Origin of the sequence: Dactylosporangium sp. NPDC000521 (assembly GCF_042898305.1) — a bacterium.
Classification (GTDB): Bacteria; Actinomycetota; Actinomycetes; order Mycobacteriales; family Micromonosporaceae; genus Dactylosporangium.
In genome coordinates, this window is the sequence record NZ_JBIAYW010000011.1 from 213,568 (window position 1) to 325,347 (window position 111,780).

The following is a 111,780-nucleotide window of genomic DNA, read 5'->3' on the forward strand; positions in this document are numbered from 1 at the left end:
GCCGCGTTCGCGGCGGTGAAGCTGGTGCTCAGCGGCAACGCGCCGCTGAGCGTGCTGGCCGCGGCGCCGATGGTGGCCGCGGCCGCGATCCAGGGGGTCGCCAGCTCGCTCGTCACCGCCGACGGCCGGCACCTGCGGCTGCTGCTGGCCGCGCAGGTGCTGTCGGCGGTGCTGCTGGCCGTCGGACCACGGCTGCAAGAGCACTCGGTGCGGCTGGACCCGCGGCGGTCGGCGCAGCGGGCCCGGCGGCCCTACAGCCTGCTGCCGTACACGACCCTCGCCGGGCTGTTCGGGGCGCTGCCGATCGTCCTGCGCGACGGGCTCGGCCTCGACGTGTGGCTGCTGCTCGGCGGCCTCGCCGTGGCCACCGCCCTGGTCGTCACCCGGCAGCTGCTGGCGTTCCGGGAGAACGCGGCGCTGCTCGCGGAGCTCGGCGCGCAGCAGGAGCGTTTCCGGTCGCTGCTGGCCCACTCGACCGACATCACCTCGGTCGTCGACGCCACCGGCGCGCTCACCTACGTGACGCCGGCGACGGAGCGCCTGCTGGGCAAGTCACCCGCGGCGGTGCTCGGCACGACCGTCATGTCGCACGTGCACCCCGACGACCTGCCGGCGTTCGCGGCCGCGATGGACACGCTGCGGGCCACCCCGAACGCGTCGGTGAGCTACCAGGTGCGGTACGCGCACGCCGACGGCTCGTGGCGGTGGCTGGACGTCGTGAGCCGCAACCTGCTGCACCTGCCGAGCGTCGGCGGCTACGTCAGCAACGCCCGCGACGCCACGCAGGCGCGGCTGCTGCAGGACGAGCTGCGGCACCAGGCGACCCACGACGGGCTGACGGGCCTGGCGAACCGGGCGCTGTTCGACGCGCGGCTCGCCGCCGCGGCCGGACACCCCGGCTGCCACACGGTCGCGGCGGTGCTCCTCGTCGACCTCGACGGCTTCAAGATGATCAACGACACCCACGGGCACCACGCCGGGGACGCGGTGCTCGTGGCGGTCGCGGAGCGGCTCGCCGCCAGCGTGCCCGCCGGCGGGACGGCGGCGCGCATCGGCGGCGACGAGTTCGCGGTGCTCCTGCCGGGGTCCGGCGCGCGGGCCGCCGAGGCCGTCGCCCGCAGGTTCCTGGACCTGCTGGACGTGCCGGTGCCCGTGCAGGGCCACCAGCTGCTGGTGCGGGCGAGCGTCGGCGTCGTCGACGGCGACCCGGAGGCCGCCGAGGCGCTGCTGCGGCGCGCCGACGCCCGCATGTACGCGGCGAAGCGCGAAGCCCAGATGGCTCAGCCGGCTCAGATGTCTTCGTCGAGCTGAGTCGCCCGGCGCGGCTCGCGGACCTGCTGACCGGTCGAGTCGACCGCACCGTCGTCGATGCGTCCGCCACGCTGCTCGTGCACGGCGCGGCTCTGCGCCTGCTCGTGCTCGCGCCGCGCGGCCGTCCTGGCCTGGCCCTCGGGGCTGTCGGGGTCCACCCCGGTCGGGTCCTGTGCGTTCATGACATCACTCCCAGCGGTTGGCGTGAGGAGGGTCACCTTACCCATAGCCCTCCGCGCTAATCCAGCGGTACTTCGCCACAGCGGTACGTTGGGACGGTTGCCTGCCACACCGTCTTGAGGAGAGCCAACCGCATGTCAGAGCAGACCAGCGCGTACACCGCGGCGGCGGCCGGGACCATCGACGTCGGCGGTGACCTGACCGTCAACCGGCTCGGCTTCGGCGCCATGCGCGTCACCGGCACCGGCATCTGGGGCGAGCCGCCGAGCCGCGCCGAGGCGGTGGCGGTGCTGCGCCGCGCCGTGGAGCTCGGCGTCAACTTCATCGACACCGCCGACTCCTACGGGCCCGACGTGAGCGAGGAGCTGATCGCGGAGGCGCTGCACCCGTACGCCGACGACCTCGTGATCGCCACGAAGGGCGGCCTGGAGCGGCCGGGGCCCGGCGAGTGGACGGCGAACGGCGACCCCGCGCACCTGCGCCGCGCGCTCGACGGGAGCCTCCGGAAGCTCCGGCTGGAGCAGATTCCGCTGTACCAGTTCCACCGGCCCGACCCGGCGGTGCCCCTCGAGGAGTCGATCGGCGCGCTCGTCGAGCTCAAGGACGCCGGCAAGATCCGCCACATCGGCCTGTCGAACGTGACGGAGGAGCAGCTGCGGGTCGCGCAGCGGCTGACCCCCGTCGTCTCGATCCAGAACCGCTACAACGTCGGCGACCGCGGCTCCGAGTCGCTCGTCGACCTGTGCGAGCAGGAGAGCATCGTGTTCCTGCCGTGGGCGCCGATCCAGAACCTCGACGGGGTGACGGCGGTCGAGGAGATCGCCGCCCGGCACGACGTCACGACCCGGCAGCTCGTGCTCGCGTGGCTGCTCGCCCGGTCGCCGGCGATGCTGCCCATCCCGGGGACGGGGTCGGTGGCGCACCTGGAGTCGAACGTGGCGGCGGCCTCGGTCGCGCTGACCCCGGCCGAGGTCGCGGAGATCACCGCCGCCACGTCCTGAGGCTCAGGCCGTCACCTCCGCTGCGCTCCGGCGCCAACCTGAGCCCCACCCTGCAATCCCGGTTCGCGGCCCAAGACGCTCCGCTGGCCGCTCACGCGCCCAGGTCGGCCGTCCGGTCGGCGGGCACGACCACGTACTGACGCAGCGACAGGTCGCGGAAGGTCACCGGACCGCGCGGCCCCGGCACCCGGTCGATGTTGATGCCCGTCTCCGGCAGCGCGAGGAGCTTGAACCCGTCGAGGAGGCGGGTGGTCGCGTTCCAGAAGGCGCCGGTGCCGGCGTAGGCGGCGAGGAACTCCCGTGCGGCCGCGGCGGACTCGGTGACGATCCCCGCCGCCAGCCCGGACGTCTCGTCGTTGGCGATGCGGGCCGCCTCCTGGACGCCGTCGACCGGGGCGATCGTGACGGTCGCCTCGCCGGCAGAGTCGAGGGCCCACTCGTAGCCGAGGGCGTGGCTGTGCGGCGGCAGCGACGCGGCGATCGCGGGGGTGCGGGCGGCGAGCGCGTCGACGACGCCGGGGACGGTCGCGTCCCAGATCGCCCGGTGCACCAGCAGCAGGTTGAGCCGGTTGCACACACCGAGCCGGTCGAGGCCCGCGTCGATGAGCGCGGCCGCCTTGGCCGGGTCGGCGGCCTCGTCGAGGTAGAGGACGCCGCCGCCGTCGGCGTGGGCGAGGGTGCGCACGCCGTGCAGGGCGGCGCGCTCGGCGAGGCTGCGGGTGCTGTCGCCGCTGCCCCGGAGGATGACGAGCGGGATGAGGCCGGGCTGCGACACGAGCGCCTCGGCGCTGTCGCGGCCCTTCGCCCGCACCAGCTGCACGGCGGCGGGGTCGAGGCCGGCCTCGGCGAGGGCGGGCGCGACGACGGCGTCCATGAGCGCGACCGCGGAGGCCAGCGCCGCGGAGCCGGTCCGCAGCACCCCCGCGTTCTGCGACTTGACCAGCTGCGACGCGACGTCGACGGTCACGTTGGGGCGGGCCTCGTAGTTGGCGCCGATGACCCCGACGGGCCGGCGCCACTCCTGCAGGACCAGGCCGCCGTCGAGGGTGCGGATGGTGCGCTGCGCCGGCTCGGCCTCCACCCCGGCGAGGATGTCCAGCTGGGCCGCCATCGCGGTCAGTCGGGCCTCGTCGAGCTTCAGCCGGTCCAGCAGCCCGCCGCTCATCCCGCCGGCCCGCGCGGCCGCCTGGTCCTCCTGGTTGGCGGCGAGGATCGCGTCGCGGGCGCCACCGCCCAGGCGGCGGGCCATGCCGCGCACCGCCTCGTCGATCGTCTTGGCCGGCGCCGCGGCGAGTGACGGCGCGGCGGCCCGGGCGGCGCGGGCAGCCTCGGAAACGGCCTCGGACGACGGCGAAGCGGACACGCGACACTCCCGGAGAACGACGACGGCGAAGCCCCGAGTCTAGAGCGTCACCGTTTACGGGCCTGGAGGGTGTAGGTCTGCGGCAGCCGCCACGGCCGGTCGGTGAGGCGGTGTTCGCCGTGCTCGTCGGCGGTGGTGCGGCCCGGCAGCGCGTCCCACGGCGCGCTGTCGTGCTCCTGGAGCATGGTGAGGTCCAGGCCGGCGTCCATGACGGCGGTGACGATCTCGCCGAGGCCGTGGTTCCACTGGTGGGTGGTCGTGTTCTGGAAGACGGCGTCGGTCTCCACGTACGTGCCGTCCTCCTCCCACACGAGAGGCTCCTCCCGTTCGAAGTACGCCTGGTCGATCGCGAGGAGGCCGTCTGGGCGGGTCTCGTCGACGGCCCACAGCATCGGGTGGCCCTCGCGGATGAACAGCCGGCCGCCGGGCTTCAGCAGCGCGGCGACGACCCCGGCCCAGCGGCGGACGTCCGGAAGCCAGCAGAGCGCGCCGATGCCGGTGTACACGAGGTCGAAGGCGCCCGGTTCGAGCACCTTCGGCGCGTCGTACACGTCGGCCTCGACGTAGCCGATGTCCGCCCCGGTCGCAGCGGCCAGGGCGCGGGCCTCGGCGAGCGACGCGCCGGAGAAGTCGAGGCCGGTGACCGCCGCGCCGAGACGGTGCAGCGACAGCGTGTCGGTGCCGATGTGGCACTGCAGGTGCACGGCGCGCAGGCCGCGGATGTCGCCGAGCCGCGGCAGGTCGAAGCGGACGACGTCGCTGAGGAAGGCGGGGTCGTCGAGGAACCGCTGCCGGCAGTAGCCGGGCGACGCGGCGTGGGCGGGGGCCCGCTCGTCCCACTGGGCGCGGTTCAGGTGCAGATAGTCGGAGGCTGCCGGGAGGGCGCGACTGGGCTGATTCACACGGTCGAAGGTGCCATGCCGGGCGCCGGCTCGACAGCGGTTTCCGCCAGCCGCAACCACACCGCGGCGAGGACCAGCAGAGCGACGCTGACCAGGGTGTACGTGTCGCCGACCAGCCGTTGCACGCCGTGCCAGGTGGTGGGGTCCTCGATGTCGGGAAGGTGCCACAGCAGGCCGCGCGGGGCGGCGATCCGGTCGCCGCGCCCCTGCATCGGCCAGGCGAGGAAGGCCATCGCGACCACACCGGGCAGCCCCGCGGCGAGCCACCGCAGCCGGGCGGGGACCTGCGTCACGACGGCGGCGGCCGCGACGAGCACCGGCACGATCCAGGCGTAGTGGTACGTCCACGACACCGGCGAGACGAGCAGCCCGGTCAGCGCGGTGCAGGCGACGCCGAACAGCTCGTCGCCGCGCAGGTGGGCGGCGCGGGCGACGGCGAACCCGAGGACCGCGACGACGGCGGCCAGGGCGTAGTAGACGCCGGACGAGCCGGTCCAGCGTTCGGCGAGGGTGTGCAGCGACTGGTTCAGCGATCCCCCGAGCGCGCTGTCCTGCGTGACCCGGCCGGAGCTGGCGAACATGCCGGTGAACCAGTACTGGGCCGAGTCGCGCCGACCGGCGGCGAAGCCGAGCAGCGTCAGCGCGGCGAACGTCCCGGCCGCCGTCGCGGCGTCGCGGAACCGGCGGGTGATCAGCAGGTACACGATGAAGATCCCCGGCACGATCTTGATCGCGGTCGCCACGCCGATGGCCACGCCCCGCAGCCGGTGCCCGTCCGGCAGCGCGAAGTCGGCGAGGACGAGCAGCACCAGGATCATGTTGATCTGGCCGTCGTTGAGGTTCGCCTGGACGGGTTCCAGCCACAGGGTGCCGGCGGCGAGGGCGAGCGCGGCGCCGGTGACGCCGGGCCAGCCGCGCAGCCCGGCCATCCGGAGGCTGAGCAGGCAGACCCCGACGAGCGCGGCGACGGTCAGCGCGTTGATCGCGACGAGGGCGTAGGTGCTGCCGAGGCGGGACAGCGCGTCGAAGGCGAACAGCGTCACCGGCGGGTAGGTGAACGGCCAGTGCCCGGCGGTGAACGCCAGGTCGTAGACGTGCTCGTGGTGCCGGAACGCGGCGCCGGCCTGCACGTACACCTCGATGTCGCGGTCGTCCAGCTGCGGGCCCTCGATCCTGGCCACCTGCAGGTAGCTGGCCAGCGACACGACGAACGCCAGTGCACCGGGCAGGGCCGGCCAGTTCGGAACGTTGCGCTGCACGGGCGCAGCGTGCCACGCCGGGGGGCCGCCACGACGCGGCACCAACGGACGGGTTCCTCGGGACGGCCGGCGTCCGCCGCCGGCCGTTTGGGCCAATCCGCCGTGGTCACCGGCCGGTGCCGGGGTCCGCGTTCCGGGCGGTCGGAGGTGTCGGGAAGGGGATAGATCATCCGTCCCGCTCACCCCGGTCGCTGGTACCGATATGAACCGTGCCACGTTTCGCGGGGATCCTGCCCGCCGCGCCGATAGGACTGCGTCGGACCGGCGGCACGACGGGAGGTGTGGCACATGCGCTCGCGTGAGACCGTGGTCGTCGCCGTCCTCACCGCCGCGCTGCTCGTCGTCGTGCTCCAGCACCCCGGCGGCTCGTACACCGGCTGGGCGACGGCGGCGATGACCTTCGGCGTCGGGCTGCGCTGGCTCCAGTCGGCGGTGCCGGCGCGCGGGCGGATGCGGATCGGGCTGCGGCTGCTCGCCGCCGGGTTCATGGGCTGGTCCGGCGGGCAGCTGGCGTGGCTGGCCGACGCGCCGCAGCTGGCGACCGCGACGTTCGACACGGCGATGCTGCTCATGGCGGCCGGCGTGGCGTGGATGGCCGCGACCCGCCGCCTCGGCTCGGTCCGCGCCGTCCTCGACGGGCTCATCATGGCCACCAGCCTGTGCTTCATCAGCTGGGCGGTCGCGCTCGGGCCGCTGTACCGGGCGAGCGACGGCGGGCCTGCCGCGTTCAGCGCCGCCACGTACCCGCTCGGCGACGTGCTCATCGGCAGCATCACCCTGCTGATGCTGTACGAGACCCGCGGACCCCGCCGCCGTTCGGTGGCGATCGCGGCGGCCGGGCTGCTGACCGTGTTCGCCGCCGACACCGCCTACGCCTCGCAGGTGTTCATCGGCACGTACCGGCCCGGCGGCCTCACCGACCTCGGCTGGTTCCTCGGCTTCGCGATCGTCGGGATCGGCGCGCCCCGGGCCGACGAGATCGACGGCACCATCTCCATGGTCACCGAGGAGCGGACCTGGGACCACCTGCCGTACCTGCCGTTCGGGGCGGCACTGTGCGTCGGCGTCGGCGAGTTCGCGCTGCGTGGCGGCCGCGTCGACGGCGTGCTCTTCCTGCTCATGATCCTGATGACGGTGCTGATCCTGGTCCGCCAGGTCCTCGCGCTGCGCGACAACCGGCTGCTCAACCGGCGCCTCGCGGAGGTCGTCGAGGACCTGCGCCACCGCGCCTACCACGACCCGCTGACCGGCCTGCCCAACCGGGCGCTGCTGCTGGACACCCTGGAGCGGCGGCTGGAGACGGGCCGGCCGGTGGCGCTGCTGTACGTGGACCTCGACGGCTTCAAGCCCGTCAACGACACCCACGGCCACGAGGCCGGTGACCGGGTCCTGACCACGATCGCGGCGCGGCTCGCCGAGTGCGCCGGCGACGCGGTCGTGGCGAGGATGGGCGGCGACGAGTTCGCGCTGCTCGTCCCGCCGGCCGCCGCCGAGGACCTGGCGGCCCGGGTGATCGCCGCCGTCGGCGTCCCCATCCCGGTCCGCGCCGCCCCCGTCACCGCAGGGGCGGTCACCGCCGGACTGGGCGCCGGCGGCCCGGTCCCGGTCGCCACGGTCACCGTCGGGGCGAGCGTCGGGATCGCCGTGGACGGCACCGGGGCCGGCGACCTGATGCGCCACGCGGACGTCGCCATGTACGCGGCGAAGCTCCGCGGCCGCAACCGTGCGGTCACGTTCACGCCGCGGCTCGAACCGGTGGCGGCGCCGCTGACGACGGCGTCGGCCGCATAATCGGCGGTTGTGGACGTTCGCGACACGGTCGAGGCGGTCTTCCGGATCGAGTCGGCCCGGCTCGTCGCCGGGCTGGCCAGGATCGTGCGCGACGTCGGCCTCGCCGAGGAGCTCGCCCAGGACGCGCTGGTCATCGCCCTGGAGCAGTGGCCGGTGCGCGGCGTGCCCGACGACCCCGGCCCCTGGCTGATGGCGACGGCGAAGCACCGCGCCGTCGACGCGCTGCGCCGCCGCGCCAACCACGACCGCAAGCTCGCCGTCATCGGCGTCACCGACGTGTCCCTCGACGACGAGCCCGACCTCGACGACCACGTGCGGGACGACCTGCTCAGGCTGATCCTGACCGCCTGCCACCCGGCGCTGACCACCGAGTCGCAGGTGGCGCTGATCCTGCGGACGCTGGGCGGCCTCAGTACCGCCGCCATCGCCCGCTCCTTCCTGACCACCGAGGCGACCGTGTCGCAGCGGATCCTGCGCGCCAAGCGGGCTCTCACCGGCGTCGCGTTCGAGCTTCCCACCCCCGCGGAGCTGCCGGCCCGCCTGGCCGCGGCCCTCGGCGTGCTCTACCTGATCTTCAACGAGGGCTACTCGGCGTCCGCCGGCGACGACTGGGCCCGCCCGCAGCTGTGCGAGGAGGCCATCCGGCTCGGCCGGGTCATGGCCGGGCTGCTGCCCTCGGAGCCCGAAGTGCACGGGCTGTGCGCGCTCATGGAGCTGCAGGCCGCCCGGATCCCGGCGCGGACGGCGGCGGACGGCTCGCCGGTGCTGCTCATGGACCAGGACCGGCGGCGGTGGGACCGGCTGCTGACCCGGCGCGGGCTGGCGGCGCTGGCGGCGGCGGAGGCCCTCGGCACGCTCGGGCCCTACGGGCTGCAGGCCGCGATCGCCGCCTGCCACGCCAGGGCACCGCGGCCCGCGGACACCGACTGGGGTCGCATCGTCGCCCTGTACCGGCTGCTCGCTCATGTCGCGCCGTCCGCCGTGGTACGGCTGAACCTCGCCGTCGCGGTCGGCATGGCCTCCGGCCCGTCGGCGGGCCTGGCCCTGCTCGACGAGCTCGACGGCACCCTGGCGAACTACCCCTACCTGCCGGCGGCCCGCGGTGACCTGCTCGAACGCCTCGGCCGCCACGAGGAGGCCCGGGCCGAGTTCGCCCGGGCGGCGGCCCTGACCCGCAACGAGCGCGAGCGGGGCCTGTTCCTGGCCAGGGCTGCTTCAGGGCCTGAGGATCCGGCTTCTGGCTAGGGTCTCAGCGTCCTGAGGATCCGGCTTCTGGCTAGGGTCTCAGCGTCTTGAGGATCCGGCTTCTGGCTAGGGCCTCAGGGTCCTGAGGATCCGGCCGAGGGTCTCGCGGTCCTCGGTGCCGAGGCCGGCGAAGAAGCGCTCGGCCTCGGCGTGCCGGGCGGCGCGGATCGCCTCGGCGGTGGCCTGCCCGGCATCGGTGAGCGCGACCAGGGTGGCCCGGCGGTCCGCCGGGTCGGGGCGCCGCTCGACCAGGCCGCGCTCCTGCAGCCCGTCGACGACCTCGGTGGTCGAGCGCGGCGCGATCCGAAGGTGGTCCGACAGCTCGCTCAGGCGCATGACGCCGTGCCGCATGAGCACCGCCACCGCGCGCGACTGCCCGGGCGTGATCCCGATCGGCTCGAGCGTCTCGTGCGTCAGGTGCCGCAGGCGGCGGGCCACGCTCCAGAACACCTCGGCGAGACTCTCGTCACCGGGCCGGTCGGCATCTTCCACGGGAATACGGTAGCAGGGGTTGGTGTTGTTGCCTCATAGTGAGGTAACCTCACCATTACCCGGCAGAAAGTGAGCCCCCTTGGAACCCCAGCACCGGATCCGGCCGCCGCGCGAGATCAGCGCCGCCGACAAGGCCCGCGCCAAGCACGTCTCCCTGGCCCGCATCGGCCGCCTCTTCACCGCGCACCGAGGACCCCTCGCCACGGTCGTCGCCATCATCGTCGTCGCCTCCGCGCTCGGCGGGGCGACCCCGTTCCTGCTCCGCGAGGTCATCGACGTCGCCCTCCCCCAGCGCGACACCACGCTGCTCGCCTGGCTCGTCGCCGGCATGGTCGGCATCGCCGCCGTCACCTCCGCGCTCGGCGTCGTGCAGACCTGGATCTCCACCAGGGTCGGCCAGCAGGTCATGCACCGGCTGCGCACCGACGTGTTCACCCACCTGCAGCGCCAGTCCGTCGGGTTCTTCACCCGCACCCGCACCGGCGAGGTCCAGTCCCGCATCACCAACGACATCGGCGGCATGCAGAGCGTCGTCACCTCGACCGCGACCTCGGTCGCGTCCAACCTGACCACCACCGTCACCACCGCGGTCGCCATGGCGGCGCTGTCGTGGCGGCTGTCGCTGGTCTCCCTCGTCGTGCTGCCCCCCGCGATCTACGTGACCCGCAAGGTCGCCGGGATGCGCCGCGAGATCACCGCGCAGCGCCAGCGGGAGCTCGCCGACCTCAACGTCACCATCGAGGAAGGCCTCTCCGTCAGCGGTGTGCGCCTCAGCAAGACCATGGGCGCCGGCGCCGCCGTCGTGGACCGGTTCACCGCCTCCTCGACGCGGCTCATCGACCTGGAGCTGCGTTCCGAGCTCGCGGGCCGCTGGCGGATGGCGTCCATGAACATCATCTTCGCGGCGATCCCCGCCGTCATCTACCTCAGCGCCGGCCTGCCGCTGACCGCCGGCTCGCTGAGCATCGGCACGCTCGTCGCGTTCACCGCGCTGCAGTCCGCGCTCTTCCGGCCGCTCATGGGCCTGCTCGGGGTCGGCGTCTCCATCACCAGCAGCCTGGCGCTCTTCGCGCGGATCTTCGAGTACCTCGACCTGCCCGTGGAGGTCGACGACCCCGCCGACCCGGTGCCGCTGCCCCGCGCCACCACCCGCGGCCACCTGCGCTTCGAGGACGTCACCTTCACGTACCCGGGCAGCGACGCCGCCGCCGTCGCCGGGATCAGCCTCGACGTGCCCGCCGGCACCTCCCTCGCCCTGGTCGGTGAGACCGGCTCCGGCAAGAGCACGATCGCGTCGCTCATCGCCCGCCTGCACGATCCCACCTTCGGCCGAATCACCATCGACGGCGTCGACCTGCGCGACGTCCGCCTCGCCGACCTCGCGGCGGTCGTCGGCGTCGTCAGCCAGGAGACGTACCTGCTGCACACCACCATCCGCGAGAACCTGCGCTACGCGAAGCCCGACGCCACCGACCGCGAGCTCGTCGAGGCGGCGAAGGCCGCGCAGATCCACGACCTCATCACCCGCCTCCCCGACGGCTACGACACCATGGTCGGCTCCCGCGGCTACCGCTTCTCCGGCGGCGAGCAGCAGCGCATCGCGATCGCCCGCACCCTGCTGCGCGACCCGCGCGTCCTCGTGCTCGACGAGGCCACCAGCGCCCTGGACACCGAGACCGAACGCGCCGTCCAGCGCGCCTTCGACACCCTCGCCGAGGGCCGCACCACGATCACCATCGCGCACCGCCTCTCCACCGTCCGCGACGCCGACCAGATCCTCGTCGTCGACCACGGCCGCGTCGTCGAGCGCGGCACCCACGCCACCCTGCTCCAGGCCGACGGCCACTACGCCGCCTTCGCCGCATAACCGCCGCATTACTGCCGCACAACTCGGTGACATCCCCGATGCGCCCACCGGCCCGGCGGGCGCACATTGGAAGCATGGGTCGAATCCTCGCGGGCGCGGTCGGCGTCGTCGTCGGACTGTTCATCGTCGGAGCGCTCGCCATCTGGCTGTTCAAGGTGCTCATCAGCGCCGCGTTCTATCTCATCGTCGGCGCGGCCGTCGTCGTCGGCGCCCTCTGGCTCTACAGCAAGGTCCGCCAGAGCCTCACCGGCGGCGGGCGCAACCAGCGCCGCCTCGAAGCCTTCCTCGCCACCCGCCGCAACCGGGTCCGCTGACGCCCGCCGCCCGGCAGCGCGCACGAACCGCCTGGAGCAGGCCCCGACCGACCCGGGTCCGGGCGGCCACGCGGCCGGTGCTGGCCGGCGCGCAGGCACAAACCGCTAGGAGCGGGCTCCGACCGAGGCGTGCCCGGGCGGCCACCCGGCCGGGGTGCTAGCCGGCGCGCAGGCACGAACCGCCAGCAGCGGGCTCCGACCGAGGCGTGCCCGGGCGGCCACCCGGCCGGGTGCTAGCCGGCGCGCAGGGCCGGGTCGAGGGCCAGGGTTGTCACGGCGAGCGCGAGAAAGCCGATCGCCAGGGCGAACTGGGCGGACAGGTCGGCGGCGCGCAGGTGCGTGTACACGGCGCAGACGAAGAACAGCACGAGCCCCGCGGCCGCCGCGGTGCCCAGGAGCGCCGGCCCGGCGAGCCCGGCGAGCAGCCCCGCGGCGCCGGCGAGCTTCAGGACGCCGATCGGGAACCTCAGCCACGACACCGGCACCCCGGCGGCCGCCATGCCCGGCAGGATCGGCCTGAGGTGCAGCACCGCGCAGGTGCCGGAGAACAGGTTCGCCGCGGCGGTGACCAGGGCGACGGTGACGTGCGGGGCGCTCACGCCGCGGCCCGGAACGCGCCGGCGTGGTCGGCCACCCAGGTGGCGAACGGGGTCGCCGGGCGGCCGAGGACCTCCCGCACCACGTCGGTCGGCGGGTGCTGCGGGGCGGCGAGGTGGCGTTCGTAGCGCTCCATGAGTGCGCCGACGAACGCCTCGGGCATCCCCCGCACGACCATCTGCCACGCGGCGACCTGGGCCGGCACCTCCTCGAACGCGAGCGGCCGGCCCAGCACCGCACCGATGGTCGCGACCTGCTCCCCGTGGGTCAGCGACTGCGGGCCGGTCAGCTCGAGCATCCGCCCGGACGCCGCGTCGTCGCGCAGGGCCACGGCGGCGACCTCGGCGATGTCCCGCTCGTCGACGAGGGACTCCTCGAACGCGCGGAACGGGTACCGCACGACCGTCCCACCCTGGATCTGCGGCCCGAACGCGCGGGCGGTGTTGCCGGCGAACGCGGACGGGCGCAGGCAGGTCCAGGCCAGCCCGCTGGCACGCACGGCCTGGTCGAGCTCTGCGTTGCGATCGCCGGTGTACCGCGAAGGCTGCTGTTCCTCGGGGTCGCCGACGTTGATCGCGGTGAGCGCGACGACCTTACGGACCCCGGCGGCGCGGGCGGCGGCGAGGATCCCCGGCGCGTCGTCGCCGGTGACCCGCGGGTGCAGGAACAGCGCGGTGGTGCCGGCGAGCCCGTCGCGGACGGTGCGGACGCGGTCGACGCCGGCCGGCGGGGCGCCGCGGGTGACGGCGCGGACGGGCTCGCCCGCGGCGGTCAGCGTCCGCACCAGGTGCCGGCCGATGGCGCCTGTCGCGCCGGTGATGAGGATCATGAGCGCCCCTCCGGGGGTATCGTGTCATCGACAACCGATATCGTATGGATCTCATAATATTTGGATCCGGGATCGAGATGGTATGAGTTCCGTATCACAGTCGCGTGACAACCGGCAGCGGCGGCGCTCCACGACCGCGATCAAGGAGTCGCTGCGGGAGCTGTCGATCCAGCTCTCGCTGCTGAACCACCAGGTCGGCGGCCGGCTCGGGGTCAAGGATGCCGACTTCGACTGCCTGGACCTGATCAACCGGCACGGCCCGCTGAGCCCCAGCGCCCTCGCCCGCCGCGCCGGCCAGCACCCCGCGACGATGACCGGCGTCCTGGACCGCCTCGAGCGCGCCGGCTGGATCACCCGCGAGCGCGACCCCGCCGACCGCCGCGCCGTGCAGGTCCGCGCCCTGAAGGAGCGCAACGCGGAGATCTTCGGCCTGTACGCGGGGATGAACGCCGCCATGGACGACCTGTGCGCCGGCTACGACGACGCGCAGCTGGCGCTGCTCGCCGAGTTCCTCGACCGCGCCACCACCGCCGGGCGCCACGCCACCGACGCGCTCGCCGACCGGCCGTCGGAGGGGTAGCGGGCCGGCCCGGGGGTCAGGGGTGCGGTGGGGTGCCGGACGGGAGGCGGGCGGCGGCGGCCTGCGCCATGAGGAAGAAGGACTGAGCCTCTGCGGAGGTGCCGAGGCGGTCGAACATGGGGGCGCCGCAGACGCCGTGGACCAGGCCGTCGGGGGCGACCAGCGGCGCGACCGCGGCGATCAGCGACCGGCCCACGGCCGCGTAGGACGGCGGGAGCCAGCCGTCCGCGACGCCGGTGCAGATGGTGTACGCGAGCATCTGCGCGACGTTCGCCTCCGGGAACGACGTGGGGTCGTCCAGGACGTTGCCGAACAGGCCGCCGGGGCGGCGCAGCGCCAGGCACGCGTCGACGACCTCCCGGGCGTGCCCGGCCAGGGCGGGCTCCAGCGACGGGTCGTGGTGCAGCGCCCGGGCGATGCCGGCGGCGACCCAGCCGCTGCCGGTGCCCCAGCGCTCCGGCGCGGTGAGGGTGGCGGTGTCCTCGTCCCAGCGGGCCGCGTACAGGCCGCCGGTGCACAGGCGCTCGCGGTGGCCGGCGACCTGCCGGACGGCCTCGCCGGGGTGGCCGGTCGCGGCGAGCAGCGGCACCACCATGTAGACGGTGTCTGCCCACACCTCCCGGGAGCCGATCACGTGGAAGAGCGTGCCGTCCGCGGCCCGCGGCGCCCGCGCCAGCAACCAGTCCAGCTGCGCCGCCAGCGCCGGATGCGCCGCCACCGCCCGCGACCCGCCGGTCGCGGCCACGCCACCCTGGGCAGGGGCGTCACCAGGCGCGGGAATGCCGCCGGACGCAGCGACGCCGCCAGGCTCAGCGACGCCGCCGGGCGCGGGCGTGGCGCCGGGCGCGGGCGTGGCGCCGGGGTGGGGGTCGGCGGTGGACAGGCCGATGAGGGCCTCGCCGCAGGCGGCGCCGTTGACGGAGCCGGACTCCTCCCCCACCGTGCCGAGGCGCCCGTCGGCGCTCTGGTGCACGACCGCGTCGAGGGCGAGCAGCCGCGCCAGGTCGGTGTGGCCGAGGTCGAGCAGGGCGTGCGAGGCGACGCCCTGCTCCCACGAGTGGCGCTGCATGGCCAGCAGCGCGAGCAGGACCGGGTGCTGCCGGGAGGGCGCGGCCGGCGGGTCGGTCAAGTCAGCTCACGGGCGTGAGCACGAAGACGGGGATCTCCCGGTCGGTCTTGGTCTGGTATTCCTCGTAGTCGGGCCAGGTCTCGTTGGCGCGCTTCCACCAGGCGGCGCGCTCCTCGCCGGTGACGATCCGGGCGATGTAGTCCTTGCGGACCGGGCCGTCCTGCAGCTCCACCCGCGGGTGGGCGACGAGGTTGTGATACCAGACGGGGTGCTTCGGCTGGCCGCCGGCGGAGGCCACGACCGCGTACTCCCCGTTGTGCTCGACCCGCATCAGCGGGTTCTTGCGGATCTTGCCGGTCTTGGCGCCGAGCGTGGTGAGCAGGATGATCGGCCGGCCGCGCAGCGTGTTGCCCTCGGCGCCGTTGGTCCGCTGGAACAGCTGGGCCTGGTCGTTGGCCCAGTCCGCGGCGCCCGGTGCGTACTCTCCGGTCAGCGGCATGTCAGCTCCTCCTGAGTCGTCGGCGCGGGATCAACCCTACTCGTGCGCGCTGGTGCTCCCGGAGGTTTCCGCGTCCGGCAGGTCCTCGCCCGGCGGGGGCGGGGTGGGCTCGGCCGGCTCGGACGCGATCGGGCCGCCGTCGGACTCGTCGGAGGGCTGGGTGCCCGGCGGCTCCCGGTCCGATGTGGGCTCGCCGTCGGGATGGGCGACGAGGTACCGGATGGCGGTGTTGCCGACCGCCAGCAGCGGCACCGCGACGAGCCCGCCGACGATGCCGGCGGCGACCACCCCGGTGGTGATCGCGAGGATCACCGCGAGGGGGTGCAGCGAGACGGCGCGGCCCATGATGAGCGGCTGCAGCACGTGCCCTTCCAGCTGCTGCACGGCGATGACGATGGCGAGGACCAGCAGCGCGTGCAGCGGGTCCTTGGTGACGAGGGCGACGAGCACGGCGACCGCGCCGGACAGGGTCGCGCCGACGACGGGGATGAACGCGCCGAGGAACACCAGCGCCGCGAGCGGCAGTGCGAGGGGGATGCGCAGGATCGCCAGCCCGATCCCGATGCCGACGGCGTCGACGAACGCGACGAGGACCGTCGCCCGCACGTACGACACCAGCGTGAACCACGAGTAGTGCCCGGCGCGGGCCGCCGGCAGCCGCGCGGGGCGGGGCAGCAGGCGGCACAGGAACTCCCAGATCTGCCCGCCGTCGCGCAGGAAGAAGAACAGCGTGAACAGCACCACGAAGAAGCCGGTGAGGACCTCGCCGAGCGTGGTGGCGGTGGTGAGCGCCCCGGAGGTGAGCGCGCCCCGGTTGCCCTTCAGCTGGTCGCCGAACCCGGCGATGGCGCTGTCGATCTGGTCCTTCGACACGTGCAGCGGGCCGCGGATGAGCCAGTCACGGATCTCGTTGACGCCCCCCGTGACCTGCACGGAGAGGTTGTCGAACTGGGCGATGAACGTCTGCACGATGACGCCGAGCCCGCCGAAGACCACGACGAGCCCGCCGACGAGCACGAGCCCCGCCGCGAGCGAGCGGTGCACGCCGCGCTTGCGCAGCCCGGCGGCCGCGGGTTCGAGCAGGGCCGCGAGCAGCAGGGCGACGACGACCGGGATCACCATGAGGCGCAGCGCGCCGATCAGCCGCAGCAGCAGGTACGCCGCGAGGATGAACAGCACGATCCGCCATGCCCACGCGCCGGCGACGCGGACGCCGCGCGGGATGCCGTCGTCCACTGTGGAACGCTGGTCGACGACCAGGACGTCGCGGTCCGGGACCTCGCGGCGGAACTCGGGGACCACGCCGGTGCGGCGGGCCGTCGTCAGCCGCGCCCTGGCACGATCGGACACTTGCGCAATCCAGGTCATGCGGTCGCTGTACCCCCCGACCGGCCGCACCAATCGAGGGGTTCGCGGCGGGCTATTTGACCCGGTCGTACCGGCTGAACGTGTCCGGCTCACCGGGGGGTGTGGTGCGGAAGACGTCGCCGACGCAGGTGTAGTTGACCGGGTCGAGGTTGGGCTCGAGAGTGATCGTGCCCGCCTTGCGCCCGTCGACCGTGACGACCAGCGCCGCGTCGCTCTCCTTGCCGGCGTACTCGATCGTCCGGCCGACCGTCTTGAGCTGCCACTCGGCGGTGCCGGAGAACGTGGCGGTGATGGTGCGGCCCTGGTCGTCCTTGCCGCTGTAGGCGAACTTCGCGTTGTCCTCGATCGCGCTGCCGTCGGCGTTGATCGTCCACACCTTGCCGGCGCCGACCATCTTGACCTTGCCGATGGTCTCGCGCTTGTCGATGTCGGTCCCCGCGAAGTCGACGACCTTCTGGAAGTTGGTCTGGTTCCACTTGCCGACCAGGCACGCGTCGACCGGGCCGCTCGGGGACGCCGACGGCGTGGCCGGCCCGGCGGCGGGCTGCTTGCTCCGGTTCAGCGCGACGACGACGATCGCGACCACCAGCACGACGACCAGGCCGCCCAGGATCGCGAGGATCGGCACGAGGCGGCCGCGGGACGGGGGCGGCGGCGCGGGCAGTGGCGTCTGCGGCGCGTACGGGTTGGCGGGCGGTCCGCTGTACGGCGCGGCGGAGTTGGGCGCGATGTTGTACGGCTGCGCCGAGTACGGTTGGTTCGGGTACTGCTGCTGCGGGAACTGCTGCTGCTGGGGCTGCTGCGGGAACTGCGTCGTGTGTTGCGGGTACTGCGGCGGCGGGTACTGCGGCTGACCCTGCGACGGGTACTGCGGACCCGGCTGCGGGTACTGCGGCTGCCCCTGCTGCGGGTGCTGCCACTGCTGCGACGGATCCACGATCACCCTCCCCGATGCCTGACGTGTTTCGCCGTAGAGGATGGCACACCGGACACCTGCTCGCAGGTCGCCAGAAGTGACAAATGGGGCATTTACCTGTTCAGCCCGCAACCCCGCAGGCTGGGAGTTTCTCACTGGCGCCGATCGACCGACCCTAAACCCGCTGAAGTGTGTGACCATCGAGCGGAGCGGGTACACGTCGCGCACCGGGCAGGCCCGTCGGAGGAGGTTGAGCATCATGCTCAGCGAGAGCGAGCAGCAGCGGCTCGCGGACATCGAAGCCGCACTGCGCAATGACACGCGGTTCGTCAACGGGTTCAACCGGGCGATGACCCGCCGCATCACACCCCGTCGTATCACCGCGGCCGCCATCGCCGTCGCCGGAGTCCTCGGCGTCGTCGTAGGCCTGGCCGCCGCCAGCGTCGCGGGCACAGTCCTGGCGATCTGCGCCGTCGGCGTCGCCGGGGGCGTGTGGACCTGGCGCCCGCCGCATCGGCCAGATCCCCCCGTCACCCGATAACCGTCCCCCCACGCTCACGTCGACCCCCGAAGGCCCGCCGGCCGTCGGGGGTCAGTGCACTGCGCGTGGACTTTGTCCGGCATTGCACGCGATTGTCCGGATCAAGGTCGCGCTGAACCGCGGCCTGCGGCCGGATGAGCACCTCCACCCGGGCGCCGGCCTGCGCAAGGCGCCGTGGTCGCGGCCCGCGACCTGCCCGGCCACGCCCCGTCGGGCCACCACCGCCGGGACGTCGCCGCCCGGCAGCGCGCCGTCGGCGCCTTGTCCTGCCTGCCACCCGTACAGCAGCCGGGCCTCGCATCGGTGCACGTCGCCGAACCATGCCTCACCGAACACCGGCGGCGCGGAGCTGGCGTGACGCGCTCTGCCGGTCCGGTCGTCCTCCAGATCAGGTCCGCGGCGCCGGTACGAAAGTTTCAGGCGGCCAGTTCCGCCAGCCGGGTCAGCGTCTTGCCCAGCGGGGCGTCCACCAGTACAGCTGCCAGGTCGTCGCTCTTCGTCGGCCCCTGGTTCACGATGGCGACCGGCACGCCCAGCTTCGCGGCCCGGATCACGAAGCGCCGCCCGGACAGGACGGTGAGCGACGAGCCGAGCACCAGCAGCGCCCCGGCCCGCTCCACCAGCGCGAACGCCGCCTCCACCCGCGGCATCGGCACCTGCTCGCCGAAGAACACGACGTCGGGCTTGAGCATGCCGCCGCAGACCCAGCAGCCGACCGTGACGAAGTCCGCCGCCTGCTCGTCGGTCAGGTCGGCGTCGCCGTCGGGGTTGATGCCGCCGCCGTCCGCCGCGAACGTCGCGTTCGCGCTCCGCAGCCGCTCGTCGAGGGCCGTGCGGGCGGTCACGTCGCCGCAGTCGAGGCAGACCACCCGGTCCAGGCCGCCGTGCAGCTCGATGACCGGATCGGCGCCGCCGGCCTGGTGCAGGCCGTCGACGTTCTGCGTGACGATCCCCGTGACCAGGCCGCCGCGCTGCAGCCGGGCGACCGCGCGGTGACCGTCGTTGGGCGACGCCTCCGCGATCGTGCGCCAGCCCAGATAGCTGCGCGCCCAGTAGCGCCGCCGGGCCACCGGGTCGCCGGTGAACGTCTGGAACGTCATCGGCGACGCGTTGCGCTGCAGCCCGCTCGGACCGCGATAGTCCGGAATGCCCGACTCCGTCGACAGCCCGGCGCCGCTGAGGACGACCACGCCACCGCCTTCGACGAGCCTGATCAACTGTTCCACTTCTCGATTGTCGCTCGGCCGCCCGGTGGCGGCTCCAAGTGACGGTGATGGGGCGCACATCTCCGGCGGGCGGGGACGTATCGTGGTGGCCATGGGTTTGGTGAGCAAATTCAACGCGTGGCGTCGCAAGCTGCAGGAGCAGCCCGGCACCACGATCGACCTCGAGCCGATGCGGGCCCTCCTGCCACTGATCGAGGAGCGCGAGGCCGAGCTGTCCGAGCTCACCGACGACGAGCTCCGCGCCGCCGCCACGGCACTGCACCAGCGGGACGACCCGCAGGACTTCGTCGAGGCGTGCGCCCTCGGCCGGGAGGCCGCGAAGCGCGCCCTCGACGAGCGCCCCTATGACGTGCAGCTGCTCGGCGCCCAGGTGCTCCTCGCCGGGCACGTCGTCGAGATGGCCACCGGTGAGGGCAAGACCCTGACCGCCGCGATCGCCGCCGCCGGCTATGCCGCGCAGGGCCCGGTCCACGTCATCACGGTCAACGACTACCTCGCCCGCCGCGACGCCGAGTGGATGCGCCCGGTCTACGAGCTGCTCGACCTGACCGTCGGCTGGGTCAACGAGTCCTCGACCCCCGAGGAGCGCCGCGCGGCGTATGCGTGCGACATCACGTACGTCTCCGTCAGCGAGGCCGGCTTCGACCTGCTCCGCGACAGCATCGTGACCGACACCGCAGACCGGGTGCACCGCGAGTTCGGCACCGTCATCATCGACGAGGCCGACTCGATCCTCATCGACGAGGCCAAGGTCCCGCTGGTCCTGGCCGGCTCGACCATCGACGAGAAGGACTCGCCGGTCGCGATCGCCGAGATCGTCAGCGGCCTGCGCCGCGACCACGACTACGAGGTCGTCGACGAGGGCCGCACCGTCCACCTCAGCACCTCCGGCCTGGCGAAGGTCGAGGCCCTGCTCGGCTTGGACCTCTACGCCGCCGAGCACATGGACTCGCTCACCGCCGTCAACCTGGCACTGCACGCCGAGGCGCTGCTGGTCCGCGACGTCGACTACATCGTCCGCGACGAGAAGGTCGAGCTCATCGACGAGTTCCGCGGCCGGGTCGCCCAGCGGCGGCGCTGGCCCGACGGTCTCCAGGCCGCCGTCGAGGCCAAGGAGAAGATCCGCAGCAGCGGTGGCGGCACCGTCCTGCAGACCATCACGGTCCAGGCGTTCCTCACGCAGTACAAGAAGATCTGCGGCATGACCGGCACGGCCCTGCCCGTCGGCGACCAGCTCCGCGAGTTCTACAAGCTGGAGGTCGCGGTCATCCCGCCGCACCTGCCCAACATCCGCAAGGACTGGCCCGACCGCGTCTACGCCTCCGCCGAGGAGCGCGACATCGCCGTCGTCAACGAGATCGTCGCGATGCACGCCACCGGCCGCCCCGTCCTCGTCGGCACCCTCAGCGTCGCGGAGTCCGAGCAGCTCGCCGCCACCCTCGCCGAGGAAGGCGTCGAGTGCGTCGTGCTCAACGCCAAGAACGACGAGAAGGAGGCCGGCATCGTCGCGGAGGCCGGCTCGTTCAACGCCGTGACCGTCTCCACCCAGATGACCGGCCGCGGCGTCGACATCCGCCTCGGCGGCAGCGACGAGAAGGACCGCGAGCGGGTCGCGGGCCTCGGCGGCCTCTTCGTCATCGGCACCGCCCGCAACGACAGCCGCCGCATCGACGACCAGCTCCGTGGCCGCGCCGGCCGCCAGGGCGACCCCGGCGAGTCGATGTTCTTCGTCAGCCTCGAGGACGAGCTCATCGAGCGCTACGGCCCCGAGCCGATGCCGATGGGCAAGGCCGATGCCGACGGCGCCATCGACGACGAGGACGTCCGCTGGGCGATCGGCTCCGCCCAGCGCGTCGCGGAGACCGTCAACCTGGAGATCCACCGCAACACCTGGCGCTACAACTACCTGCTGGACCAGCACCGCCAGCTGCACGCGAAGCGCCGCGAGGAGCTCCTCACGACCGACGCCGCCGGCGAGCTCCTCGCCGAGCGGGCCCCCGACCGCTACAACGAGCTGGCCGAGGAGCTGGGCGAGGAGGCGGTGCTCCGCATCGCCCGCACGATCGCCCTCTTCCACGCCGACGCCGCGTGGTCGGAGCACCTCGCCGACATGAGCGAGCTCCGCGAGGGCATCCACCTGCGCGTCCTCGGCGCCCAGGACCCGCTCGACGAGTTCCACCGCGAGGCGATCCCCGCCTTCCGCGGCCTGCTCGCCGAGATCGACGACCGCACCGTCAAAGAGTTCGAGGAGCTGGAGATCGACGGCCCCGACTGGGAGCCCGCCGACGCCGGCCTCGTCCGCCCCAGCGCCACCTGGACCTACGTCGTCAGCGACAACCCCTTCGGCTCCGAGATGGAGCGCTTCTTCGCCGGCATGGTCAAGCTCTTCCGCAGCGGCAAGGGCGTCAAGAAGGGCTGAACCTGCGTTTTCGCTTTTCCGCGTTTCGCTTCTTCGCGGCCGTCACCGTTTCATTCCGGTGGCGGCCGCGGCCGTTTCCGGGACGGCATCGCGGCGATGAACCTGCCCGGCTTCCGGCACTGCCTCGCGCGGGAGTGGCTGCCGGCGCTGCCTGACGTGGTGGAGCGGCTGGCGCAGGCGCCCGCAGCCGGGGTGCTGGACCTCGGGTGCGGCGCCGGCGCGTCGACGCTCGCGCTCGCCGAGGCGTTCCGCGGGCGGCGGTCACCGGCATCGACCTGGACGAGGCGTCGATCGCGGCGGCCAGGCGGGCGGCGGCCGATGCTGGGCTCGCGGACCGGGTGTCGTTCCTGCGGCAGGACGCGGCGGCCGCGGCGGGCGACTACGCCCTCGTCACGATCTTCGAGGCGCTGCACGACATGGCCGACCCGGCCGGGGTGCTGCGGACCGTGCGGGGGCTGCTCGCGCCGGGCGGCGCGGTGCTCGTCGCCGACGAGCGGGTGGCCGACGAGTTCACCGCGCCGGCGGGTGAGATCGAGCGGCTGCAGTACGCGTTCAGCGTCCTGCACTGCCTGCCGGCGACGATGGCGGAGGATCCGGTGGAGGCGGCCGGGACGGCGCTGCGCGCGCCGACGGTGGCCCGGTGGGCGGCGCGGGCCGGACTGTCGTGCGCGGTGCTGCCGATCGAGCACGACTTCTGGCGCTTCTACCGGCTGTCCGTTCTGGACTGAGTCCAGTGTGGACGGCCCTTGGATTAGGGCTGCTTTAAAAGCACCTGAAGGGTTTGCCGGCCGGTCCGTGCGGTTGGTATGACCGTCCCCGGTGGACATTCAAGAGGCAGTACAGGGGCCGGTTCAAGGGGCGGTCATCCCGCGCGAGTTCCGCCGGCCGTACCGGCGCCGGCAGTCCGTCGACGCGTGGCGGGCGGTGACGATCGCCACGTTCTGGCTGGGGCTGGTGGCGACGCTGCTGCCGTGGTGGTGGAACACGCCCGCCGGGTTCCTGCGCGACCCGGCGACGTCGCTGACGGCGGTGGGGCGGATCACCGGGCTCGTCGCGGGCTACGTCCTGCTGGTGCAGGTGCTGCTGATGTCCCGGGTCGGCTGGCTGGACCGCTGGCTGGGCGCCCGGGATCTCCTGCACTGGCACCGCGACCTCGGCGTGTTCGTCGTGGCCGCGGTGCTCGCCCACGCCGCGTTCACTGTGCTGGGGTACGCGAAGCTCGAGCGCGTCGGACCCGCCCGCGAGATCGTCCGGTTGCTCACGGTCGACAAGTACACCGGGATGCTCGGCGCGTTCATCGGCACCGGGCTGCTCGTGGCGCTCGCGGTCCTGGCGCTGCCGCTGCTGCGGCGCCGCATGTCCTACGAGGTCTGGCACCTGCTGCACCTCACGTCCTACCTGGTGCTGATGCTCTCGGTCGGGCACCAGTTCGCGGTCGGGCAGGAGATGTCGGCGCCCGGCTTCTCACGCATGTTCTCGCTGGTGCTGTGGTGCGCGGTCGTCGCCGCGGTCCTGTGGGGGCGGTTGTTCGCTCCCGTACGGATGAACCTGCGGCACCGCTTCCGGGTGCGGGCCGTCGTTCTCGAGAGCCCCGACATGATCTCGATCTACATCGGCGGCGACCGGCTGCCGGAGCTGCGGGTCCGCGCGGGCCAGTTCTTCCGCTGGCGGTTCCTCGACGACCGCAACTGGTGGCAGGCGCACCCGTTCTCGATGTCGGCGGCCCCGAACGACGACTGGCTGCGGCTGACCGTGAAGGTCGTCGGCGATCACACCGCGGGCCTGCGCCGGCTGCGCCCCGGCACGCGCGTCTTCGTGGAGGGCCCCAGCGGCGACTTCACCGCCGACCGTCGCCGGCAGGCCCGTGCGCTGCTCATCGCCGGCGGCAGCGGCATCGGCCCGATCAGGGCGCTGCTGGAGGAGCTCCCGCCGCGGACGGTCGTGCTGTACCGGGCGCGCAACGCCGGCGAGCTGGTCTTCCGTGAGGAGCTGTCACTGCTCGCCGAGGCGCGCGACGCGCAGGTCTGGTACGTCACCGGCGGCCGCGACGATCCCGGCCCGCGGCGCGCGTTCAGCCCGCGCGGACTGCTCGAACTGGTGCCGGACCTGACCCGCCGCGACGTGTACCTGTGCGGCTCGGCCGGTCTCGTCGACGCTTCCGTGGTGGCGCTGCGCCGGGCCGGGGTGCCGCCTCGCCAGATCCACCTCGACCCGTTCGAGTTCTGATGCGACGCATCGGCTTCGCCGTCCTCGGCACGGGCGTGGTCACCGCGGTCCTGGTCGCGGTGAAGGCTCAGCTCCCCGCCGCGGTCCCGCCGGCCGCCGCCTCGCCGGCCGCCACCCGCCCGTCCGGCCCTTCCACGGCCCACGTCCCCGCCGTCGCCTCCCAGCCCGCGCCGGGTGTCCGTGTCGTGGACCCGTCGCGGATGATGGACGGCTCCCACCTCGGCGCGGTCTTCACCAACCCGTTCGGGCCCGTGCAGGTCCGCGCCGACGTCCGCGGCGGCCGCCTCGTCGACGTGGTCACGGTGCGGCTCCCGACGGCCGCGGCCCGCGGGATCGAGATCGGCATGCGTGCGGCACCGGTACTGCGTGAGCAGGCCCTCGCACGCCAGAGCGCCGACCTCGACACGGTCTCGGGCGCCACCTACACCAGCGACGGCTACCGGCGCTCGCTGCAGTCCGCCCTCGACGCCGCCCGCACCGGCCGCCCCGCCGCCTGACCGGAGCCTTCCCGCCGCCTGACCGGAGCATTCCGCACCGGCCGCCCGGTCAGAGGGCGATCACCATCGACGGGTGGTCCGTGTCGCGGAAGCCGAACCGGCGGTAGAGGTCGTAGCCCTCCGCGGAGGCGTGCAGCTGCGCCCGGGCGACGCCGTTGTCCCGGAACCAGCCGAGCAGGGCCGCCACGCACGCCCGGGAGAACCCGCGCCGCCGGTAGCCGTGGTCGGTGGAGACGTTGAAGACGTAGCCGCTCAGGCCGGTCGGGTTCGACGGGGAGCTGAGCCGCTCGTCGATGACGCCGACCGCGCACGCCGCCAGCCGTCCCGGTTCGCCGGGCCGGTCGACCACGAACGCCGCGGTCCGCGCGTCGTCCCCCGGCAGCCGCCGCCGCAACACGCTTGCGGCCTGCTCGGTCCAGTCCCCCGCCTCGAGTGCCACACCGTCCATCGTCTCGAACATCACCATCCGCAGCCGGACGAGCTCGCCGGCGTCGGCCGCGGTGGCCCTGCGGGCATGCACCTCGATCACGCCGCGACGGTATCAATCGGCCGTGTACCCCGTCGCCTGCAATGCGAACAGCTCCGCGTACGTGCCGCCGGCGGCAAGCAGGTCGAGGTGGCCGCCGTGCTCGACGACGCGGCCCTCGTGCAGGACGTAGATGTGGTCGGCGTGGCGGACGTTGGCGAGGCGGTGCGTGATGAGCACCGTGATCCGGTCGGGCGCCAGCCCGCAGCGCCGCGAACAGCGCGTGCTCGGCCCTCGCGTCCAGCGCCGCGGTAGAACGCCCGCGCGGCGGCGAGGCGCTGCCACTGGCCGCCGGACAGGTCCTGCCCGCCGGCGAAGTTGCGCGACAGCAGCGTGCCGTAGCCGGCCGGCAGCCCGGCGATCATGTCGTGGGCGCCGGCCTTGCGCGCGGCGGCCTCGATCAGCCCGTCGCGCGGCTCGTCGTGCGTGCCGAGCAGGATGTTGCGTTCCGCGGTGAACGGCCAGTGCCAGTACTCCTGGCTGACCATCGCCACGTGTCGCCACACGTCCTCGGGATCCACGGTGGACAGTGGCGTGCCGTCCCACGACACGGTGCCGCTGTCGGGGTGGTACAGCCCGGCGATGAGCCGCGCGAGACTGGTCTTGCCGGAGCCGTTCTCCCCGACGAGCGCGATCGTCTGTCCCCGGTGGACGGTCAGGTTCGCTTCGAGTACCGCGGGCGCGTCGGTCTCCGCGTAGTGCAGGGTGGCGTCGCGGACCGTGATGGTCGCCGGCGCCCGCACCGTCGCCTCCCGGGTCACGGCCGGCATCCGCTCGCCGGCGCGGGCCAGGAAGTCGGTGTAGTCGTTGAAGTACAGCCCTTCCTCGTAGACGCGGTTGACGTTGGTGACGGCGAGCGCGAGCGCGTTGCGGGCCGCCTGCAGCGCGAGCACCGCGGTGCCGGCCGCGGCGAGCGGCAGCCGGTGGTCGACGAGGAGCACGCCGAGCGCCACGTACACCCCGAACGTCGCGACACCGGAGAACACGCCGCCGACGAGCCGGGTCATCGTCTGGCGCCGGACGACCTCCAGCTCCGTGTTCGTCTCCGCGCCGGCCATGATGTCGTACTCGCGCAGGAGGAACGGCCGCATCGTGAACGCGCGCAGCTCCGCGGCCGTGGCCCGGTTCGCCATCAGGTCGGACAGCATCCACAGCCGGCGCCGGCGGCTGGTGCGCGCGTGGTTGCTGAGGTACGCGAGGCGGGCCGCCCGCACCGCCGCCCACGCGGCCGGGACGCTGGCCAGCAGCAGCGCGCCGAGCAGCACGGGGTGCAGCAGGGCGAGGGTGACCGCGGTCGCGGCGAGCCCGGCGAGGCCGGCGGTGAGGTCGATCGCGCCGCGGGTCAGGAACTGCACCGCGAGCGACCCGCGGTTGCGAGCGCGTTCCATCTCGTCGGAGAACCCGGCGTCGTCGAACGCGGCCAGCTTGACCTGCGTCGTCAGCTCGAACAGCCGCCGCTCCGCGGTCGTGAGCACCTGCGGCTCGAGGCGCGCCTGCGCCCATCCGGCGATGATCGACAGTCCGCTCCGCACGAAGGTTGCGGCGGCGACGACGATCAGCGACGGCACCGCCGCCCGGACCCGGTCCAGGGTCGGACCCGCGGCGAACAGCGCCTGCAGGACCCCTCGCGTCGCGAGCAGCCCGAACGCGGTCGCGACCCCGGCGAGCAGGTTGAACGCCAGCGCGGCCACGGTGTCGCGGCGGCTGGCCTGCCAGGCGATCACGATCGCCTGGCGGAGGACCGCCGGCAGACGCCTCGCCATCGCGCTGAACCGCACGCCGGCCAGGCCCACGCTGTGCGCCTCCCACCACGACGCTGTGAGCTCCGGCAGCCCGGAGCTGCCGGCAGGGCGTGACGGCGGGGTGACCGTCGCCTTGGCCATCGACCCTTCTCGACGTCTGGGTTCGAGGATAGCCGCGCCTCCGGTGCCGCGGGTGAGCCGTCACACGCTTGGGTGGTCGCGTAGCGGGTAGGAAACGGGGTGAAGTGACACAGAAGGAGGACATCGACGATGAACGTCGCGTTTCTGGTTGCCAAGGAGGGCATTGAGCAGGCCGAGCTCACGGAGCCGTGGAAGGCCGTCGAACACGCTGGTCACACGCCCCGCCTGATCTCGCCCGAGGCTGGCCGGGTGCAGGCATACCACCACCTGGACAAGGCAGACGCGTTCGACGTCGACGTGACCGCGGCCGACGCCCGCGCCGACGACTACGCCGCCCTCGTCCTACCCGGCGGCGTCGCCAACGGTGATCTGTTGCGCTGGCAGCGGCCCGCCGTCGATCTCGTGAAGGAGTTCGTCGCCGCGGGCAAGCCCATCGCCGTGATCTGCCACGGTGGCTGGGTCCTCATCGAGGCCGGCGGCGTCAGCGGCCGCCGCGTGACGTCGTGGCCCTCGTTGCAGACCGACTTCCGCAACGCCGGCGCCACGTGGGTCGACGAGGAGGTCGTCGTGGACGGCCCGCTGATCAGCAGCCGCAACCCCGATGACCTGCCGGCCTTCTGCAAGGAGCTGGTCGAAGCCCTGGCATGACCGCCACCGGCGAAGCCCTGGCACGACCACCGCCGGCCGGGTCCGCACGGGCCCGGCCGGGCCGCGTCCGGCCTGGCGCCGTGAAGCCCCGCGTGGCACCAGTTCGTCCTGCGGCAGGTGTACGTCCTGCGCCGCCGCCGCGAAGACGCCATCCACCACGAGGCGTCGCTCAACGACCCGAGCCCGCACCTCCCGACGACACCCCACACACACCCGCCCGGCGCCCCGATCGCGCACCGTCCGTGCCTACCACGAGGCGGCGCTCAACGACCCGAACCCGCACCTCCTGACGGCGCCCCGCACGCCCGCCGACGCCCCGACCACGCCCCTCCCGTCCAGGCCTCGCCCGTCCAGGCCTCGCCCGTCCACACCCCGCCGTCGACGCCTCTCCCGTTCACACCCCGCCGTCCACGCCTCGCCCGTCCGCGCCCGCGCTGCGCCGCCATGCACCGTTCTGCCCCAGGTCCAGCGACCACCCACCGCCCGTCCGCTCCCGCGCCGCCGCACGGCACGCTCATCGCTTGAGGGTGCTCCGCGTGACAATCCGCAGTGCCCGGGCGGCGACGGACATCCTCCTCGGGTAGGACACCACGGGCCGGCGGGTGCGAACGGCTTGCATGAGCACGTCCACCGCACGGTCGACACTGACCAGCATCGGCTTGGCGGCGCCCTTGGCCATCTTCGTGTCGACGAACCCGAACCTGACCGCGGTGACCGCCACGCCACGTGGGCGCAGCGCCGCCGACAGCCCGAGCAGGTAGGAGGTCAGACCGGCCTTCGAGGCGGCGTAGCCCGGCGCGTCGGCGGAGATGAGCACGTCAGCGAGGCTCGACAGCCCGATCACATGACCGCGCCCGGCCGCGAGCATGTCCGGCACGACCGCCTCGACGGTCCGGGCCGCCCCGATCAGGTTCACCTGGAGCGCCCTCGTCTGCCCCGCGAGGTCGGCGGGGTCGAACATCTCGCCGATGCCGGCCGCGTACACGCACAGGTCCACCGGGCCGATCCCGGCAAGCACCTCGGGGAACTCGTCCGAGGTGACGTCCACGACGTGCTGCACGACACCGTCCCGCGGGCTGCGTGACACGCCGGTGACGCTCCATCCCTCGGCGACGAGGCGCTGCGTCAGCGCAAGTCCGATGCCGTCACTGTTTCCGACCACCAGGGCACGCTTCACCCGGCGAGCGTAACGATGCCCCCTCGCCGACGACCAGCCGCGCAGGTAGCGTGCCCGCATGACGGTTGATCGGCTGCTGTGGGAACAGCACACCTGCCTGCCGCTGTCGGTGCGGGCGCGGGTCAGTGACCTGCAGCGCTATCGGACGCCGGGCGGGACGTTCGCGTCGGTCAACGTCGGGTACGCACCGCACAGTGCCGACGAGGTCCGCACGTTCCTTGCAGCGTTCCGGGCCGGGGTGGCACTCGAGGAGGACATGGTGCTCGGCGAGTCGGTCGCCGACATCGACCGGGTGCACCGGGACGGTGGGATCGCGGTCGCGTTCGACCTGGAGGACTCGGGGCCGCTCGAAGGGGACCTCGGGCGCGTCCGGGAGTTCTTCGAGCTGGGCGTGCGGACCATGCTGCCGACGTACAACCTGCGCAACGCGGCCGGGTCGGGCTGTCTCGACGAGGTGGACGAAGGGCTGACCGCGTACGGCCGCGACCTCGTCCGGGAGATGAACGCCGTCGGCATGGTCGTGGACGGTTCGCACTGCAGCATCCGGACCGGCCTCGACCTGGCGGAGGTGACGCAGCGGCCGATGGTGTACAGCCACTCGTCCATGCGCGCCGTGTGGGACCACCCCCGCAACGTGACCGACGAGCAGGCCAGGGCCTGCGCCGCGACCGGCGGGGTCATCGGCATCACCGGCGTCGGGATCTTCCTCGGCCCGAACGACGCCTCCGTCGAAGCGCTCGTCCGGCACATCGACTACGCCGTGGAGCTGGTAGGACCCGAGCACGTCGGCGTCGCAAGTGACTTCGCGTTCGATCACGAGGACCTCGTCCAGGAGCTGACGACCAACCCGGACCTGTTCCCGGAGAGCTACACGCGGTGGGGCCCGATCGAGCTCATGCCGCCGGAGGGCCTGCTCCAGGTCGAGGCGGCCCTGGAGGCGAGGGGCTACCCGGCAGATGCCGTGACCGCGATCCTGGGCGGCAACTTCCGCCGCGTCGCCACCGAGGTCTGGCCCGCCCCGTGACCAGCGGTCAGGGCCACGAGGCCTGAGTCAACGCCCCGGGCGACGCCGGAGGCCCAACAGCGAAGCTCAACCGGCCGAGGTCAACCCGCCGAGCTCAACCGGCCGAGGTCAACCCGCCGAGGTCAACCGACCGAGGTCAAGCGGCCGAGGTCAAGCGGCGGGGGCAAGGGGCGGGAGCCGAACGACGGAGGCCAAACGACGAGGCCAAAGGATGCAGGCCAGAGGACGGAGGCCGAACGACCGAGGCCAAACGACGGGGTCACGGGGTCGGGGCAGGCGGCGAGGAGCCAGAAGGCCGACCATGAGGCCGAGGGTGGACACAGCAACCGGAGCAGCACGGCAGCCTGAGCAGGACAGCGGCAGGCGTGAAGCGGGGCGGGGCGAGACCAGACGGGACGGGGCGAGACGGGGCGAGACGGGGCGAGGCGAGACGAGACGGGACGAGACGAGACGGGGCGAGACGGGGCGAGGCGAGACGGGGCGAGACGGGGCGAGGCTGCGCGAGGCGGAGGTGTCAGCGGTCGAGGGCTGTGTAGGTGCCGTCGTGGTAGACGAGGGGGGTTGCGGTGGCGTCGGCGTGGTGGGCGGCGTGGACCGGGGAGGCCACGACGATCACGTGGTCGCCGGCCTCGAAGTGGTTGACGACCTCGCAGATGAGGACGGCCAGCACGCCGTCCAGAAGGGGGACGCCGTCGGGGCCTGAGGTCCAGGTGCCGCCGGCCGTGGTGTACGTCGCGTAGCGGTCGATGCCCCCGGCGGCGAACGTGCGGGCCACAGGCTCCTGCCCGGCGGTGAGGACGTGCACGCCGACCAGGCCGGCGCCGCGGACCGTCGGCCACGCCGAGGCGGCCTTGGCGACGCAGAAGGAGACCAGCGGCGGGTCCAGCGAGACCGACGTGAAGGACGTGGCCGTGAAGCCCGTCGGCGGGGAGCCCGGCGCGGTGACGACGACGACCGCGGCCGCGTGGCGGCGCAGGACGCTGCGGAACAGCCCGGAGTCGATCGCGGTAGCCGTCACCCGTCCCCCTGTCGCGTCCGCTGCCCGGAAGCCAGGCCCTGCCCGGAAGTCAAGCGCTGCCCGGAAGTCAAGCGCTGCCCGGAAATCAGGTGAACCTTACCCGTGGGTACCAGATGCAACCATCGGCGTCAGAGGGTCTCGCCGAAGAGGCGGAGGCGGGCCATGCCGCCGTCGGGGAAGACGTCGAGGCGGACGTGGGTGGCGGGGGTGGTGCTGTCGAGGCGGAACCGGTGCCTGGTGTCGGGTTGCAGGTCGACGCGGGGCAGCAGGTCGAACCAGGCCGAGTCCGACGAGGGGTCCAGGGTGCCGCGGAGCGTCGCGGCGGCGGGGGCGTTGCCCTTGAAGTGGGTGGTGTCGAGCTCGGCCAGTCGGATGGTGCCGCAGGCGGCCAGGCGGATGAGGACCCAGTCGTTGCCGTCGTCGCGGCGGCGGGCCGTCTCCCAGCCGTCCCCCATGACGCGCGCGTGGCCCGGCAGGATGAGGTTGTTGGCGGAGCCGTAGAAGCGGTTGCTGCAGTCGACGACGAGGCCGCCGAGCTCGAGTGCCGCGAGGTCGACGGTCATGCCGTGCAGCAGCGCCGGGTCGGGGTCGACGACGCCGTGCACGCGGAGCCGGGCGACGCCGCCGTCGGGGAAGATGTTGAGCCGCACGTGGGTGACCCGGCGGTGGTCGGTGACCTCGAAGAGGTTGCGCGTGTCGCCCCGCACGGCGGATCGCCCGACGAGGGGGAACCAGCCGGTCAGCGCGGCCGGCGCGGGATGCCCGGGGACGTCGCAGCCCTCGACCGAGACGTGCGGCGGGTAGTTGCCGGTGAAGTGGGCGGTGTCGACGACGACGCCGTGCACCGCGCCGGGGGCACCGAGGCGCACCACGGCCCAGTCGTGCAGGTCCGGACCCAGGGTGCGGCGCCGGCGGGTCTCCCAGCCGTCGTAGACCTTCCCTTTGGGGCCGAACGTCCACGTCTCGAACGTGGACGGCTCCGGGTTGACGAGGTTGTCGCGGGCGGCGAAGAACTCGTCGTTGGCGTCGACCACGCCGCCGCCGAGGAGCCTCGACGCCAGATCCGGCAGCTCCAGAAAGGACGACGCCGAGGAAGGCGATACCGAGGAAGGAGAAGGTGAGGACGGAGAAGGCGACGATGGAGAAGCAGCTGTCATGACTCCCGCCGAAGGATCGTCCCGTGTGGAGCGTCGCCGACCGGCACGCCGCGCAGCCAGGTCCTGTGGACGACCCCGTGCAGCGCGGCGCCGGCGTAGGGCGTCACGGGGTGCCGGTGGTGCAGGGCGGTCGCGTCGACGACGAACGGCTCGTCGGGGGCGAAGGCGACCAGGTCCGCGTCGGCGCCCACCGCGATGCGCCCCTTGCGGGTCAGGCCCACGAGGTCGGCCGGGCCCAGTGCCATCCAGCGCACCACGTCGGCGAGCGTGAAGCCGCGGTCCTGCGCCTCGGTCCAGACGACGCTGAGGCCGACCTGCAGCGACGCGATCCCGCCCCAGGCGGCCGCGAAGTCACCGCTCTCCTTGCGTTTGAGGTCCGGTGTACTGGGTGAGTGGTCGGACACGACGACCGCGATGGTCCCGTCCGCGAGGCCCGCCCACAGTCCGTCCTGGTTCACCGAGTCGCGGATCGGTGGGCAGCACTTGAACTCGGTGGCACCGTCGGGGACGGCGTGCGCGGCGAGGGTGAGGTAGTGCGGGCAGGTCTCGGCGGTGACACGGACCCCGCCGGCCGCGGCCTCGCGCAGCAGCGGCAGTGCGTCGGCGGCCGACAGGTGCAGGACGTGCACCCGCACGCCGGCGGCCGCCGCGGCGGACAGGGCCGTGCCGACGGCGGCGACCTCGGCCGCCGGTGGGCGGGAGGCGAGGAAGTCGGTGTAGGCGCGGGACGCGAGGGTGTCGCGCAGGTGCCCGGGGTCCTCCGCGTGCACGACGAAGAGCGCGTCGACGCTCGCGAACGCGGCGGCGAGGCCGTCGCGGTCCAGGGGCGGGAACTCGGGGACGCCCGAGTCGGCGAGGAAGCTCTTGAAGCCGAAGACCCCGGCGTCGTGCAGCGCGGGCAGCTCGCCGGCGTTGCCGGGGATCGCGCCGCCCCAGAAGCCGACGTCGACCCAGCACTTGCCGGTCGCGGCGGCCTGCTTCTCGCGCAGCGCGGCGACGGTCGTCGTCGGGGGCAGCGAGTTGAGAGGCATGTCGATGATGGTCGTGACGCCGCCGGCGGCCGCGGCCCGGGTGGCGGTGGCGAACCCTTCCCATTCGGTGCGGCCGGGCTCGTTGACGTGCACGTGGGTGTCGACGAGGCCCGGCAGGAGGACGAGGTCGCCGAGGTCCTCGTCGCACGCGGCGTCCACGGTGCCGATGGCGGCGATCCGTCCTTCCTGGACGGTGACGGTCGCCGGGCGGGGGCCGTCCGGGAGGTACACCTGCCGCGAGCGCAGCGTGAAGGTCACAGGGCCGTCAACTCCTCGATGGTCCGCCCCACGGACGGTGCCGACAGGGCTCCGCAGTGGACACCGCGGAGCATGAAGCGGGCGATGGCCCGGGCCGTGGCGGGCTCGTCGAGGATGCCGCTGTCCCGGCGGGACAGGTAGGCGTCGAGGCGCCGGCGGGCCTCGGGCAGGCCGTCGAGGTAGAAGCCGAAGGTGGCCGCGTAGCGGGTCGGCAGCTGCGCCGGGTGCAGGTCCCAGCCCTGGTGGATGCCGCGTTCGAGGCTGCGGCGCACCAGACGGGCGTGCACCCGCCAGGCGGCGTGCACGGCGGCGGTGTCGCCGACGGGGAGGATGTTGGTGGAGCCGTCGGCGACGTGCACGCCGGCCGCGGCCGCCGCCACCTGCATGACCGCCTTCGCGTGGTCGGCGACCGGGTGGTCGAGGGCCTGCTGCGCGGGCGCCACACCGAGGGCGGTGCTGTAGTCGTACGTGCCGTAGTGCAGCCCGGTGAGCCGCCCGTGCGCGGCGAGGATCATCCGCGGCAGCGGCGACGTGCCGTCCGGGCCGAGGACCGCCTGCGGGGTCTCGACCTGCAGCTCGAAGCGCAGCCGCCCCTCCCCCAGCCCGTGCGCGTGCTCCAGCTGGCGGCACAGCAGGACCGCGGTGTCGACGTTCGCGACCGACGTGGGTTTCGGGACGGTGACGACGAACTCCGGCGGCGGCGGGCCGAGCGCGGACAGGAACAGGTCCAGGGTGCGGGCGGCGCGCAGCACGGTCGCCGGCTCGAGGCTCTTGACCCGCAGCCCGCTGAACGGCACCGGGCAGGAGCGCAGGGCCGCGCCCGCGGCCAGGGCGTGGGCGTCCTCCTCGTCGCCGGGGCGCACGCCGTAGCCGTCCTCGAAGTCGACGCGCAGGTCTTCGACCGGCTCGTGGGCGAGCTTCGTCCGTACCATGTCCACAATGGACTCTGAGAAGTCCGGCGGCCCGTGCTCCTCCAGGGCGGCCAGCGCGAGCGCTCCCCAGTCGCGGGCCGTGCTGGCGCCGAACCGGTCGGCGGGCACGTAGCAGGTGTGCACGGGGCGGCGGGCGACCGGCGCGGGCGGCGGGGCGTCGCCGGCGTGCTCGGCGCTCGCGCGCAGCTCCTCGAGATCGAGGTCGGTGAGTCCCATGCTCAGGTCCCCGTGAGATGTTCGGGACGGACGGGGACCCGGTTGAGCGCGAGGCCGGTCGCGGCGCGGATCGCGGCGACGATCGCCGGGGTGGACGAGATCGTCGGCGGCTCGCCGACGCCGCGCAGGCCGTAGGGGGCGTCGGGGTCGCCGAGCTCGAGCACGTCGATGCGCATCGGCGGGACGTCGAGGATGGTGGGGATCAGGTAGTCGGTGAACGACGGGTTGCGGATGAGTCCGCCGGCGACCTGGATCTCCTCCATCACGGCGAGGCCGAGGCCCTGCGCGGTGCCGCCGGCGATCTGGCCGCGCACCGACTGCGGGTGCAGGGCCCGGCCGACGTCCTGCGCGGTGACGATCTCGACGACCCGCACGAGGCCGAGCTCGACGTCGACGTCGACGGTCGCGCGGTGCGCGGCGAACGCGTACTGCACGTGCGCGTCGCCCTGTCCGGTCACCGGGTCGAGGGGGACGGTCGGCCGGTGCCGCCACTCGACCGTCTCCTCGACGGGCAGGTCGCCGAGCACGTCGGTGAGGTCCGCGATCGGTGACCCGGACGCGGTGACGAGCTTGCCGCCCTGCAGCACGAAGTCGTCCCTGCCGATGCGGCGGCCGAGCTCCCGGCGGACGGCGTCGCAGGCGGCCTTGACGGCGCCGCCGGTGACGTAGGTCTGCCGCGACGCCGAGCTGGAGCCGGCGCTGCCGATGGTGGTGTCGGCGGTGGCGACGGTGACCTGGTCGATGCCGAGCTCGGTGCGCACGATCTGGGCCTGGACGGTGACGAGCCCCTGGCCGACCTCGGCGGCGGCGGTGTGCACGACGGCGGCCGGCTCCCCGCCGACGACCTCGAGCCGGACGCGGGCGGTGGAGTAGTCGTCGAAGCCTTCGGAGAAGCCGACGTTCTTGATGCCGACGCCGAACCCGACGCCGCGGCGCACGCCCTCGCCGTGGGTGGTGTTGGCGACGCCGCCGGGCAGCTCCCGCAGGTCGCCGCCGCGGGCCGGGGGCGGCGGCGCGGCACGGACCCGGTCGAGGAGGTCGGCGACGGGCGCTGGGCCACGCACCACCTGGCCGGTCGGCATGGTGTCGCCGGGCGCGATGGCGTTGCGGGCCCTGACGTCGACGGGGTCCATGCCGAGCGCGGCGGCGAGCTTGTCCATCTGGGACTCGTAGGCGAAGCACGCCTGCACGGCGCCGAACCCGCGCATGGCGCCGCACGGCGGGTTGTTCGTGTAGACGGCGTAGCCGTCGACGAGCACGTTGTCCACTGTGTACGGTCCGATGCCCAACGTGGTCGCGTTCGCGACGACGGCGCTGGACGTGGAGGCGTACGCGCCGCCGTCGAGCACGATGCGCGCCTTCACGTAGACGAGCCTGCCGTCGGTGTCGGCGCCGTGCTCGTACCACATGCGCGCCGGATGCCGGTGGACGTGACCGTGGAAGGACTCCTCGCGCGAGTAGACCATCTTCACGGGGCGGCCGGTGTGCAGCGCGAGCATGCACGCGTGGACCTGCATGCTGACGTCCTCACGCCCGCCGAACGCGCCGCCGACGCCGGCGAGGCTGAGCCTGACCTTCCCCGCCGGTAGGCCCAGGCAGTCGGCGACCTGGTCGAGGTCGCCGTGCAGCCACTGGGTGGCGATGAAGAGGTCGACGCCGCCGTCCTCGGCGGGGATCGCGAGACCCGACTCGGGGCCGAGGAACGCCTGGTCCTGCATGCCGACCTCGTACTCGCCGGTGACGACGACCGGCGCGGTGGCGTCCTGCGAGCCCTTGCGGATCGGCACGTGCCGCAGCAGGTTGCCGCGGTCGTGCACCGTCTCCGAGTCGTCCCGCATCGCGAGCACCGCGTCGACGATCGGCGGGAGCGGCTCGTACTCCACGACGATCGCGGCGCACGCGCGGCGGGCGGTCTCGGGATGGTCGGCGGCGACGATCGCGACCGGCTCGCCCGCGTAACGGACCTGGTCGATGGCGAGGACGGGCTGGTCGCGGTGTTCGAGGCCGTACCGCTTGGCGCCCGGCACGTCGGCGGCGGTGAGGACCGCGTGGACGCCGGTGGTGGCGACGGCGCCCGTGATGTCGACGCGGACGATCCTGGCGCGTGGGTGGGGGCTGCGGAGCGTGGCACCCCACAGCATGCGGTCGGCCCACAGGTCGGAGGAGAACGCGAACTCGCCGGTCACCTTCAGGGTGCCGTCGGGCCGCTGCGGCGAGGTGCCGATGCCCTGCTGCGTGCCCAGCGCCGAGGTCGTCATCGCGCCTCCCGGAGCATCCGAGCGCCCGCGAACGGACGGCCGGTGCGCGGTCGCAGGCCGGCCCCCCGCAGTGGGCCAGCCGCGGAAGGTGTGGTCATCGTGCCTCCCGGAGGCTGCGGGCCGCCCGGGCCAGCGCGGCCGCGACCGCCGGCTCGTCCACCGTGGACATCGCGCCGTCCTGGACGACGGCGCGACCGCCGACGAGCAGCAGGCGCAGCGGCGCCGGCGGGCCGAGCACGAGCGCGGCGACCGGGTCGTCGATGCCGGCGTGGCCGAGGCCGTCGAGGCGCCACAGGGCGACGTCGGCGAGCTTGCCGGCCTCCAGGGAGCCGAGCTCGTCGGCGCGGCCGAGGCAGCGGGCGCCGCCGATCGTGCCCAGCGCCAGGGACTCCCGGGCGGTGAGCGCGGCCGGCCCGCCCCGCAGGCGGGCCAGGTACAGGGCCTGGCGCAGCTCCGGGCCGAGCTGCCCGGCCTCCTGCGACGCGGCGCCGTCGACGCCGAGACCGACCGGCACCCGCGCGTCGAGCAGGTCGCGGACGGGGGCGATGCCGGCGCCGAGCCGCCCGTTGGAGCTCGGGCAGTGCGCGACACCGGTGCCGGTGGCGCCGAGCTTCGCGATCGCGCCGGGATCGAGGTGCACGGCGTGGGCCAGCCACACGTCGTCGCCGAGCCAGCCGAGCGACTCGGCGTAGTCGGCGGGCGTGCAGCCGTGGACCTCCCGGCAGTACGCCTCCTCCTCCACGGTCTCGGCGAGGTGCGTGTGCAGCCGGACCCCTTCGGAGCGGGCCAGGTCCGCGGCCTCGCGCATGAGCCGCGGCGAGACGGAGAACGGGCTGCAGGGCGCGACCGCGATCCGCACCATCGCGCCGGGCGACGGGTCGTGGAAGCGGTCGATCGCGTCCTTGGTCGCGGCGAGGGCCGCGTCGGTGTCCTCCACGACGCTGTCCGGTGGCAGGCCGCCGTCCTTGACGGACAGGTCCATCGACCCGCGGCACGGGTGGAAGCGCAGGCCGACGGCCGCGGCCGCCTCGATCTCCGCGGCGAGGACGTCACCGCCGTCGCGGGGGAACACGTAGTGGTGGTCGGTGCTGGTGGTGCAGCCGGACAGGGCCAGCTGGGTGAGGCCGGCGGTGGCGGCGGCGTGCACGGTCCCGGCGTCGATGCGGGCCCACACCGGGTACAGCTCCTTGAGCCAGCCGAACAGGATCTCCTGCTGGGCGTAGCCGCGGGTCGCCGACTGGTACAGGTGGTGGTGGGTGTTGACGAGCCCGGGCGTGGCGAGGCAGCCGGTGCCGTCGAACCGGGTCGCGTCCGGCGCGCCCTCGTACGGGCCGGGCCCCACGGCGACGATCCGGTCGCCCTCGACGGCGATGTGGCCGTCGGCGTACTCGGTGCCGGCGGCGTCCACCGTGGACACCGCGCAGTGTTCGATCACGATCATGCGCCGGCCGCCAGCTTCACCGCGGCGACGATGTTCTCGTAGCCGGTGCAGCGGCACAGGTTCCCGGCGAGCGCCTCGCGGATGTCGGGGTCGCTGGGTGCCGGGTTGCGGGCGAGCAGGTCGTGGACGGCGACGACGAGGCCGGGGGTACAGAATCCACACTGGACCGCGCCGGCGGTGAGGAACGCCCGCTGGACCGGGTCGAGACCGTCCGCGTCCGGCAGCCCTTCGACGGTGCGTACGTCGCGGTGCTCGGCCTGGCCGGCGGCGACGAGGCAGGCGCAGACCGGGGTCCCGTCGAGGTAGACGGTGCATGAGCCGCATTCGCCCTGCTCGCAGGCGTTCTTCGCGCCCGGCAGGCCGAGGCGTTCGCGCAGCACGTACAGCAGGCTCTCCCCCGGCCAGACGTCGTCGGCCTGGCGGTCCTCGCCGTTGACGGTCAGGTTCACGCGCATCGGTGCTCCTCCCAGGCCCAGCGCAGGGTGCGGCGGCCGAGGACGGCCAGCGCGTGCCGCCGGTACGCCGCGCTGCCGCGCACGTCGTCGATCGGCCGGGCGGCGGCGCCGACGAGCTCACCGAACCGCTGTGCGAGCGACTCCGGCAGCGGCGCGCGGTCCTCCCAGGGCAGTTCGGCGGACAGGGACTCGGCGTCCGTGGCGCGCAGCGGGGTCGGCCCGGCGGAGCCGATGCCCGTGCCGACGCTGCGACGGGACGGGTCGAGCGCGAGGGCGAACGAGCAGACCGCGATGACCATCGCGTTGCGGGTGCCGACCTTCGCGAACTGCTGCGGGCCCTTCGCGGCCGGCACGAGGAACGCGGCGATCAGCTCGTCGGGGGCCAGGGCGCTGCGTTTGGGGCCGTGGAAGAAGTCGGCGGCGGCGACGGTGCGGGCGCCGCGGACGGAGGCGACCTCGACCTCGGCGCCGGTCGCGAGCAGCGGCGGGTGCGCGTCGCCGGCGGGTGAGGCGGAGCCGAGGTTGCCGCCGACGGTGCCGCGGTTGCGGATCTGGGGTGAGCCGACCGTCCTGGCCGCCATGGCCAGTCCTGGCAGGCGCGGGCCGAGCTCGTCGATGATGCGCCGGTACGTGACGCCGGCGCCGATCCGCAGCCGGTCGCCGTCGGTGGTCCAGTCGGTGAGCGCCGCGACCCGGGTCAGGTCGAGCAGCGCGGGCGGCCGGCGGCGGTCGAAGTTGAGCTCGACCATGACGTCGGTGCCGCCGGCGATCGGCACCGCGCCGGGGTGTTCGGCCTTCGCGGCCAGGGCCTCGTCCCAGGTGGACGGTCTCAGAAACTCCACGTGACCTCCTCGGCGACATCGTCGTCGCGCTTGACGATCCCTTCGATCAGCCCGTACGGCCGGTCGGCGGCGTAGTACACCTCGTCGGGGTTGTCGAGCCCGAACGGGGACAGGTCGACCAGGAAGTGGTGCCGGTTGGGCAGCGACAGCTTCACCTCCACGACGTCCGGGCACGCCGCCAGTACCGACGAACCCATCGCGAACAGCGTCTGCTGCAGCGCCAGGCTGTGGGTGGCGGCGAACGCCTCGACCAGGGCGGCCCGGGCCGCGCCGTCGTCCGCCGAGCCGGTGTGCCGCCAGGTGGCGTTCACGCTGGTGGCGAGGATCCGGTCGCGGGTCTCGGGCAGGGTGGTCCAGGCGTCCTTGACGAAGCCGTGGAACTCGGAGTCGGTCGTCTTGAGCAGCACCAGGTCGCGGACGCCGGAGACGATCTGGGTGTGCTCCGCGCTGTGGTGAACGGTGGCGGTGCGCACCTCGCCGCCGTCGCGGCGGAACGTGTGCCGGCCGTCGACGGGCCGCCACGGGTACTGCTCGACGTGGACCCGGGCGCCGTGGATGCTCGGCTGCGTGTCGACGAAGTGCCGGGCGAGCCGCGTCGCGAATGATTCGATGTCGTCGATGCCGTGCTGGCGGGCGAACGCGTAGACGGTGTTCTTCTGCGTGTCGGTCGGCAGCACGGCGCTGTTGTCGCCGGTCAGGTGGCTGGCGGCGAGGTCGCCGCGCAGGGAGACGCTGACGTTGAGGTCCATGAGCTGGTCGCCGCCGGGCCCGCGGGTGACGCGGACGATGCGGGTCTCCGCCTTGCCGTACTGGTTGGGTCCGAGGGCGAAGGTCGGCACGGATCAGCTCCCCCGGTAGGTCGAGTACCCGTATGGGCTCAGCAGCAGCGGCACGTGGTGGTGCCGCTCGTCGGCGACGGTGAAGACGATCGTGACCTCGGGGAAGAAGCCGGAGGCGAACTCCGTCCGCAGGACGAGCCGGTGCCGGCCCGCTTCGAGCGGTGCGTCCAGCCGCCACCGGCCGTCCGTGTCGGTCACTCCGTCGTGCGCGCCCGAAGGAGTTTCGAGGCGTACCGGTACACCGGCCACCGGAAGCCCTCTGGAGGTGTCCAGCACGTGGGTCGAGAAGCTCATGCCACGAGCCGTTCCAGGCGCAGCTCCACAATCTTGCGCAGCTCGCCTCGGACGACCTGGCGTTCGGTCTCCTCGTCGTTGCCGAGCCGGCCGCGGGCCTCGGCGAGGATCTCCGGAGCACTCTTGCCGCTGGCGAAGATCAGGAACAGGTGACCGAAGCGCTCCTCGTAGGCCCGGTTGGCCTCGGCGAGCTCGGCGGCGGATCCCTGGACCCCGGACTGCTCGCGGCGTGACCAGGCGGCTTCCTCGCTGTCGTCCTTGGGGCGCTCGCCGATGCGCGGGTGGGTGGCGAGGACGTCCGCGACCTCCTGCCAGCTCAGCTCGTCGAACTCGGCGACGCCGGTGACAACCAGGTCGGCGGAGGTCGGATACGGGCGGTGGCCGGCCACCCTTGCGGCCCAGCCGGGGGACGCGCAGCAGGCCAGCAGGGTCTCCTGCGCCGCGGCGGGCGGCAGATCGTTGAAGTGGGCGAGCATGGCCCCCCTCTCCCTATCCCCGGCACCATACTCCGGAGATGTTTCATGTCTAGGCCTGTCCAGTATCCCCTTTTTGTCCGTCCGGGCCACGCCTTCTCCGTCGCAGTGCCGCTTGTCCGGCTGCGTGGCAGACTCGAAGGATGCAGTTGCGGCCGGAGATCGAGCTCGTCGAGGTGTCGGGCCGGTCGCTGCGCATCATCGACGCGCACCTGATCACCGACGGCCCGATCGGGCACGACCTGCCGGACCGCGGCGTCGCCCTGACCGCCGGCCCCGACGGGTACACGGCCCGCTGGTCCCGCGGATCGGTGGACCTGGCCGGCATCGCCCGCGCGTTCGTCGGCGGCGCCGCGGGCGGGGCTCTCTTCCGGCTGCTCGGCCTGCCCGGCGCGGTGCTCGGGGCGGTCATCGCGGTCGGCCTGGCCCGCACCGCCAGGGAGCGCCCCACGACGGTGCCCGACCCGACCGTCACCGTCGTCGAGGAGGGCCCCGACCTGGTGCTGCGCTCGGCCGACCTGGCGTCGCTGGTGTTCGCCGTGATGGAGCTGACCGGCGCCACCGGTCCGGTGACCGTGAGCCCCGCGCTGCAGGCCGCGCTGACCGACTCCGAAGCGGTGCGCCTCGACGACGTCGGCGGGCTCGACGAGGTCGTGGCGCAGTTCCGCGACGTGGCCGTGTCCTTCCGCCACCCCGAGGTCATGGCCCGCTGGGGCGCGACCAGGCCGCAGGGCATCCTGCTCTACGGCCCGCCCGGCACCGGCAAGACGATGCTCGCCCGCGCCCTGGCCAACGAGATCGACGGCGAGCTGCGCGAGATCCGCACCCCGGAGATCCTCGACAAGTGGGTCGGCAACTCCGAGAAGAACATCCAGCGGATCTTCGCCGACGCCCGCCGCCTGGACCACCCGACCGTCCTGCTCTTCGACGAGTTCGACTCGATCATCAGCTACACCGGCGCCGCCTTCGACGCCGCCGGCCAGATGATCAACGCGGTGGCCGGCATCTTCAAGCAGGAGATGAACACCCTCATCGAGCACAACCCCAACGTCATCGTCGTGGCCACCACCAACTTCCCCGACCGCGTCGACGCCTCCCTGGTCCGCTCGGGCCGCTTCGACCTGAAGCTCGCCGTGCCCCCACCCGGCCCCGCCGCCCGCGAGGACATCCTCGCGAAGCTGCTGCGCCGCCTCATCGCCCGGCACGAGGTCGGCGGCTTCCGCCTCTTCGCCGACGACCTGGACGTGCCGGCCCTGGCCGCCGCGTCGACCGGCCTGACCGGCGCGGACTTCAAGGAGGTCCTGCGCCGCGCCCAGCTCGACAAGGCCATGCACGAGGCCCGCCAGGGCAGCCCTCCGTCCCCGATCACGCAGGCCGATCTGCTTGCGATTGTCGCCGCTGTACGACCAGCGGCCTGACCCACGTCTCGACGCTTCGCGTCACGTCCAGGCGGTCCGGTCCCTTGGCCGCGGCCTCTTCGCTCGTCCCCGCCGCCCCACCCTTCGACATCGATGTGCATCATCTCGGTGGGCGGGTCATCCGATGGTGGAGCCCCGGCCGAACAGCGCGGCGCCGGCCAGCAGGCCGAAGGCGATCCAGCCAGGGCGCACCAGGTGCCTGCGGCCGAACGAGCGGGCCGCCGGCGCGAACAGCACCCCCGGCACACCGAACACGATCCGCGCGGGCCGGCGAGCGGCGGCAGGTTCCATGCGTCGAGCCTGACGGGTCAATCGCCGCTGATCTATCCGATGTCGTCCCGAGTCGTTCTCAGGGGCTCGTTCTCAAGGGCTCGTTCTCAGGGGTTACGGACGAACGGCGTGGTGGTGGCGAGTTGCTGGAAGCCGAGCCGGCGGAGGATCGGGCGGCTGTCGGCGGACGCGTCCACCTGCAGGTACCGGTAGCCGGCCGCGGCGGCGAGGGCGGCGCGGTGGGCGACGAGCGCCCGGAAGACGCCACGCCCGCGCCAGTCGGCGACGGTGCCGCCGCCCCACAGGCTGGCGAAGCCGGTGCCGGCGTGAAACTCGACCCGACCTGCGCAGATGGGCCGGTCACCGGCCATGACCACGGCGGCGGCGATCGAGCCGGGACGGTCAGCGAGGCGTGCGGTGAGGTCCTTGCCGATGCTCGAGTGGTCACCGCCGAACACCTCGTCATGGACCGCGACGACCAGGTCGACCCCGGCGGCGTCGGTGACGGGCTCCAGCCGCGTGCCGGCGGGCAGCGTCACCTCGAGGGGAAGGCCGTCGACCTCGGCGAAGAGCAGACCCTCGACGGGGCCGGGCTCGAACCCCGCGGCGAGGAGCCGTCCGGGCAGGTCGGCGGGGCGGTCGTGGGAGTAGTGCTTCCACTCCCACGGCTGGCCGAGCCGGCCGAACCGCTCGATCTGCGCGGCGATGACCGCGTCGGCGTCGAGGCCGTCGAGGTCGCACCAGGAGATGCCGTGCCAGCCGTCGCTGGAGGAGACGACCCGCACGATGCCGGGCTCACGCTCCACGACGGAGCCGGTGTCGGCCCCCGGCTCCTGGCGGATCTTCTCGTCGAACAGGGCTAGCACCTGCTGGGCGTCCACGCCTCAAGACCACACCTTCGTCGATCCGCGTGCAAGCGGTTTGCAGCGTCAGCCGGTGTAGGTGCCGATGACCTCGATCACGCCGACGAGGTGCTCGTTGAGGGCGTCGACGTCCTCGGCGGGGATCCACAGCTCGAGAATGGTCCCGCCGCCCGCGCGCCGGCTGATGTACCGCCTGGCGAACACCGTCTCGACCCGGAACCGCGTCACGTGCCCGACCCCGGACGCCGGCACGTTCCACTCCCTGGCGATCTGCGCGGCGTACTCCTCGTTGAGGACCGGGTAGAAGATCGGCTGATCGGCCAGCCGCGCCGGCCAGCGCCGCCAGTCCGCCGCCTCGACGAGCCGCAGCTCCTCCGGACCGACAGGCCGCCACAGGGTCGTCGTGCCGTCGGCGTTCTCCACCCGCCCCGCGAGCAGGTGCGCGGCCAGCCGCGCCACGTCAGGGTCTACGCCGCCCCGCCCGCCCTGGTCGCCCCGCCCGTCCTGGCCGCCCCGCCCGTCCTGGCCGCCTCGCCCGTCCTGGCCGCCTCGCCCGTCCTGGCCGCCTCGCCCGTCCTGGTCGCCCCGCCCGCCCTGGTCGCCCCGCCCGTCCTGGTCCGCGAGGTCAGCCGGCATCGCCTCCCCTGCCGCCTGCTCCGCCGGGGCAGCCGGCACGGCGGCGAGGTCGTCGATGAGGACGGCGAGCACGCGGTCGCCTTCCAGCCAGCGCAGTGCGGCGACGTCGTCAGGGTCCGAACCGTCGATGACCGCGGCGAGCGCCGCGCCGTCGAGCTCGTACGCCGCCGAGCCCGCCACATGACCGCACGTCGCCGCGAGCGACGGCGGCCAGCCGGCATCGGCCCGGATGAACTCGCCGCCGACCGGGCCGATGCCGTATGCCTTCGTCACAGCGGGAAGTGTCGCATCACGCGTGCCGGCCGCGGCGCCCGGTGAGCACCGGCACCAGGCTCAGGGCGAGGCCGGCGAGCGCGACGCCGGTGACGAGGTTGACGCCGGGATGGAACTGGGTGAAGTCGCCCGCGCCCGCGTCGCCGCCGGTCGCGACGAGGGCGGTGACCGCCGCAAGGATGAGGGCCGCACCGACCTGGCCGGAACTCTGTACCAGTCCGGAGGCGAGCCCCTGCTCCTCGTCGGCGATGCCGTCGGTCGCCTGGGCCATGATGGAGCTGAAGCCGAACGCGAAACCGCCGCCCAGCAGCAGCATCGCCGGCAGGATCGCGACCAGGTAGTGCGGTGTGCCGCCGGCGGTGAGCAGGAACCAGGCGTAGCCCAGGCTCATCGACAGCATCGAGGCGACGATGAGGCGCGCGGTGCCGTAGCGGTCGATGAGCCGGCCGACGAAGGGCGAGCCGAACGCGACCAGCAGGCCCGCGGGCAGCAGTGCGAGCGCCATCCGCAGCGGCGACCAGTGCAGGACGCTCTGCAGGTACAGCGTCATCATGAACTGGAAGCTCAGGTAGGACCCGAAGAGCGCCACCATGCTCACGTTGGCGCGCACGATCGAGCCGACCCGCAGGATGCCGAGGCGGATGAGCGGGTGCGCGACGCGCCGCTCGATGAGCACGAACCCGGCCAGCAGCGCCACGGCGACGGCGGCGGAGGCGACCGTCACCGGGTCGAGCCAGCCGCGGTCGGGGGCGGAGACGACGGTGTAGACCGCCAGGAGCATGCCGCCGACGAGGGTGGCCGCGCCTGCAAGGTCGTGCCCGCCGTCGGAGGCCGGCTCATCCCTGGGAATGAGGACGTGGCCCGCGACCAGCGCGGCGATGGCGAGCGGCACCGGGATGAGGAACGTCCACCGCCAGCCGAAGCTGGTCAGCAGCCCGCCGAGGATCAGCCCGGAGCTGTACCCGCTGGCGCCGAAGACCGAGAAGACCGACAGCGCGCGGTTGCGGGCCGGCCCCTCGCGGAACGTGGTGGTGAGGATCGACAGGGCGGTCGGCGCGGTGAACGCGGCGGCGAGGCCCTTCACGAAGCGGGTGGCGATGAGCAGCGTGCCGTCGTCGACGAGGCCACCGACGAGGGACGCGGCCGCGAAGACACCGAGAGCGGCGAGGAACACGCGACGCCGGCCGAGCAGGTCGGCGGTCCGCCCGCCGAGGAGGAGCAGGCCGCCGTACCCGAGGACGTACCCGTTGACGATCCATTGCAGCGAGGTGGTCGACAGGTCGAGCTCGGTGCCGATGGACGGCAGCGCGACGCCCACCATCGACACGTCGAGAGCGTCGAGGAACAGCACGGCGCAGAGCACCGCGAGGATCCCCCAGAGCCGCGGGGTCATCGTCGCGTGGGGCTCCGGCGCGGTGGTCGTGCCTGGGGCCGTGAGGGTCGTAGTCACGGGACGGACACTAGATGCGTGTGCATCCAATGTCTACGCACTAATTGCGGCTGCATTTAATGTGGGTGCATTGGATGTGGTACCGGAGTAGGATGCGCGGCATGAAGTCGCAGGCTGCGCTGATCGAGCACTGGCGCTCGCTGCTGACCAGCTACAACGAGGTCGCAAGCCACTTGGAGCGCGCCCTGTCGGAGACGCACGGGCTGAGCATGAGCGAGTTCGAGATCCTCGACCGGCTCGTCGCGCAGCAGTGTGAGAAGCGCCGCATGCAGGACCTCGCCGCCGACATGTACCTCAGCCAGAGCGCCCTGTCACGGGCGGTCGCACGGCTGGAGAAGAGCGGCCTGGTGTCGCGCGCGCTGTGCGAGGCCGACCGGCGGGGCGTGTTCGTGACGCTCACCGCCGAGGGTCTGCGGCGCCACACCGCCGCCCGGGAGACCCACCTGGCGGTGCTCGCAAGCCACTTGCAGGTCGGCAGTCAGGACACCCGACGGTAGTAGGAGTTGACCGCCGGCTGGCCGGTGTAGTTGGCGCCCGCCTTGTCGTCGGCGCCCAGGTACTCGTACGGCAGCGCGACGTCACCACGGTCGTCCCGGCCGATCCTGCGGCGGCGGCCGTCGTAGTTGAACCCCGCGTCCCGCAGGTGTGTGGCGAGCCGCCGCCCCGCGGGGCGGCCGTCCTCGAGCCGCACGCTGTCCAGGTCGATGTCCGCGACGAGCCGGCCACCGCCGGTCAGCCAGCCCGCCGCCCTGGTCAGGAGGCCGAGCTTGTCGCCCACGTAGTGCAGGCCGTGCACGCTGGTGATGAGGTCGAACCGCCGGTCGGGCTTCCAGTCGGCCACCGACGCGGTGGTCAGCCGCAGCCACGGCACGTCCGGCGCCGGGTCGAACATGTCCACCAGGTCCACCCCGTGGACGAGGACCCGGTCCCCGACGCCGGCGGCGTCCAGCCGCTCGGCCGCCTCGACCAGCGCCCGCCCCGTGCCGCAGCACAGGTCGAGCCACGCGACGGTGTCCGCCGTCCCGGTGACCGACACCAGCGGCAGGAGCGCGTCGACCGGGTTGAACCCCAGCTCGCGGTCGTAGCTGTCGACCCCGGCGAGTCCGCGCCCGCGGTTCATCGCGGAGTTGGCCACCACTGCCGAGCCGGCGAGCGTGTCGTCATCGAGCAGGGTCACCGGACCATGATCGCAACCATCCCCCACGAAGCCAACACCGCGCCGCCCTTCACGCACCCTCGCCCGCCGCTCCGTCTCGTTCTTTGGGACGACTCCCCTACCGCACCGCTGCAATCCGCGTGCAGAGATCGTCATCCGCGGCGTACAAGAGAACCTGCACTGTCCTGAGATGTGAGACTGATCGGCAGCAGCCGCCTCCGGGAACGAGCCCGTCGACCAGATCCGAGCCGGCGAAGGCTATGGACACCCGGCAATCAACTTGCCCGCGTCCGTCCGGCTGATCCGCGAGCCGCACGATGCATGGGCGAGCCCGTCCGGAACGTCGGCTCCGGGGGGCGGTCACCGCACCGTGGCCCCACGGCGTCGGCGCCGCTGGATGTGAGCGGCGCCGACGGGGGGTGCGGCCGGGTGGGTCAGCGGCGGCCGCCGTGGTCGTCGCCCGCGTCGTGACCGGCGCCGTCGTCGGAGCCGTGGCCGCCGCTGCCGTGGTCGTCGCCCACGTCGTGACCGGCGCCGTCGTCGGAGCCGTGGCCGCCACTGCCGTGGTCGTCGCCCACGTCGTGACCCGGGCCGTCGTCCGAGCCGCCGCGGTTGCCGGAGCCGCTACCGCTGTTGCCCGAGCCGCTGCCCGACTTGCCGGAGCCCGACTTGCCGGAGCCCGAGTTGCCCGAGCCGGTGGTGCGGTTGCCGCCGTGGTCGTCGGCGGACGGGGAGGCTGAGGCGGAGGGGTGGTGGCCGTGGTCGTCCATGGAGGCCGACGGCGAGGCGGTCGGGTCGTCGCTGGAAGCCGACGGGGATGGCGAGGCGCCGTCGTCGGTCGACGGCGACGCCGAGACCCGGGCGGGACGGCCGTCGTTCGACGGGCCTGACGCGGCCAGGGCCGTGCCGCCGATGGCGAGGGCCGTCGTGACGGTCGCGGCGATGATGATGATTTTGCGCATGTCGTGCACCTCCGTGGTTGTGCTGTGCTTGCACTGACCACGGTGCCGGGCGCGGCGATAGCGGGGGCCTGTGGCAACCCTAAGGTTCGGTTAACGCGCTCAGCGTCACCGTGACCCGTGCGCCGCCGAGCGGTGATCGGTCCACAGTGAACGTTCCGCCGGCGGTTTCCGCGGTATGGCGGGCGATGTCCAGACCGAGACCGGTGGATCCCGCGTTGCTGACGCCACGGGCGCCCGCGGACGGGTCGAAGCCGGCGCCGGCGTCCTGGACGGTGAGGACGCGGCGGGAGTCCAGGGTGACCGCGAGAGCCACGCCCTCTTCCGTGTGGGCGAAGACGTTGCCCAGCAGGGCGTCGACGCAGGCTGCCAGTTCGGTGGCGGAGACGGCGACGGGCAGCGGGCCGGTCGGCAGGCTCGTCTCGACGGGGCGGCCCTGGTCCTCGGCGAGCACGGTCCAGAAGCGGACCCGCTCGGCGACGACCGAGGTCGCGTCGCAGGACGGCATGTCACGCTCGCGGCGGGCGTCCTCGATGACGGTCGTGACGGCCCGGTCCAGCGCGGCCACGTGGGCGAGGATGCGGTCGGCGTCGGCGGGGTCGCGCAGGCCTTCGGCGTCCAGGCGCAGGGCGGTCATCGGGGTCCGCATGCGGTGCGAGAGGTCCGCGACGCGCTCGCGTTCGGACTGCAGGAGGTGGCGGATGCGGGCGGCCAGACGGTTGAGGGCGGTGGCGACCGCGCGGACCTCCGGCGGCCCCGACGATGCCGGCGCCCGGCGGTCGAGGTCGCCGCCGGCGAGCGCGTCGGAGACCGAGACCAGGGAACGGATCGGGCGCACGACCATGACGGCGAGGCGGTCCGCGACGGCGACGCCGAGGGCGAGCAGGCCGGCGCCGAGCAGCGCGAGGACCAGCCACGCACGGGTCACGCCCTTGCGCAGTTCGTGGAGCGGCACGAAGACCCGGATGACCGCGGTGCCCTGTGCGAGGCCCTGCACGGCGACGAGGACCTCGCGGCCCGCGGCGTGCTCGACGGAGAAGCTGCCGGACCGGGCGGCGAGGCGCACCGCCGGCGTCCGGTCGGTGAACGGCCCCACGACGGTGCCGTCCGGCTGGTACACGCTGACCGGCCGCGAAGGGTCGACGTTGAGCTGCTCGACGGCGAGTCGCACCGACTGCGGGTCGGCGGTGGCCACGAGGATGCCCAGGGACTGCGCCTGCGTCATGGCGACCGAGACGGCCCGGTCCGCGGCGACGCCGCGCAGCAGCAGCGCGAGCGGGACCAGGAACGCGAGCAGCACCAGCGTCATCGCGGCGGCGACGAGCAGCGCCAGGCGCCACCTCACCGCTGCAGCCCGTACTTGACGCCGACGCGGCGGACGGTGTGCAGGCGGCGCGGCTCCTGGGCGGTCTCCCCCAGCTTGCGGCGCAGCCACGACAGGTGGACGTCGACGGTCTTGTCGGCCGTCGTGTACGGCACCTGCCACACCTCGGTGAGCAGCTCGCGCTTGCCGACGACCTCGCCGGCGCGGGTCATCAGGTGGTACAGCAGGTCGAACTCGCGCGGGGTGAGGTCCAGCGGCGTGCCGTCGAGGGTCGCGGTCCTGGCCCGCGGGTCGATGCGCACCCCGTCGACGTCGAGCGCGGGATCCCGTTCGGGTGCGGACGGTCCGCCGTCGGCGCGGCGCAGCACGGCGCGGATCCGGGCGTCGATCTGTTCGGCACCGTACGGCTTCACGACGTAGTCGTCGGCGCCGGCGTCCAGGGCGCGGACCATCTCGCCCTCGGTGCGCCTGGCGGTGACCACGATGATCGGCACGCGGCTCACCGCCCGGAGCATCCGCAGCACCTCCCGGCCGTCGAGGTCGGGCAGGCCGAGGTCGAGCAGGACGACGTCCGGCGCCTCCGCGACGGCGAGCTTGAGCCCGTCCATCGCGGTCGCGGCGGGCACGACGACGTGCCCCCGCTCGGTCAGCGCGCGCACGACGCCACTGCGGATGGTCCCGTCGTCCTCCACCAGCAGCACCTTCGCCATAGCCAGAGGTTAACCATGCCTTAGCGATCGGCAGTGGATAGTGGTGTACATGTTGACGACGTTGCACCGCCGTTGGGCCCTCGCGGGTGGCGCGTGGCTGGCGACCGTGGCCGCGGCGACCGCCGTGGCGACCGGCGCCGTCGGATCGATGCGGCAGGGCATCTCCGGCACGTCGGACGCACCGTACAGCGAGGCCAGGGTCGACGCGCTGCTGGCCGGCACCACGACGGGCCCGGCCACACCACCGGTCACGCCGGACGCGACGCCGAGCCAGGCGGCGAGCCCGACCGCGGGCGAGGGCGGGGTCGTGCGGGCCCTGACGACCTCGGGCGGGACGATCGTCGCGGTGTGCGACGCGGGGCTGGTGACGCTGCGGTCGTGGACACCCAACCCGGGCTTCGAGACCGACCACGTGCAGCGGGGCCCGGCGGCGGCCGCGTCGCTGCGGTTCAAGGCGCGCAGCGGCGGCGGCGACGTGCGCGCCGAGGTGACCTGCGCCGGCGCCGAACCCCACCTCACCGTCACCGGCGACGACTGACCCCTCCGCGGCATCGACGCCTGTACGCGCGGCGACGGCCGGCCACGTGCCGGCCGGCGACCGTACGTCGCTGAACGGCCGGGCGCGACCGTCTCGACCACCTGGCGCACCGCCTGCAAGCCCCGTGCGACGACAACCGACGGCGGTAGGACAGCTGAACGCCCGCCGACGACGACCGTCTCCGACCGGCAGCGCCGCGGCTGCAAGGCCGATGCAACGACGCCCGACGACCGTACGACGGCTGGGCGCCCACCGCGACGACCATCTCCTACCGACCGGCGCGACTGGCGCAAAGCCAGCGCGCCGACGGCCGCATGGCGTCTGACCGCCCGGCGCCACGAGGCCCGGGGCTCTGCGCGGCGTCAAAGGTCACGGTCACAGCGCCTCGGCAAGGGCGCGGACCGGCGGGGTGAACGAGCCACGGACGGCTTCCGCGACCGCGCAGCGGACGAGCGCCGGGCGCCACGAGGACCGGGGCCCTGCGCGGCGGGACAAGTCGCGATCACAAAGCCTCGGCGAGAACCCTCGCCAACGGGACGAGCCAGGGACGGTCTCCGTGACCGCACGGCGGATGAACGATCGGCGCGACGAGGGCCAGGGCTCTCCGCAGCGGACGAGCGACCGGCACCACGAAGACCGGGCCCTGCGCGGCGGGACAGGTCGCGATCACAGAGCCTCGGCGAGAACCCTCGCCAACGGGGCGAGCCAGGGACGGTCTCCGTGACCGCACGGCGGGATCGACGCGACGAGGGCCAGGGCTCTCCGCGGCGGACGAGCGACCGGCACCACGAAGACCGGGCCCTGCGCGGCGGATCAGCAACCGGCACCACGAAGAGCGGGGCTCTGCGTAGCGGACGAACGACCGGCACCACGAAGACCGGGGCTCTGCGCGGCGGACGAGCGACCGGCACCACGAAGACCAAGCCCGTGCGGCGGAACGAGTCAGGATCGCAGGGCCTCGGCGAGGGCGCGGGCCGGTGGGGTGAGCGAGCCGTGGACCAGCTCCGTGCGGTGCACGAGTCGCGGCTGCGTCACCGGGACGCCGGCGACACCCGGGTGGGTCAGCGGGCCGGGCAGCAGCGCCAGCCCCGCACCAGCGGCGACGAGTGCGAGCAGCCCGCCGGTGTCGGTGCCCTGGTAGGCGAACCCTTCACGGAACCCGCCGGTGTGTGCCAGCGCCCGCAGCTGCGGCAGCGGCGTGGCGACGTCGGGCGCGTCGATCCACGTCGCGTCGGACAGGTCGGCGAGGCCGACCGAGGTGCGGCCCGCGAGCGGGTGGCCGGCGGGAAGGGCGACCAGGGCGGCGGACTCCGCCAGTACCGACGCCGCGAACTGCCCTGCGTCGGGCAGCGGCAACGGGTCGCTGGGCGCCGTCACGCCGTCGACGAGTCCGACGTCGAGCGTCCCGGTGGCGACGCCGGTGGCCACCGCGTCGCGGCCGGCCAGCAGCAGCGTGAACCGCACGCGGGGCATGGCCCGCTGCACCGAGGCGAGGACCGTGGCGGCCCTCGCGCTGCCGGCGAACGGCGTCGCGCCGAGCACGACCGTTGCGGCGGGCTGGCCCGACAGGCGGGTCACGTCGGCGCGGGCGGCGCTCAGCCGCAGCAGGATCGGGCCGGCGTGCTCGAGCAGCCGCGCGCCCGCGTCGGTCGGCGCGACCGGCCGCCGGTGCAGCAGTGTGGTACCCAGGTCGGACTCGAGCGCGGCGATCTGTTGCGACACGGCGGACTGCGTGTAGCCCAACTCCTGCGCCGCGGTGGAGAACGACCCGGCGCCCGCGACGGCGACGAACGTGCGCAGCAGGTGCGGATCCACGCCATCAGTATTGCTTATCCTGCTACCCGGATCAGTTGTTGGACTGATGTACGCCGGTCACGGGACAGTGGACGAATGACAGCGACCCGCACCGCCCGCATCGCCCTGGTGGGCGACCGCTCCCCGCACGTCCGTTCCCACACCCGGATCCCGGGCCTGCTCGACGTCCTCCGCACGCAGCACGGCATCGGCGCCGACGCGTACTGGATCCCGACACCCGACGCGCCGGCGACGGACCTCGCCGGGTTCGACGGCATCTGGCTGCTGCCGGGCAGCCCGTACCTCAGTGAGGCGGGCGCCCTGCACGCCGTGCGGGTCGCCCGGGAGCACGACATCGCGTTCCTCGGCACGTGCGGCGGGTTTCAGCACCTGCTGCTGGAGTTCGCCCGCACGGTCTGCGGCATCGCCGACGCCCGCCACGGCGAGTCCGACCCCGACGCCGGGCGGCAGTTGATCGTCCCCCTCGCCTGCTCGCTCGTCGGCCACGAGGGCGCGGTCAACCTGACCCCCGGCTCGCTCGCCGAGCGGGTCTTCGGGGTCGAGCGGTCCATCGAGCGGTACCACTGCGCGTACGGACTGGACCACGCCTTCCTGCCGGAGCTGACCCGGCACGGGCTGCGGTTCACCGGCTTCGACGACGACGGTGAGGTGCGGGTCGCGGAGCTGGCCGGCCACCCGTTCCTGATGGGCACCCTGTTCCAGCCCGAACTGGCCGGCGACGGCTCCCGCTGCCACCCGGTCATCCGCGCGTTCGCCGAGGCCGCCGTCTCCGTCGCCGCCCGGTCGCTGGTCTCATAGCCGCCGGCGGCCGGCCGGCCGCGCGGGCCGGCGGCGCCTTCAGCGCAGGTCGGCGACGACGGCGAAGTGGTCCGACGGCCAGACGCCGTCATGGGGGACGGTGCCGGCCAGGTGGACGCCCTCGACGGCGCCGCGGCCCGGGCCCTGCAGGCCGACCAGGACGTAGTCGATCCGGGCGTTCGGCGTCGCGTGGCAAGTGACGTGCGGGTTGCGGCGGTCCCAGGTCCACCCTGGGTCGTTGCGGCTGTGGTACCGCCACGCGTCGACCAGCACCAGGTCCGGCACGACCGGTGCGGTGAGGTGTCCGCCGACGCGCCGCATCTCGTCGGACTCGGGTTCGGCGTTGAAGTCCCCGGTGAGCACCGGCGGGTGCTCCGGGACGCGGTGCTCGGCCACGAACGGCACCAGCCGCTCGACCTGGGCGCACCGGCCGGCGGAACCGCCAGGCGTGGAGTCCAGGTGGGTGGTGAACACCGGCACCGGCCCGTCGGGAGCGTCGATGCGGGCGTGCAGGACCGTCCGGCCCTCGCCGCCGAGGTCACCGATCGCGGTCGCACCGATCGGCCACCGGCTCAGCACCGCGTTGCCGACGTCGATGGTGGTGTCGCCGACCCGGTCGTGCCAGCGGCCCGGCATCGGCGAGCTGCTGTACGCCCAGTGCATGCCGAGCTCCTCCGCCAGCAGCTCGACCTGGTGCTCCCCGCCACGGACCGCCCAGGCCTCCTGCAGGCAGCACACGTCGGGCCGCTCGGCCCGGAGGGTGGCGAGGATCGCCTCGTGCCGGGCCCGCCAGTCGCCGAACCGCCACCACACGTTCCAGGTCATGATCCGCACCGGGCGATCGTAGATCACCGATCCCGCGGGCGGTCTTCGTCAGCGCAAGGTGGCGAGGTTCAGCGCAAGGCGGCGGGCAGGGGTCACCGCAGCGCGGCGAGGATCAGCGCAAGGCGGCGGGTGGGGACCAGCGCGGGGTGGTGGGCGTCAGCCGGGTGAGGGTCAGCGCAGTGCGGCGAGGACGGGCAGGAGCGCGGCGGGGTCCTCGACGTGGGCGTTGTGGCCGAGGCCGGGAAGGTCGACCGGCTCCGGGACGAGCGCCGCGAGCTGCTCGTGGCTCACCATCTGGTCGTGCTCACCCCGGGCGAGGACGACCGGGACCCGCGCGGCGGCCAGGAGGGCGGCGACCCCGGGCTCCCCGACCGCGAACGTCCGCGGGTCGTGCGTGCTCCGCCAGCCGTCGCCGTCGCGGGTCACGGCGGCGTCCGGTGCGTCCTCTCTGAGGCCGACGAGCCCGGCGACGCGTTGGAAGCGAGTTGCGGCCTCCCCGCGGGTGGGGTGGATGATCGGCGGCTTCCTGGCGATCGCCGCGGCACGGTCGAGCTCCTCGGCGGTCCAGGCGACCTTGATGCCGAGCCCGAGGACCGCCCGCACGCCGGGCAGCCCGGCGAGGTGCAGGCCGATCACCCCGCCGAACGAGTGCCCGACGACGACGGTCCCGCGCGGGTCGACCAGCCCGGCGACGGCGTCCGCGACCCCGGCGAACGTGTACTCCTCCAGCCACCCCGAGCCGCCGTGGCCCGGCAGGTCGGGTGCCACCCATGCCGTGTCGAGGAGGGCGGTCAGGTCGTCCCACACGTCGGCGGTGGCGCCGAGGCCGTGCAGGAGCAGGATCGCCGGGGTGCCGGAGCCACCGCGGAGCACTCGAAGGTCGGTCACCCTGACAGCATCCCCCACGACGGCGCCGCCGCGGTCCGGCGACCACCCGCGCCCTGGATGAACGGGTGGCGCGCTCCCTGGACGGATCGGGTGGCGGTGGCTATCGGGTGGTGGCGTATGCGAGCAGGCGCGGGGTCGCGACGTCGTTCCAGGTGGCGGTGAGGGTCGGGGCGCCGGGAGGGGTCGAGGCGTCGTCCTTGAGGACCCTGAGCACGGTGAGGTCGTGGGAGCTTGTTGCGATGCGGGTCGGGTCGGCGTCCTCCACGTGGAGGATGTCGGTGATGTCCGGGGCTCCGGCGCCGGTGTGGCCGCTGCCGGTGGCCTGGACGTCACTCGGGCGGGCCTGCCGGACGCCGTCGACCTCGAACTCCTCGGTGGCCTGGGGTTCGGCGGTCAGGATGATGCGGGCGAGGGCGGCGGCGTAGACGGGGTCGCCGGTTGCGTCGTACACCCACCTGGGGCCGAGGACCGAGTGCTCGGTGGTGCCGACGAGCCAGCGGTCGGCGCCGGCGAGAGGCGCGCCGCGGTAGGTGAGCGGGACCTGCAGGACCGGTCCGTCGCCGGCCTGGACGAGGATCGTCTCGATGCCGACCTCGCCGGCGGGGTCGTCGAAGCGGAAGGCGCCGACCTTCGCGACGCCGGGTGCGGAAGGGCCGGCGTACCAGGGGCGGGTGGGCAGCCACGCGTTGAGCAGTTCGAGTTTGGTGGGCGTCAGGTCCGCCCGGTGCAGGAGCGCCATGATCGCATCGTAGTGGCGGCGGTCGTTCTGTTCGGGGCGGCACCGATCCACCTGCCCTTGTCGCAGGAACGCCGACGGGTCGGAAGGACCTCAGCGAAGACCAGGAACGCAGCCGATGGAGAACCTCAGGCCAGGGGGCGCGCGGCCAGGGCGAGCAGGCCCAGGTCGTGCCCGGGTGGTGCGATGACGGCGAGCCCGGCCGGCGGCGTCGAGGACGTCGGCACGGAGACGCTGGGCAGCCCGTATGCGCTGGCGGGGACCGCGCACCGCAGCGTGTCGCGGCGCCACGTGTCGCGGGCGGAGGGGCTCAGGTCGCGGGGGTGGCCGGGGCCACCGGCCGGCAGGACGAGCCAGGCGTCGCGGTCGGCCAGCAGGTCGAGCAGCTCGGCCCGCAGCCCCGCGAGGAACGACCGGGCCGCGGCCTCCTCGGCTGCGGTGACGGAGGCGCCGAAGCGGAACCGGTCCTCGACGTCGACGGCGAGCGCCCGCGGGTGCGCGGTGATCCATTCGCCGTGCGCCCGCCACGCCTCGGCCGCCTGCACGCGCCGGAAGGCCAGCAGCAGCGGGTCGGGATCGTCCCAGGTGGACAGCGTGACAGGCGAGACCGGCAGGCCGAACAGGGAATCCCCCGGCAAACCAGGCACCCCGCCGGGCGCGAGCAGGCGCGACGGCAGCGCCGACGGTCCCGGCGGCAGCAGGACGGAGCCGACGAGGGCCAGGTGCGAGGCGGTGGCGGTGATCCAGCCCACGGTGTCGAACGACGGCGCGAGCGGCAGCACCCCGTCGGTGGGGACGACGCCGTGGGTGGGGCGCAGGCCGTACAGGCCGCAGCAGGACGCGGGGACGCGGATGGAGCCGCCCGTGTCGGTGCCGAGGCCGATGTCGGCGTGGCCGGTCGCGACCGCCGACGCGGGGCCGCTGGAGGAGCCGCCCGTGACGAGGCCGGGCGCCAAGGGGTTGGGCGGGGCACCATAGTGGACGTTCGTGCCCGAGAGGGAGTAGGCGAGCTCGTCGGTGTGCGCGATGCCCTGGATGAAGGCGCCCGCGGCGCGCAGCCGGGCGACGGCGGGGGCGTCCGCGGCGGCGGGCAGGGCGGACGCGAGCCACGTGGGGTTGCCGCCGCCGACGGCGAAGCCGGTGACCTCGAAGAGGTCCTTGACCGCGACCCGCAGGCCGTCGAGCGGGCCGTGCCCGGTGGCATGGGCGAGCGGCATGCCTTTCACCCGCCACACCGAAGGGTCCGCGGACATTCCCGTCGCCTCCCGCCTGCCGCCGCAACGTCGCGGCGGGCCGTTGATGAGCGTAGCGCCCAGGCGGAGAACGCACAGGGGGTCGGACCTCACCAGTCCGGCGGGCCGGGCCAGGTCGCCTTCGCCAGAGCGTTCTGCCCGGCGGAGTTGGGGTGGAAGAAGTCCTGCGCGACCACCATGTCGAGGGTGAACGCGACCCGGTGCGCCGCCCCGCCGTCGTCCCTGCACCGGGGGCCGTAGGCCGTGCAGGCGGCGGCGAGCTGCGTGTTGTACGCGTCGACCCGCGCACCGAACGCCTTGCGCCGCGCCACGTCCGCGGGCGCGGTGGAGGTGGGCGCGGCAAGCAGCGCCTGGCAGATCCCGAGCGACCATGCCTTCACCGCGACCGGGCTGGTGTGCCCGACCTCCCAGAGCCGGTTGATGTCGGGGATGCTGACGACCAGGACGCGCGCCTGCGGCAGGCCCTGCTTGAGCACGGCGAGGGCGTCGTCGACCTGCCGGCGGAACGTGTCGGCGGGCGTCATGTCGCCGAGGGCGGGGCGGCAGGCGTCGTTGGCGCCGATGAGGATCGTGACGTAGGCGGCCTTCGCGCTGACCGCGGCCCGGGCCTGCCCGGCGAGGGCGTCGGCACGGGCGCTCCCGGCGGCGGCGTTGGTGGCGCGCAGCCCGGGGTTGTTCTTGACCAGCCGCCGGTAGTGGCTGTCGACGCGGGTGCCGTCGCCGGTCGACCACGAGTTGCGCGGGCACGGCGAGGGCGCGAGGCACGACGCGAACGCGGTGGTGAGCGAGTCACCGAGCGCGGCCATGGACATGGGGCCGGACGACGGAGCCGGGCCGGCGGGACCCCCGCCGCCCTCACAGGCGAGCGCGAGGACGACGAGCGCGGCGAAGAGCACGTTGCGCGCCCAATTGACGACGATCAGCACATGGTAGCGTGCAGGCGCTTCAGCAGCGACATCTCCAGCTCCTCGGGCAGCTGGAAGAAGCCGTCCCCGGTGAGCAGGCGGTGGTGCTCGTTCGGCCGGTAGGACATCGGCACCAGCGCGCCGTCGCGCACCTCCACGCTCCCGATGACGTCGCACGAGGGGACGTCGCCCAAGGGGTCGGGTGTGCGGGCGTCCAGCAGGTCCACCCAGCCGTGCTCGCCGACCTCGGACGCCTGCTCGCGGATGCCGGGCACCACGAAGACGTCGTCGGCGATCATCTCGTGCAGGAAGCGCACGAACGCCGGGTTCTCCTCGAAGTGGTCGGGCTGCATCGCGCTGAGTCCGCCAGGGCCGTCGACGCCGACGGCGAGGAGCCCGACGACCGCCTCCGGCGACAGTCCGTACTGCGCGGCCTCGTCCGGCTCGAGCGGTGACACCAGATGGCGCAGCCGCTCGCCGACGTACACCTCGTACACGAACAGCGAACGCTTATCGGTCCCCACGGAGCTTCCCGTAGACGAGGACGTCGCGCCAGGCGCCGTCGCGGAACTCCGCGGAGCGCAGGATGCCCTCGCTGAGGAACCCGACCTTCTCCAGGGCCTTCTGCTCCGGGATGTTCTCCGGCTGCGTGCGGGCCTCGATCCGCGGCGCCGCGCTGTTGGCGAACAGGTAGTCGCACAGCAGCGTCTGCGCGCGCCAGCCGACGCCGCGGCCGCGCCACTCCGGCAGCAGGATGATGCCGATGCTCCAGTACCGCGACCAGCCGGTGCCGGTCGCCTCCCAGCTGACGTAGCCGGCGGCGGTCTCGTCGGCCTCGACCATCAGCCGGCCGTCGTGCTCGCCGAGGAAGCCGTCCTCGGCGAAGCGCCTGGCCGGGCCGGTCGGCTCGCGGTAGCCGGACCAGGCCGGGCCGGCCAGTCCCGGCTCCGTCACGAACCGGCGGAACATCCCCAGATCGCTCTCGACCACCGGTCGCAGCCGCACCCAGGTCTTATTCAACGTTGCCTCACCTCGCCTCGGAGAACCACCGAACGGGCCACCGATGTCAGCCGGCCGCCTGCGCGCGACGCGCAAGATCGTCCGTAATCCTCGCCGATGATCGGGGCCACCGCCATCCGACCAACCGCCGGGAAAGGCCAACCGACGGTAGATCGGCCACGCTACCGTCTGAGCCCATGTCCGTCGATGCCTTCGCTCACACGTTCCTCGTGCACGCCCCACCGGCCCGGGTCTTCGACCACCTGGCGGACCCGCGCTCGTACGTGGGCCTGTCGCCGCTCGTCGTGGCCGTCCGCGACGTACGCACCGACGGTGACCAGGTCAGCTACGTGGCTCTCGAACGGTTCCGCTTCTGGACGAACCGGATCCGCGTGACGATGACCCTCGACCCGGCGGCACCTGCGGTGGTCAGCGACGTCGTCTCCCCCGGCCGGGTCCGGCTGCGGGCGGCGGTCACGCTGACGCCGTCCGGGACCGGGACCGAGGTCACAGAGATGATCACGGTCGACTCGCCGTCGTTGTTGCGCCGGTACGTGCTGCGAACGGCGAGGTCCGTGCAGCTGCGGCGGGCCGCCGAACTGACCCGCCGCATGGCGTCCTAGCCGGGCCTAACGGGTCAGGTGCGCCGCGACGTGCTCGCGGACCAGGGCGAACGACCGGGCGCGGGCCTCGATGTCGTACACCATGCAGGTCAGCATCAGCTCGTCGGCCTGGGTGCGGTCCAGCAGCTCGGTCAGCTGCGCGCGGACGGTCTGCGGTGAGCCGAGGGCCTGGCCGTCACGCCGTTCCAGGACGAATTGGCGTTCGCGGTCGCTGTACGGGTAGGCCGCCGCCTCCTCCGGGGTCACCATGGCCTCGGGCCGGCCGGCGCGCAACCGCAGGAACGACAGCTGGCTCGGCCCGGCGAGGAACTCGGCCTCCTCGTCGGTGGGGGCGCAGATGGCGCTGACGGCGACCATCGCGTAGGGGGCGTCGAGCCACTGCGACGGGCGGAAGCTGTCGCGGTAGAGCTTCAGCGCGGCGAGGGTGTTGACACTGGAGAAGTGGTGCGCGAACGAGAACGGCAGGCCGAGCAGGCCGGCGAGCTGGGCGCTGAAGCCGCTGGAGCCGAGCAGCCACACGTCGGGCTTGTCACCGCGCCCGGGTGAGGCGAGGATGCGCTGCCCGGCGTCGTCGCCGGTGAAGTAGGCGATGAGGTCCTGCAGCTCCTCCGGGAAGTGCTCCGCCGACAGGCCCTCCATGGTGCGGCGCAGCGCGAGCGCCGTGTGCTGGTCGGTGCCGGGCGCCCGGCCGATGCCGAGGTCGATGCGGCCCGGGTGCAGCGCCTCGAGGGTGCCGAACTGCTCGGCGACGACGAGCGGCGCGTGGTTGGGCAGCATCACACCGCCGGAGCCGACGCGGATCGTGGACGTCGCGGCGGCCAGGTGCGCCAGCAGCACCGCGGGCGTGGAGCTGGCGATCGCGGGCATGTTGTGGTGCTCCGCGACCCAGAACCTGCGGTATCCGAGCGCCTCGACGCGTCTGGCCAGCTCCGTCGTGTTGCGCAGGGCATCGCCGGCGGACGCGTTCGCGGCGCGGGGCGCGACGTCAAGGACGGAAAGCGGAATCTCGGTCACAATTCATGGTCAACAACGCCGGGCCCCCGGATGTTCCCGGAGGGCCGGACCGTGTGACGCGGCGCTGGTCGTACACCTGCCGCAAACGCCGGCAGGAGCGGCCCGCCCCGTGCGAAGGGACGGGCCGCGCTGCGGTGACGGTCAGACGCGGCAGGGGTTGCCGGTCGGGTGGGCGGCAGTGCCGTGGATGTCGGCGTGCGCCTCACCGATGACCACGTCGGTCAGCAGGGTGTCGAGGACGACGGCCTGCCGGGTGACGCTGGTCGGGGTGGTCGTGGTCGCGTTGAGCCGGAGCGAGCCGACCACCAGCGGCACGGTGAGCGGCGCGCTGCCGACCGTGACCGCGACGCCGTTGATCTTCAGGTACGCGATGCTCGACGACCCGCTGAGGACCGGCGCGAGGCCGCCCGGGCCGGACGCGCAGGTCGCCTTCGCGGTGGCCTGGATGAGCCCGAGCTCGATCGTCGTCGGGGCGAGGCCGCCGATGGTGATCTTCACCGACTCGACGGTGGCCTTGGCGGTGCCGTTGTCGCCGGCGGCGGGTGCGGCGTCGAGGTTGCCGGGGGTCAGCGCCGTGCCCGCGGCCAGGGTCTTCGACTCGACCCGGATCAGCCCGGAGTCGAGGGTGAGCCGGGCGAGGACCTTGCTGTCGTCGGCGCACGGCACGTCGGCCGGGTTCGCCGCCGGCGAGGACAGCGGGCCGACCCGCAGGACCTGCGCCGCGCAGGAGAACGTGCCGTTGCGGTCGGCGTCGACGATGGTGCCGACGCCGGTGCCGTCGACGATCGTGGCGCCGGCGGCCGCGGACAGGTTGACGGTGAAGGTCTCGTCGAGCTCGTCGACCGCGTCGTTGGTGACCGGCACGGTGACCGGCCTGCTGGTCTGACCCGGCGTGAACGTGACCGTGCCGCTGCCCGCGGCGTAGTCGGCGCCGGCGGTGGCGGTGCCGTCGGCCGTCGCGTAGCTCACGCTGACCGGCGACGTCGGCGGGCCGGAGAGCGAGACGGTGAACGTCGCGTTGCCCACGTTCTCGTCGACGACGACGTCGTTGATCGACATGGTCAGGACGGTGACCGACAGCGTCTGGACGAAGGCCGGCCCCTGGCTGACCCCGTCGACCTGGAAGTCGACCTTGCAGGTGTACGTGCCGGGCGCGGCACTCCCCGCCACCGTGACGTGCTCGATGAAGTCGGCGGTGGCACCGCTGTCGACGGTCTTCGCGGCCGGGTCGAACGTCACCGACAGGTCGGCGTCGCAGTCGAACAGGGCCGGGGTGACCTTGACCTGGATCGCCTGGACGCCGGCGAGGATCGCGGCGCTGACCTGGCCGGCGGGCACGTTCGGCAGGTACACGCCGCCGGTGCCGGACGTGATCGCCTCGGCCTGGCCGCCGGCGTTCATGTTGCCGATGTCGACGGCGACGACGCGGATCTGCGCGGCGTTGAGCGCCGCGACGGTGTCGGCGAGCCCGTGGCCGAGACTCGGGTCGTGCGACGAGGCGTCGCCGAAGACGACGACGATGCGGGTGCCGCCGTCACGGAAGTGCACGGCGCCGTTCGCGAGCTGGAACAGCGCGTTGATGCCGTCCTCGGGCAGGTCGCCGCCGCCACCGGCGACCCACTGGTCGATGCCGGCCTGGACCGCCGCCTGGTCGGCGGTGACGTCCTGGCGGACCGTGAACGGCGCGGAGTCCTCGAAGTCCTTGTACTCGGCGACGCCGAACCGCGCCTGCGGCTGCGCGGCGGCGATCTGCGCCATGACCGCTGCGGCGTTCGTGCGCACGTCGGCGATCGGCCCGGTCATGCTGCCGGTGGTGTCGGCAAGGAAGACGATGTCGGGCTTCGGCGGGACCGGCGCGGTCTCGACGTGCTTGGCGATGTCGGCCGACTGGCCGGGTCCCAGCGTCAGGCTGACACCGGGCGGGGTGGCACCCGGAGCGGCCTGCGCGGCGGTGGCCGTCGCGAGGACGGTCACCGCCCCTGCGGTCAGCACCAGGCTGAGTAATGCCGCGAGTTTCACGTGCTCCTCCTGCGATGGTCGGCGGTTGCCGAGGAGAAGCAAACAATGGCGCCGTCCGCGCGAAACAGGACTTGCCGACCGGGCGAACGTCGGATAAGAAGCGCTCAGCCTCCCCTACGAATTCACTCCTGTGAGTGGCTGTGGACCGGGTTCCACATTCAATTCAGTCCTCCGCCCGGGTGTAGGAATGCCGACACCCCCGCAGGAGTTACCGTGGTCCTACTTTCGTACAGGGGGTGGCGTCATGGCCGGGAAATCGCAGCTGACCGCGGCGCGGGCGGTGCCGCTCGTCAAGGAGCCGTCGGGTGCGCCCGCGGTCAACCTCGCCAAGGTGCGCGAGTCGGGCCACGTCGACCTCGCGAAGCGCGCCGACAAGGCCGGCCTGGCGCTCAGCAGGCGCGGGCTCGGCGGCATCCGTGCCCAGGCGATGCTCGTGCTGGACCACTCCGGCTCGATGCGCGCCGACTACAAGTCCGGCGCGGTGCAGACCCTCGTCGAGCGCGCCCTCGGCTTCGCCCTGCAGATCGACATCGACGGCACCGTGCCGGTCGTCCCGTTCGACACGAAGGTCCTGCCGACGGTCGCCGTGACCGTCGACAACTACAGCGGCGTCGTCGACCGCGAGATCCACCAGGGCTGGATGGGCACGACCAACCTCGCCGACGCGCTCGCCGTGGTCCTCGACGAGGCGACGCGGACGACGGCCCCGATCTTCTGCATCGTCGTGGCCGACGGCGGGCCGGACAGCAAGCGCGCGACGACCAAGGTGGTGTGCGAGCTGTCGCGCTACCCGGTCTTCCTGAAGCTGCTCGCCGTCAAGCCCGTCGAGTACTTCCAGACCCTCGACGACCTCGACGACTCCAAGCGCCTGCTGGACAACGTGGACACGAAGTACTCGACCGAGGCGCTCGACCTGCTGACGTGCAGCGACCTGCAGTTCGCCGAGGCGATGGCCGACGAGTGGGACACCTGGGTCACCGCGGCGACCGCCGCCGGCATCCTCACGTGAGGCTCTTGAGGGTCACACCACGAGACCCAGGCCCATGATCAGCACGATCGAGACCACGGAGATGATCGTCTCCATCGCCGACCAGGTCTTGAACGTCTCCCCCCACCGTCATGCCGAAGTACTCCTTCACCAGCCAGAAGCCGGCGTCGTTGACGTGTGACAGGAACAGCGAGCCGGAGCCGATCGCCAGGGCGAGCAGGGCCGTGTCGGTGCCGGAGAGCTGGGCGAGCAGCGGGGCCATCAGGCCGGCGACCAGGTCGCTGACCTTCTGACGGCTGAAGCCGCGCAGGTGGCCGAACGTGATCAGGGCGACCAGCACGGCGAGGAGCAGGGCGACGAACGGGTCGCCCAGGACGTCCAGCACCGTGCGCAGGCGGTGGCCCTTGTCGAGGGTGATGCCGGCGATCGCGCGGCCGAGCATGAGCGCGACCGGCAGCAGGATGGTGGCCAGGGTCAGCACGAAGCCGGGGCGGGACGCCGGCCGCTCGTCCTCCGGGCCGTCGAGGTCGTCGCCGACGGCACCCAGCGCGCTGGGCTCCACCGCGTCGTCCGCCCGGTCCGACGCGCGCTCCGCGACTCCGACGCCGGCCGGCGCATCGGTCCTCGCGTCGGCTTTGGCGCCGGCCGTCGTATCGGTCCTCGCGTCGGCTTTGGCGTTGGCTTTGGCGTCGGTGCTTGTGGCGGTCTTGGCGTCGGTGCTTGTGGCGGCCTTGGCGTCGGTGTTGCGGCGCGTGCTGCGGTGCGGATGCCGAAGGCGGCCACCAGGCGCGCCGGTGGGGTGGGGTTGACGAAACGGCCGATCCAGATGCCGTACAGCGGACCGGCGACGATCACCGTCGGGATGGCGACGAGCAGGCCGTAGGCGAGGGCCTGCCCGAGGTCGGCGTGCAGGGCGTCGATCGCGATCAGCGCGGGCCGGGGTGCGGCGGGACCAGGCCGCGTGATCAGCACGACCACGACCACGACCGCGATCGCTACCAGGGTCCACGTGACGAGCCAGGTGTCGTGTGACGTCCAGTCGATGGCGGCGGCCCTTTCTCGGCGCCGGACGCGGCGGCGCTGGTCTCAGTGCAGGCGCGACCTCAGCACGATCTCGTCGACGATCTGCTCGGGGGTGGCGGCGATCGACACCTCCAGGACGTCCTCGTCGGGCTGCGGCGGCTCCAGGGCGGCGAACTGGCTGTCGAGCATCTCCACGCGCATGAAGTGACCGTGGCGGGCCGCGAGCCGGCGCGTGATCAGCTCGCGGGAGCCATCGAGGAACACCAGCCGCACCTGCGGGCGGCCTTCGCGCAACTGGTCGCGGTACTGGCGGCGTAGCCCAGAGCACGACACGACCCCCGGGGTGCCCTCGGCGGCGAGCTCGTCGATCCAACGGCCGATGGCCGCGAGCCACGGCGCGCGGTCGTCGTCGGTGAGCGGCTGCCCCGCCGCCATCTTGGCGACGTTGGCCGCCGAGTGGAATTCGTCGGCCTCCGCGTACCGCCAGCCGAGCTTCCCGGCGAGCAGCGCCCCGACGGTGGTCTTGCCGGTGCCGGCAACACCCATCACGACGATCACTGGAGGCGGGCTGTCCGGCATGGCGACACCGTACCCAAGCGACCGGTTCACCACACACAGCGGTTATCGCTGTCGATCTCCCGTCGATCGTGGTGCTGGCACGACCTCGCTGCCGGCGTGGTGGGGGTGGCCGGCGCTGCTCGTCGGCCTGGTCCGGGTCGCGGTGATCAGCCTGGCGTTGCTCGCGGCGCGGAGGCCAGACGACGAAGGCCAGACGACGGAGGCGGGACGAGATTCGAGGCGGGCCGGTCGGTGGTCGTCGCCGACCGGCCCGTTTCCTGCTGCTGTGCGGTCAGGACGCGGCCATCGCCACCAAAGGGGGGAAGTGACGAGCCACGACCTGCTTGGCGACCGTGGCCGGGTCGGCGATGTCGCCGACCCGGTGGCGTTCGACGAGGCGGGCGTGGCCGGGAAGGCCCGTGCCGCGCTCGCGGAGGGTCCGCTGCATCTGCGTCTCGATGGCGCCGGGGTCGACGATCTCCACCGTGCAGGAGCGGCTCGCCGCCTCGCTGACGCAGCGCATGAACGCCTCTGCGCCTGCCTTGGTCGCGCAGTACGTCGCCCAGCCCGGGTAGCTGCGGTGCGCCGCGGAGGAGGCGACGTAGACGATCCGCAGGCGGGGGGCCTGGTCGTGGGCGAAGGCGGACAGGAAGGTGTTCGTGAGCAGGATCGGCGCGACCAGGTTGACCTGGACCGCGGCGAACACGTCCTCGGGGGCCAGTTCGCCGACCAGGCCGATGGGTTCGACCGTCGCGGCGTTGTGCAGCAGGACGACCTCGTCCTCGGGTGTGGTCCCGCCGACGAACGCGGCCAGCTCCGCCTCCGTCGGGAGACTGACGGCCTCGGCGAGGTCGGTGGAGCGCAGCCGTACCGACGCCGGATGCCGCGCGGCGAGCGCCTGGTGCTCTGCGGGGAAGGTGCGGGCCAGGCCGAAGACCCTGGCACCGTCGGCTTGCAGCGCGTGGAACAGGGCCGCGCCGAGCCCTCTTGAGGCGCCGGTCACGATGACCGAGCGCATGCGGGTAGCGTCCGCGGATGCGGACATGACATCACTCCAACCGTGTCGAGGTGACAACAACGACGAGGGTGGGAGTTCGGTCTACGTGCGCCAGACCTGCAGCACGGAGCGGACGGGCGTCTGGCCCGTGCGGGCGCCCGCGGACGGCTCGACACCGGATGCCGGCACGAGCTGCGCGATGACGCCCGTGGTGAGCTGCGCGGCCTGGTGGGTCGCGACCTCGGGGGTGTCCACCTGCTCGCCCTCGGCGTGCAGCATGAGGGGCTGCCGCTCGTCGTCATCCGATGACGACTCGTGGTTGTGGTGGCCGGCGGCGGCGGGCAGGTGGCTGGGCGTGAGGAGCTGGTGGACGATCCCGGCGTGGGACGCCGGCGAGCCGACGGTGGCCCCGAACAGCATCGCGAGGACCAGGGCGAGGACGCCGACGACCCAGCCGGGCGTGCGTGCCCGCGTGAGTCCGTCCAAGGTGCGCCCCTCCCCGGTGATGCCCACCGCCATCATGGCCCAACGGAGCGCTTCCCGGAGTGTCGCGAATTTGCCAGCATCCGCGAAATTCAATTTCACGGATAGGGTACGCAGGTGCTGGTTCGAGCGGTCGCCGAGGGCGACCTGTCCTGGTTGCAAGAATTGCTCACCAATGCATACGGCGCGGTCCACGTCATCACGGGAGAAAACGGTCGCGATGCCGACCGGCTGCCCGGCCTGGTAGCCGAAAGTACAACGGGTGAACGGGTGGGTCTTCTCACCTATGAGATGGCCGCGACGGGCATGGAAATCGTCACGCTCAACGCCGTTCGTCCACATGCTGGGATCGGGACGGCGTTGCTGGATGCCGCCCGGGCGGTCGCGGCCGACGCAGGCTGCGGCCGGCTGTGGCTCATCACCACCAGCGACAACCTGGACGCGCTGCGCTTCTACCAGCGGCGGGGGCTGCGGGTCCGGGCCGTGCACCCCGGCGCCGTGCAGCGGGCCCGCTGCCGCAAGCCACAGATCCCCGAGGTCGGCGACTTCGGCATCCCGCTGCGCGACGAGGTGGAGCTGGAGCTCCCGCTGCGGGACGAGGAGGCGTACGTCCGGCCGGGGACCCTGAGCGACGTCAAGCCCGTGCTGGGGCTGATGGACGGCGCGACCCGCTGGCTCGTCGGGCTGGGCCGGACCGGGCAGTGGGGCACCGAGCCGCACTCGACCAACCCGCGCCGGCTGACCGCGATGATGCGGTGGGTGCCGCAGGGCCACCTGCACGTCGCCGAGATCGACGGCGCCGTGGCGGGCGCGATCGTGGTCGGCGAGGCGCCGGAGAACATCCCGGTCGTCTACGAGCCCGAGCTGTACGTGAACCTGCTCGTCACCGACCGCGCGCGGCAGGGCCGGGGGCTGGGCGGGACGCTGCTGGACCACGCCCGGGTGCTCGCCGTGCGGCGCGGGATCGGGCTGCTGCGGGTCGACTGCTACGCGGGCGACGACCAGGCGCTGGTCGGCTGGTACCGCCGGCAGGGCTTCACCCCGACGGAGACCTTCACGGTCCGCCTCGCCACCGGCGTCGACTGGCCCGGCCAGGTACTGGAGCAGCGGCTCTGAACGACGAACGACGAACGACGAGCAGGCGTACCGGAAGTGGTCGGACAGCCGGCGGACCCAGGTGCCGAGGGTGCCATCCCGACGTGCCGATCAGCATCACGCGGAACGGTTACCCAGAAGTGGCCCTTCGGCTGACTCGGACGCCCGCCTTCCGTGAGATCGTCCGGCGTCGTTGTTCTGCAGATCCGTCACGGGGAGCGTCCGCCATGCCAGTCATCACCCTGCCGTCCGCCCAGGTCGCGGCCGGCGCCGGCCACCTGCCGCCGGTCTGCCCCCGGCACGGCGACCCCGCCGTCGAGCAGCGGGCGATCAAGCTCCTCTCCAAGCCCCCGGCGTGGGCGGCGATCTTCATTCTGGGCGGCGGCATCCTGTACCTCATCATCGTGCTCGCGGTCCGTAAGACGGTGAAGGCGCCGGCGTGGCCGTGGTGTGCCACCTGCGGCGCGCAGCGCAAGAAGCTCCTCGCGATCGGCCTGCCCCTGCTCGCCGTGGGCCTGCTTCTGCTCTTCGGCGCCATCGCGATGAACTCCGACTCCAGCGCCGTGCTCGCCCTGCTCGGCATCGTCGTCCTGATCGCCGGCACCATCGTCGCGGCCCGTGGTGGCGTCCTGCCGGTCACCGGCGCCCTGGTCTCCGGCGACGGCCGGTACGTCGAGATCAAGAACGGCAGCGACCGCTTCCTCATGGCCCTCCACCAGGGCCGCGCCCGCGTCTGAGGACTGTCGCCAACGTGTACGTACGTCGCATCGACCGACACAGCCACAAAGCCACCACCAGCATCGGCATCATCAACACCGACTCTTGTCAACCAAGCCAACCGCCTGACTGAACGGCGTTGGCTCTAGACCGGCGTGCCGCCGAGCGCTACGGCGAGGGCCTCCAGCAGGCGCAGGTCGTGCGGGTATCCGGACAACCCGGACCGGCGGACCGCGACGAGCCCGCCGGGGCCGCCGCTGACGCGCACGTCCCGCCACGCCGCACCCGCGTCGCGCAGGGCCGTGACCGCCGCCGGTGGCGCGCCCGCGTCGGGGACGAGCGTGCCGGCCGCGTTGCCGAGGGCCTGCAGCTCCGGCACGGCCGCGGCGACCCGGGTGACCATGGCGCCGCCGGTGTGGCGGATGTCGACCCGGTACCCGTCCCGCACGCCGCTCAGGTGCACGCCGGCCGCGTCCTCGACGCGGTGCAGCCCGCGCGGCAGGAGCTCGCTCAGGTCCTCGTCCACCCACCCAGCCTGCCCGCCGCCCCACCGGCGGGCGACGACGGTCGCACCACGATCACTGTGGTGCCCGCACCACAGACGCCGCTCATCGCACCGGGCCAGAGGGTGCCCGCACCACAGACGCCGCCCAGACGCCGCTCAGTCGCGCTCGGCCAGGTAGAGCAGCACGGCGCCGACGCGGCGGTGGGTCTCGCCCTCCTCGACGAGGCCGAGCTTGGCGAAGATCGAGTTGATGTGGCGCTCGACGGCACGGACCGTGACGAAGAGGCGCTCCGCGATCGTGGAGTTGTTGGCGCCGGTGGCCATCTCCGCCAGCACCTGCCGCTCCCGGGCGGTCAGGTGGCGCAGCGCGCTGCCGGCCGGGCGGCTGCGGGCGGCGAGCATCGTCTCCACGATCCGCGGGTCGATGACGGAGCCGCCGCCGGCGACCGCCCGGACCGCGTCGGCGAGCTGGCCGGGCTGCGCCAGGCGCTCCTTCAGCAGGTACGCCCGGCCGGCCACCCCGTCCTGCAGCAGCGCGGTCGAGTGCGCGGGGTCGTCGTACTGGCTGAGCACCACCACACCGATCGCAGGATGGGTGCCCCGCAGCGCGATCGCGGCCCGGACCCCCTCGTCGGTGCCGGTCGGCGGCATGCAGATGTCCGTGACCACGACATCGGGCACCAACCGCTCCACAGTGGACAAAAGCTCCCCGTGATCGGCGGCGAGTCCGATCACCGACAGGTCGGCCTGATCACTGAGCAGTGCCTTGACGCCCTCCCTCACCAGGAGACTGTCATCCGCCACCACGACCCGGATACTCATGGGTCCGTAACCTACCGCCCGCCCCGGAGGACCCGTGAGCGTCGACTTCGCCCTGCTGCTCCGCCTGGAGCACGCCGTCGCCGACATCCTCGCCACGCCGGAGCCGGCCGGGCGGCCCGTCCTCGACGCGATCGGCCGGGCCCTCGGCTGGTCCGCGGGCGCGATGTGGCAGGTGACCCCCGGCGGGCTGCGGTGCGTGGCCACGTGGTCGACGTCGACGCGGTTCGAGGCGTTCGAGACCGCGACCCACGACCTCGTGCTCGCCCGCGGTGAAGGGCTTCCGGGCGCGGTGTGGCAGCGCGGCGAGCCGGCGTGGGTGCGCGAGTTCGGCCGGCAGGCGGCGTTCCCGCGGGCGGCCGCCGCCGAGCGGGCCGGCCTGTCCGCCGCGTTCTGCTTCCCGTTGCGGAGCGCGGAAGGGGTCGAGGGGATCGTCGAGTTCTTCACCAGCACGCTCGCCGAGCCGCCGGCGGACCTGGTGTCGACGGCGAAGAGCCTGGGCCGCCGCATCGGCGACGCGCTGCACCGGGCGCGGGCGGCGGACGCGGTGCGGCGCAGCGAGGCCCGCCTCCGCGCGGTGCTCGACTCCGCGCTGGACTGCGTCGTCATCGCCGACGCCGACGGCGTGATCCTCGAGTTCAACCCCGCCGCGTGCCGGACCTTCGGCTACGGCCGCGACGAGGCCGTCGGGCGGGAGCTGGCCGAGCTGATCGTGCCGCCGGCGCTGCGCGAGGCGCACCGGCAGGGGCTGCGGAGGCTCCTCGCCTCCGGCCGGCCGCGGGTCCTGGACCAGCGGGTGGAGACGACCGGCAGGCGCGCCGACGGCACCGAGTTCCCGGTCGAGCTGACCATCACGCGGGTCGCGGTCGCCGGTCCGGCCGTCTTCAGCGGGTACCTCCGCGACCTCAGCGACAAGCACAGGGTGGCCGAGGAGCTCAAGGCGTCCCGCCGCCGGGTGCTCGAGGCGGCCGTCGGCGAGCGCCAGCGCCTCGAACGGGACCTGCACGACGGCGCGCAGCAGCGCCTCGTCGGCCTCGGCATGACCCTCGCCAGGGCCCGCACCGCCCTGCCGGACCAGCCGGCGCGCGCCGCGTCGATCCTCGACGACGCCATCACCGCCCTGGAGGAGTCCGCGATCGAGCTGCGCGACCTCGCCAGGGGCATCCATCCGGCGAGTCTCACCCGGTACGGGCTGCGCGCCGCCCTCGCCGACATGGCCCGGCGCAGCCCGGTCGACCTGCGCCTCGGCGACGTGCCGGCCGACCGGTTCCCGCCGGCGGTCGAGGCGACCGCGTACTTCGTGGTGAGCGAGGCGGTCACGAACGTCGCCCGGTACGCGGGGACCGGCACCGCCCGCGTCGACGTCGCCATGTCCGGCACTCCAGGCGCTCATCAGCTGCTCGTGACCGTCACCGACGACGGGCGGGGCGGTGCCGACGCGGGCCTCGGCTCGGGCCTGCGCGGGCTCGCGGACCGGATCGCGCTGCTGGACGGCACCCTGACCGTCGACAGCCCGGTCGGCGCGGGGACCACGGTGCGGGCGAGCATCCCCCTGTGATGTGGTGCCAGCATCCATCCGGTGCTGGTGCCGGCGCACTGCCGTCCCGCCCCGGCGAGCGGGAGGATTCCCTTGCATCCAGGACTTCGAGGGGAACCACCATGACGCACACCACCCGCTGGGCCGGCCCTTCCCGCGCACGCCGCCGGGTCAGGGATTCCTGACGTCCCACAGCCACAGGCCGCCGGTGTGCCGCCCCGGCCCGAACAGCGCTTCGAGGGTGCCCCGCTCCGCGGCCGCCGCGGCACCGTCGGGGGCCAGGATGATCGACGTGCGCCAGTAGGCGACGTCGAGCCTGGCCTGCTCCCGGTCGAGGTCGGTGACGGCGGTGACCTGGTGGGTGCCGGTGGCGGCGCTGATCAGCCGGTCGGTCGGCCGGGCCGGCGCGCCGACGGTCGCGTGCCGGCCGCTCACACCGCCGGCGGGGCCGAGGAAGTAGCCGTGCGACATCCGCAGGTCGGCGCCGGTCGCGGTCGCCCAGCTCATCGCCGTCCAGTGCTCGAACGAGGCGAGCGGCACGATCAGGACCGACTCCTGCGGCCCGACGAAGGCGCGCCACTCCCCCGACGCGATGAACTCCGGGACCGCCGGCCGGTCGAACACCTTGATCGGCACCGGCGCCGCCGGCACGAGCACCGCCGCGACCAGCCCGGCCTTCAGCAGCCGCAGTCCCGCCGGCGCGGGCAGCCGGTCGAGGCCGATCGCGACCAGCGGCGCGACCGCCCAGGTGGCCGCCTCGCCGAGCCGCGTCGGGAGCACAGTGTCGAAGAGCGGCAGGTGCCGCAGCAGGGCGAAGGGGCCCGGGATGCCGGTCTCGCGCTGGTACAGCGTGAGTTCGTTGCCCAGGGACAGCGCCGCGAACAGGGCGCCGGTGACGGCGAGCGACCGCACGAGGGGCTCCCGCCACCGCCACGCCACGACGGCGGCGACCGCGATGACGAGCGGCCAGCCGAAGTAGCCGTGCTGCTCGGCGGAGAACCCGGGCTCCGGCTGGAACTCGCTGAACCGCACGGCCACCGAGTTGCGCGAGAACGACGTGAACCCCAGCAGGTCCGTGTGGAAGGCCGTCATCTGCTGCTCGCCGCCGCGGTAGGCGCCCGTGCCCGAGAACTGCCACCACAGCGGGAACGCGAGCACGACCGCGGTCGCGAGGAGCGTGACCCCGAGCCCGGCGAGGACGCTCAGCGCCCGCGCCTCGCGGGGCCGCTGCACCAGCCACAGCAGCCCGAACACCCCGGTGGCGAGCGCCGTGACGAACAGCGTCTCCTCGTTGATGAAGATCTGCCACACCACCAGCGCGGCCAGGATCAGCCCGCCCCGCACCGGCGCGTCCCGCAGCTTCACGACCCGCCACACGATGACCGGCACCAGGAACTGCGCCGTGAGGTTCGGGTGGAACGTGGCATGGTTGGCGACGCTCGGCGCGAACGCGGCGACGAGACCGCCCACCCAGGCGGCGACCCTGTTGTCCACGACGTGCCGGGACAGCAGCCAGAACCAGGCGGCCGCGGTCGCGGTCAGCGTCAGGACCACCAGCAGGTCGAACGTGACCCCGGGCCCGAGCAGCATCGTCACCGGCGCCAGCGGCAGCCCCAGCCCGAACATCGTCGTGTTCGCCATGCCGTTCACCCCGGCGGGCGCGTTCAACCGGTCGAGGAGGAACGGGTTCTCCAGGTGCCGCGCGCACCGCGCCGCCCACGCCAGGTAGTACTCGGCGAGGATCCGGTCCCCCGGCGTGTACGGCAGCCGCAGCCCGAGGTGCGCGAGGAGCCGCCCGCACAGGAGGACCGCCGCGCCGAGATACCCCGCCACCGCCACCGTGTCGCCCGCCCACCGGCCCCGGGATCGTCCCTCGTCCATGGACAGACCCTAGCGGTCCCCCCGGTGGGAGCGGATCAGGCGGGGATGACGTCGTCGACGGAGGCGGCGCCGGCGATGCGGTGGACGGCGACGACGGCGGCGCGTGGGAGGGGCGCGTAGACGTGCGGGAAGGGGCCGCCGTTGGCGGAGGTCTCCCAGCGCAGCCACATGCCCATGGTCTGCGCGTCGATGGCGACGACGACGAGGTCGGGCACGTCGGCGAAGTAGCGCTGGGCGGTCCCGGCGACCTGGTCACGGGACGAGCAGTGGATGTAGCCGTCGCGCAGGTCCAGGGGCGAGCCGTCGAAGCGGCCGTCCGCCTCGAACGCGGCCCACTCGGACGGCAGCAGGATCTTGTAGATCAGCACGGGCACACAATGCCACGGGTGAGAGGTTCCTTCACCTGTCGCAGGTGGATGGGTGTGAGCGACGAGTCACCCGTTTGCGACCTAGCGTCCGCGATTATGAGAACTCGGGCATGGGTGTGCCTCGCCGGCGCCGCCATCGCGGTGGGCTCGCTGAGCGCCGCACAGGCACGAAGACCGGACCCGCCGATGGTCCATACGGCGCAGACGACCGGGCAGCAGACCGTCCAGCCACCGGACCCCATGGTGTACCTGCTGACGGGGACGGGCCTGCTGGCGATCGGCGGGGTCGTGCTCGTCGGTGGTGTCGCCGGGCTCGGCGGCCTCGACATCCCCGGCGGCATCACGATGACCATGGGCAGGACCAGGCTGTGGGCGCGCTCGCTGCGGACCCGGGGGCGGCACCGCGGCCGCGGCGGCCGCGGCGGCGGGATGAACGGCCGCGCCGCGGGCCGTGACGGGGGCCGCGGCACGGGCCGCACGGGAAGCAGGCGGATCACAGCCGGGTGATGCGGTCCTTCAGCAGCGTGGTGGCGATCGCGGCCTTGTGCGGCTGGCCGCGCACGAACGCCTCCGCGAACTTCACCGCCTGCTGGTAGGTGACGCTGGCCGGCATCGGGGGTTCGTCGGCGTCGACCGCGACGTCGACGAGCGCCGGCCCGTCGAAGGCGAACGCCTCGCCGAGAATGTTCTCCAGGGCGAGCGGGTCGGTGACGCGGGCGCCGTACGCGCCGAGGCCGCGTGCCCAGCCGGCGTAGTCGGGCTGCGGGTCCTCGCCGTACCGGACGCCGAACTCGGGGAAGCCGTTGACCATCTGCTCCCAGACGATCATGCCGAGGGCGTTGTTGTCGTTGATGACGACCTTGATCGGCAGCTTGTAGCGGGCCGCGGTGTGGAACTCGGCCATGAGCATCGCGAAGCCGCCGTCGCCGACGAACGCGATGACCTGCCGGCCCGGGTACTCGTGCTGCAGCGCGATCGCGTACGGCAGGCCCGGCGCCATCGACGCGAGGGTGCCGGAGAGGTAGAACTCGCGGCCGCCGGTGGCGTGCCAGTGCCGGGCGGCCCACGTGGTGACGGTGCCGGAGTCGCAGGTGAGGATGGCGTCGGGCGCGGCGACCCGGTCGAGCGTGCGGGCCAGGAACTGCGGCGCGATGGGGTCCCGGTCCGCCCGTTCGGTGGCGGCGATGCGCTCCCGCCAGTCGCGCATCTTCTCCTGGTACCGCAGCAGCCAGCGCCTGTCGGTGCGCCGCCGCAGCCGGGGCAGCAGGGCCTCGCACGTCGCCGCGGCGTCGCCGACGAGCGGCACGTCGGTGGGGATGCGGGTGCCGACGCGCGCGGGCTCGACGTCGATCTGCACGACGTGCGCCTGGCCGGGCGCCGGGAGGAACTTCGTGTACGGGAAGTTCGTGCCCACCATCAGCAGCGCGTCGCACTCCTGCATCAGGTCCTCGCTGGGCGCGGTGCCGAGCAGGCCGAGCCCGCCCATCGCGAAGGGCGAGTCGTCGGGCACGACCATCTTGCCCAGCAGCGACTTCACGATCGGCGCGCCGAGCACGTCGGCGACCAGCTCGACGAGGGGGCCCGCGCCGCGCGCGCCGATGCCGGCCAGGATCGCCGGCTTCGAGGCGTTGTTGAGCAGGTCGGCGGCGGCCTGGAGGTCGTCGTCGGCGGGGCGCACCGGCGGCGGGACCCACACGGGCGCGGTCGCCGGGTCCCGGGCCGGCCCGACGGTCTCGAACGGGTTGTCGCCGGCGGTCGCGATCTGCACGTCGTTCGGGACCGTGAGGTGCGCGACGCCACGCCGGGCGAGGGCGGTGCGGACGGCGATGTCGACCAGCGACGGCACCTGCGCCGGGTTGCCGATCGTCTCGTTGTACTCCGCCACGTCCTCGAAGAGCCGGTCGAGGTGGACCTCCTGCTGGTACGCGGTGCCGATCACGCTGGACTCCTGCATCCCGGTGATCGCCAGGACGGGGGCGTGGTCGAGCTTCGCGTCGTAGAGGCCGTTCGCGAGATGGATGCCGCCGGGGCCGGAGGTGGCGAGGCAGACGCCGAGCCGGCCGGTGGCCTTGGCGTGCGCGACCGCCATGAACGCGGCCGCCTCCTCGTGGTGCACGAGCACGAACCTGACCCGGTCGGCGTTGCGCCGCAGGCCTTCCATGATCCCGTTGACGCCGTCGCCGGGCAGGCCGAACACCGTGTCGACGCCCCAGTCGGCCAGCCGGGCGATCAGCGCCTCACCGACAGTCGGTTTGCTCATGCGTTTGTGCTTTGCCGGTACCGGCGGAACCAAACATCGCCCGGAGGTCGCCGGGTGCGGGCGGCCCCGGCCACCTCGCTGTCCTCCAGGTCACCGCCCAGGTCCAGGCCCGCGACACGGCGAGGCCCCACCGGCCTGGTGCCGGTGGGGCCTCCTCGCTGCTCGTCGCGCCGGTCAGCCGCCGAAGCCGGCGGGCAGGCCGCTGCTCTCGGTGTCCTTCACGTCGAGGATGTCGACGATGAAGCGGAGCGTGCCGGCGGGGTAACCCTCGGGGGCGTCGTCGCCGTAGGCCTTGTCGCCGGGGATGTCGAGCTGGACGCGGGTGCCGACCTTCAGGCCGACGAGGCCCTCGTCCCAGCCCTCGATGACCTGGGGCTGCTTGCCGAGCTTCTTCTGCCCGACCGGGATCTCGATGGTCTTCTTCCGCGGCCAGGACGCGTCGAAGATCTTGCCGTCCTTCATGGTCGCGCCGACGTAGTTGACCGTGACGGTCTGGCCGGCCTTGACCGTCTTGCAGTCGCCCTTGACGAGGATCGTCGGCCGGACGGACTTGATCTGGTCGGAGCTGGCCTCGATCTTCGGCTCGGTCGCCAGGGCCTTGTTCATGCCGCCGAGCAGCTGCGGGAACGCGTTGGGGTCGCCGACCGGCTTGCACTTGATCCGGTTCTTCTCGGCCCGGTCGCCGAAGTACCAGACGCCGGCGAACGCACCGCCGACGACCAGCAGGACGATGATCGTGCCGGCGATCGCCTGCCCGGCGCGGCGACGGCGGGCGGCCTTCGCGGCGGCGATGCGCGCGGCGGCACGCTTCTCCGCCTTCGTCAACGGCGCGACAGTCTTGGCGTTCTTCGCCTTCGCCGAATTGTCGGAATTATCCGACTTTTCGGACTCATCCTCATCGGCGGTCGCGTCCGGGTCGCCACCGTCCGCGGCGGCGTCCGGGTCGTCACCGTCCTTGCCGGCGGCTTCGGCGGCTTCGGTGGTGGCTTCGTCGCCGGCACCGCCGGCCGGCACCTCGGCGTCCGCGTCGTCGTTCTTGTCCAACGACACGGTCTCCTCGGCCACGCCCTCGACCTCGGTCACCTCAGTGTTGGTCGTCGTGTCGCCTTCCGCGTCCGCGGTGGGCTCGACCTCGGTGTCCGGTGCCGCCTTCGGCGGAGTGGCCTTGGTCGGCCTCGCAGTGCGGCGGCTTCTGCCCCGATCGCTCACAGTTGGAAGACTCCCCTGCTGGACGGACCGATGATCCGGCGGACCTGAGTTTTGTTCGCCAGAGCTTCCCATATCACACGCGCCAGGACACGCCCCGGGTGGCAGCGCAGCCGATAGGGTCATCTCATGGGCACTGTTCAGGGCGTCGAGATTACCGGACAGCTCGACGACCGATTCGCCGAGATCCTGACCGATGAAGCTCGGAGTTTCCTGGCAGACCTGCACAGGACGTTCGACGCCCGGCGGCTGGAGCTGCTCCGGGCCCGCAAGGAGCGCGAGGCGGAGCTCGCCGCCGGCGGGACGCTCGGCTTCCTGCCCGAGACGCGCGAGATCCGGGAGGCTGACTGGCGGGTGGCCGAGCCGGCGCCGGGCCTGGTCGACCGGCGGGTCGAGATCACCGGGCCGACCGACGCGAAGATGACCATCAACGCGCTCAACTCCGGCGCGAAGGTGTGGCTCGCCGACCACGAGGACGCCAACACGCCGCTGTGGGCCAACGTCATCGGCGGCCAGCTGAACCTGCGCGACGCGAATGCCGGCAGCCTCTCGTACACCTCCGGCGAGAAGCACTACGAGCTCACCGACGGCCCGCGCCCCACCGTCGTGGTCCGGCCGCGCGGGTGGCACCTGCCGGAGAAGCACATCCTGATCGACGGCGCACCGACGTCCGGCTCGCTGACCGACTTCGGGCTCTACTTCTTCCACAACCACCTCGTCACCAGGCCGTACTTCTACCTGCCGAAGATGGAGTCACATCTGGAGGCCCGGTTGTGGAACGAGGTGTTCGCGTTCGCGGAGGAGCGGTTCGGCCGCCCTACCGGCACGATCCGGGCCACCGTGCTGATCGAGACGTTCCCCGCCGCGTTCGAGATGGACGAGATCCTGTACGAGCTGCGCGAGCACTCGGCGGGCCTCAACGCCGGCCGGTGGGACTTCATGTTCAGCGTCATCAAGAAGTTTCGCACCCGCGGCAGGGACTTCCTGCTGCCGGACCGCAACACGGTGACGATGACCGTGCCGTTCATGCGCGCCTACACGGAGCTGCTGGTGCAGACGTGCCACCGGCGGGGCGCGCACGCGATCGGCGGCATGGCCGCGTTCATCCCGAGCCGCCGCGACCCCGAGATCAACAAGGTGGCGTTCGAGAAAGTTACCGCCGACAAGACCCGCGAGGCCGGCGACGGGTTCGACGGGTCCTGGGTCGCGCACCCCGACCTCGTCGAGACGTGCCGGGCCGTGTTCGACGGCGTGCTCGGCGACCGGCCCAACCAGCTGGACCGGCTCCGCGACGACGTGACCGTGACCGCCGCCGACCTCCTCGCCGTCGGCGACACCCCCGGCCGGCAGACGGAGGCGGGGCTGCGCAACGCGGTGAGCGTCGGCGTGCAGTACCTCGACGCGTGGCTCAAGGGCAGCGGCGCCGTCGCGATCAACAACATGATGGAGGACGCGGCGACCGCGGAGATCTCCCGGTCGCAGGTCTGGCAGTGGCTGCACAACGGTGTCACCCTGGCTGACACGGGTGCGCTCGTGACGCGCGAGCTGGTCGAGCGGATCGCCGACGAGGAGCTGGCGTCGCTCGGCCGGGACCTCGGCGAGGCGCGGGCACTCTTCATGGAGGTGGCTGTGGCGGACGAGTTCATTGACTTCCTGACGTTGCCGGCGTACGACCGCATGCCATGAACGCGTCCCGACGCGGGGCCGGCCCCGGCCGGCGGTGGAGCTGACAGCATGAGCGTCGATGCGCTGGCGGCGCGGCTGCGCGGGTTCCTGCTTCCGGAGCAGGTGCTCACCGACCGCCAGCAGCTGCGCACGTACGAGTGCGACGGGCTGACCCACTACCGGGTGGTGCCCGCGGTCGTCGTGCTGCCGCGGACGGCCCAGGAGTGCGCCGCCACCGTCCGGGCGTGCGTGGAGGCCGGGGTGCCGTTCGTCGCCCGCGGCTCCGGGACCGGCCTGTCCGGCGGGGCCCTGCCGCATGCCGACGGCGCGCTCATCGTCACCTCGCAGCTGCGCGCGATCCGCGAGGTCGCCCCGCAGGACGAGCGGGCCGTGGTCGAGCCGGGCGTGATCAACCTGCAGGTCAGCCGCGCCGCGTCCCCGCACGGCTACTACTACGCGCCCGACCCGTCCAGCCAGCAGATCTGCTCGATCGGCGGCAACGTCGCGGAGAACTCCGGCGGCGCGCACTGCCTCAAGTACGGCTTCACCACCAACCACGTCACCGGCGTCGAGATCGTCACCCCAGACGGCGACCTGGTCCGGCTCGGCGGGCGGGCACCCGACACGCCCGGCTACGACCTGCTCGGCGCGTTCGTCGGCTCCGAGGGCACCCTCGGCATCGCCACCGAGGTGACCGTGCGCCTCGTCCGGCTCCCCGAGACGGTCCGGACCCTCCTCGCCGCCTTCCCCGGCACCGACCAGGCGGGCGCCGCCACGTCGGCGATCATCGCGGCCGGGGTCGTGCCCGCGGCGGTCGAGATGATGGACGCCCTGGCGATCGAGGCCGCGGAGGCCGCCGTGCACTGCGGCTACCCGGCCGGCGCCGGCGCGGTGCTCATCGTCGAGCTGGACGGGCCGCGGGCCGAGGTCGACGCGCAGTTCGCCGCGGTCGAGGCGTTCTGCCGGGAGCACGGCGCGGCAGAGATCCGCATCGCCGCCGACGACGCCGAGCGGGCCCTGTTCTGGAAGGGCCGCAAGTCGGCGTTCGCGGCCGTCGGCCGGATCAGCCCCGACTACATCGTCCAGGACGGCGTCATCCCCCGCACCGCGCTGCCGCAGGTGCTGACCCGCATCGGCGAGCTGGCCCGCGACCACGGCGTCAGGGTCGCCAACGTCTTCCACGCCGGCGACGGCAACCTGCACCCGCTCGTCCTCTTCGACGAGACCGTCCCCGGACAGGCGGAGCGGGCCGAGGCGGTGTCGGGGGCGATCCTCGACATCTGCGTCGAGCACGGCGGGTCGATCACCGGCGAGCACGGCGTCGGCATCGACAAGGCCAAGCACCTGCCCAGCATGTACAGCGCCGAGGACCTCGACACGATGCAGCTGGTGCGGTGCGCGTTCGACCCGCGCGGGCTGTCGAACCCGGGCAAGGTCTTCCCGACGCCCCGCCTGTGCGGCGAGGTGCCGGGACGGCGCAAGGGCACCCATCCGCAGCATCAGCCAGGCATCGCGGAGGTCTTCTGAGCCATGACCGCTGGAACTTCCCCGGCGGCGCGGATCGCGGGCGTGCCGGCCGCCGCCGTCGCGTCGCCCGCGTCGACCGCGGAGGTCGCCGACGTGGTCCGCGGTGCCGCCGGTGACGCCCTGGCGCTCGTCGTGCGCGGCGGCGGCACCAGGCAGGACTGGGCGCTGCCGCCGCAGCGGCTCGACCTGATCCTGGAGACGTCCGAGCTGTGCGGGCTCGTCGAGCACGCCGCGGGTGATCTCGTCGCCGTCGTCCGCGCCGGTACGCCGCTGCGGCAGGTCCAGGAGGCGCTGCGCCCCGCCGGGCAGCAGCTCGCGCTGGACGAGCCGCTGCCCGGTGCCACCGTCGGCGGGACCGTCGCGGTCAACGCGTCCGGCCCCCGGCGCATGCTGTACGGCACCGTCCGGGACCTGCTCATCGGCGTCACCGTCGTCCGCGCCGACGGGGTGGTGGCGAAGGCCGGCGGCAAGGTCGTCAAGAACGTCGCCGGGTACGACCTCGGCAAGCTGGTCGCGGGGTCGTACGGCACCCTCGGCGTCATCACCGAGTGCGCCTTCCGGCTGCACCCGCTGCCCGCCGCCCGCCGCTTCGTGTCGGTCGGCGTGGACGGCCCGGAGGACGCCGCGCGGGTCCTGGCGGCGGTCCTCGGCGCCCAGGTCGTGCCCAGCGCCCTGGAGATCGACACCGACCCGCTGACGGTGACCGCGCTCGTGGAAGGCGTGCCCGCCGGGGTCGCGCAGCGCGCGGCCGACCTGGAGAAGCTGCTCGGCGACGGCGCCACCACGGCCGAGACCCCGCCGCCCGGCTGGGGCGCCTACCCGTGGCGGCCGGGTGACATCGGCATCAAGCTCACGTCGACGTTGTCGCGGGTGCCGTACCTGCTGACCGCCGCCGGCGTCACCGCGCAGCTGCACGACGTCAGGCTGCACGTGCGCGGCTCGGCCGGCACCGGCGTCCTCTACGCGGGGCTGCCCGGCGACACCGACCCGGGCTCCGTCGTCGGCGTCGTCAGCGACCTGCGCGCCGCCACCCGCGCCGGCGCCGGTCACTGCGTGGTGCTCACCTCCCCGCCTGCGGTCCGGGCCCGCGTCGACGTGTGGGGGCACGTCGACGGCCTCGACCTGATGCGCCGGGTGAAGGAGCAGTTCGACCCGCTCGGCATCCTCGCACCCGGCCGGTTCGTGGGAGGCATCTGATGTCGCTCGACGGCCCCTTCGTGGATCCCGATCTCGTCTCCGACTGCGTCCACTGTGGATTCTGCCTGCCGGCCTGCCCGACCTACGTGCTGTGGGGCGAGGAGATGGACTCCCCGCGCGGCCGGATCCAGCTGATGCGCCAGCATCTCGAGGGCGAGCCGCTGACCCCGTCCGCCGCCGGCCACTTCGACGCGTGCCTCGGCTGCATGGCGTGCGTGACCGCGTGCCCGTCCGGCGTCCGGTACGACACCCTGATCGAACAGACCCGCGTCATGGTGGAGCAGGAGCATCCCCGGCCGTGGCAGGAGCGGGCGCTGCGCGGGCTGGTGTTCGGCCTGTTCCCCCACCCGCGGCGGCTGGCTCTCGTGAAGCGGCCGCTCGGCCTGTACCAGCGGCTCGGCTCCCCGCTGCTGTCCCGGCTGCCGGGCCGGCTGGCGACCCTGGCCGCGCTCGCCCCGCCGGTCCGCCGGTCCGTCCCCCTGCCCGCGCTGGTGCCGGCCCTGGGCCCGCGCCGCGCCGTGGTCGGGATGCTCACCGGCTGCGTGCAGCGCGCGTTCTTCCCGTCCGTGAACGCCGCGACCGCCCGCGTGCTGGCCGCCGAGGGCTGCGACGTGGTGATCCCGCCGGCGCAGGGCTGCTGCGGCGCCCTCAGCGTCCACAGTGGACGCCACGCCGAGGCCGCCGGCTTCGCCCGGGGCATCGTGGACACGTTCGCCTCGGCGGGCGTCGACGCCCTGGTCGTGAACGCCGCCGGCTGCGGCTCGTCGCTGAAGTCCCTCGGCGAGCTGCTCGCCGGCGACCCCGCGTACGCCGCGCGTGCCGCTTCCCTCGCCGCCCGCGTCACCGACTTCTCCGAGCTGCTGGCCTCGCTCGGCCCGGCCGCCCCGCGCCACCCGCTCCCGCTGACCGTCGCGTACCACGACGCCTGCCACCTCGCCCACGCCCAGGGCGTCCGCTCCCAGCCGCGTGACCTGCTCCGCGGCATCCCCGGCCTGGCCCTGCGCGAGATCCCCGACGCCGAGATCTGCTGCGGCTCCGCCGGCGTCTACAACATCCTCAACCCCGCGCCGGCGGCCGAGCTCGCCGCCCTGAAGGCCCGCAACGTCCTGTCCACCGGCGCCGACTGGCTCGTCACCGCGAACCCGGGCTGCCTCATGCAGATCACCGCCGGCATCCACGCCGCCGGCGCCACGATCCGCACCGCCCACACCGCCCAGGTCCTGGACGCCTCCATCCGCGGCGTCCGCCTCAACCCCGACCCGGCGTGACCGGCCGGGCCCAGCCACGACGGGGCCGAGCCCGGCGGCGTCCGGTAGGCGACGGGGCCGAGCCCGATGGCGTCGGGTAGGCGAAGGGGCCGGGCCCGGCGGCGTCGGGTAGCCGACGGGGCCGAGCCCGGTGGCTCGGCCCCGCGTGTGTGCCGGTATGACGACGACGAACCTCGTGGACTGTCCCGAGTGCGGGTTTCCGGCCACCGTGCGCAGTGAAGGACCGGCGCGGAGCACCGGCGGCCCGGTCGAGCACATCCGGCTGCACTGCGTGCTCGGGCATCGCTTCTTCGGGCCGGTGACCACCCTGCGGCGGCCGCTCGGCGGCGCGTAGCGGGCCGGTCAGTTCGGGCGCAGCGGGCGGCCCTGGCCGTCGACCGGGCGGCCGGTCAGCAGGAGGATGCCGTCGACGATGAACCACACCCACAGGCCGAAGCTGATCAGCCACGGAAGGCCGAAGAAGAGCCAGCCGCAGACGGCCGACGTCCAGCCGACGACGATGCTGAGCACCAGCTGGGTGATGCCGAGCGAGATCTGGCCCGCGTACAGGCGGCCGATGCCGCCGAGGAGGATGAACAGGCCCGGCAGGAGCTGGAGCAGGCCGGCGGCGAGCTTCGACTTGTCGGAGTACGGCTGGCCGGTCGCCGGGTCGTAGCCCGGGTTCGCCATGCCCATGCCGGGGACACCGTAGCCGGGCTGGCCGTATGCCGCCTGCTGCTGGCCGTAAGGGGCGTAGCCGCCGGACGTGGGCGCGCCGGAGACCGGCAGCTGGTAGGTCGGCGAGTACGGCGGCGACGAGCCGGGCGGCGACGACGACGGCGGCCCCGACATCGGCTGCTGCCCGGCCGGCAGCGCGTACGGGTCGGAAGGCTGCTGCCCGTACTGGGGCTGCTGGCCGTACGGGTTGGGCTGATATGGGTCCTGCTGCCCGTAAGGTGGCTGCGTCATGGGGAGCAGGCTACCGCCACCCTCCAAAGGGACATGACCCTGTGAGCATGGTGACGTTGAGCCGCCCCGTGCCATGCGATCGGATGGACGCATGGACTTCGACGGCCGCAGGCCGCTGCGCACCACCGTCCGGCTGCTGGCTCACCGGAAGTGGCGCATCGCGCTGGCCACCGTCGCGTTCGCGGTGAAGGACAGCCCGATCTGGCTGTTGCCGCTGCTCACCGCCAACATCATCGACGTGGTCGTGGAGCACCGGCCGCTCGTGCAGCTGTGGCTCAACGCGGGCGTGCTCGCCGTGGTCCTGCTGCAGAACATCCCCGTCCACATGCTGTGGGTCCGGCAGATGAGCCTGATCGTGCGGGACCTCGGCACGGACCTGCGGTCGGCGCTCGCCGGGCGGTTGCAGCAGCTGTCGATCAGCTTCCACACGAAGGCGGGCGCGAGCCTGCTGCAGACGAAGGTCGTCCGCGACGTCGAGAACGTCGAGATGATGCTGCAACAGGTGGCGGCGTCGGGGACGTCGGCGGTGCTGACGCTGGCCGGGGCGCTGAGCCTGACCGCGGTCCGGGTCCCGCAGTTCGTGCCGCTGTTCCTGCTGGTGGTGCCGGCGACCGCGGGGCTGGTCGCGATGGTGCGGCGGCGGTCCGGGGCCCGCAACGAGGAGTTCCGCCGCCGGGTCGAGGACCTGTCGGCGCGGGTCGACGAGATGGCGCACCTCATGCCGATCACGCGGGCGCACGCCCTGGAGACCGAGGCGCTGCACCGGGTCCGCGGGACCGTCGAGGAGGTGCGTGCGGCCGGCCGCCGGCTCGACCTGGTCAACGGGCGGTTCGGTGCGCTGTCGTGGGTGACGTACCAGCTGCTGGGCGCGGCCTGCCTGATCGCCGCCGGGTGGGCGGCGTGGAGCGGGTTCGCGCCGGTCAGCGCCGGTGACGTGGTGCTGCTCAGCACGTACTTCGCGGTGCTGACGTCGTCGGTCATCGGGCTCTTCGGGCTGGCCCCGATCATCACCAAGGGACTCGAGTCGATCCGGTCGATCGGCGAGGTGCTCGCCGCGCCCGACCTGGAGCGCAACGAGGGCAAGCAGGTCGTCACGCAGGTCGCGGGCGCCGTGACGCTGCAAGGCGTCGGCTACCGGTACACCGACGGCGCCGACCCTGCGGTGAGCGGCGTCGACCTCGACGTGCGGCCGGGCGAGACGATCGCGTTCGTGGGCCCGTCCGGCTCCGGCAAGTCGACGATGCTGAACCTGCTGATCGGGTTCATCCGGCCGACCGAGGGCCGGATCCTGCTCGACGGCGTCGACATGGAGCGCATCGACCTGCGCAGCTACCGCCGCAGCGTCTCGGTCGTGCCGCAGGAGTCGGTGCTGTTCGACGGCACGATCCGCGACAACGTCACGTACGGGCTGCGCGGCATGACGGAGGAGACGGTGACCCGGGCGCTGCGGGACGCGAACGCCCTGGAGTTCGTGGAGCGGCTCCCCCACGGCTGGGACACCGTCGTCGGCGAGCGCGGCGCGCTGCTGTCCGGCGGTCAGCGGCAGCGGCTCGCGATCGCCCGGGCGCTGGTCCGGGACCCGCGGGTCCTCCTGCTGGACGAGGCGACCTCGGCGCTGGACAGCGAGTCCGAGGCGCTCGTGCAGGAGGCGCTGACCCGGCTCATGCGGGGGCGCACGACGTTCGTCGTCGCGCACCGGCTGGCGACGGTGCGCAACGCCGACCGGGTCGCGGTCCTGTCCGGCGGCCGGCTCGCCGAGCTCGGCACCCACGAGGAGCTCGTCGCGGCGGGCGGCACGTACGCCAGACTGCACCGCCTCCAGCACGTGTAGCGCCCCGCCGGCACGCGCGATCGCGGCCGGCGTGCACACCCGAACGGCACGTGTGAGCGGCCCGTCCGAGGTCTGCGACACTGGGCGGGTGAAACCCGGTGCGTCTGACGAGCTGGCCAGCGCGAGCCTGGTCGAGCTCGCCATGTCACGGCTGCGCCGGGAGATCCTCAGCGGTGCCACCGACCCCGGCGAGCGGCTCGTGGAGGAGCAGCTGACCCGCAGGTTCGGCATCAGCCGCGCGCCGCTGCGGGAGGCCCTACGCCTGCTCGCGCAGCAGGGCCTCGTGGAGCACGTGCCGCGGCGCGGGGTCCGGGTCGCCACGCTCTCCGCCGACGACATCCAGGAGCTGTACGCGGTCCGCGACGTCCTCGAGCGGCACGCCGTCGCCGCCACCGCACCGGACGCGGACCTCACCGGTGTCGCCGCCGCGGTGAAGGCGATGCGGGAGGCCGACGCCCGCGGCGACCAGTTCGACGTGGCGACCGCCCACCGGGAGTTCCACGTCGCGGTCGTCGCCCTCGCCGGCAACCGCCAGCTGACGCAGGTCTACGAGTCGATCCTGGTGAAGATCCAGCTGTACATGGCGCTGAACCTGCGCCGCGAGGCCGAGGTCGCCCGCCCGCATGACGGGGTCCACCGCCACGAGCGGCTGTTCGCGGCGGTGTCGGCCCGCGACACCGCCGCGATGCTGGCGGCGCTGGACGAGCACGGCGCCCGCTCATACATCACCTGACGGATCAGGCGCTCGGCGGGGTCCAGCCGGACGGCGAAGGCACCGGGGCGGACGCGGCGGACGGCGTGGGAACGGGATCCGCCGCGGGCTGAACGGTGGCCCAGACAGCGGAGGGCGCGGCGGTGGCGGGGACGGTCCAGCCCTCGGGCATCGGGTACTCCGGCAGCGGCCGTGCCGCGAGCGCCGCGACGAACGCGGGGTGCGCGCGCCGCGGCTGCAGCCACAGCCCGTCGTGGCTGACCCGGACGCCGGCCATGGCGGCGTGGTTGCTGCTGGCGACGACGGCAAGCCCGGCGCCCATGCAGGCCAGGGTGCCGGCGAGGGTGGCGAGCGCGGCCGTGCCGTGGACCTTCTCGCTCAGGTTCAGGGCGGCGACGAGACCGGCGGCGATCGCGGCGACGCCCAGAGCGATCCGGGCGGCGCGGCGCAGGCCGCAGCGGCGGCACCACGGCCAGGCCGGCGCGAGCGCCTCCTTGCGCAGGGGCCTGAGCAGGGCCCGGTAGAGCAGCCGGCCGGCGAGCACCGCCAGCGGCCATGCCCACAGCGGCAGCGGCGACAGGAACACCATCTGCCGCATGCTCGTGGCGGGGCGCCCGTGGCGCGGGCAGATGGGTGGCACGAACGCGCCGGCGGGGATGCGGACGAGCGGCATAGCAGGCTCCGGGGCCGAGGGGTAGCCGGGATTCTGCCACGCCGCGCGCCCGTCCGGGAGCCCGTCAGGCCGCCGTCGAGCACGTTGGCGTTGTCGTCGCCCGTGAGGGATGACCGCGAGTCCGAGCCGGAACAGTCGTCTCATCGCGGCACGGCGGCAGTGACGGCGATCACATACGAGCGATTGTCGGGTACCGGCCTTCGGACATCGACGCGTTACATGGACAGCGGCTCGGCGTAACAGAACTGTCGACAATCGACAGCATGCCCCGCACCCGCCAACCGGCCGGGATCGCCGCTGCTGGAGGCGAGTTCGCTGCTGTGCGAGGGGCCGGGGACGGCCGGCACCACCCGGGACATCACCGCCTCCGGCGGCTTCCGGGAACACCGAGGATTGGAGGGGCAATGAGTGCAAGCATCGGCCCGGTCGTCGGCGCCAGGCCTTACGCCTGGCCGTTCGACGGCTCGGTCCCGGTCAGCCGCACGGCACTGCTGTGCATCGACTGGCAGACGGACTTCTGTGGACCGGGCGGCTACGTCGACAGCATGGGCTACGACATCGGCCTGACCCGGGCGGGTCTCCCGGCGACCGCGAAGCTGCTCGACCACGTGCGCGGGCTCGGCATGCTGGTCGTGCACACGCGAGAGGGCCACGACCCGGACCTGTCGGACCTGCCGCCCAACAAGCGCTGGCGGTCCGCGCAGATCGGCGCGGAGATCGGCGCCGCCGGCCCGTGCGGGCGGATCCTCGTCAAGGGCGAGCCGGGCTGGCAGATCGTGCCGGAGGTGGCGCCGGTGCCCGGCGAGGTCGTCGTCGACAAGCCCGGCAAGGGCGCGTTCTACGCCACCAACCTCGACCTGGTGCTGCGCACCCGCGGCATCACCCACCTCATCCTCACGGGCATCACGACCGACGTGTGCGTGCACACCACGATGCGCGAGGCGAACGACCGCGGCTACGAGTGCCTCATCCTGTCGGACTGCACCGGCGCGACCGACCCGGCCAACCACGCCGCGGCGCTGCACATGGTCACCATGCAGGGCGGCGTGTTCGGCTGCGTCGCCACGTCCACCGACGTCATCGCGGCGACCGTCTCCGGCGCGGTGGTCTGAATGGCCACGGTGGACGCGCTGCCCGGACCCTTCATCTTCGAACCCTCGGCCACGGCGCTGCTCGTCATCGACATGCAGCGCGACTTCATGGAGCCCGGTGGCTTCGGCGAGACCCTCGGCAACGACGTCAGCCGGCTGCGCCGCGTCATCGAGCCGACGGCGGCGCTGCTCACGGCCTGCCGCGCCCTGGGCCTCACGGTCATCCACACCCGCGAGGGGCACCTGCCGGACCTGTCGGACTGCCCGCCGGCGAAGCTCAACCGGGGCGAGCCCAGCATGCGCATCGGCGCGCCCGGGCCGATGGGCCGCATCCTGATCCGCGGTGAGCACGGCCACGACATCATCGACGAGCTGGCCCCGGCCGGCGGCGAACTCGTCATCGACAAGCCCGGCAAGGGCGCCTTCTACAAGACGTCCCTCGGCGACGTCCTCGCCGCGCGCGGGATCCGCAGCCTGGTCGTCACCGGCGTGACCACCGAGGTCTGCGTGCACACCACCGTCCGGGAGGCCAACGACCGCGGCTACGAGTGCCTCGTGCTGTCGGACTGCGTCGGCTCCTACTTCCCGGAGTTCCAGGAGGCGGGCCTGCGGATGATCGCCGCGCAGGGCGGCATCTTCGGCTGGGTCGCGCCCTCGTCGTCGTTCATCGCCGCACTGCAACCCTTTCCGCAGAGGACGTGAGACATGACCACTCCCGCTCCACTCAAGGTCCCGTGGTGGGTCCGCGGTGACACCAACGCGTTCTTCGGCTTCGGCGTCAACGTGCTCGTGAACGTGCTGACCCTGACGTCGCTGTGCCTGTTCGTGGTGAAGCTCAGCGAGCGCGACGTCTTCCACGCGATCCTGCCGGCGCTCGGCATCGCGCTCGTCGCCGGCAACGTCTACTACACGTTCCTGGCCCGGCGCCTCGCCCGCAGGGAACACCGCACCGACGTCACCGCGCTGCCCTACGGGCCGAGCGTGCCGCACATGTTCATCGTCATCTTCGTCATCATGCTGCCGGTGTACCTCCGCACCGGAAACCCGACCCTGGCCTGGAAGGCCGGGCTGGCGTGGGCGTTCATCATCGGGCTCATCGTGCTCGCCGGCGCGTTCATCGGGCCGTACATCAGGAAGTACGCGCCGCGGGCGGCGCTGCTGGGCACCCTCGCCGGCATCTCCATCACGTTCATCTCGATGCTGCCCGCCGCGCGGATGTGGGACCTCGCGTGGGTGGCGCTGCCGGTGTTCGCGCTGCTGCTCATCGGCCTGCTCACCGACACGAGGCTGCCGGGCAACTTCCCGATCGGCCTCGCCGCGCTGCTGCTCGGCACCGCGATCGGCTGGGCCGGCGGCGCGATGGACGGCAACGCGGTCAGCGCCGCCGTCGACGACATCGGCTTCGCCCTGCCCGGCCTGCACCTGGGCCTGCTCACCTCCGGCCTGTCCGACGTGGCGCCGCTGCTCGCGACCGCGATCCCCCTCGGCGTCTACAACTTCACCGAGGGGATGTCCAACGTGGAGAGCGCCGCGGCCGCCGGCGACAACTACAACCTGCGCAGCGTCCTGCTCGCCGACGGCGCCGGTGCGCTGATCGGTGCGGCGCTCGGCTCCCCCTTCCCCCCGGCCGTGTACGTCGGGCACCCCGGCTGGAAGAGGGCCGGCGGCGGCAGCGGCTACTCGATGGCGACCGGCGTCGTCATCGCGATCCTGTGCTTCCTGGGCCTGTTCGGCCTCCTCGGCGCCGTCTTCCCGCTGCCGGCGATCGTGCCGATCCTGCTCTACATCGGCCTGCTGATCGGCGCGCAGGCCTTCCAGTTCTCCCCCAGGGCGCACGCCGCGGCGGTCATCGCGGCGCTGATCCCCAACATCGCCCAGTGGGCCACCAGCCAGATCGACAACTCCCTGGCAGCCGCGGGCACCACCGCCGCCAAGGTCGGCGACGCCGCGCTCGCCGGCAACGGCGTCATCTACAGCGGCCTGCTCACCCTCGGCCAGGGTGCGATCCTCGCCGGCCTTGTGTTCGGCTCGGTGGTCGCGTTCATCATCGACAAACGCTTCATCCACGCGGGTGTCTTCGCCCTCTCGGGCGCGGCGCTCGCCTTCGCCGGGCTGATCCACGGCGAGAAGGTCGCCTGGAACGCCAACGGCCCGGTCGCCCTCGGCTATCTCTTCATCGCGGTGGTGTGCGGCCTGTTCGCCCTCGGCCGCCCCGAACCCCGGCCGATCGACGCGGACGAGCTCGCCCTGGACAGCCCGCACGGCGACGCCCCACCGGCTCCCGCCACCGCCGCCGCGCCGGCGGCCTAGCCACACCGCCGCCGCGCCGGCGGCCTAGCCACACCGCCGCCGCGCCGGCGGCCTAGCCACACCGCCGCCGCGCCCGCGGCCCAGCCATCCGACTGCGCGGTGGTCCCCCGTCCTCCCTGGGGACCACCGCGCGACCAGCTCCGTGCAAGCCGGTTGCGTCAGAAGGGACACCCGTGCGGATCAACAGGGACGACATCGTCGCCGAGGTGGAGGCGGCGTTCGTGGCGTACGAGAAGGCACTCGTCGCCAACGACGTCACCGCGCTGGCCGAGGCGTTCTGGGACTCCCCGGCAGTGGTCCGCTTCGGCGTCGCGGACCACCAGACCGGCGCCGGCGAGCTGCGCGACTGGCGGTCCGCTCAGCCGCCGCTCCCCCCGGGCCGCCGGCTCTCCGGCACGAAGATCACGACGTTCGGCGCCGACCTGGCCACCGTCACCACGATGTTCGACTACCCCGGCACCGGCGACCGTCCCGGAAGACAGTCCCAGACCTGGGTCCGCCTCCCGGAGGGCTGGCGCATCGTCCATGCCCACGTCTCACACCCTCGCGGTGACCTGAGCGGCAGCAGCGACCCGACGGGCAGCAGCGACCTGAGCGGCGACGCGACGGGCGCCTGAGCGGGCCGTCAGGCGGGCGACAGCCGGCCCCGCCCCTGATGCGTCAGCTGGTACGCGGCGATCAGGAGCAGCACGCCGCTGACGATCGCGTACACCCCGATCGCCCACGCGATCGCGACCGCGCCCGCCGCGGGCCGCACCACCACGAACAGCCCGGCCACCACCGCGATCGCGCCCACCAGCGCCAGGGTCCAGCCGCCGTGCTGGCGGGCGGCGAGCCACAGGTCGGCGACGCCGGTCACGATCGCCCACGCGCCGACGATGACGGCCAGCGCCACCCCGGTGATGCCCGGCCACACGATGGCGAGGACCCCGAGGACGAGCCCGAACAGCCCGGCGACCGCCCGCGCCAGCCGCGGCCCGTTGCCGTCGGCGAAGCCGGTGACCGGGTTCGTGGCGCCGGCGGAGGGGCGCATGGCGTGGACGAGCTGCTCGATGCCGGTCGCGATCGAGAAGATCCCGAACAGCACCGCGAGCGCGATCACCGTGACCCCGGGCCAGATGACCGCGACGATGCCGAACACGACGGCGAGGACGCCTCGCACACCGAGCAGCCACGCTTCTCTTCTGAGCATCATGCCCTCCTTGCGAGTCGGTCTTCGAGCTCGTCGATCCGGTCGAGCAGGTCCAGGACCACACCGACGGCGGCGTAGTTGAGGGTCAGTTCGTCGTGCAGCCGGCGGATGCGGGCGACGGTGGCCAGTTCCCGGACGGCGAAGCCGAGTGCGCCGTCCGGGAAGGTGGTGACCTCCACCAGCCCGAGCGTGACCAGCCGCTCCACGAGGTCGGGGTGCAGTCCGGCCGCTTCGGCGAAGTCGGGCAGGGTCATTTCGTGGGGCAGCCGCGCCGCCCGTGCCAGTGGAAATGTCATGCCGAGCTCCGGGGGTCGGTCGTGGACGCCGCGGCGAGCTCCGCGTACAGGCGCCGCTCGCGCTCGGACAGGTCCGGCGGGATGACGATGCGGACCTTGGCGTACAGGTCGCCGGCGGTGCCTCGCGGGTTGGGCAGGCCGAGCTCGGGCAGGCGCAGCCGCCGGCCAGACGACGAGCCGGCCGGCACGTCCAGTCGCACCGGACCGGCCGGTGTCTGCACCCGCACGGGTGCGCCGAGCGCCGCCTCCCACGGCGTCACCGGCAGCTCGACCATGATGTCGCGGCCGCGGACCCGGTACCGGGGATGCGGCGACAGGCGGATGACGAGGTAGAGGTCGCCGGCCGGCCCGCCGTCGGTGCCCGGCCCGCCCTGGCCGGCCAGCCGGACACGCTGCCCGTCGGCGACACCCGCCGGGATGTCCACGGTGTACTGCCGGGGGCGCCCCGCCGGTCCGGGCAGCTTGATCGTGCGCCGGCCGCCGCGGTACGCGTCCTCGACGGCGACGGCGATCTCGGCCTGGCTGTCCGCCCCGGCCCGCCCCTGAGGACCGCTCCCGTCCCGGTCGCCGGTCTGGTCCCGGGAGCCGGCCTGATCCGCGGGGCCGGCGGGTTCGCGGGAATCCGCCTGGTCCCGGGGGCCCGGCTGGTTGAACGGAGGCTGACGACGCTGCGGCCCGGGGCGCTGGCGTCCGGGGGCGGCCGCCGGGCCGGAACCGCGGCGCTGGAACAGGCTGCCGAGCCAGTCGGCGGCGGCCGCCTGGCTCGCGTCGTAGTCGCGGCGGCGACGCGGGTCGGACAGCACCCGGTACGCCTCGGCGATCCTCTTGAAACGCTCCTCCGCCCCGGATTCGCGGTTCACGTCCGGATGGTGCAGGCGGGCAAGGGTCCGGTACGCGCGCCGGACCTCCTCCCGGCGGGCGTTCCTCGGCACGCCGAGGTCTGCGTAGTAGTCGCGGGTGTCAACCGTCGTCATCGGTACCCCCCAACTCGTGCGCCGACCGCGTCGACCGGCGAGCGGCCCCGCGGGGGACCGCGTCGCCGTGTCGCGGGCCTGAACCCCGACGCTCAGGTCATGCCGCTACGACCGACCTGACCCGTGCTGCCGGTGCCGGTGCTCCCGGCCTGCTGGCTCGCCGGCCGCGGGCGGGACTGACCCTCACGCATCTGCTTGGCCTGCGCCGCGGGTGTGTCGGCGGGATCGGTCTGCGGCGGCCGGCCGCCCCGCGCCTGCTGCTCGGCCCGGCCCGCGCCCTGCGGTTCGGTGCCGGTGCCCGAGCCGGTGCCGGTGGCCCGCTGCTCCAGGCTGGGCCGGCTCGACGACTGGACGGTGATGCGGCGGGGCTGCTCGCCGCGCGCCTTCGGCGCCACGATCGTGAGCACGCCGCTGTCGAGGTTCGCCTCGACCCGGTCGCCGTCGATGTCGCCCGGCAGTGCGACGAGGAACTCGAACGCGCCCTCCTGCCGCGCGTGGTGGTGCATCGTGCCGGTGCGCGGCCGGTCACGGTAGCTGCCGGCCACCCGGATCTCGTTGTCCCGCAGGTCGATCTGCACGTCGGCGGCGTCGACGTCGGGCAGGTCCAGGTCGACCCGGTAGGTGTCGGTGGTCTCCTCGATGTCGACCGGCACGCCGCCCATGCGCGGCATCGTCGCCGCCGGGAACGTGAACGCCCGTCCGGGTCGGGTCACCAGGAATGCCATCGGTAGGTCTCCCAACGGTGAGGGGATGTACGCGGCCATGCTGGGCGCGCGCCGGGTGACCCTGTCCCACCTCCGGCGGATGAGCGGACGTGGGAGAGAGCCGTTCGCTCCCGGCTGGTGATGGTGCTTCACCTGCGGCCTGGGGAGCGTTCCTCACATGTATGAAGACGTGTTCATCACGGAGGTCCGTGAGAAGACCGGCCTCGCCACCGCCGAGGAGACCCGGCGCGCGGTCCGGGGTGTGCTGCACGCCCTCGCCACGCGCCTGCCCGACGGCTGGGTGCACCACCTCGCGGCGGAGCTGCCACCGACGCTCGCGGAGCCCCTGTGGTCCTATCAGCACCTGTACGACCAGGAGGTCCACGTCAACTTCCTCGCCGACGTCGCCGCCCGCGCGGCCGTGCCGCCGGACCTCGCCGAGCCCCTGGCCCGCGCGGTCTTCGCCGTCATCGCGAGTGCCGCCGACCCGGCCCTGCTGCGCCGCGTGTACGCCCCGCTGACCAGCGACATCCTCGCGCTCACCGAGTCCAACCGCTCCCTTCTGCCCGTCTGACCTTCTACCCGTCTGACCTTCTGCCCATCGGACCGTGGCCGCCCGGCCCGGGCCGCAAGGCGGATGCCACCGGGACCCCGTTCGCCGCGAACGGGGTCCCGGCCCCGGTCAGCGCCGCGGTGCGAGCCACGGGTGGAACGCGACCAGCGGCGGCGTCCACAGCAGGAACAGCAGCACGAGGCGCTGGAAGAGTCCGGTGTACGAGGTCCCCGCCTCCTCCGTCAGCAGCATCAGCCCCAGTTCGGTGGCCGCGACCAGCGCCAGTAAGGTCGTCGCCCGCCGGCCCCGCACCGCCGCCGCCATGAAGACGGTGCACAGGATCGCGGGCACGAAGACGAACAGCGCGGCCGGCCGTGTACCCCGGCGTGCTGACTCATCGCGATCTGCAGCCTCGCCGCGCACGCACCCCTCACGGCTGGTGGCGGCACGCATCGACGGCTGCGGGTATCGTCGCTCGGATGGCTGCCGTGTGCGGGATCGACGACTGTGGCGTGCTGGCGATCGGGAGGTGCCGGGACTGCGGCAGCGCGTTCTGCATGTCGCACCAGGGGCGCAACCCGGCCTCCGGCGACGGTTACGCCGCGCTGTGCGAGCGGTGCGCCGCCCGCCGTCACGCCGCCACCGCCTCGACGCGTGACGTCGCGCCCGTGCAGCGCCTCGGCGACGAGCAGCGCTGGGTCATGTCGGGGCAGGCCGTCCGCGACCTGACCGCGAAGGGTGTGCCGTCGCTGCCGGTGATCGAGCAGCGCCGGCGCGCCGTCAAGCTCCGGTTCGGCGGCGAGCGCGTCGAGATCGACGAGATCGAGGTCGGCACGGTGTGGGTCCTCGGCAGGTTCGAGTGGACGCAGCCGGTCGACGGCGTCGCCGAGACCAGGGAGCGCACCACCTGCCTGCTCGCCGAGCCCCGCGGCGGCTACCCGGTCGCCGCCTTCCCCCAGGCCGTCGCCCGCTGCCGCGTCACCGAGCTCGGCGCCACCCTGGTCCGCGACGGCGGCGCCGAGCTGGAGCCCCGCGCCGTCCCCCTGATCGCCCAGGCCGCCCGGCGCCTCCTGCGCTGAACAGCACTTCCCGCGCTGAGCGGAGCCCGCCGCGCTGAGCACGACCGCCGCGCTGATCGTGCGACCGCGAATGACACGTTCGGTAGTTGACCCGTGAGGCGGCGGTACGTCAATCTGGCTGCCATGCTCTCGTGGGGGCGCTTCCGGCGGTCGGCACCTGACCTCGCCGCCGCGGGGCGGGCGCTGCTCTACCGCAGCGGTGTCGGGCTGGCGTACCTCGGGACGGTGCGGACCGACGGCGGGCCGCGGGTGCACCCGGTCAGCCCGCTGCTGGTCGAGGACGGGCTCTACGCCCTGCTGATGGTCTCGCCGAAACTGGAGGACCTGCTACGGGACGACCGGTTCGCGCTGCACACGTTTCCGCTCGGGGACACCGAGGACGCGTTCTACCTGACCGGGCGGGCCCGGTTCCCGCGGGAAGAGGCGCTGCGGCGCAGCGTCGCGGCGGCGTTCCTCGCCGAGCGGGGCATGTCGGGGCCGCCGCCCGGCTTCGGGCAGAACGTGCTGGTCGAGCTGGTCGTGGAGACCTGCGTGCTGAGCCGTGCGGGCGAGCAGATCACCTGGGCGGCGGCCGGCCCCTACCGGCACGAGGTCGGCCGCCACCGCGCGGTGCGCTGAGCCGGAGGCGCTACCGCGAGTACGCCTCCAGCTCCCACAGCGAGTAGCCGTACCCGGTGGCGCGGCCGGCGCCGGCCATGCGGACGTACCGGGCGCTGACCGGGGCGAAGGTCACGCTGTCGGTGCCGCCGTTGCCCGCGTCGATCGTGGCCGCGGCGGTCCACGCGGTGCCGTCGGCGGACACCTCGATGCGGTAGCGGGAGCCGTACGCGGCCTCCCACCGCAGGATCACGCGCCGCAGGGTCCGGGCCGAGCCGAGGTCGACGGTGAGGGACTGGTCGTCGCTCCACCAGCTCGCCCAGCGTGTGGTCGGGTCGCCGTCGACGGCGGCACCGGCGCTGTAACCGACGAACGTGCCGTTGCCGGTCGCCTTGCGGCCGAGGGCGAGGTTGGTGATGTCGTCGCCGCGCTTCGCCGGGAACGACACGACCTGCTGGTAGGTGGGGCGGTTCTGCCAGGAGATCTTGTCGTGGGTGATGCCGCCGAGCGGGGACTGGATGATGCTGTCGGCGCACCACTGGTCGCCGGCGGCACAGGAGGCGTCGCCGGGGTAGGTGGTGGTGGCCGGCTCGGCCGCCGCGGCCGCGAGGGTCGAGGACAGCGTGGCGCGGCAGGCGGCCGGCGTGCCGCAGTAGGTGCGGCCGAGACCGCCCCGGACGGGGTCGCCGAGGACCGAGCGGAGGTCCTTGTCGAGGTAGCCCCACCAGCCGTTCTGGAACGACGAGCCCTTGTGGCTCTGCGACTGGTTCAGCGACGTGGCGCCCGTCGAGCCGATGAATCCGGACGGCGACTCGTCGATCTGCAGGGCGCCGGTGAGGGCCGTGTACACGTCGTCGCCGAGGCCGGGCTTGAAGACGCCGGCGATCAGCTTCGGCCACCACGCGTCGAAGAGGCGGATGGCGTCGGCGTGCTGGTACACGTGGGACCCCGGCGCCGTCTCGATCCGCTTCGCGCCGGCCGCCTGCCACGCGGCCAGCGCGGCGTAGGACGGCGAACCGGGCCCGAGGACGCGCAGCAGCTCCGGCAGCAGCGCCTCGGCCCGCAGGTCGGTGACGGCCGCGTCCTCGACGAGGCGCACCACGGCGGCCCGGTCGACCTTGCCGCCATTGGCGAGGGCCGCCTTGACCCGGCGGTCGAGCAGGTCGGCGCGGTGGACGGCGCCGAAGCTGAAGTTGCCGTCCGCGGCGCTGTAGCCGGCGGCCTGCTTGTTGTTCCAGCTGACGAAGTAGTCCTGGCCCGCCGACTGGGGGTGCTGCGCGACGGCCGTGTAGTCGGCGGTGTTGGTGTCGGCGTTCCAGTTCTGCCACTCGTAGGCGGCCTCGGCGCGGGTCGGCAGGTTCGGGTTCGCGCCGGCCTTGCGGACCGGGTTGGCGCCGGAGTTGAAGTACGCGGTGTCGGTCGCGTTCACGTAGAACCAGTTGAACGCGTAGCCGACGTTCGCGGCGGAGGCGATGAACGCCGCCGGTGAGCCCATCGCGGCCGGGTCGTTGAACGCCTGGAACCCGATCGCGGAGTCCGCCTCGTGCCGGTAGGTGGAGCGCAGCCGGGTGAAGGCGACCGGCACGCCGCCGACCTTGCCGCGCCACGCGACGAGCCCGTACTTCGTGCGGAACGTGGTCAGCCGGTACGAGCCGGCCGGCGTCGAGTCGGCGAGCGTCGGCGTCCACGCGTTGGTGCGGGTCAGCGCCTCCATCGGCGCGCACGTGCCGTGGAACAGGTAGCCGGAGGACTGGACGGTCGGCGCGGATCCGTCGGTGTTGCACAGCGGCACCGAGTAGGTGTCGGTGATGTCCTGCTCGGCGGAGGTGGCACTCCAGGCGTAGTCCTGGCCGCGGCCGAGCAGCACGTACAGGTTGAGGCCGGCGAACGCGACGCCGTGCGCGCTGATCCCGGGGCCCTGCAGCTCCTGCAGCATGAGCAGCTGCGGCGAGAAGTAGCCGGTCTGCGGGCCGAACACCGCGATCGGGTGGCCGGTCGCGGAGTGCGCGGCGTCCACGACGACCGCGTTGGACATGCCCTTGTGCTGGGCCGAGAACGCGCCGGTGGCGGCCGCGGCCCCGGAGCCGGTGGGGTCGAAGACGACCGGCTGCGCGGTGACGGTGCCCGCGTCCGGCAGCGCGACGCCGGGCGCGTCCGGGTCGGCGGCGCCGTAGGGGAACGACTGTCCGTTGTGGAGGGTGAGGACCGCCTCCGGGTCGTTCTGGCCGCGGAACGCCGCCCAGAGCCGGTCGCCCTCGACGGGCCCGTAGCGGGCGCGGGCGGTCACCCTGACGAGGGCCGACTCCACCTCGCCGCCGCCTCCGCCGCCGAAGAGACCGCCGACGACGCCGGCGATCGCGATCAGGTCGGTCATCTTGAACTGCTCCGGCCCGCCGGCGTTGGTGACCGCGTCGAGGTGCCCGGTCAGCACGTACTCGCCGGGGCAGTTGCGGCCGGACATGCAGGCGGCGATGTAGGCGTTGACGCCGGCGACGTAGTCCTGCACGTCGGTGTAGAGCTGCGCGCCGCGCGTGCCCTTGGTCCGCAGCTGCTCGACCTGGGCCTGCAGGTCGGCCTCGGTGTAGGGGGCGTTGCGCCAGATGCTCTGCTCCAGCTCGCGGTTGCCCGGCGAGCCGCCGGCGAACGGGGTCAGCTGCCCGCGCCCGACCCGCCGCAGCAGGTCCATGACGAACAGCCGGTCCTCCGCGCCTGCGTAGCCGGCGCCGAACATGGTGCCGGCGCGGGTCGTGCCGGTCACGTGCGGCACGCCGGCGCTCTTGTCCCGCACGATCGTGACGTCGGCGCGCGGGCTGTAGGTGCGCTCGGCCTGGCCGGCGGGGACACCGAAGGAGGCGCTGTTGTAGAAGCGGTCGATCTGCTCGCCGGTGAGGCCGGTGTACGCGGAGACCAGGCTCGCGTACCTGTCGAGCTGGTCGGAGGAGTGCGGCGGCCGGTAGCCGAGCGCCTGGTGCGCCAGGATGTCGGCGAGGGTGGCGTTGCCGTTCTGGCCCGGCGGGACGATGTCGTCGCACTCGTCGAGGCAGTAGTCCGTGGGGAGGAGGACGGCGGCGGGTGCCTGCACGGGCGTTGCGACGAGCACGCCGGCCGTGAGGAGGAGCGCCGCGGCGGCGCGTTTCAGCAGGGGCAGGGACATGGCGGATCCCTTCCGGGGGGGTCGCGAATCAATGTGAATTTGACTCGGATTACCGGATGGTAACAACGACATCCATCACTGAACAGAGGTTCAGCCGTCCGGGTCGACCGGCCTGGGCTAGGCTCCCTGAGGTGATCGCAGGGTGATCGTCGTGCACGCGGCCTGGCTCGACGGCCGCCTCTGCCTCTGGGCGGAGCACCCGGACGAGCCACACCCCGCACCACGGGGGCGCCGGCCGAGGATCCCCGCGCATCCGTTCGCCGTCCGCGGCCTCCGCCTGGACGAGGACACCGGCCTGCCGGCGACCCGGACGCTCACCCTGCCGACCCGCGGCGACCTGCCCGAGCCGTCGCCCGCCGCGGCGGCGCGGCTGACGCCGCCCGACGGCCCGCTCCGGCTCAGCGAGTGGACCGTCGACACGATCGAGTACGACGCGGACGACGCCTACGCCCTCCTGCGCTCCAGCCTTGTCGCGATCAGCGGCGACGACGGCACCGACGACTTCGTCTTCGGCGAGACCGTCCGCGCCCTGGCCACGGTGGCCACCTTCGCCGGATCCCTGGTCCGCCGCGGCCGCATGCTGCCGGGACTGAGCGGCGCCGAGGCGCGGTGGATCCCGGTGCTGACCGGCCGGGACGCCGCCTACACCCGGTCCCTGGCGCTGTCGCTGCCGCAGGCCGTGCTCGGCGGGGCGCCGTCCCGGGCGGCGCTGCTCACCGAGGTGCTCGACACGCTCGTCGACGCCGCCGCCCGGGCCGTCCTGCCCCCCGCCGGCCACGGTGCCGGCAGTGCCGGCCCCAGGGTCGGCGGCGTCGCGGGTGCGTGGCTGGCCGCGCTCACCGGCACGGACCGGGCCGTCGAAGGCACCCCCGCCGAGCTCGACGCCCTGGGCGCCGACCTGCGGGAATGGCAGGCCGACGCGGTCGGCGGCGCGGTCCGGGCCTGCTTCCGGCTCGCCGCGCCGCCCGACCCCGGCACCATCGAGTACGCCCGCCTCGACCTGAACGACGACGAGGAGCCGGCATGGCGCCTCGAGTTCGCGCTGCAGGCCGCCGACGAGCCCAGCCTCGTCGTCGACGCCGACACCGTCTGGCAGGCGCCGGGCCCGCTCGAGCTGTCCCAGTGGCAGGTCCCCGCCCCGCAGGAGACGCTGCTCGCCGAGCTCGGGCGGGCCAGCCGCCTGTACCCGGCCCTGGAGGACTCGCTGCGCTCGGCCCGGCCCGCCGCGCTCACCCTCGACACCGCCGGCGCGCACCAGCTGCTCAGCGAGCACGCGCCGCTGCTGTCGGCCGCCGGGTTCGGGATGCTGCTGCCCGGATGGTGGCGCAAGCCCCAGGCCAGGCTCGGCGCCCGGCTCACCGCCCGCAGCCCGTCCTCGGCCCAGCCCGGCACCGTCGCGACGAAGAGCGCCGTCGGGCTCGGCTCCGTCGTCGACTACCGGTGGGAGCTCGCCATCGGCGGCGACGCCCTCACCGACGAGGAGATGCGCCGGCTCGCCGACTCCAAGGCGCCCCTCGTGCGGCTGCGCGGCGAATGGGTCGAGCTCGACCAGCGCCGCCTCGCCGCCGGCCTCGAGATCATGCGCCGGCAGGCCGAAGACGCCGAGATGACCGTCGCGGACCTGCTGCACCTCGCCGGCGGCGACACCGAAGGCCCCGGCGGCCTGCCGGTCGTCGAGGTGACCGCCGACGGGTGGCTCGGCGACCTGCTGTCCGGCGACACCGAGCTGCGGGTCCCGTCCGCGACGCCGCCCGCACGGTTCGAGGGCAGTCTCCGCCCGTACCAGCTGCGCGGCCTCAGCTGGCTCAGCTTCCTCGAATCGGCCGGGCTCGGCGGCATCCTCGCCGACGACATGGGCCTGGGCAAGACCGTCCAGCTCCTCGCCCTGCTCGCCGGCGACGCGCCCGGCCCGACGCTGCTGATCTGCCCGATGTCGCTGGTCGGCAACTGGCAGCGGGAGGCGGCGAAGTTCGCGCCGAGCCTGCGCGTGCACGTCCACCACGGCGCCGAGCGCGCCCGCGGCGCCGACTTCCGCGCCGCCGTCGCCGCGTCGGACCTCGTCATCACCACCTACTCGATCGCCGCCCGCGACGCGGCCGCGCTGAAGTCGCTGCCGTGGCACCGGCTCGTGCTCGACGAGGCGCAGGCGGTGAAGAACGCCGCCACCAAGCAGGCCGTCGCGGTCCGCGGGCTGCCGGCGCGGCACCGGATCGCGGTCACCGGCACCCCGGTGGAGAACCGGCTCGCCGACCTGTGGTCGATCATGGACTTCGCCAACCCGGGGCTGCTCGGCACCGCCACGAAGTTCCGCGAACGCTTCGCCGAGCCCGTCGAGCGCCGCGGGGACGCCGACGCCGCCGCCCGGCTGCGCCGCATCACCCAGCCCTTCGTCCTGCGCCGGCTCAAGACCGACCGCGGCATCATCTCCGACCTGCCGGAGAAGCTGGAGATGGAGGTGCTGTGCAACCTCACCCGCGAGCAGGCGTCGCTCTACCAGGCCGTCGTCGACGAGATGCTCGGCAAGATCGAGCGCAGTGACGGCGTCGCCCGGCGCGGCCTGGTCCTGGCGGCCATGACCCGCCTCAAGCAGATCTGCAACCACCCCGCGCACGCGATGCGCGACGGCAGCCGCCTCGCCGGCCGCAGCGGCAAGCTGCAGCGCCTGGAGGAGATCCTCGACGAGGTCCTCGCCGCCGGCGAGCGCGCCCTCGTCTTCACCCAGTACGCGGAGTTCGGCGGCATGCTCCGGGCGCACCTGTCCGCCCGGCTCGGCCGCGAGGTCGCGTACCTGCACGGCGGCCTCGACAAGCCGGCCCGGGACGCGCTCGTCGCCCGCTTCCAGGCCGCAGCGCCGTCCTCGCCGCCGGTGTTCGTGCTGTCGCTGAAGGCCGGCGGCACCGGCCTGACCCTCACGGCCGCCAACCACGTCGTGCACGTCGACCGCTGGTGGAACCCCGCCGTGGAGGACCAGGCGACCGACCGCGCGTTCCGCATCGGGCAGCGCCGCGCCGTGCAGGTCCGCAAGTTCGTCACCGCCGGCACCGTCGAGGAGAAGATCGCCGCGATGATCACCGAGAAGCGCGGCCTCGCCGCGAAGATCGTCGGCACCGGCGAGCAGTGGCTGACCGAGCTGTCCACCGCCGAGCTGCGCTCGCTGCTGGCCCTGGAAGCGGGAGCGGTCGTCGAGTAGCCCGTACACTGCACCGGTGTTCGTGATCACGCTCAGCTACCTGGTCGACCTCGAGCAGATCGACGAGGCGATGCCCGCGCACCGCGAGTGGGTCGACGCCCAGTACGACGACGGCATCTTCCTCGCCTCCGGGCCGCGGGTCCCCCGCGAGGGCGGCGTCATCCTCGCCGCCGGCGTGCCCCGCCCAGAGCTGGAGGCGCGGCTGTCGCTCGACCCGTTCATGCAGCGGAACCTCGTCGCCTACGACGTCGTCGAGTTCGTCGCCCGCGCCGTCAGGCCCGGCCTGGAGGCGCTGCGCGCATGACGACCGCATGACGACCGCATGACGACCCCGGAGTACTGGGGATCACGGACCGTCAAGGTCGAGGGCGGGATCCGGGCGCGCAGCACGCGCGGCGACATCGGCGAGAGCTGGTGGAGCAAGCGCTTCCTCGCCGTCCTCGAGTCGTTCGCGCTCGGCACCCGCCTCACCCGCGGCCGCAACTACGCCCGCGCCGGGCAGGTCCTGTCGCTGACCGTCGAGCCCGGCGAGGTCGCGGCGGTCGTGCAGGGGTCGCGGCCCACGCCGTACCAGGTGAGCATCGCCCTGCAGGTCTTCGACGACGACGGGTGGGCCCGGGTCGAGACCGCGCTCGCCGCGGAGGCCCTCGGCGCCGCGAAGCTCCTCGCCGGCGAGCTGCCGCCGCACGTCGAGGACGTGTTCGCCGACGCGGGCTCGCCGCTCTTCCCCGCCCGCGTGCACGACCTGGCGATGCGCTGCTCCTGCCCCGACGCCGCCGTGCCGTGCAAGCACCTCGCGGCCGCGTTCTACCTCCTCGCGGAGCGCTTCGACGCCGACCCGTTCCAGATCCTGCTGTGGCGCGGCCGCGGCCGGGACACGCTGCTGGCCAACCTGCGCGCCCTGCGCACGGGCACCGCCGCGGTCACGGCCACCAGGCCGGCGGAGCCGGTGCTGACGGGGGCGGCCCGGGCCCTCGCCGACATGGCCGAGCCCGAGGTGGAGCCGGAGCGGTTCTGGTACCCACCGGTGCCCCTCGCGGACCCCGAGCCCGGCGCCGTCACGGGCCGGGACCTGCTGCTGCGCCAGCTGCCGACCCCACCGCCGGCACTGGGCGGCCGGGATCTGCTGTCCGCATTGCGCAGCTGGTACCGCTAGCGCCGTTCACGTTCGGGTAGGGTCGCGGGCATGACCGGTCCGCACCCGCCGCACCAGCCGGAGCCGTCGCAGCCCGGCCCGGCCGGACCACCCGAAGCCCGGCAGACGAGCGCCCCGCCGCTGCGGCCCGGCGCTCCCCCGGACCCCCAGCAGTCGCCCGGCGCGGCGCCGCCCTCCGGGGCGCCGCAGGCGTCCGGCGTGCCGCAGCTGCCTGCCGCCGTCCACGCGTTCGGCGCGCCGCAGCTGTTCGGCGAGCCGCAACCGTTCGGTGAGCCGCAACCGTTCGGCGCGCCGCAGCTGTTCAGGACAGCACCCGATGTCGCTCAACCGCCGGCCACACCGCAATTGTTCGGCGCGCCGCAGTCGTTCGGGGCACCACCACCCGGTGCCGCTCAGCCACCGGGCGCGCCGCAGCCGTCCGGGGTGCCTCAACCGTTCGGCGCCGCCCAGCCGCCGGGCGCACCGCAGCCGTCCGGCACACCGCAGCCGCCGAGCACACCGCAGCCGTTCGGGGCACCACCACCCGGTGCCGCTCAGCCACCGGGTGCACCCCAACCGTTCGGCGCCGCCCAGCCGCCGGGCGCACCGCAGCCGTTCGGCACACCGCAGCCGCCGGGCGCACCGCAGCCGTCCGGGGCGCCGCAGCAGCCGCCGCGGGACAAGCTGGTCATCCCCCTGGTGATCATCGTCGCGACGCTGCTGGCCCTGTGCCTGGCGGGCGCCGCCGGCGCCGTCTACTTCCTGCGGGAAGAGCCCGGCGGCGACGAGACCTCCGAGATCATCGGCGGCTGACCGTGCGGGGAGGGCGGCGGGTCGTGGTCGCGGTGCTGTGCGTCGCGGGCGCGCTCGCCGGCTGCGGCAACCCCGCCGGCACCGACGGCGACCTGACCAACGGCTGGCCGGCCCTGCCCGCCGCCTCCTACTCCCCGCCGGCCCCGGGGTCGTGCCTGCAGGGGGCCGTGGCCGCGTTCGAGCCGTCCGTGGCGCCGCTGCGGGCCGTCGACTGCGCCGAGCCGCACGCCGTCGAGGTCGCCGGCGGCGGCACCGTCCCCGACGCACCCGCGCCGCCCGCCTGGGACAGCGACCCCAGCCGCGCCGCGTACGCCGCGTGCGACAAGGCCATCACCGCCTACCTCGGCGGCGACTGGCGCACCGGTCGGCTGTTCCCCGTCTTCCGCATGCCGCCGGCCGCGACGTGGCAGGCGGGCGGCCGCCAGTACCTGTGCGGGATCGCCGAGGCGTCCGACGACCTCTTCGCGCCGCAGGAGCGGACCGGCAGCGTCAAGGGCGGCCTGAGCGCCGGCCCGAGCCCGCTCGCGCTGACCTGCGTCCAGCTCTCCGGCGGCGACCTCGACGCCAAGGGCTTCTACGGCACCGTCACGGCGGTCAAGCCGGTGGCCTGCGACACCCCGCACGACACCGAGTTCGTCGGCGCGTGGACGGCCCCGGCCGGCGAGTACCCGTCGCAGCAGAAGCTCAAGGAACTCGCCGGCGACGCCTGCTACCTGAAGATCGCCCAGTTCCTCGGGATCTCGCAGACGCAGCTGTTCCAGCGGGCCGACATCTACACGTTCTGGACCGGCCTGACCGCCAGCCAGTGGGCCCTCGGCGACCGCACCGCCCACTGCTTCCTCAACGTGTCGAGCAAGACCCCGCAGCGCGCCTCGGTCCGCGCCCTCGGCACCAGGAAGCTGCCCTGAGGCGACGCGGGCGCTGACCCTGCCCGGCCCGGACTGCCTGGCCGCCTTCCGCTGACCGCTACGGGGCGGTGTCGGTGATCGCCTGGCGGAAGACCTTGGAGCGGTGGGCGTAGTTGTCGAAGCGGCCGTAGCTGGGGGCGGCCGGGGACATCAGCACCACGCCGCCGGCGGGGGTCACCTTGCGGGACAGGGCGACCGCCTCTTCGAGGCTGTCGGCGACGTGCGTCGTGACGAGGGGCAGGTCCGCGAGGAGACCGACGAGGCGGGCGCCGCTGTCGGGCATGCCGATCACCGTGGCCGGCGTCGTCGCCGCGGCGAAGTACGCGCGCAGCGGCGAGTAGTCGACGCCGCGGTCCTCGCCGCCCAGCAGGACCGTGAGGGGGCGGTCGCGGAAGGCCTCGATCGCGTGGATCGCGGCCTGCGGGATCGTGGACAGCGAGTCGTCGACGAACGTGAGGCCCGACGGGTCCTCGATGCGCTCCAGGCGGTGCGGCAGACCGGCGAAACCGGCGAGGGCCGCCTCCAGCAGGGGCGCCTTGGCGGGCACGTCGACGCCGTAGGCCTGCAGGACACCGAGGGCGACGCACAGGTTGGCCTCGTTGTGCGAGCCGAGCAGGCGCAGGGCCGTGCGGGGGAAGAGCGGCTCGGCACCGGACCTGAACACGCCGCCGGCCAGGTGGAACGAGTCCGGGCCACCGACGACGTGCAGCGGCAGGTCCGTGAAGCGGCGGGCCAGCTCCGACAGGACGGACGTGGCGCCGGCGTGGACCACGACCGCGGACGGGCCGTTGGCGACGAGGTTGAGCTTGACCCGGTAGTACTCGTCCTCGCCGCCGGTCCAGTCGAGGTGCTCCGGGAACAGTGACGTGACGGCCGCGACGCGGGGCGAGTCGTCGAGGTCGGCGCACTGGTACGCCGAGAGCTCCAGTACGTAGGCGGGCGCGGGCGGCAGGTCCAGCACGGGGATGCCGATGTTGCCGCCGAGCTCGTTGGCGACACCGGCGGCGGTCAGCAGGTGGCTGACGAGGCTGCTCGTCGTGCTCTTGCCCTTGCTGCCGGTGACGCCGATGGTCACGTCGCGGTGGGCGGCCATCCACAGGGCGGTGCCGCCGGTGACCCGGGTGCCGGCGGCGCGCAGCTGGACTATCCACGGGTGGGTCTGCGCGACGCCGGGTGAGCGGACGACGACGTCGGCGGCGCGCAGCGCGTCGAACCCGGAGGGCCCGGCGTGCAGCGGCGCGAGCGCGGCCAGCTCCGGCGACCAGTCCTTGGTGAGGAAGTTCTGCCGGTCGTCGACGGCGACCAGCGACGCGGGGCCGGCGGCGGCGATGGCGCGGACGGCGGCGACGCCTTCGCGACCGGTGCCCCAGACGGCGACGCGCCGGTCGCGCAGGTCAGCGAGCTGCACCGAGACCCTCCAGGGCGGCGAGGTAGACCGGCGGGACCAGGTTGGGTCCGTCGCCGCGGAACGTGGCCTCGACCTCGGCGTCGGACGGCAGCGCCGCCCCGGCCGTGGCCAGCTCGGTGGTCAGCGCGGACACGATGAAGGTGTCCTTCCACTCGTCCTGCTCCGCGAGGAGGCGCAGCGCCACGAGGGACTCCTCGATCTCGCCCACGCACTCGAACGGTTTGTGCGCGGTGAGGCCCATCAGCTCCCGGTACCCCGGCAGCTGCGTCGGATCGGCGAAGATGTCGGTGCCGAAGATGCCGAGCAGGCGCTCGCGGCCGGTGAACGGGGCCATGGCGAGGAAGACGAATCGGCACTTGGGGCAGTGCCCGCACCACCGGTCGGTCGCGTCGCGCTGCTTGAACGCCGCGTTGCAGCTGGTCACGACCGCGTCGTAGGCGGTGAACCTGGCGAAGAGCGCCGCGATGTGCAGCTCCGACAGCCCGCGCAGCAGCGAGAAGTACGCCTCCTGCAGGCCGGCGTGCGCGAGCAGGGCGTCACGCAGGTGCGCCTCGGCCGGCAGCCCCTTGGACCACTGGTGGTTGATGTCGCGGCCGAGCCAGGTCAGGTTGGGCACCGAGGCCGAGGACTCGTTGGACATGACGACCGGACCGAGGCCGTGCATGAGCGAGGCGGCGACGGCGACCAGCGAGTTGATGGCCGTGACGGGGATGTGGCCGTTGTACGCGCCGCCGGCGTTCAGCTCGCGCATCCTCGGGTCGAGGGTGCGGCGGACGGTGCGGACGGGCTGCGGTGACACGGCCATGACGCTGCGGATGATCGGGTTGGGGTTGACCGCGAACAGCACCGGGTCGAGCCCGGCCCGCTGCAGCGCCTCCATCGTGACGATCGAGTCCTTGCCGCCGCCGACCGCCGCCAGGGGTGGGCCGGACGGCTCATGGATCTCCGGCGGCGACTCGGCCCACGGGCCGGGGACGATCTCCAGGTCCAGCACGTAGTCGAGCTTGTTCTGGTACGCGAACTCGCCGAGGCCCTCGCGGTACAGCGCCGTCACCCACGCCCAGGCCTTCTCGGCGATCGGGAACCCGAGCTCCACCTTCCGCGGCGCGGCGATCTTGTAGTACGACGTGGACGCCGCGACGTAGAGGAGGTCCAGGACCCTGTCGAGGGCCGGGTGCGGCACCGACGGCGGGCCGAAGTCGACGGTCTCGGTGAGCACGAGGTCACCGAGCGCATAGTGGAAGCGGGCGACACCGGTCGACGGGTCGAACTCCCGGCCGGGGAAGCGCAGCGCTTCGACGTTCACGCGGGGTCTCCTAGCTTTCGCGCCCGCGCCATCCACGGACCGGGCAATGGTATCTGCCGCGCACCGCCCGCCGGCCGGTCCGGTGCGTCGGGAAGCCGCCTCCACAGTGTCACCTTGGCTGTCACGGAAGGTGAGCGGGATCGCCCTCGATGACGGAAGCACGTACGCTCTCGGCATGCGTACCCAGGGACGGGTTGTGGACTTGCCGGCGTCGCCGATGACGCAGTGTGAGTTCCGCGGGTGGCGCCACCCGTCGGGACGCGCTGCGGGGCAGCTCCGGGCAGTGGCGACGGGGTGACCCCGTCCCGGGATCTGCCCGATGGCCGGGCGAGTCGCGGCAACCCCGCCGCGCCGCCGCCGGACGCACAGACTTGGGGGCAACACAGCGTGGGACAGATGCACTACGGCGGTGAGCCGGGCAACCCGCCGGCGGGCAGGGCGAGCGTTCCGGGCCCGCCGCCGCAGGCCGGGCGCGCGAGCGTCCCGGGTCCGCCGCCGCAGGCCGGGCGCGCGAGCGTCCCGGGTCCGCCGCCGCAGGCGGGGCGCGCGAGCGTCCCGCCGCCGCCCGCGGAGCCGCCGACCGGGCGCGCCTCTGTGGGCGGCCCTGCGGGTGGCCCCAGTGGGGGGCCGGTCCGGGCCGCCGCGCCGGTGACCGGGCCGGTCACCGGATCGGCGTCGGTGCCGACGTCCGGGGCGGCGTCCGGCTCGGCGTCCGCGCGGGCCTCGGTGCCGGCGTCGGCGCGGATGGCGCCGCCGTCCGCCGGCGGCCCCGACGTCCCCGAAGGGCGGCCCTCCCCGGGTGCCCGCGCGAAGAAGCGGCGCCGGCGCAACATCATCATCGCCGCGCTCGCCGCGTTCATCATGCTCACCGGCATCGGCATGGTGGCCGGCACCTACTACTTCGACCAGGTGGAGCTGCCGGAGAACCTCGCCCTGGAGCAGTCGACGTCGATCTACTACGCCGACGGGCCGCTGATGGCCCGCATCGGGCGCAACCGCACGATCGTCAAGTTCGAGGACATCCCGAAGCACGTGCAGCAGGCCGTCGTCGCGGCGGAGGACAACACCTTCTACACCAACGACGGCGTCGACTACTGGGGCGTCGCCCGCGCCGCGTGGAACAACATCAAAGGCGGTGAGCTGCAGGGCGCCTCGACGATCAGCCAGCAGTACGCCCGGAAGTGGGCGACCCTCGAGGGCGTCACGTACGGCCGGAAGGTCCGCGAGGCGATCATCGCGACGAAGCTCAACCAGCAGTACACCAAAGACCAGATCATGACGATGTACCTCAACATCATCTACTTCGGTCGCGGCGCCGACGGCATCCAGGCGGCGTCGTACGCCTACTTCAACAAGCCCGTCAAGGAACTGACCGTGGCCGAGGGCATGGTGATCGCCGGGATCATCAAGAACCCGAACGGTGAGAAGGAGAAGGGCAGCCCGTTCGACCCGACGGTCAACCAGGCCGAGGCACAGGGCCGCTTCGACTACATCCGCAAGCAGATGGTGGCCCTGAAGTTCCTCCCCGAGGCCGAGGCGCAGCAGCTCAAGCTGCCGACGCCCATCACGCAGGCGCAGAACCGGGCCAACAACGCCGCCGCCAACACCGGCCTGAACCAGCCGGAGGGCCTCGCGGTGCACCACGTGCTCCAGGAGGTCGCGGCGCTGACCGACCCGGCGACCGGGGCGCTGCTGTACGAGGACGTCGACGCGCAGGGCGCGAAGAACTTCGACCGGATCCGCAACGGCGGCCTGAAGATCGTCAGCACGCTCGACTCGCGCATGCAGAAGGTCGCGGTGCAGGAGGCGAGCACGCAGAGCAAAGACTCCAACATGTACAACCAGCGGGACAACCTGCAGGCCGCCTTGGTCGCGGTCGAGCCGGGGAGCGGCGGGGTCAAGGCGTACTACGGCGGCGACAAGGGCTCCGGCAACGACTACGCCGGCTACTACGAGGACCCGGTGCTCGGCAACGGCAAGCCGAGCTGCTGCGGCGGCCACCCGCCGGGCTCGACGTTCAAGGTCTACACCCTCGCGACGGCGCTGATGGCCGGCTACAGGATCGACTCCTACTGGAACGGTGTGCCGCACGACATGGGGAGCCGCACCGCGGCGAACAAGAACCAGGTCAAGAACGCGACGGAGGGCACCATCCCGCACTGCAAGTCGGGCTCCGGCACGTGGTGCACGCTGGAGGAGGTCACGGTCGACTCGCTCAACGTCCCGTTCTTCGAGATCGCGATGATGCTCGGCCCCGACAAGGTCATCGACACGGCACGGGCCGCCGGTCTCACGGGGATGTGGGCCACCGTCAAGGTCGGCGAGAACAAGTTCGAGGCGCAGCGCCAGGACCTGATCAAGCTCAAGGGCGCGGACGTCGGCGGGAAGCTGTTCGACAACGAGGTCGGCTTCGGCCAGTACCCGATCACCGTCCTGGACCACGCCGGCGGCATGGCCACCTTCGCCGCCCGGGGGCTGGCCGCGAAGACCCACTTCCTGAAGGAGGTGTGGGAGGGCGACAAACGCGTGTTCGCCGAGGTGCTCAAGCCGCAGCGGATCACGGGGTTCACCGAGCAGATGGCCGACGACCTGACCACCGTCCTGCAGGGCGTGCCGGCGCACTACGGCCTGAAGGCCGCCCACGGCTACCAGCTCGCCGGCAAGACCGGCACCTGGCAGCTGGACAAGGGCACGGACAACGCGCACGCGTGGATGGCCGGTTACGTGCCGTACGACAAGGCGAAGAACTCCCCCGGCCTGGCCGCCGCCGTCTGGGTGGGCAACAAGGACAAGGAGATGCCCATCAAGTTCAAGAACGGCGAGAACATCATCGGCGGCAAGCTGCCGGGACCCGTCTGGAAGGACTTCCTCGACGGGGCGCTGACCGCGGTGAAGATGCCGAAGGTGTCGTTCCTGCCGTCGAAGGGCGTCGGCGACAAGGACGTCGGCACGGGCATCTCGCCCACCCCGAGCATCCCGGCCAACCCGGCCAACCCGACGCCGGACCCCAACCCCAACCCGAGCCCCAGCGGGTCCGGGCCGAGCAAGAGCCCGAAGCCGAGCGCCAGCCCGAGCGCCAGCAAGAAGAACTGACCAGCGGCCGTCCTGACCGGCCCTTCTCGAAAGGGCCGGTCAGGCGCGTCTGACCGGCGCTTCGAACGGCCGGTCAGTTGCGCCAGGCGGCGATGATCGCCGCCGCGTCGTCGGCGACCTCGTCGGCCTCCAGCTCATCGGTGTCCAGGACGGCGTCGGCGCGGGCGCGCAGGTCGCGGCGGGCGGTGAGGTAGGCGCCGAGCTGGTCCAGGCGCCACGCCTGCGGGCCGCCGTCGTCATCCTGCTCGACGCGGTCGATGAGCACCGGCGCGGACACGTCGAGCAGCAGGTGGCGCACCTCGTGGCCGCGGGCCCGCAGCCCGTCGAAGACCTCGGCGAGCACCGGGGCGCGGACCACGGTCATGGGCACGATGAGCGGGTCGGCGCCGCGGGTCTGCCACGCGGCGGCGGTGACCGTGGCCGAACGCCAGACCGGGAGGTCCTGGTAGTCGCCGGGCTTGAGCCGCCCGACGGTGCGCTTGAGGACCCAGCCGATGCGTTCCGGATCGAACGCGCGGGCCTTCGGGTCCCGGCGGCACAGCTCCTTCGTGAGGGTCGTCTTGCCGACGCCGAAGGGCCCATTGATCCAGACGATCACCTGTCAAGCCTTTCATGCACCGGCGCCGGTGAACCAGGAACGCCGCGCCGGGCTGCCAGGTTCTTCGCAGCGGGCGTCGAGCCGGATGGAAGGCCCGGGCGGGATAAATGAGGCATGAACATCTCGACCCTCCCCCAGCGCTCCGCATCCGGCCTCGCCCACGTCACCGTGCTGCTCGTCGCGGGCGGCGCGAGGTTCACGGACCTGACCCGTTATCTCCCCCACGACTGGACGGTGCTGCGCCGTACCCCCGACGAGCCGGTCCTGCGGGACCCGGACATCGTGGTGCTCGACGACCCCGGCCCGAGGGCGGTGACCGCCGAGTGCCTGCGGCACCCGTCGTCGGCGATCGTGGTGGTGCTGAGCCCGTACAGCGACCACCAGGAGGTCGTCGACGTGCTCGAAGCGGGCGCGGACGCGTGTGTGCGTTCGAACACCACTGCCGTCATCGCGGCGCATGTCGAAGCCTGCCGGCGGCGTCAGGCGGCATAGGGGATTTGGCGTTTCCGACAACATATCCCAGAGAGCGCTTTCATGGGGTTTTACGATTGACAATGCGCTAGTCATGGGCCACTCTGAATCGTGTCTTGAGAGCGCTCTCAGGCCGATTGGCGGCCAGGGTGACCAGCCGATCGTCCAGGCGAATCGTGATCAGGGTGTAACCGGTGTGAGGGTGCGACGGGCG

110 protein-coding genes and 1 pseudogene (1 of these 111 only partly in view) are annotated in these 111,780 nt (G+C 73.4%); 45 read left to right on the forward strand and 66 right to left on the reverse strand.

Going from position 1 to position 111,780, the window contains the following annotated elements; all coding sequences use genetic code 11:
• Positions 1-1,311: the 3' portion of a diguanylate cyclase domain-containing protein gene (locus ACFY3L_RS33370; protein ID WP_389333136.1), read on the forward strand. It extends 507 nt beyond the left edge of the window; only the last 1,311 of its 1,818 coding nucleotides appear in the window; its start codon lies off the left edge, out of view; it ends in the stop codon at positions 1,309-1,311.
• Here the strand turns inward: ACFY3L_RS33370 and ACFY3L_RS33375 are convergent.
• Positions 1,290-1,493 carry a hypothetical protein gene (locus tag ACFY3L_RS33375; protein WP_389333139.1) on the reverse strand — a complete coding sequence of 68 codons (204 nt, stop codon included), beginning with the start codon at positions 1,491-1,493 and terminating at the stop codon, positions 1,290-1,292. The two genes, ACFY3L_RS33370 and ACFY3L_RS33375, sit on opposite strands and share 22 nt — an antisense overlap.
• Before the next feature lie 132 nt (positions 1,494-1,625).
• On the opposite strand from ACFY3L_RS33375, the gene ACFY3L_RS33380 reads away from it, so the two are divergent.
• Positions 1,626-2,492, forward strand: a complete 867-nt coding sequence (locus tag ACFY3L_RS33380; RefSeq protein ID WP_389333142.1) for an aldo/keto reductase — start codon at positions 1,626-1,628, stop codon at positions 2,490-2,492.
• 91 nt (positions 2,493-2,583) lie between these two features.
• On the opposite strand, the gene ACFY3L_RS33385 is transcribed toward ACFY3L_RS33380, so the two are convergent.
• The 3 genes from ACFY3L_RS33385 to ACFY3L_RS33395 are packed head-to-tail and all read right to left on the reverse strand — an operon-like array spanning position 2,584 to position 6,016.
• Positions 2,584-3,855, reverse strand: coding sequence for an aldehyde dehydrogenase family protein (locus ACFY3L_RS33385; protein ID WP_389333145.1), 1,272 nt, complete (start codon positions 3,853-3,855; stop codon positions 2,584-2,586).
• Between the two features lie 47 nt (positions 3,856-3,902).
• Positions 3,903-4,757, reverse strand: coding sequence for a class I SAM-dependent methyltransferase (locus tag ACFY3L_RS33390; RefSeq protein WP_389333148.1), 855 nt, complete (start codon positions 4,755-4,757; stop codon positions 3,903-3,905).
• Positions 4,754-6,016, reverse strand: a complete 1,263-nt coding sequence (locus ACFY3L_RS33395) for a glycosyltransferase 87 family protein (RefSeq protein WP_389333151.1) — start codon at positions 6,014-6,016, stop codon at positions 4,754-4,756. The genes ACFY3L_RS33390 and ACFY3L_RS33395 overlap by 4 nt, the downstream gene beginning before the upstream one ends.
• A gap of 288 nt (positions 6,017-6,304) precedes the next feature.
• Here ACFY3L_RS33395 and ACFY3L_RS33400 point away from each other — a divergent pair, with 288 nt between their 5' ends.
• Positions 6,305-7,807 (forward strand): diguanylate cyclase domain-containing protein, encoded by a 1,503-nt coding sequence (locus ACFY3L_RS33400; RefSeq protein ID WP_389333154.1) that lies wholly within the window; start codon positions 6,305-6,307, stop codon positions 7,805-7,807.
• A 9-nt stretch (positions 7,808-7,816) separates the two neighbouring features.
• Complete coding sequence (locus ACFY3L_RS33405) at positions 7,817-9,052, forward strand: RNA polymerase sigma factor (RefSeq protein WP_389333157.1); 1,236 nt, start codon at positions 7,817-7,819, stop codon at positions 9,050-9,052.
• A 66-nt stretch (positions 9,053-9,118) separates the two neighbouring features.
• Here ACFY3L_RS33405 and ACFY3L_RS33410 read toward each other — a convergent pair whose 3' ends face one another.
• Positions 9,119-9,544, reverse strand: a complete 426-nt coding sequence (locus ACFY3L_RS33410; protein WP_389333160.1) for a MarR family winged helix-turn-helix transcriptional regulator — start codon at positions 9,542-9,544, stop codon at positions 9,119-9,121.
• A gap of 79 nt (positions 9,545-9,623) precedes the next feature.
• On the opposite strand from ACFY3L_RS33410, the gene ACFY3L_RS33415 reads away from it, so the two are divergent.
• Positions 9,624-11,411, forward strand: coding sequence for an ABC transporter ATP-binding protein (locus tag ACFY3L_RS33415; protein ID WP_389333163.1), 1,788 nt, complete (start codon positions 9,624-9,626; stop codon positions 11,409-11,411).
• A gap of 74 nt (positions 11,412-11,485) precedes the next feature.
• Positions 11,486-11,725 (forward strand): hypothetical protein, encoded by a 240-nt coding sequence (locus ACFY3L_RS33420; protein WP_389333166.1) that lies wholly within the window; start codon positions 11,486-11,488, stop codon positions 11,723-11,725.
• Positions 11,726-11,958: 233 nt separating this feature from the next.
• Here ACFY3L_RS33420 and ACFY3L_RS33425 read toward each other — a convergent pair whose 3' ends face one another.
• Positions 11,959-12,324: a DoxX family protein gene (locus ACFY3L_RS33425; protein ID WP_389333169.1), complete on the reverse strand. Its 366-nt coding sequence runs from the start codon at positions 12,322-12,324 to the stop codon at positions 11,959-11,961.
• Positions 12,321-13,151 carry an NmrA family NAD(P)-binding protein gene (locus ACFY3L_RS33430; protein ID WP_389333172.1) on the reverse strand — a complete coding sequence of 277 codons (831 nt, stop codon included), beginning with the start codon at positions 13,149-13,151 and terminating at the stop codon, positions 12,321-12,323. Before ACFY3L_RS33430 ends, ACFY3L_RS33425 begins: the two co-directional genes overlap by 4 nt.
• Before the next feature lie 82 nt (positions 13,152-13,233).
• Between ACFY3L_RS33430 and ACFY3L_RS33435 the strand changes: the two genes are divergently transcribed.
• The gene (locus tag ACFY3L_RS33435) at positions 13,234-13,731 is read left to right on the forward strand and encodes a MarR family transcriptional regulator (RefSeq protein ID WP_389333175.1); all 498 of its coding nucleotides are present in this window, start codon (positions 13,234-13,236) and stop codon (positions 13,729-13,731) included.
• A gap of 16 nt (positions 13,732-13,747) precedes the next feature.
• Here the strand turns inward: ACFY3L_RS33435 and ACFY3L_RS33440 are convergent, their stop codons facing one another.
• The 4 genes from ACFY3L_RS33440 to ACFY3L_RS33455 are packed head-to-tail and all read right to left on the reverse strand — an operon-like array spanning position 13,748 to position 17,604.
• Positions 13,748-14,860: a glycoside hydrolase family 88 protein gene (locus tag ACFY3L_RS33440; RefSeq protein ID WP_389333178.1), complete on the reverse strand. Its 1,113-nt coding sequence runs from the start codon at positions 14,858-14,860 to the stop codon at positions 13,748-13,750.
• 1 nt (position 14,861) lies between these two features.
• Positions 14,862-15,299, reverse strand: coding sequence for a nitroreductase family deazaflavin-dependent oxidoreductase (locus tag ACFY3L_RS33445; RefSeq protein ID WP_389333181.1), 438 nt, complete (start codon positions 15,297-15,299; stop codon positions 14,862-14,864).
• 36 nt (positions 15,300-15,335) lie between these two features.
• A complete protein-coding gene (locus ACFY3L_RS33450; protein ID WP_389333184.1) occupies positions 15,336-16,667 on the reverse strand; it encodes an AI-2E family transporter in 1,332 nt (443 codons plus the stop codon).
• Positions 16,668-16,719: 52 nt separating this feature from the next.
• Entirely contained in the window at positions 16,720-17,604 is an 885-nt protein-coding gene (locus ACFY3L_RS33455; protein WP_389333187.1) for a hypothetical protein, read from the reverse strand.
• A 238-nt stretch (positions 17,605-17,842) separates the two neighbouring features.
• Between ACFY3L_RS33455 and ACFY3L_RS33460 the strand changes: the two genes are divergently transcribed.
• Complete coding sequence (locus ACFY3L_RS33460) at positions 17,843-18,124, forward strand: DUF3040 domain-containing protein (RefSeq protein ID WP_389333190.1); 282 nt, start codon at positions 17,843-17,845, stop codon at positions 18,122-18,124.
• A 416-nt stretch (positions 18,125-18,540) separates the two neighbouring features.
• Here ACFY3L_RS33460 and ACFY3L_RS33465 read toward each other — a convergent pair whose 3' ends face one another.
• A complete protein-coding gene (locus ACFY3L_RS33465) occupies positions 18,541-19,410 on the reverse strand; it encodes an NAD-dependent protein deacetylase (protein ID WP_389333519.1) in 870 nt (289 codons plus the stop codon).
• Positions 19,411-19,441: 31 nt separating this feature from the next.
• Here ACFY3L_RS33465 and secA2 point away from each other — a divergent pair, with 31 nt between their 5' ends.
• The 4 genes from secA2 to ACFY3L_RS33485 all read left to right on the forward strand — a co-directional run bounded on the left by secA2 (position 19,442) and on the right by ACFY3L_RS33485 (position 24,492).
• Positions 19,442-21,769 carry an accessory Sec system translocase SecA2 gene (gene secA2, locus ACFY3L_RS33470; RefSeq protein ID WP_389333193.1) on the forward strand — a complete coding sequence of 776 codons (2,328 nt, stop codon included), beginning with the start codon at positions 19,442-19,444 and terminating at the stop codon, positions 21,767-21,769.
• Positions 21,770-21,975: 206 nt separating this feature from the next.
• Positions 21,976-22,497: a methyltransferase domain-containing protein gene (locus ACFY3L_RS33475; protein ID WP_389333196.1), complete on the forward strand. Its 522-nt coding sequence runs from the start codon at positions 21,976-21,978 to the stop codon at positions 22,495-22,497.
• Between the two features lie 91 nt (positions 22,498-22,588).
• A complete protein-coding gene (locus tag ACFY3L_RS33480; RefSeq protein ID WP_389333199.1) occupies positions 22,589-23,995 on the forward strand; it encodes a ferric reductase-like transmembrane domain-containing protein in 1,407 nt (468 codons plus the stop codon).
• Complete coding sequence (locus tag ACFY3L_RS33485; protein WP_389333202.1) at positions 23,995-24,492, forward strand: FMN-binding protein; 498 nt, start codon at positions 23,995-23,997, stop codon at positions 24,490-24,492. The genes ACFY3L_RS33480 and ACFY3L_RS33485 overlap by 1 nt, the downstream gene beginning before the upstream one ends.
• Positions 24,493-24,541: 49 nt before the next feature.
• Here ACFY3L_RS33485 and ACFY3L_RS33490 read toward each other — a convergent pair whose 3' ends face one another.
• Both ACFY3L_RS33490 and ACFY3L_RS33495 read right to left on the reverse strand, forming a co-directional pair.
• Entirely contained in the window at positions 24,542-25,021 is a 480-nt protein-coding gene (locus tag ACFY3L_RS33490; protein ID WP_389333205.1) for a GNAT family N-acetyltransferase, read from the reverse strand.
• Between the two features lie 12 nt (positions 25,022-25,033).
• Positions 25,034-26,781, reverse strand: a pseudogene (locus ACFY3L_RS33495) (ABC transporter ATP-binding protein).
• A gap of 249 nt (positions 26,782-27,030) precedes the next feature.
• Here ACFY3L_RS33495 and ACFY3L_RS33500 point away from each other — a divergent pair.
• A complete protein-coding gene (locus ACFY3L_RS33500) occupies positions 27,031-27,549 on the forward strand; it encodes a type 1 glutamine amidotransferase domain-containing protein (RefSeq protein WP_389333208.1) in 519 nt (172 codons plus the stop codon).
• Positions 27,550-28,063: 514 nt separating this feature from the next.
• Here ACFY3L_RS33500 and ACFY3L_RS33505 read toward each other — a convergent pair.
• Entirely contained in the window at positions 28,064-28,726 is a 663-nt protein-coding gene (locus ACFY3L_RS33505) for an SDR family NAD(P)-dependent oxidoreductase (protein ID WP_389333211.1), read from the reverse strand.
• 58 nt (positions 28,727-28,784) lie between these two features.
• Between ACFY3L_RS33505 and ACFY3L_RS33510 the strand changes: the two genes are divergently transcribed.
• On the forward strand, positions 28,785-29,750 hold the full coding sequence (locus ACFY3L_RS33510) for a dipeptidase (protein WP_389333214.1): 966 nt from the start codon (positions 28,785-28,787) through the stop codon (positions 29,748-29,750).
• A 514-nt stretch (positions 29,751-30,264) separates the two neighbouring features.
• Here the strand turns inward: ACFY3L_RS33510 and ACFY3L_RS33515 are convergent.
• The 11 genes from ACFY3L_RS33515 to uraD form a co-directional block, all read right to left on the reverse strand.
• On the reverse strand, positions 30,265-30,768 hold the full coding sequence (locus ACFY3L_RS33515) for a flavin reductase family protein (protein ID WP_389333217.1): 504 nt from the start codon (positions 30,766-30,768) through the stop codon (positions 30,265-30,267).
• Positions 30,769-30,896: 128 nt separating this feature from the next.
• Positions 30,897-31,844, reverse strand: a complete 948-nt coding sequence (gene alc / locus ACFY3L_RS33520) for an allantoicase (RefSeq protein WP_389333522.1) — start codon at positions 31,842-31,844, stop codon at positions 30,897-30,899.
• A gap of 77 nt (positions 31,845-31,921) precedes the next feature.
• Complete coding sequence (gene allB / locus ACFY3L_RS33525) at positions 31,922-33,214, reverse strand: allantoinase AllB (RefSeq protein WP_389333220.1); 1,293 nt, start codon at positions 33,212-33,214, stop codon at positions 31,922-31,924.
• Positions 33,211-34,362 carry a DUF6986 family protein gene (locus ACFY3L_RS33530; protein ID WP_389333223.1) on the reverse strand — a complete coding sequence of 384 codons (1,152 nt, stop codon included), beginning with the start codon at positions 34,360-34,362 and terminating at the stop codon, positions 33,211-33,213. Before ACFY3L_RS33530 ends, allB begins: the two co-directional genes overlap by 4 nt.
• Before the next feature lie 2 nt (positions 34,363-34,364).
• Positions 34,365-36,620 carry a xanthine dehydrogenase subunit D gene (gene pucD, locus ACFY3L_RS33535; RefSeq protein ID WP_389333226.1) on the reverse strand — a complete coding sequence of 752 codons (2,256 nt, stop codon included), beginning with the start codon at positions 36,618-36,620 and terminating at the stop codon, positions 34,365-34,367.
• 94 nt (positions 36,621-36,714) lie between these two features.
• A complete protein-coding gene (locus ACFY3L_RS33540) occupies positions 36,715-38,061 on the reverse strand; it encodes an 8-oxoguanine deaminase (RefSeq protein WP_389333229.1) in 1,347 nt (448 codons plus the stop codon).
• Positions 38,058-38,516, reverse strand: coding sequence for a (2Fe-2S)-binding protein (locus ACFY3L_RS33545; RefSeq protein WP_389333232.1), 459 nt, complete (start codon positions 38,514-38,516; stop codon positions 38,058-38,060). Before ACFY3L_RS33545 ends, ACFY3L_RS33540 begins: the two co-directional genes overlap by 4 nt.
• Positions 38,507-39,358 carry an FAD binding domain-containing protein gene (locus ACFY3L_RS33550; RefSeq protein ID WP_389333235.1) on the reverse strand — a complete coding sequence of 284 codons (852 nt, stop codon included), beginning with the start codon at positions 39,356-39,358 and terminating at the stop codon, positions 38,507-38,509. The genes ACFY3L_RS33545 and ACFY3L_RS33550 overlap by 10 nt, the downstream gene beginning before the upstream one ends.
• Complete coding sequence (gene pucL / locus ACFY3L_RS33555; RefSeq protein ID WP_389333238.1) at positions 39,346-40,197, reverse strand: factor-independent urate hydroxylase; 852 nt, start codon at positions 40,195-40,197, stop codon at positions 39,346-39,348. The genes ACFY3L_RS33550 and pucL overlap by 13 nt, the downstream gene beginning before the upstream one ends.
• 3 nt (positions 40,198-40,200) lie before the next feature.
• The gene (locus tag ACFY3L_RS33560; RefSeq protein ID WP_389333241.1) at positions 40,201-40,491 is read right to left on the reverse strand and encodes a hydroxyisourate hydrolase; all 291 of its coding nucleotides are present in this window, start codon (positions 40,489-40,491) and stop codon (positions 40,201-40,203) included.
• Positions 40,488-40,967: a 2-oxo-4-hydroxy-4-carboxy-5-ureidoimidazoline decarboxylase gene (gene uraD / locus ACFY3L_RS33565; protein WP_389333244.1), complete on the reverse strand. Its 480-nt coding sequence runs from the start codon at positions 40,965-40,967 to the stop codon at positions 40,488-40,490. The genes ACFY3L_RS33560 and uraD overlap by 4 nt, the downstream gene beginning before the upstream one ends.
• A 140-nt stretch (positions 40,968-41,107) precedes the next feature.
• Here uraD and ACFY3L_RS33570 point away from each other — a divergent pair, with 140 nt between their 5' ends.
• Positions 41,108-42,382: an AAA family ATPase gene (locus ACFY3L_RS33570; RefSeq protein ID WP_389333247.1), complete on the forward strand. Its 1,275-nt coding sequence runs from the start codon at positions 41,108-41,110 to the stop codon at positions 42,380-42,382.
• Between the two features lie 117 nt (positions 42,383-42,499).
• Here ACFY3L_RS33570 and ACFY3L_RS33575 read toward each other — a convergent pair whose 3' ends face one another.
• The 4 genes from ACFY3L_RS33575 to ACFY3L_RS33590 all read right to left on the reverse strand — a co-directional run bounded on the left by ACFY3L_RS33575 (position 42,500) and on the right by ACFY3L_RS33590 (position 45,874).
• On the reverse strand, positions 42,500-42,673 hold the full coding sequence (locus tag ACFY3L_RS33575) for a hypothetical protein (RefSeq protein ID WP_389333250.1): 174 nt from the start codon (positions 42,671-42,673) through the stop codon (positions 42,500-42,502).
• A gap of 86 nt (positions 42,674-42,759) precedes the next feature.
• Complete coding sequence (locus ACFY3L_RS33580) at positions 42,760-43,533, reverse strand: GNAT family N-acetyltransferase (protein ID WP_389333253.1); 774 nt, start codon at positions 43,531-43,533, stop codon at positions 42,760-42,762.
• A gap of 48 nt (positions 43,534-43,581) precedes the next feature.
• A complete protein-coding gene (locus ACFY3L_RS33585) occupies positions 43,582-43,938 on the reverse strand; it encodes a hypothetical protein (RefSeq protein WP_389333525.1) in 357 nt (118 codons plus the stop codon).
• A 502-nt stretch (positions 43,939-44,440) separates the two neighbouring features.
• Entirely contained in the window at positions 44,441-45,874 is a 1,434-nt protein-coding gene (locus ACFY3L_RS33590) for an MFS transporter (protein WP_389333256.1), read from the reverse strand.
• A gap of 101 nt (positions 45,875-45,975) precedes the next feature.
• Between ACFY3L_RS33590 and ACFY3L_RS33595 the strand changes: the two genes are divergently transcribed.
• Positions 45,976-46,371 (forward strand): MarR family winged helix-turn-helix transcriptional regulator, encoded by a 396-nt coding sequence (locus tag ACFY3L_RS33595; RefSeq protein WP_389333259.1) that lies wholly within the window; start codon positions 45,976-45,978, stop codon positions 46,369-46,371.
• Here ACFY3L_RS33595 and ACFY3L_RS33600 read toward each other — a convergent pair.
• The 4 genes from ACFY3L_RS33600 to ACFY3L_RS33615 form a co-directional block, all read right to left on the reverse strand.
• Positions 46,353-47,051 carry a class I SAM-dependent methyltransferase gene (locus ACFY3L_RS33600; RefSeq protein WP_389333262.1) on the reverse strand — a complete coding sequence of 233 codons (699 nt, stop codon included), beginning with the start codon at positions 47,049-47,051 and terminating at the stop codon, positions 46,353-46,355. The genes ACFY3L_RS33595 and ACFY3L_RS33600 overlap by 19 nt on opposite strands.
• Positions 47,052-47,464: 413 nt before the next feature.
• Positions 47,465-47,992, reverse strand: coding sequence for a hypothetical protein (locus ACFY3L_RS33605; RefSeq protein WP_389333265.1), 528 nt, complete (start codon positions 47,990-47,992; stop codon positions 47,465-47,467).
• 79 nt (positions 47,993-48,071) lie between these two features.
• Positions 48,072-49,334, reverse strand: coding sequence for a sensor histidine kinase (locus tag ACFY3L_RS33610; RefSeq protein WP_389333268.1), 1,263 nt, complete (start codon positions 49,332-49,334; stop codon positions 48,072-48,074).
• Positions 49,331-50,023 carry a response regulator transcription factor gene (locus ACFY3L_RS33615; protein WP_389333271.1) on the reverse strand — a complete coding sequence of 231 codons (693 nt, stop codon included), beginning with the start codon at positions 50,021-50,023 and terminating at the stop codon, positions 49,331-49,333. The genes ACFY3L_RS33610 and ACFY3L_RS33615 overlap by 4 nt, the downstream gene beginning before the upstream one ends.
• A 49-nt stretch (positions 50,024-50,072) precedes the next feature.
• On the opposite strand from ACFY3L_RS33615, the gene ACFY3L_RS33620 reads away from it, so the two are divergent.
• A complete protein-coding gene (locus ACFY3L_RS33620) occupies positions 50,073-50,561 on the forward strand; it encodes a hypothetical protein (protein WP_389333274.1) in 489 nt (162 codons plus the stop codon).
• Positions 50,562-51,503: 942 nt separating this feature from the next.
• Here ACFY3L_RS33620 and ACFY3L_RS33625 read toward each other — a convergent pair.
• Positions 51,504-52,376, reverse strand: coding sequence for a LysR family transcriptional regulator (locus tag ACFY3L_RS33625; protein WP_389333277.1), 873 nt, complete (start codon positions 52,374-52,376; stop codon positions 51,504-51,506).
• 75 nt (positions 52,377-52,451) lie between these two features.
• Here ACFY3L_RS33625 and ACFY3L_RS33630 point away from each other — a divergent pair, with 75 nt between their 5' ends.
• Positions 52,452-53,174 carry a hypothetical protein gene (locus tag ACFY3L_RS33630; RefSeq protein WP_389333280.1) on the forward strand — a complete coding sequence of 241 codons (723 nt, stop codon included), beginning with the start codon at positions 52,452-52,454 and terminating at the stop codon, positions 53,172-53,174.
• A 39-nt stretch (positions 53,175-53,213) separates the two neighbouring features.
• On the opposite strand, the gene ACFY3L_RS33635 is transcribed toward ACFY3L_RS33630, so the two are convergent.
• The 7 genes from ACFY3L_RS33635 to ACFY3L_RS33665 form a co-directional block, all read right to left on the reverse strand.
• Positions 53,214-53,999, reverse strand: a complete 786-nt coding sequence (locus ACFY3L_RS33635) for an endonuclease/exonuclease/phosphatase family protein (protein WP_389333528.1) — start codon at positions 53,997-53,999, stop codon at positions 53,214-53,216.
• A gap of 171 nt (positions 54,000-54,170) precedes the next feature.
• Positions 54,171-54,887, reverse strand: coding sequence for an alpha/beta fold hydrolase (locus tag ACFY3L_RS33640; protein ID WP_389333283.1), 717 nt, complete (start codon positions 54,885-54,887; stop codon positions 54,171-54,173).
• A gap of 100 nt (positions 54,888-54,987) precedes the next feature.
• Positions 54,988-55,626: a hypothetical protein gene (locus tag ACFY3L_RS33645; RefSeq protein WP_389333286.1), complete on the reverse strand. Its 639-nt coding sequence runs from the start codon at positions 55,624-55,626 to the stop codon at positions 54,988-54,990.
• A gap of 125 nt (positions 55,627-55,751) precedes the next feature.
• Complete coding sequence (locus ACFY3L_RS33650) at positions 55,752-56,840, reverse strand: amidase family protein (RefSeq protein ID WP_389333289.1); 1,089 nt, start codon at positions 56,838-56,840, stop codon at positions 55,752-55,754.
• Between the two features lie 125 nt (positions 56,841-56,965).
• On the reverse strand, positions 56,966-57,796 hold the full coding sequence (locus ACFY3L_RS33655) for a GDSL-type esterase/lipase family protein (protein ID WP_389333531.1): 831 nt from the start codon (positions 57,794-57,796) through the stop codon (positions 56,966-56,968).
• Positions 57,796-58,305: a hypothetical protein gene (locus ACFY3L_RS33660; protein ID WP_389333292.1), complete on the reverse strand. Its 510-nt coding sequence runs from the start codon at positions 58,303-58,305 to the stop codon at positions 57,796-57,798. Before ACFY3L_RS33660 ends, ACFY3L_RS33655 begins: the two co-directional genes overlap by 1 nt.
• Entirely contained in the window at positions 58,292-58,801 is a 510-nt protein-coding gene (locus ACFY3L_RS33665) for a GNAT family protein (protein WP_354892993.1), read from the reverse strand. Before ACFY3L_RS33665 ends, ACFY3L_RS33660 begins: the two co-directional genes overlap by 14 nt.
• Before the next feature lie 176 nt (positions 58,802-58,977).
• Here ACFY3L_RS33665 and ACFY3L_RS33670 point away from each other — a divergent pair, with 176 nt between their 5' ends.
• Positions 58,978-59,403 carry an SRPBCC family protein gene (locus tag ACFY3L_RS33670; protein WP_389333297.1) on the forward strand — a complete coding sequence of 142 codons (426 nt, stop codon included), beginning with the start codon at positions 58,978-58,980 and terminating at the stop codon, positions 59,401-59,403.
• A gap of 6 nt (positions 59,404-59,409) precedes the next feature.
• On the opposite strand, the gene ACFY3L_RS33675 is transcribed toward ACFY3L_RS33670, so the two are convergent.
• Positions 59,410-60,417: an LLM class flavin-dependent oxidoreductase gene (locus ACFY3L_RS33675; RefSeq protein ID WP_389333300.1), complete on the reverse strand. Its 1,008-nt coding sequence runs from the start codon at positions 60,415-60,417 to the stop codon at positions 59,410-59,412.
• Between the two features lie 141 nt (positions 60,418-60,558).
• Positions 60,559-62,436 (reverse strand): Calx-beta domain-containing protein, encoded by a 1,878-nt coding sequence (locus tag ACFY3L_RS33680; RefSeq protein ID WP_389333303.1) that lies wholly within the window; start codon positions 62,434-62,436, stop codon positions 60,559-60,561.
• A 244-nt stretch (positions 62,437-62,680) separates the two neighbouring features.
• Here ACFY3L_RS33680 and ACFY3L_RS33685 point away from each other — a divergent pair, with 244 nt between their 5' ends.
• Positions 62,681-63,445 carry a VWA domain-containing protein gene (locus ACFY3L_RS33685; RefSeq protein WP_389333306.1) on the forward strand — a complete coding sequence of 255 codons (765 nt, stop codon included), beginning with the start codon at positions 62,681-62,683 and terminating at the stop codon, positions 63,443-63,445.
• Here ACFY3L_RS33685 and ACFY3L_RS33690 read toward each other — a convergent pair.
• The 5 genes from ACFY3L_RS33690 to ACFY3L_RS33710 form a co-directional block, all read right to left on the reverse strand.
• On the reverse strand, positions 63,438-63,986 hold the full coding sequence (locus tag ACFY3L_RS33690) for a hypothetical protein (protein WP_389333309.1): 549 nt from the start codon (positions 63,984-63,986) through the stop codon (positions 63,438-63,440). The genes ACFY3L_RS33685 and ACFY3L_RS33690 overlap by 8 nt on opposite strands.
• Positions 63,899-64,408 carry a hypothetical protein gene (locus tag ACFY3L_RS33695; protein ID WP_389333311.1) on the reverse strand — a complete coding sequence of 170 codons (510 nt, stop codon included), beginning with the start codon at positions 64,406-64,408 and terminating at the stop codon, positions 63,899-63,901. Before ACFY3L_RS33695 ends, ACFY3L_RS33690 begins: the two co-directional genes overlap by 88 nt.
• A 102-nt stretch (positions 64,409-64,510) precedes the next feature.
• Positions 64,511-65,026 carry a gluconokinase gene (locus ACFY3L_RS33700; protein ID WP_389333314.1) on the reverse strand — a complete coding sequence of 172 codons (516 nt, stop codon included), beginning with the start codon at positions 65,024-65,026 and terminating at the stop codon, positions 64,511-64,513.
• 271 nt (positions 65,027-65,297) lie between these two features.
• Entirely contained in the window at positions 65,298-66,023 is a 726-nt protein-coding gene (locus ACFY3L_RS33705) for an SDR family NAD(P)-dependent oxidoreductase (RefSeq protein WP_389333317.1), read from the reverse strand.
• A gap of 81 nt (positions 66,024-66,104) precedes the next feature.
• A complete protein-coding gene (locus ACFY3L_RS33710; RefSeq protein ID WP_389333320.1) occupies positions 66,105-66,488 on the reverse strand; it encodes a hypothetical protein in 384 nt (127 codons plus the stop codon).
• A gap of 114 nt (positions 66,489-66,602) precedes the next feature.
• Between ACFY3L_RS33710 and ACFY3L_RS33715 the strand changes: the two genes are divergently transcribed.
• Positions 66,603-67,601, forward strand: a complete 999-nt coding sequence (locus tag ACFY3L_RS33715) for a GNAT family N-acetyltransferase (RefSeq protein ID WP_389333323.1) — start codon at positions 66,603-66,605, stop codon at positions 67,599-67,601.
• A gap of 206 nt (positions 67,602-67,807) precedes the next feature.
• Entirely contained in the window at positions 67,808-68,317 is a 510-nt protein-coding gene (locus tag ACFY3L_RS33720) for a hypothetical protein (protein ID WP_389333326.1), read from the forward strand.
• 125 nt (positions 68,318-68,442) lie between these two features.
• Here ACFY3L_RS33720 and ACFY3L_RS33725 read toward each other — a convergent pair whose 3' ends face one another.
• Together ACFY3L_RS33725 and ACFY3L_RS33730 are read right to left on the reverse strand one after the other, a co-directional pair.
• Entirely contained in the window at positions 68,443-68,823 is a 381-nt protein-coding gene (locus ACFY3L_RS33725; protein WP_389333329.1) for a hypothetical protein, read from the reverse strand.
• Between the two features lie 135 nt (positions 68,824-68,958).
• A complete protein-coding gene (locus ACFY3L_RS33730) occupies positions 68,959-69,624 on the reverse strand; it encodes a response regulator (RefSeq protein WP_389333332.1) in 666 nt (221 codons plus the stop codon).
• Positions 69,625-69,658: 34 nt separating this feature from the next.
• On the opposite strand from ACFY3L_RS33730, the gene ACFY3L_RS33735 reads away from it, so the two are divergent.
• Positions 69,659-71,179, forward strand: coding sequence for a PAS domain S-box protein (locus tag ACFY3L_RS33735; RefSeq protein ID WP_389333335.1), 1,521 nt, complete (start codon positions 69,659-69,661; stop codon positions 71,177-71,179).
• 150 nt (positions 71,180-71,329) lie between these two features.
• Here the strand turns inward: ACFY3L_RS33735 and ACFY3L_RS33740 are convergent, their stop codons facing one another.
• A complete protein-coding gene (locus ACFY3L_RS33740) occupies positions 71,330-73,039 on the reverse strand; it encodes a hypothetical protein (RefSeq protein WP_389333338.1) in 1,710 nt (569 codons plus the stop codon).
• A gap of 35 nt (positions 73,040-73,074) precedes the next feature.
• Positions 73,075-73,407, reverse strand: coding sequence for a DUF952 domain-containing protein (locus ACFY3L_RS33745; protein ID WP_389333341.1), 333 nt, complete (start codon positions 73,405-73,407; stop codon positions 73,075-73,077).
• Positions 73,408-73,503: 96 nt separating this feature from the next.
• Between ACFY3L_RS33745 and ACFY3L_RS33750 the strand changes: the two genes are divergently transcribed.
• The gene (locus ACFY3L_RS33750) at positions 73,504-73,914 is read left to right on the forward strand and encodes a hypothetical protein (RefSeq protein WP_389333344.1); all 411 of its coding nucleotides are present in this window, start codon (positions 73,504-73,506) and stop codon (positions 73,912-73,914) included.
• Here ACFY3L_RS33750 and ACFY3L_RS33755 read toward each other — a convergent pair.
• Both ACFY3L_RS33755 and ACFY3L_RS33760 read right to left on the reverse strand, forming a co-directional pair.
• Positions 73,901-75,667 carry a thiamine pyrophosphate-dependent enzyme gene (locus tag ACFY3L_RS33755; protein ID WP_389333347.1) on the reverse strand — a complete coding sequence of 589 codons (1,767 nt, stop codon included), beginning with the start codon at positions 75,665-75,667 and terminating at the stop codon, positions 73,901-73,903. The two genes, ACFY3L_RS33750 and ACFY3L_RS33755, sit on opposite strands and share 14 nt — an antisense overlap.
• A 174-nt stretch (positions 75,668-75,841) precedes the next feature.
• The gene (locus ACFY3L_RS33760) at positions 75,842-76,750 is read right to left on the reverse strand and encodes an FKBP-type peptidyl-prolyl cis-trans isomerase (protein ID WP_389333350.1); all 909 of its coding nucleotides are present in this window, start codon (positions 76,748-76,750) and stop codon (positions 75,842-75,844) included.
• Positions 76,751-77,002: 252 nt separating this feature from the next.
• Here ACFY3L_RS33760 and aceB point away from each other — a divergent pair, with 252 nt between their 5' ends.
• The 5 genes from aceB (at position 77,003) to ACFY3L_RS33785 (ending at position 82,864) form a co-directional block, all read left to right on the forward strand.
• Positions 77,003-78,559: a malate synthase A gene (aceB, locus tag ACFY3L_RS33765; protein WP_389333353.1), complete on the forward strand. Its 1,557-nt coding sequence runs from the start codon at positions 77,003-77,005 to the stop codon at positions 78,557-78,559.
• A 48-nt stretch (positions 78,560-78,607) separates the two neighbouring features.
• Positions 78,608-80,065 (forward strand): FAD-linked oxidase C-terminal domain-containing protein, encoded by a 1,458-nt coding sequence (locus tag ACFY3L_RS33770; protein WP_389333356.1) that lies wholly within the window; start codon positions 78,608-78,610, stop codon positions 80,063-80,065.
• Between the two features lie 3 nt (positions 80,066-80,068).
• The gene (locus ACFY3L_RS33775) at positions 80,069-81,262 is read left to right on the forward strand and encodes an FAD-binding oxidoreductase (RefSeq protein ID WP_389333359.1); all 1,194 of its coding nucleotides are present in this window, start codon (positions 80,069-80,071) and stop codon (positions 81,260-81,262) included.
• Positions 81,262-82,530 carry a (Fe-S)-binding protein gene (locus ACFY3L_RS33780; protein ID WP_389333362.1) on the forward strand — a complete coding sequence of 423 codons (1,269 nt, stop codon included), beginning with the start codon at positions 81,262-81,264 and terminating at the stop codon, positions 82,528-82,530. Before ACFY3L_RS33775 ends, ACFY3L_RS33780 begins: the two co-directional genes overlap by 1 nt.
• A gap of 157 nt (positions 82,531-82,687) precedes the next feature.
• Entirely contained in the window at positions 82,688-82,864 is a 177-nt protein-coding gene (locus tag ACFY3L_RS33785) for a hypothetical protein (protein WP_389333365.1), read from the forward strand.
• A gap of 8 nt (positions 82,865-82,872) precedes the next feature.
• Here ACFY3L_RS33785 and ACFY3L_RS33790 read toward each other — a convergent pair whose 3' ends face one another.
• Positions 82,873-83,478: a hypothetical protein gene (locus tag ACFY3L_RS33790; protein ID WP_389333368.1), complete on the reverse strand. Its 606-nt coding sequence runs from the start codon at positions 83,476-83,478 to the stop codon at positions 82,873-82,875.
• 91 nt (positions 83,479-83,569) lie between these two features.
• On the opposite strand from ACFY3L_RS33790, the gene ACFY3L_RS33795 reads away from it, so the two are divergent.
• On the forward strand, positions 83,570-85,309 hold the full coding sequence (locus tag ACFY3L_RS33795; RefSeq protein WP_389333371.1) for an ABC transporter ATP-binding protein: 1,740 nt from the start codon (positions 83,570-83,572) through the stop codon (positions 85,307-85,309).
• An 88-nt stretch (positions 85,310-85,397) separates the two neighbouring features.
• Positions 85,398-86,042 (forward strand): GntR family transcriptional regulator, encoded by a 645-nt coding sequence (locus tag ACFY3L_RS33800; RefSeq protein ID WP_389333374.1) that lies wholly within the window; start codon positions 85,398-85,400, stop codon positions 86,040-86,042.
• Positions 86,043-86,046: 4 nt separating this feature from the next.
• Here the strand turns inward: ACFY3L_RS33800 and ACFY3L_RS33805 are convergent, their stop codons facing one another.
• Positions 86,047-86,694 (reverse strand): hypothetical protein, encoded by a 648-nt coding sequence (locus tag ACFY3L_RS33805; protein ID WP_389333377.1) that lies wholly within the window; start codon positions 86,692-86,694, stop codon positions 86,047-86,049.
• Between the two features lie 404 nt (positions 86,695-87,098).
• On the opposite strand from ACFY3L_RS33805, the gene ACFY3L_RS33810 reads away from it, so the two are divergent.
• From ACFY3L_RS33810 to hpxZ, 4 genes are all read left to right on the forward strand, one after another.
• Complete coding sequence (locus ACFY3L_RS33810) at positions 87,099-87,806, forward strand: cysteine hydrolase family protein (RefSeq protein ID WP_389333380.1); 708 nt, start codon at positions 87,099-87,101, stop codon at positions 87,804-87,806.
• Positions 87,807-88,487, forward strand: coding sequence for a cysteine hydrolase family protein (locus ACFY3L_RS33815; RefSeq protein WP_389333383.1), 681 nt, complete (start codon positions 87,807-87,809; stop codon positions 88,485-88,487). It begins immediately after the preceding gene.
• Positions 88,488-88,490: 3 nt separating this feature from the next.
• Positions 88,491-90,095: a regulator gene (locus tag ACFY3L_RS33820; RefSeq protein ID WP_389333386.1), complete on the forward strand. Its 1,605-nt coding sequence runs from the start codon at positions 88,491-88,493 to the stop codon at positions 90,093-90,095.
• Positions 90,096-90,268: 173 nt separating this feature from the next.
• Positions 90,269-90,712, forward strand: a complete 444-nt coding sequence (hpxZ, locus tag ACFY3L_RS33825; RefSeq protein WP_389333389.1) for an oxalurate catabolism protein HpxZ — start codon at positions 90,269-90,271, stop codon at positions 90,710-90,712.
• An 8-nt stretch (positions 90,713-90,720) separates the two neighbouring features.
• On the opposite strand, the gene ACFY3L_RS33830 is transcribed toward hpxZ, so the two are convergent.
• The 4 genes from ACFY3L_RS33830 to ACFY3L_RS33845 form a co-directional block, all read right to left on the reverse strand.
• The gene (locus ACFY3L_RS33830) at positions 90,721-91,287 is read right to left on the reverse strand and encodes an HdeD family acid-resistance protein (protein ID WP_389333393.1); all 567 of its coding nucleotides are present in this window, start codon (positions 91,285-91,287) and stop codon (positions 90,721-90,723) included.
• The gene (locus tag ACFY3L_RS33835; RefSeq protein WP_389333396.1) at positions 91,287-91,583 is read right to left on the reverse strand and encodes a chaperone modulator CbpM; all 297 of its coding nucleotides are present in this window, start codon (positions 91,581-91,583) and stop codon (positions 91,287-91,289) included. Before ACFY3L_RS33835 ends, ACFY3L_RS33830 begins: the two co-directional genes overlap by 1 nt.
• Positions 91,580-92,557, reverse strand: a complete 978-nt coding sequence (locus tag ACFY3L_RS33840) for a DnaJ C-terminal domain-containing protein (protein ID WP_389333399.1) — start codon at positions 92,555-92,557, stop codon at positions 91,580-91,582. Before ACFY3L_RS33840 ends, ACFY3L_RS33835 begins: the two co-directional genes overlap by 4 nt.
• A 92-nt stretch (positions 92,558-92,649) precedes the next feature.
• Positions 92,650-93,282, reverse strand: a complete 633-nt coding sequence (locus ACFY3L_RS33845; RefSeq protein ID WP_389333403.1) for an Hsp20/alpha crystallin family protein — start codon at positions 93,280-93,282, stop codon at positions 92,650-92,652.
• 157 nt (positions 93,283-93,439) lie between these two features.
• Between ACFY3L_RS33845 and ACFY3L_RS33850 the strand changes: the two genes are divergently transcribed.
• Positions 93,440-93,835 (forward strand): DUF2267 domain-containing protein, encoded by a 396-nt coding sequence (locus ACFY3L_RS33850; RefSeq protein ID WP_389333406.1) that lies wholly within the window; start codon positions 93,440-93,442, stop codon positions 93,833-93,835.
• Between the two features lie 108 nt (positions 93,836-93,943).
• Here the strand turns inward: ACFY3L_RS33850 and ACFY3L_RS33855 are convergent, their stop codons facing one another.
• Complete coding sequence (locus ACFY3L_RS33855; protein ID WP_389333409.1) at positions 93,944-94,165, reverse strand: hypothetical protein; 222 nt, start codon at positions 94,163-94,165, stop codon at positions 93,944-93,946.
• 128 nt (positions 94,166-94,293) lie between these two features.
• Here ACFY3L_RS33855 and ACFY3L_RS33860 point away from each other — a divergent pair, with 128 nt between their 5' ends.
• Positions 94,294-94,893 (forward strand): hypothetical protein, encoded by a 600-nt coding sequence (locus tag ACFY3L_RS33860; RefSeq protein ID WP_389333412.1) that lies wholly within the window; start codon positions 94,294-94,296, stop codon positions 94,891-94,893.
• 123 nt (positions 94,894-95,016) lie between these two features.
• Positions 95,017-95,511: a pyridoxamine 5'-phosphate oxidase gene (locus ACFY3L_RS33865; RefSeq protein ID WP_389333415.1), complete on the forward strand. Its 495-nt coding sequence runs from the start codon at positions 95,017-95,019 to the stop codon at positions 95,509-95,511.
• A 10-nt stretch (positions 95,512-95,521) separates the two neighbouring features.
• On the opposite strand, the gene ACFY3L_RS33870 is transcribed toward ACFY3L_RS33865, so the two are convergent.
• Positions 95,522-98,644 carry a penicillin acylase family protein gene (locus tag ACFY3L_RS33870; RefSeq protein ID WP_389333418.1) on the reverse strand — a complete coding sequence of 1,041 codons (3,123 nt, stop codon included), beginning with the start codon at positions 98,642-98,644 and terminating at the stop codon, positions 95,522-95,524.
• A 142-nt stretch (positions 98,645-98,786) separates the two neighbouring features.
• Between ACFY3L_RS33870 and ACFY3L_RS33875 the strand changes: the two genes are divergently transcribed.
• Genes ACFY3L_RS33875 through ACFY3L_RS33895 form a run of 5 tightly spaced genes read left to right on the forward strand, consistent with a single transcriptional unit; the run spans position 98,787 to position 104,690 of the window.
• On the forward strand, positions 98,787-101,834 hold the full coding sequence (locus tag ACFY3L_RS33875; protein WP_389333421.1) for an SNF2-related protein: 3,048 nt from the start codon (positions 98,787-98,789) through the stop codon (positions 101,832-101,834).
• A 16-nt stretch (positions 101,835-101,850) separates the two neighbouring features.
• On the forward strand, positions 101,851-102,138 hold the full coding sequence (locus ACFY3L_RS33880; RefSeq protein ID WP_389333424.1) for a YciI family protein: 288 nt from the start codon (positions 101,851-101,853) through the stop codon (positions 102,136-102,138).
• An 18-nt stretch (positions 102,139-102,156) separates the two neighbouring features.
• Positions 102,157-102,990 carry an SWIM zinc finger family protein gene (locus ACFY3L_RS33885; RefSeq protein WP_389333427.1) on the forward strand — a complete coding sequence of 278 codons (834 nt, stop codon included), beginning with the start codon at positions 102,157-102,159 and terminating at the stop codon, positions 102,988-102,990.
• Positions 102,991-103,020: 30 nt separating this feature from the next.
• A complete protein-coding gene (locus tag ACFY3L_RS33890; protein WP_389333430.1) occupies positions 103,021-103,782 on the forward strand; it encodes a hypothetical protein in 762 nt (253 codons plus the stop codon).
• 2 nt (positions 103,783-103,784) lie between these two features.
• Positions 103,785-104,690 carry a septum formation family protein gene (locus ACFY3L_RS33895; protein WP_389333433.1) on the forward strand — a complete coding sequence of 302 codons (906 nt, stop codon included), beginning with the start codon at positions 103,785-103,787 and terminating at the stop codon, positions 104,688-104,690.
• A gap of 58 nt (positions 104,691-104,748) precedes the next feature.
• Here ACFY3L_RS33895 and murD read toward each other — a convergent pair whose 3' ends face one another.
• Both murD and ACFY3L_RS33905 read right to left on the reverse strand, forming a co-directional pair.
• Complete coding sequence (gene murD, locus ACFY3L_RS33900) at positions 104,749-106,098, reverse strand: UDP-N-acetylmuramoyl-L-alanine--D-glutamate ligase (RefSeq protein ID WP_389333436.1); 1,350 nt, start codon at positions 106,096-106,098, stop codon at positions 104,749-104,751.
• The gene (locus ACFY3L_RS33905) at positions 106,085-107,404 is read right to left on the reverse strand and encodes a hypothetical protein (RefSeq protein WP_389333439.1); all 1,320 of its coding nucleotides are present in this window, start codon (positions 107,402-107,404) and stop codon (positions 106,085-106,087) included. The genes murD and ACFY3L_RS33905 overlap by 14 nt, the downstream gene beginning before the upstream one ends.
• A 396-nt stretch (positions 107,405-107,800) precedes the next feature.
• On the opposite strand from ACFY3L_RS33905, the gene ACFY3L_RS33910 reads away from it, so the two are divergent.
• Complete coding sequence (locus ACFY3L_RS33910; RefSeq protein WP_389333442.1) at positions 107,801-110,497, forward strand: transglycosylase domain-containing protein; 2,697 nt, start codon at positions 107,801-107,803, stop codon at positions 110,495-110,497.
• Between the two features lie 73 nt (positions 110,498-110,570).
• On the opposite strand, the gene ACFY3L_RS33915 is transcribed toward ACFY3L_RS33910, so the two are convergent.
• Positions 110,571-111,095: an AAA family ATPase gene (locus ACFY3L_RS33915; protein WP_389333445.1), complete on the reverse strand. Its 525-nt coding sequence runs from the start codon at positions 111,093-111,095 to the stop codon at positions 110,571-110,573.
• Between the two features lie 114 nt (positions 111,096-111,209).
• Here ACFY3L_RS33915 and ACFY3L_RS33920 point away from each other — a divergent pair, with 114 nt between their 5' ends.
• On the forward strand, positions 111,210-111,587 hold the full coding sequence (locus tag ACFY3L_RS33920; protein ID WP_389333448.1) for a hypothetical protein: 378 nt from the start codon (positions 111,210-111,212) through the stop codon (positions 111,585-111,587).
• Positions 111,588-111,780 lie beyond the last annotated feature (193 nt).

Bases quoted from the DNA above. Each gene is read 5' to 3' on its own strand.
- ACFY3L_RS33375 (WP_389333139.1), bottom strand. From the start codon at position 1,493: ATGAACGCACAGGACCCGACCGGGGTGGACCCCGACAGCCCCGAGGGC.
- ACFY3L_RS33380 (WP_389333142.1), top strand. From the start codon at position 1,626: ATGTCAGAGCAGACCAGCGCGTACACCGCGGCGGCGGCCGGGACCATC.
- ACFY3L_RS33400 (WP_389333154.1), top strand. From the start codon at position 6,305: ATGCGCTCGCGTGAGACCGTGGTCGTCGCCGTCCTCACCGCCGCGCTG.
- ACFY3L_RS33420 (WP_389333166.1), top strand. From the start codon at position 11,486: ATGGGTCGAATCCTCGCGGGCGCGGTCGGCGTCGTCGTCGGACTGTTC.
- ACFY3L_RS33430 (WP_389333172.1), bottom strand. From the start codon at position 13,151: ATGATCCTCATCACCGGCGCGACAGGCGCCATCGGCCGGCACCTGGTG.
- ACFY3L_RS33435 (WP_389333175.1), top strand. From the start codon at position 13,234: ATGAGTTCCGTATCACAGTCGCGTGACAACCGGCAGCGGCGGCGCTCC.
- ACFY3L_RS33445 (WP_389333181.1), bottom strand. From the start codon at position 15,299: ATGCCGCTGACCGGAGAGTACGCACCGGGCGCCGCGGACTGGGCCAAC.
- ACFY3L_RS33450 (WP_389333184.1), bottom strand. From the start codon at position 16,667: ATGACCTGGATTGCGCAAGTGTCCGATCGTGCCAGGGCGCGGCTGACG.
- ACFY3L_RS33460 (WP_389333190.1), top strand. From the start codon at position 17,843: ATGCTCAGCGAGAGCGAGCAGCAGCGGCTCGCGGACATCGAAGCCGCA.
- ACFY3L_RS33465 (WP_389333519.1), bottom strand. From the start codon at position 19,410: ATGTGCGCCCCATCACCGTCACTTGGAGCCGCCACCGGGCGGCCGAGC.
- secA2 (WP_389333193.1), top strand. From the start codon at position 19,442: ATGGGTTTGGTGAGCAAATTCAACGCGTGGCGTCGCAAGCTGCAGGAG.
- ACFY3L_RS33485 (WP_389333202.1), top strand. From the start codon at position 23,995: ATGCGACGCATCGGCTTCGCCGTCCTCGGCACGGGCGTGGTCACCGCG.
- ACFY3L_RS33500 (WP_389333208.1), top strand. From the start codon at position 27,031: ATGAACGTCGCGTTTCTGGTTGCCAAGGAGGGCATTGAGCAGGCCGAG.
- ACFY3L_RS33510 (WP_389333214.1), top strand. From the start codon at position 28,785: ATGACGGTTGATCGGCTGCTGTGGGAACAGCACACCTGCCTGCCGCTG.
- ACFY3L_RS33530 (WP_389333223.1), bottom strand. From the start codon at position 34,362: ATGGGACTCACCGACCTCGATCTCGAGGAGCTGCGCGCGAGCGCCGAG.
- pucD (WP_389333226.1), bottom strand. From the start codon at position 36,620: ATGACGACCTCGGCGCTGGGCACGCAGCAGGGCATCGGCACCTCGCCG.
- ACFY3L_RS33540 (WP_389333229.1), bottom strand. From the start codon at position 38,061: ATGATCGTGATCGAACACTGCGCGGTGTCCACGGTGGACGCCGCCGGC.
- ACFY3L_RS33545 (WP_389333232.1), bottom strand. From the start codon at position 38,516: ATGCGCGTGAACCTGACCGTCAACGGCGAGGACCGCCAGGCCGACGAC.
- ACFY3L_RS33560 (WP_389333241.1), bottom strand. From the start codon at position 40,491: ATGAGCTTCTCGACCCACGTGCTGGACACCTCCAGAGGGCTTCCGGTG.
- uraD (WP_389333244.1), bottom strand. From the start codon at position 40,967: ATGCTCGCCCACTTCAACGATCTGCCGCCCGCCGCGGCGCAGGAGACC.
- ACFY3L_RS33570 (WP_389333247.1), top strand. From the start codon at position 41,108: ATGCAGTTGCGGCCGGAGATCGAGCTCGTCGAGGTGTCGGGCCGGTCG.
- ACFY3L_RS33575 (WP_389333250.1), bottom strand. From the start codon at position 42,673: ATGGAACCTGCCGCCGCTCGCCGGCCCGCGCGGATCGTGTTCGGTGTG.
- ACFY3L_RS33595 (WP_389333259.1), top strand. From the start codon at position 45,976: ATGAAGTCGCAGGCTGCGCTGATCGAGCACTGGCGCTCGCTGCTGACC.
- ACFY3L_RS33605 (WP_389333265.1), bottom strand. From the start codon at position 47,992: ATGCGCAAAATCATCATCATCGCCGCGACCGTCACGACGGCCCTCGCC.
- ACFY3L_RS33615 (WP_389333271.1), bottom strand. From the start codon at position 50,023: ATGGCGAAGGTGCTGCTGGTGGAGGACGACGGGACCATCCGCAGTGGC.
- ACFY3L_RS33620 (WP_389333274.1), top strand. From the start codon at position 50,073: ATGTTGACGACGTTGCACCGCCGTTGGGCCCTCGCGGGTGGCGCGTGG.
- ACFY3L_RS33630 (WP_389333280.1), top strand. From the start codon at position 52,452: ATGACAGCGACCCGCACCGCCCGCATCGCCCTGGTGGGCGACCGCTCC.
- ACFY3L_RS33635 (WP_389333528.1), bottom strand. From the start codon at position 53,999: ATGACCTGGAACGTGTGGTGGCGGTTCGGCGACTGGCGGGCCCGGCAC.
- ACFY3L_RS33645 (WP_389333286.1), bottom strand. From the start codon at position 55,626: ATGGCGCTCCTGCACCGGGCGGACCTGACGCCCACCAAACTCGAACTG.
- ACFY3L_RS33650 (WP_389333289.1), bottom strand. From the start codon at position 56,840: ATGCCGCTCGCCCATGCCACCGGGCACGGCCCGCTCGACGGCCTGCGG.
- ACFY3L_RS33670 (WP_389333297.1), top strand. From the start codon at position 58,978: ATGTCCGTCGATGCCTTCGCTCACACGTTCCTCGTGCACGCCCCACCG.
- ACFY3L_RS33685 (WP_389333306.1), top strand. From the start codon at position 62,681: ATGGCCGGGAAATCGCAGCTGACCGCGGCGCGGGCGGTGCCGCTCGTC.
- ACFY3L_RS33700 (WP_389333314.1), bottom strand. From the start codon at position 65,026: ATGCCGGACAGCCCGCCTCCAGTGATCGTCGTGATGGGTGTTGCCGGC.
- ACFY3L_RS33705 (WP_389333317.1), bottom strand. From the start codon at position 66,023: ATGCGCTCGGTCATCGTGACCGGCGCCTCAAGAGGGCTCGGCGCGGCC.
- ACFY3L_RS33720 (WP_389333326.1), top strand. From the start codon at position 67,808: ATGCCAGTCATCACCCTGCCGTCCGCCCAGGTCGCGGCCGGCGCCGGC.
- ACFY3L_RS33730 (WP_389333332.1), bottom strand. From the start codon at position 69,624: ATGAGTATCCGGGTCGTGGTGGCGGATGACAGTCTCCTGGTGAGGGAG.
- ACFY3L_RS33740 (WP_389333338.1), bottom strand. From the start codon at position 73,039: ATGGACGAGGGACGATCCCGGGGCCGGTGGGCGGGCGACACGGTGGCG.
- ACFY3L_RS33750 (WP_389333344.1), top strand. From the start codon at position 73,504: ATGAGAACTCGGGCATGGGTGTGCCTCGCCGGCGCCGCCATCGCGGTG.
- ACFY3L_RS33755 (WP_389333347.1), bottom strand. From the start codon at position 75,667: ATGAGCAAACCGACTGTCGGTGAGGCGCTGATCGCCCGGCTGGCCGAC.
- aceB (WP_389333353.1), top strand. From the start codon at position 77,003: ATGGGCACTGTTCAGGGCGTCGAGATTACCGGACAGCTCGACGACCGA.
- ACFY3L_RS33770 (WP_389333356.1), top strand. From the start codon at position 78,608: ATGAGCGTCGATGCGCTGGCGGCGCGGCTGCGCGGGTTCCTGCTTCCG.
- ACFY3L_RS33775 (WP_389333359.1), top strand. From the start codon at position 80,069: ATGACCGCTGGAACTTCCCCGGCGGCGCGGATCGCGGGCGTGCCGGCC.
- ACFY3L_RS33780 (WP_389333362.1), top strand. From the start codon at position 81,262: ATGTCGCTCGACGGCCCCTTCGTGGATCCCGATCTCGTCTCCGACTGC.
- ACFY3L_RS33785 (WP_389333365.1), top strand. From the start codon at position 82,688: ATGACGACGACGAACCTCGTGGACTGTCCCGAGTGCGGGTTTCCGGCC.
- ACFY3L_RS33790 (WP_389333368.1), bottom strand. From the start codon at position 83,478: ATGACGCAGCCACCTTACGGGCAGCAGGACCCATATCAGCCCAACCCG.
- ACFY3L_RS33795 (WP_389333371.1), top strand. From the start codon at position 83,570: ATGGACTTCGACGGCCGCAGGCCGCTGCGCACCACCGTCCGGCTGCTG.
- ACFY3L_RS33805 (WP_389333377.1), bottom strand. From the start codon at position 86,694: ATGCCGCTCGTCCGCATCCCCGCCGGCGCGTTCGTGCCACCCATCTGC.
- ACFY3L_RS33810 (WP_389333380.1), top strand. From the start codon at position 87,099: ATGAGTGCAAGCATCGGCCCGGTCGTCGGCGCCAGGCCTTACGCCTGG.
- ACFY3L_RS33815 (WP_389333383.1), top strand. From the start codon at position 87,807: ATGGCCACGGTGGACGCGCTGCCCGGACCCTTCATCTTCGAACCCTCG.
- ACFY3L_RS33820 (WP_389333386.1), top strand. From the start codon at position 88,491: ATGACCACTCCCGCTCCACTCAAGGTCCCGTGGTGGGTCCGCGGTGAC.
- ACFY3L_RS33830 (WP_389333393.1), bottom strand. From the start codon at position 91,287: ATGCTCAGAAGAGAAGCGTGGCTGCTCGGTGTGCGAGGCGTCCTCGCC.
- ACFY3L_RS33835 (WP_389333396.1), bottom strand. From the start codon at position 91,583: ATGACATTTCCACTGGCACGGGCGGCGCGGCTGCCCCACGAAATGACC.
- ACFY3L_RS33840 (WP_389333399.1), bottom strand. From the start codon at position 92,557: ATGACGACGGTTGACACCCGCGACTACTACGCAGACCTCGGCGTGCCG.
- ACFY3L_RS33845 (WP_389333403.1), bottom strand. From the start codon at position 93,282: ATGGCATTCCTGGTGACCCGACCCGGACGGGCGTTCACGTTCCCGGCG.
- ACFY3L_RS33850 (WP_389333406.1), top strand. From the start codon at position 93,440: ATGTATGAAGACGTGTTCATCACGGAGGTCCGTGAGAAGACCGGCCTC.
- ACFY3L_RS33860 (WP_389333412.1), top strand. From the start codon at position 94,294: ATGGCTGCCGTGTGCGGGATCGACGACTGTGGCGTGCTGGCGATCGGG.
- ACFY3L_RS33865 (WP_389333415.1), top strand. From the start codon at position 95,017: ATGCTCTCGTGGGGGCGCTTCCGGCGGTCGGCACCTGACCTCGCCGCC.
- ACFY3L_RS33870 (WP_389333418.1), bottom strand. From the start codon at position 98,644: ATGTCCCTGCCCCTGCTGAAACGCGCCGCCGCGGCGCTCCTCCTCACG.
- ACFY3L_RS33885 (WP_389333427.1), top strand. From the start codon at position 102,157: ATGACGACCCCGGAGTACTGGGGATCACGGACCGTCAAGGTCGAGGGC.
- ACFY3L_RS33890 (WP_389333430.1), top strand. From the start codon at position 103,021: ATGACCGGTCCGCACCCGCCGCACCAGCCGGAGCCGTCGCAGCCCGGC.
- ACFY3L_RS33910 (WP_389333442.1), top strand. From the start codon at position 107,801: ATGCACTACGGCGGTGAGCCGGGCAACCCGCCGGCGGGCAGGGCGAGC.
- ACFY3L_RS33920 (WP_389333448.1), top strand. From the start codon at position 111,210: ATGAACATCTCGACCCTCCCCCAGCGCTCCGCATCCGGCCTCGCCCAC.